Below are 114,754 nucleotides of genomic sequence, written 5' to 3'. Positions count from 1 at the left end.
GAGCTTGTCGTACATGGTCTGGACGGCCAGGGCGCCGACGTCACTGCCGTTGATGAAGAGCGCGGCCTTCATCCCGGACGGCTTGCCGCTGCCCCAGTCCTTGCAGGCCAGGTAGGCGCCGAGGCCGACGCCGATCACGTTGTCGGCCGTGACGCCCGCGTTCTCCATCGCGGTGACGCCACCCTGGACGTTCTCGTCGTTGCAGCCCCAGATCACCCAGTGCTTGACGCCCGCGTTGGCGGTGATGGTCGCGGCGATCTTGTCCTGCGCGCCGGTCGGGGTGTTGTCGGTCGCGACGTCGATGTTCTGCACGGTGGCGCCGGAGCCGGCGGTGAACGCCGTCTTGGCGGCCTTCACGCGGTCACCGCAGACCGTCACATCCTGCTGCCAGGCCGAGATGATCCGGGTGTCGGCGGCGTTCCAGCCCGCCTTCTTGAACTCGTCGGCGGCCCGCTTGCCGACCTCGGTGCCCATCTGCTCGCCACTGAAGCCGATCCGGGGCACCAGGTCCGAGGCGCCGCAGGAGGCCGGCTTCGGGCCGGTGGTGCAGATCTGGTCGTCCGAGGTGAGCAGCTGGACCTTGGCGTCCTTGGCGGTCTGCACCACCTGCGGACCGACAGCCGGGTCCGGGACGACGATGATCAGACCGTTACTCTTCTGGGCGATGGCCGACTGCTCGTCGCTGATCGTCTGGTTCGCGTCGTTGCCGAGGTTGACCACCTTGAGGTCCACCCCCAGCTGGGCGGCCTTGGCCTTGGCGCCGGCGGCCTCGCCGACGAAGTACTCCTGGTCCCCCTGCTTCTGCAGGTAGGTGATGGAGATCTTCCCGGACACCGTGGCGGCGTCGCCGCCGGACGAGGCGGTCGACTGCTGCCCGGTCGAGCAGGCGGTCAGACCGAGTGTGACAAGCAGGCCGACAGCTGCGGCGGTGCGGCGGCGAGTGCGCGCGGTGATCATGTGGGGGAGACTCCTTCGGCTCACAATCAATCAGAACCAAACAGGTTCCAACGCGATGTGGGATATGACACCCCTTTTCGCCGCCCCACGTCAAGAGCTTTCGCACACATCCGCACAGGTCGAAACGGAACCGTTGCCAGCGAGCAGGGAGCGAAAAGCGCCGCCGGCGACTCGCCCCCGGGGCGAGGATGCCGGGAATACCCCGGACCTCACTATCTGCTACCCATGATTGACAATCGGTCATCACGGGCGAAGAGGGGTCACCATGCCGAGCCGGGTCAGATACTCCCGCGAACTGCTCACCAGCCTCGCTGCCGAGGCAACGTCACTCGACGAGCTGCTGCAGGCTCTCGGCGCCGATCCCGATCGATGGCGGCGCAAGTACCTTCGTCAGAGACTCAATGCCTTCGCGATCGATACGTCCCACTTCCGGGCAACAGGGAGTATCTATACGCGCGAACTACTGGAGGACGCCGTCGCTGCGTCGTCCAGCGTGGCGGGCGTAGTTCGACACCTTCAACTGCGCCAGGCCGGAGGCACCCAGGCACACATCGGCCGCCGCATCAAGCACTTCGGGATAGACACCTCACACTTCACCGGCCAGGCCCACAGCAGGGGGAAGAGCTTCCCGTCGCGACTGAGCGCCGGCGAGGTGCTCGTTCGACGGGCCCCAGGAGCCAACCGCATCCCGGGCTCCCGACTGCGCCGCGCCCTCCTCGAACTCGGCAGGGACGACGTCTGCGCCGACTGCGGGATAAGTCCGATCTGGCGCGGGCGGGCGCTGACGCTTGAGGTCGACCACATCAACGGCGACTGGTCGGACAATCACGCGGACAACCTGCGGCTGCTGTGCCCGAACTGTCATGCCGTCACCGATACCTACTGTGGGCGCAACCATCGCTCATCGTCTCGACGGTCGGGGCAGTCCGTATGAGTCCGTGAAGAATCCCCGGCGACGGACCCCAGGAAGAAGAAGTACGATAGCCCGCAGTAGGCGGCCGTGGCGGAGCAGGCAGACGCGCCAGACTTAGGATCTGGTGGGATGATATCCCGTGAGGGTTCGAATCCCTCCGGCCGCACAAGATATGCCTTGATAACGAAGGCCCGCAGTCAAACGACTGACGGGCCTTCGTTATGTCCCCTCACCCCAGGAGCTCACGCACCACCGGTGCCAGCGCCCGGAAGGCCTGGCCGCGGTGGCTGATGGCGTTCTTCTCGTCCGCCGTCAGCTCGGCGCAGGTCCGGCTCTCGCCCTGCGGCTGGAGGATGGGGTCGTAGCCGAAGCCGCCGGCGCCGGCGGGGGCGGTGCGCAGGTCGCCCGACAGGCGGCCCTCCACGACGCGTTCGGTGCCGTCCGGCAGGGCGAAGGCGGCGGCGCAGGCGAAGTGGGCGGCGCGGTGCGGGGGGGCGATGTCGGAGAGTTGGGCGAGCAGCAGGTCCAGGTTGGCCTGGTCGTCGCCGTGCTTGCCGGCCCAGCGGGCGGAGAAGATGCCGGGGGCGCCGCCGAGCACGTCCACGCAGAGGCCGGAGTCGTCCGCGACGGCGGGCAGTCCGGTCGCCTGGGCCAGCGCGTGAGCCTTGAGCAGGGCGTTCTCCGCGAAGGTCACGCCGGTCTCGGCCACGTCCGGGATCTCGGGGTAGGCGTCGGCGCCGACGAGTTCGACGTCGAGGCCGACGGTGGCGAGGATGGCACGCAGCTCGGCGACCTTGTGCTGGTTGCGGGTGGCGAGGACGAGGCGTCGGGGAGAGGTCATGACCCCCAGCGTATCGACCGTCAGCTCGCGCAGACCTTCGTCAGGTTCCCCACCGCGTCGCCGAGCGGCCCGAGGTCGGGCACCTGCTTGGCGTTTATCGCCTGCTGGGTCTTGTCGGCCTGGGTCTGCAGGTCGGTGACCGCCTTGGAGACGTCCGTGTTGCCCGCGTTCTTGCCGAGCTTGTCGAGGTCGCTCTTCAGGTTCGCCAGCGCCTTGCCGGCGGCCGTCGGGTTGTTCCCGGAGTTGTTGTAGGCGTCGTTCAGCTGGTTCAGGTCGCCGCCGACCCGGACCGCGGTGTTGCCGCAGTCCATCGCCTTCTGGGCGGCGGAACAACTGACGATGCTGAGCGGGAGGACGAGGAGCAGCGCGGCCACGGCGAGGGTGGCGGGGCGGGTGATGCTGTGCGGCATCGGGTCCTCCGGTACGGGCGGTGGCACGGTGAGCCTTCCCGGAGAACGACGGCCGGGGACCGGCCCGCGGTTCCCCGCGTGAGCTTCTGCGGGGAACCGTACGGGTTCGGCGGGTGGCCTGTACAGCGGATCAGCCCTGGTTGCGGCAGATCAGCCCTCCAGGACCTTGCGCTGGATCTCGTCGAGCTCGGCGCAGCCGAGGGTGCCCAGGTCGAGCAGCTGATTGAGCAGGTCCCGGTCGAACGGCGCGCCCTCGGCGGTGCCCTGGACCTCGACGAAGCGGCCGTCCGAGGTGCAGACGATGTTCATGTCGGTCTCGGCCCGGACGTCCTCCTCGTAGCGGAGGTCCAGCATCGGCACGCCGTCGATGATCCCGACGCTGACCGCGCTGACGCCGCCGGTGATCGGCTGGCCCTTGGCGCGCAGCAGCTTCTTCTCGCGGGCCCAGGAGACGGCGTCCACCAGGGCGACGTACGCGCCGGTGATCGCGGCGGTGCGGGTGCCGCCGTCCGCCTGCAGGACGTCGCAGTCGAGCACGATGGTGTTCTCTGCCAGGGCGCGGTGGTCGATGACCGCCCGCAGCGAGCGGCCGATCAGGCGGCTGATCTCGTGGGTGCGCCCGCCGATCTTGCCGCGGACGGACTCACGGTCGCCACGGGTGTTGGTGGCGCGGGGCAGCATGGCGTACTCGGCGGTGACCCAGCCCTCCCCGCTGCCCTTGCGCCAGCGCGGGACGCCCTCGGTGACGCTGGCGGTGCAGAGGACTTTGGTGTCCCCGTAGGAAACGAGGACGGAGCCCTCGGCGTGCTTGCTCCAGGCGCGCTCGATGGTGATCGGGCGGAGCTGGTCGGCGGTGCGGCCGTCGATACGTGACATAGCGTCTGAGCCTAGTCGTTCCGCGCAGACCGACGGCCCGCCGCCGCGATGCGGTGACGGGCCGTCGGGGTGTGGCTCAGCGCATGGCGAGCGTCACACCAGGGTCACATCATGTCCTCGATCTCGGCGGCGATCGGGTCGGCGTCGGTGCCGATGACGACCTGGATCGCGGTGCCCATCTTGACGACGCCGTGCGCACCGGCGGCCTTGAGGGCGGCCTCGTTGATGAGGGAGGCGTCCTTCACCTCGGTGCGCAGGCGGGTGATGCAGCCCTCGACCTCTTCGATGTTCTCGATACCGCCGAGACCGGCGACGATCTTCTCAGCCTTGGTGGCCATGTCTTTCTCCCTCTGTCTCGGCGTACCGGCAGCCTTGCCGGGGACCGTCCTGCCTCTGTGCCGTGCGGTGCCGCCGGTGTGACACGGACTCAGCCGCCCGGGTCGTGATCCGGCGCGACCAGCATCACCCGGTTCGTTCCGTTCCGCCACGTTAGTCCACGTTCGGACCAGTTCCGCGCGCGGGTTCTGGATCTTCCTCTCAGGATGAGGACGAGTGGGGACCCGGGCCCGGCGCGCGGACGACTGCACCACAACTGGTCTACACCAATTTCGGGCTACTCCCAAAACGCGGGGGCGGCCCGCAGTGTTCCCGCCCCCGCTCCGCCCGGACCGCGGGGCGAGCCGTTCGACGGCCGGCAGCGGAGGAGCATGATGAGTGCGGCGAACACCGCGGTGCCACCCGAGCGACTCTGGTGGCAGAGCTTCTACAACGGTCTGCAGAAGATGGGCCGCAGCCTCCAACTGCCCGTCGCGGTGCTCCCCGCGGCGGGCATTCTCAACCGCCTGGGCCAGCCGGACATCTTCGGGCCCCAGGGCCGGGTCGCCGATCTGCCGGACGTGGCCAAGGTGCTGGCCGGGGCGGGCGGCGCGCTGCTGGACTCCTCACTCGGCCTCCCCCTGCTGTTCTGTGTGGGCGTCGCCATCGGCATGGCCAAGAAGGCGGACGGTTCGACCGCGCTGGCGGCGGTGGCCGGCTTCCTCGTCTACTACAACATCCTCCACCAGTTCCCGGTGAAGCCGCTCACCACACCGCCGACCTACCAGAACCCCGGGGTGTTCGGCGGCATCGTGATGGGCCTGCTGACGTCCTGGTTCTGGCTGCGCTTCCACCGGACCAAGCTGGTCGACTGGCTCGGCTTCTTCAACGGCCGGCGCCTGGTCCCGATGATCATGGCGTTCGTCGGCATGGTCTTCGCGGTGATCTGCCTCTGGGTCTGGCCGCCGGTCGGCACCAGCCTGACCCACTTCAGCAACTTCCTCAGCGAGCGCGGCTCGCTCGGCTCCGGCCTCTTCGGCGTGGCCAACCGGGGGCTGCTGGTGGTCGGCCTGCACCAGTTCCTGAACACCTTCATGTGGTTCCAGTACGGCACCTACACCAACGCCTCCGGACAGACCTTCAACGGTGACATCAACCGCTTCCTCGCGGGCGACCCGACGGCCGGACAGTTCACCTCCGGCTTCTTCCCGATCATGATGTTCGCGCTGCCGGCCGCCGCCCTGGCCATCGCGCACAGCGCCAAGCCACACCGCCGCAAGGAGGTGACGGGCCTGATGATCTCGGTCGCCCTGACCTCCTTCGTGACCGGCGTCACCGAGCCGATCGAGTACTCCTTCCTCTACGTCGCGCCGCTGCTGTACGTGGCGCACGCGCTGCTGACCGGGCTGTCGATGGGCGTCACCTGGGGGCTCGGGGTGCACGACGGGTTCAGCTTCTCGGCCGGGCTGATCGACTACCTGATCAACTGGACGCTGGCCACCAAGCCCTGGCTGATCATCCCGATCGGCCTCTGCTTCGCGGTGGTCTACTACACGCTCTTCCGCGTCATGATCACGAAGTTCAACCTGACCACCCCCGGGCGCGAGCCCGAGGACGAGGTCGAGGACGTCACCAAGGCCTGACGCCCCGCACACACCCGCCCCCGAAAGCCCCCGGACCACCACTCCGGGGGCTTTCGGCACTCCGGGACAGGACCTAGTACCCTGACCCGTCGGCAGGCGAGCTGCGCTAAATGGTGTAGACCACTTGCGGCCACCCCCGAAACTCCCCGCGTACGCACCCGAGCCCAGTGCCCCCAAGGCTCATCACGGTCGGTAGCGAAGATCGTTAATCCTCAACAAGGTTTCGATTTCATAGCGCTTCCCACCTGCGGGGCTGCCGGGGGTTCCCCGACCTCTCGGGCCGTGCTACAAAACTGGTCTACACCACTAGTGGTGTAGACCAGTTCGCGTGTCGGACCAGGCCGCACCCCGACCGACCCGCCCTGCCGTTAGGAACCACCCCCATGAGTACGACCAAGCAGGCATCGGCGCCCGCCGCGTCGCCGGGCCCCTCCCCACTGAAGACGTTCGGACAGAACTTCCTTCAGGGTCTGCAGAAGATGGGGCGCAGCCTCCAGCTGCCCATCGCCGTGCTGCCGGCCGCCGGCATCCTGCTGCGGCTCGGCCAGGACGACGTCTTCGGCAAGGACGGCCTCGGCTGGCTCAAGGTCGCCGCGGTGTTCAGCACCGCCGGTCACGCGGTCTTCGACAACCTGCCGCTGCTCTTCGCGGTCGGCATCGCCATCGGCTTCGCCAAGAAGGCCGACGGCTCCACCGCGCTGGCGGCGCTGGTCGGCTTCCTGATCTACAAGAACGTGCTGACCGCGTTCCCGATCACCGAGGGGCACGTCGCGGCCGGCAAGTGGGTCGCGCCGACGTACCAGGACCCGGGCGTGCTCGGCGGCGTGGTCATCGGCCTGCTGAGCGCCGTGCTCTGGCAGAAGTACCACCGCACCAAGCTGGTGGACTGGCTCGGCTTCTTCAACGGCCGCCGGCTCGTCCCGATCATCATGGCCTTCGTCGGCACCGCGGTCGGCGTCGTCTTCGCCTACACCTGGGGCCCGGTCGGCGACGCCATCGGCCACCTGAACAACACCCTGATCGGTGCCGGCGCGTTCGGCGCGGGCGCGTTCGGCCTGGTCAACCGCGGGCTGCTGCCGGTCGGCATGCACCAGTTCGTCAACTCCTACGCCTGGTTCCAGGCCGGTGACTTCACCAAGCCCGACGGCACCGTCGTGCACGGTGACATCACCCGCTTCTTCGCGGGCGACCCCACCGCCGGACAGTTCACCTCGGGCTTCTTCCCGATCATGATGTTCGCCCTGCCGGCCGCCGCCCTGGCCATCGCGCACTGCGCCAAGCCGGAGCGCCGCAAGGCCGTCATGGGCATGATGATGTCGCTGGCGCTGACCTCGTTCGTCACCGGCGTCACCGAGCCGATCGAGTTCTCGTTCGTCTTCGTCGCCCCGATGCTCTACGTGATCCACGCCGTCCTCACCGCCGTCTCGATGGCCGTGACCTGGGCGATGGGCGTGCACATCGGCTTCAACTTCTCGGCCGGCGCGATCGACTACGGGCTCAGCTGGCACCTGGCGACCAAGCCGTGGCTGATCATCCCGATCGGCCTGGTCTTCGCGGTGATCTACTACGTGGTCTTCCGCTTCGCGATCACCAAGTTCGACCTCAAGACCCCCGGTCGCGAGAGCGACGAGGAGATCGAGGACATCACCAAGGCCTGATCGGCCGTCCACGCCGAGGAGGCACCGACCCGGCGGGGTCGGTGCCTCCTCGGCGTTGCGGGACGTCGCGTCAGATCTCGTACACCGCACCGGCCTTGGCGACCTCCACCGGGCCGGAGTAGGCGGCCTCGGCGTCGCGCAGGTTGCGGTCGGGGTCGGTCCACGGCGGGATGTGGGTCAGCACCAGGCGCCCGGCCCCGGCGGCAGCGGCGTGTTCGCCCGCCTCCCGGCCGTTCAGGTGGATCGCCTGGAAGGTCTCCTTGCCGTCCGTGAAGGCCGCCTCGCAGAGGAAGAGATCGGTGTCGCGGGCGAGTTCCACCAGGGCCGGACACTCCCCCGTGTCGCCGGAGTAGACCAGCGAGCGGCCGTCGTGGTCGATCCGGAAGGCGTAGGCCTCGACCGGGTGGTTGACCTGGACGGCGGTGACGGTCAGCGGGCCGAGCCGGAAGGTGCCGGGGCTCAGCGTGCGGAAGTCGAAGACCTCGGTCATCCCGGGCTGCTCGGGCATGTCGTAGGCGCGGGCGAGCCGGCCGGGGGTGTCGCGCGGGCCGTAGACCGGCAGCGGGTCGGGGCAGCCGCCCTGGCGGTAGTTGCGGGCCACCCAGTAGGCGCAGAGGTCGATGCAGTGGTCGGCGTGCAGGTGGCTGAGCAGGACGGCGTCCACGTCGTAGAGGCCGACGTGGCTCTGCAGCGCGCCGAGCGCGCCGTTGCCGAGGTCGACCACGAGCCGGTAGCCGTCGGCCTCGACCAGATAGCTGGAGCACGGCGAAGCGGGGGACGGGAAGGTCCCCGAGCACCCCACCACAGTCAGTTTCATCCCGAGCCCCTCCGCCGGATCCTGGTCCGCGCGCACGCGGGTTACCGCCGGGTCGCACCGGCGGGTAAGTGCTGCGTTCGCGTGTCGAGAGTAAGGGCGGAGGGGCACTTTGCCCCCGTCCCCGTGCCGCGCTGTGGCTGGAATCACCAGAACGGGGCGGGGCGGCGGGCTTGGGGGTGACGGGGGTCTCGGCGGGTGGGCTCAGCGGTGTCCGGGACGGCGACGGGCCCATTCCCGGACGGTGTCGGCGTACCAGCGGGGGTGCCCGTCGGCGTCGACGAAGTCCGGGTCGGGCAGCAGGCCGTGACGGCGGTAGTTGCGGACAGTATCGGGTTGGACCCCGATATGGCGGGCGATCTCGGCGTAGGACCACTCTTCCGTGCTGCGTGGGCTCATCTGGTGCCACCTCCGGGCGAGGGTTCCGAGGCTGAACTCGGACATGCGGAGCACGCGGGAGCGGCCGGACCAGGGTTCATGTGACGGTCCGTCGGCCGGGGTCCCGGTGCGCGATCAGCTTTTCCGGCACAACGACGGGACTTGAGGCCGCGACGGGGTCCGTGGTCGTTCCGTGACAGAGCGGAAGCACCAAACGGATAAATCCTCGACTGTCACACCGGTACGGTCAGCACATGAATGTGCTGGTTCCCGTCCTGGCCGTGCTCGCGATCATCGCCGCCGTCGCGTTCGTCCGCTCCCGGCAGCGCCCCGACGAGCGGCCCTCAGCCGCCCGGCGCACCCCCGGCGCCGGCGCCCCGCCCAGGCGCCGCCCGGCTCCCCCGCGCCCCGGGAGATCTGGTGGGCCGAGGTCCCGTTCGAGGACGGGCCCGGCGCCAAGGACCGGCCCTGCCTGGTGCTGCGGGTGGACCGCCGCACGGCGACCGTCGTGAAGATCACCAGCAAGCACCACGCGGAACGCCCCGGCGTCCTGGCCCTGCCGCCCGGCACGGTCGGCGACCAGCAGGGCCGCGCCAGCTGGCTGGAGACGGACGAGCTGCGCGAGGTGCCGCTCAGCGACTTCCGCCGCCGGGTGGGACCGGTGGACGCACAGACCTGGGCCCGCACCCAGCGCGCGGTGCGCTGAGGGCGGGCCCGGGGTCGGTGCCGTGACGGTCGCGGAGTGTTACGCCCAGAGCTGGCCCTGCAGCGCCTCGACGGCCGCCTCGGTCGTCTCGGCGGTGTAGATGCCGGTGGAGAGGTACTTCCAGCCGCCGTCGGCGACCACGAAGGCCACGTCCGCGCGCTCACCCGCGGCGGCCGCCTTGCGGGCGGCGCCGATCGCGGCGTGCAGGATCGCGCCGGTCGAGACGCCCGCGAAGATGCCCTCCTCGGACAGCAGTTCGCGGGTCCGGCGGACGGCGTCGGCCGAGCCGACGCTGAACCGGGTGGTGAGCACCTCGGCGTCGTACAGCTCGGGGACGAAGCCCTCGTCGAGGTTGCGCAGCCCGTAGACCAGGTCGTCGTAGCGCGGCTCGGCGGCGACGATCTGCACGCCCGGGACCTTCTCGCGCAGGAAGCGCCCGACGCCCATCAGGGTGCCGGTGGTGCCCAGGCCCGCCACGAAGTGCGTGATGCCCGGCAGGTCGGCCAGGATCTCCGGGCCGGTGGTCGCGTAGTGCGCGCCGGCGTTGTCGGGGTTGCCGTACTGGTAGAGCATCACCCAGTCCGGGTGCTCGGCGGCGATCTCCTTGGCAATCCGCACCGCCGTGTTGGAGCCGCCGGCGGCGGGCGAGGCGATGATCTCCGCGCCCCACATCCGCAGCAGCTCGCGCCGCTCCTCGCTGGTGTTCTCCGGCATCACGCAGACCATCCGGTAGCCCTTGAGCTTGGCCGCCATGGCGAGTGAGATGCCGGTGTTGCCGCTGGTGGGCTCCAGGATGGTGCAGCCCGGCGTGAGCCGGCCGGCCGCCTCGGCCCGCTCGATCATGTGCAGGGCCGGCCGGTCCTTGATCGAGCCGGTCGGGTTGCGGTCCTCCAGCTTGGCCCAGAGCGCGACCCGCCCGTCTCCGTTGCCGGGAATCGCGGCGGACAGCCGGGGCAGCCGGACCAGCGGGGTGTTGCCGACGGCTTCGAGCGGGCTGTCGTACTTCATTACTTCGATCCGCCGGCCACGGCGGGGAGGATGGTGACGCTGTCGCCGTCGCTGAGGGCGGTGGAGATGCCGTCCAGGAAGCGGACGTCCTCGTCGTTCAGGTAGACGTTGACGAAGCGACGCAGCTCGCCGGCGTCCAGCAGGCGGGCGGCGATGCCCGGGTGGCGGACGTCGAGGTCGGCGAAGAGCTCCCCGATCGTGGCGGCGCTGCCCTCGACGGCCTTGGCGCCGTCGGTGTAGGTGCGGAGGATGGTCGGGATGCGGACCTCGATGGCCATGGCTGCGCTCCTGTGGAGGTGGTGGTGAGCCGCAGGGGCGCGGCGGGGGCGGTGCGGGAAGGGCGTCGGTGCTGTGGAGCGTCGTGCCGCGCTCTCGCCGGTGGGCGGCTCAGCGCAGGGCGGCGACGTCGGGACAGATCGCCGCGGCGTGCCGGCACAGGTCGATGTGCAGGCGCGCCACGAGGCGGATGCCCGGGGCCTGGGTGCTCACATCGAGGGAACGCATGGGCTCATCGTATAGATTCCCGGCCCTGTTCCGTCATGTCCGTCTCGCAGCGTGGATGGTTTGGTGTCACGGGCTGAGATCGGGTGGCCCGCCGCGGTGCTGCGACGGGCCCCGCGAGGTCAGGCCGCGGGCGACCCGACGATCTTGACGTCTTCCTCTGTGATCTCACCGTCCACGATGCGGAACGAACGGAACTGGAAGGGGTCCTGCGGACCGGTCCCCTCCGCGGTCGAGACCAGCACGTAGTGGGCCTCCGGCTCGGAGGCGTAGCTGACGTCGGTGCGCGAGGGGTAGGCCTCGGTCGCGGTGTGCGAGTGGTAGACGATGACGGGCTCCTCGTCCCGGTCGTCCATCTCGCGGTACAGCTTCAGCAGGTCCGCGGAGTCGAACTCGTAGAAGGTCGGCGAACGGGCCGCGTTGAGCATCGGGATGAACCGCTCGGGGCGTCCGCTGCCGGCCGGGCCCGCGACGACTCCGCAGGCCTCGTCCGGGTGGTCGGCACGGGCGTGGGCGACGATCGCGTCGTGCAGCTCTCGGGTGATGGTCAGCATGCGGCCAGGATAGCCACGCCCCACCGGACCGGGATCACCGTGGACCCTCGACCGGCAGGTACTCCTCGGCCGCCCCGCGCACCGCCTGCGGCCGGGTCCGCCGCAGCACCTGATAGCCGATCACCAGCAGCACCGCCCAGACCGGGAAGACGTAGAGCGAGATCCGGCTGTCCGCGTCGAAGGCGATCAGCACCACCACCACGCCGAGGAAGCCGAGCGCCGCCCAGCTGCTCCACAGGCCCGCCGGGGCCTTGAAGCCGGGCTCGGGGAGGTCCCCGCGTTGCCAGGCGGTGCGGTAGCGGATCTGGCAGACCAGGATGATCGCCCAGGTCCAGACCCCGCAGACGGTGGCCACCGCGGTGATGTACTCGAAGGCCTTGCCCGGGGCCACCGCGTTGAGCAGCACGCCCGCGCCCATCAGCAGCGCGGAGGCGGTGATCGCGGCGGCCGGGGTCTGACGCCTGTTCAGACCGGTCAGCCGGCGCGGCGCCTGACCTCGCATCGCCAGGTCGCGCAGCATCCGGCCGGTGGAGTACATGCCCGAGTTGCACGAGGAGAGCGCGGCGGTGAGCACCACGAAGTTGATGATGCCGGCCGCCGCCGGGATGCCGATTTTGCCGAACGCGGCGACGAACGGGCTGACGCCGGGCCGGAACTCGGTCCACGGCACCAGCGAGAGGATCACCACCAGCGAGCCGATGTAGAACAGCACGATGCGCAGCGGAAGCGTGTTGATCGCCCGCGGCAGGGTCTTCTCCGGGTCCTCGCTCTCCCCGGCCGTGACGCCGACCAGTTCGACGCCGAGGTAGGCGAACATCACGATCTGCAGGGTCATCAGGGTGGAGCCGACGCCCTTGGGGAAGAAGCCGCCGTCCTGCCACAGGTGGGTCACCGACGCGGTGTCACCGGCCTTGCTGAAGCCCAGGGTCAGCACGCCGATCCCGATCAGGATCATCCCGAGGATCGCGGTCACCTTGACCATCGAGAACCAGAACTCGATCTCCCCGAAGAGCTTCACCGAGATCAGGTTGGCGGCGTAGAGCACCAGCAGGAAGCAGAGCGCGCTGAGCCACTGCGGGATGCCCGGCGCCCAGTACTTCACGTACACGGCGGCGGCGGTGGTCTCGGCCATGCCGGTGACCACCCAGAAGAGCCAGTACGTCCAGCCGGTGACGTAGCCCGCGAACGGGCCGAGGAACTCGCGCGCGTACTCGCTGAAACTGCCCGACACCGGCCGGTAGGTGAGCAGTTCGCCGAGCGCCCGCATGATGACGAAGATGACCACGCCGGCGATCGCGTAGGCCAGGATCAGGCTCGGCCCGGCCTTGGAGATCGCGGTTCCGGCGCCCAGGAAGAGCCCGGTGCCGATCGCGCCGCCGATCGCGATCATCTGGATCTGGCGGCCGCCCAACCCGCGGGCGTAGCCCTCCTCCTCGTCGTCCGGCGGCGTCCGCACCACGTCGTCGACTGTCTGCTCGGCCATGGGCACCGTCCTCGTGTCTGCCGGTCGAATTCAGGCAGTCGTACCACGGGGAAACCGGTCAGCGGTGCACATCTGAGCGCTATTTGAGCAAACCGGGCGGATCGGGACGATCTTCCGGAGCGTGCTCAGCCGGTCATCGCCTCCAGCAGCGACTCCTGCAGCGCGCCGAGCCAGAGGTAGGCCATCACCAGCGGCTTGCGCGGGTCCTCGTCCGGCAGGTCGTAGAGGCCCTGCTCGTCCTCCTCGGTGATCTCCAGGCGGGCGCCGAGGGTGAGTCGCAGGTCGTTGAAGGCGCAGAGCCAGCGCGGACACTCCCCGGCCGCGGCGCGGACCACGCCGCCGGCGCCGCCCAGGGTGTCCAGCGCGCGGACCACCAGCAGCGCGTCGTCGCGCTTGCGGGCCCGCAGGTCGAGCTCGGTGTAGCGGCGGAACTCGCCGGCCGCCGCCCTGGTCTGCGGGTCCACGGGCTTACCGGGCTCGCCGTAGGCGTCGGGGAAGAGCCGGGCCAGCGCCGGATCGGCGGGGGCCTCGGTGGGGCCCTCGGCGAAGAGCGCGGCCAGCGGGTCCTCGCTCTCACCGCCGGGCCCCGGGCCGATCAGCTCCAGCATCTGCACCTCCAGCGAGCGGAGGATGGCGGCCTCCAGCTCCTCCAGAGCGATCGCCGCTCCGCCGTCGCCGGTCCCCTCGAACAACCCAGCCATCGTCAAGCAACCCGTTCCGGTTCGTTGGACATCAATGTGGAGATCAGTGCGGACACCGCCCGGTGGCCGGTGTCAGTCGTGCTGGAGGGTGGCCCACAGGCCGTAGCCGTGCATGGCCTGGACGTCACGTTCCATCTCCTCGCGCGAACCGCTGGAGACCACCGCGCGACCGCGACTGTGGACGTCCATCATCAGCTGGCGCGCCTTCTCCTTCGGGTAGCCGAAGTAGGCCTGGAAGACGTACTGGACGTAGGTCATCAGATTGACCGGGTCGTTGTGGACGATGGTCACCCAGGGTGTGTCCGGCTCCGCCACCGGGAGGCTGTCCGCCTCGGGGAGTTCGATCTCGGCCGGCGCGACGCTCACTGGCGGGCTCTCCTAGCTGGGCACGGTGGGACACGGGTGGGGAAAGGCTCTGGCTTCCCATGCTGCCATCCGGGCGAGGCCGGAGCGATTCCGCCCCGGCTGCCGGCCCGACCCCCGACCCGACTGCCGCCGCTGTGGGCGTCGGATCCGCCGTGCCGCGACATCCGAGAAATCGTCAAACTGACGCTAAGCCGTAGTAGCATCATCCTCATGGACGCCAAGGCATTCGCGGCGCAGTCGGCCGCGCCCACCCAGCCGCCAGCCGGTTCGACCGCGCTGCTCACCGACCGCTACGAGCTGACCATGCTGCAGGCGGCACTGCGCAGCGGCGCGGCGCAGCGCCGCTCGGTCTTCGAGGTCTTCACCCGCCGCCTGCCCGACGGCCGCCGCTACGGCGTCCTGGCCGGCACCGGCCGGGTGCTGGACGCGGTGGAGAACTTCCGCTTCACCACCCCGCAGCTGGACTGGCTGGCCGACCAGCGCGTGGTGGACGAGGAGACCCTGCGCTGGCTGGCCGACTACCGCTTCTCCGGCGACATCCACGGCTACCCGGAGGGCGAGGTCTACTTCCCCGGCTCCCCATTGCTCACCGTCGAGGGCAGCTTCGCGGAGGCCGTCATCCTGGAGACGGTGATCCTCTCGATCCTCAACCACGACTCGGCGATCGCCGCCGCGGCCTCCCGGATGACCGCCGCCGCGGGCGACCGGCCGTGCATCGAGATGGGCGCCCGCCGGGCGCACGAGGGCGCGGCCGTGGCCGCCGCCCGGGCCGCGTACGTCGCCGGCTTCGCCGCGACCTCGGACCTGGAGGCGGGCTTCACCTACGGCATCCCGACCACCGGCACCGCCGCGCACGCCTTCACCCTGCTGCACGACAGCGAGCGGGACGCCTTCACCGCGCAGCTCGCCTCGATGGGCGTCGGCACGACCCTGCTGGTGGACACCTACGACCTCGTCGAGGCGGTCCGCACCGCCGTCGAGGTGGCCGGTCCCGCGCTCGGCGCCGTCCGGATCGACTCCGGTGACCTCACCCTGCTGGCCCACCGGGTCCGCCGCCAACTGGACGAACTGGGCGCCCACAAGACCCGGATCATCGTCACCTCCGACCTCGACGAGTACGCGATCGCCGCCCTCGCCGCGGCGCCGGTGGACGGCTACGGGGTCGGCACCAGCCTGGTCACCGGCAGCGGTCACCCGACCTGCGCGATGGTCTACAAGTTGGTCGCCCGGGCCGCCTCGGCCGATCCGGACGCGCCGCTGGTGCCGGTCGCCAAGCGTTCGGCGGGGGGCAAGACCAGCGTGGGCGGGCGCAAGTGGGCCGCCCGGCGGCCCGACCGCGACGGGGTGGCGGAGGCCGAGGTCGTCGGCACCGGCCCGCAGCCCGCCGAGCTGACCGCGCACAACCTGCACGTTCCGCTGGTACGCGGCGGCGAGGTGGTCGGACGCGAACCGCTGACCGCCGCCCGCGAGCGCCACCTGCGCGCACGGGCCGGGCTGCCGCTCTCCGCCACCCAGCTCTCCAAGGGCGAGCCGGTGCTGGCCACCGAGCTGCTGCTGCACTGAGACCCGCCGACGGAACTCCGCCTCTTCCCCCTGTCACCGCCACTCCCTAGAGTGGCCCCACTCCCCGTCCCCCGACCGCCAGCGAGGAAGCAAGCGATGCACCGGGCCCTGATCGTGATCGACGTGCAGAACGACTTCTGCGAGGGCGGCAGCCTCCCCGTCGCGGGCGGGGCCGAGGTGGCGGCCGCGATCACCGAACTGATCGCCACCAGCGGGGACGACTACACGCACATCCTCGCCACCCGGGACCACCATCTGGACCCGGGGGCGCACTTCTCGGCGCAGCCGGACTTCGTCGACAGCTGGCCGCCGCACTGCGTGGCGGGGACGGAGGGGGTGGGCTTCCACCCCAACTTCGCGCCGTCGGTGACGTCCGGCGCGATCGAGGCGGTCTTCGAGAAGGGCGCCCACTCCGCCGCGTACAGCGGGTTCGAGGGCTTCGACGAGAACGGCCGCACGCTCACCGAGTGGCTGCGGGACCGCTCGGTCACCGAGCTGGACCTGGTCGGCATCGCCACCGACCACTGCGTACGGGCCACCGCGCTGGACGCCGTACGGGAGGGCTTCGCGACGCGCGTGCTGCTCGACCTGACGGCGGGGGTCGCGGCGGCGACCACGGCGGCCGCGTTGGAGGAACTGCACGCTGCGGGTGTGGAGTTGTCGGGCACGCCGGTGCTGGGCGGCGCCGCGTAGCGGGTCCGGCGTGCGCGGTGTCCGGTGCTCAGCCGCAGTCCGGCCACTGCGTCACCAGCAGTTCCACCACGTCCACCCCGCCGGCCACGAACGCCTCCCGCAACTCCTCGGCGACCGCCTCGGGTTCGGCGGCCACCCGGTCGCCGGACACGTACACCACCCGGACCCCGAGGTACTCCATCCGGTGCTGTCCGGTCCGCACCCAGGCCGCCTCGCCCTCGCTGACGCAGCGCAGTCCGGAGTCGAGTTCCACCGCGACCGCGGCCTGCGGCCAGTAGAGGTCCGGCACGGCGACGAACGTCCCTCCGCGCATCCGCAGTTCGGGTCCGACGAGCGGGGCGGGCAGCAGCTGCTCGTCCACCAGCTCGGCGATCCGGCCGAGCTGTGACTCCCGCTCGGCGGCCAGCAGTTCGTCCAGGGCGGCGCGGATCCGCGGCACCCCGAGCAGGTCCGCCTCACGCAGCTCGGTGACCAGCTCGGCGAGCGTGCAGGCCGACCGCTCGCCGGCGGCCGGCGCCGCGACGGCCTCGCGCAGCACCGAGCGCAGCAGGCCCGGGCCGAACAGCCCGGCGTCCAGCGCGCCCTCGTCCGTCCACTCGCGCAGCGCATCGGCGACCGCCCGCGCCACCGGGGCGCAGGCCAGCCCGTGCACCTCGCGGGCCTGCAACTCCCGTTCGGTGCGCTGGATCCGGACGTCGCCGACGTCGCGCAGCCGGCGCTGGCGGGGCACCAGCACCTGCACCCCGGTGACGGCGGGCAGCCGGGGCACCGCGGCGAAGCCGTACAGCGCCAGGGCCGCCGCACCGGTGATCACCGCACCCTCCCGGCGACCCTCCTCGCGACCGTTCTGGGCCGCGTAGAGCAGCGCGGCCCAGATCCGCTGCTCAGGCGTCGGGGCGTTCTCCTGCAGCAGGTAGACCCGGGGCAGCAACCGCTGCCAGGGGCCACCGCGCCGGCAGTGTCCGCTGACCACCCGCGCGGGAACTCCGCGGGCCCGCAGCTGACTTGCCGTGATCACGTTCTGCTGGCGGCGGGCCAGCTCTTCGAGCGAAGGGGCCGGGGAAGGAATCTGGTAGCTCATGCGACAACCCTCCCCAGTCACCCGGTCGCCGCATTCGCAACCTGACGCACCGTTACTGAACCGTCGTCAAATCGGGACGCTCCTGCACTAAAGTCTCCATACCCTCACCCAAACGGAGTAATGCGGAGCAAACCGCTTGCGAAACCGGGCTCGGAGCGGTGCGTGAAGCCCCGGACGGCATGACATCTGTCATCCGGGGCAGGTGACCGAACTCGCTGTCGCAACGCGTGCCATCCACGGCAGAATCGGTCTTACCGGCGAGGCGGGCAACGCGAGGCCGGTAGACGACCGCCGGGGGACCGCCATGAGCAACACCGTCACCACCATCGAGACCGCCGAAGACGCCGCAGTGGACGCCGCGGTCGCAGTGGACGCCGCAGTGGACGCCCCGGGCGTCGAGGACATGAAGCTGCCGGTCTGGTTCTTCGGCTTCGAGGCCGTGTTCGCCTCCGCCTACGACCTGCTGAAGGCCTACCCCCACCTCTGGCCGGTCCTGGTGGCGATGGCGGCCGTCAACATCACCCTCTCGCTCACCATGATGCGCAAGCGCCTGCGGCTCGCCAAGGCGCTCTGGCGCGGCAAGGGCACCCGCAAGGTCGCCATCGGCCTGCTCGCCCTGCGCCTCGGCAGCCACCTCGCCCTCGGCGCCCTCGGTATGGCGGCGACCTCCACCCTCGGCCACCTGGCCTTCGCGGTCGCGATGGGCGCCGTCACCGTCGTCCTGCTCGCCTTCGTCCAGCGCACCGCCCTGCGCGCGCTGGCCGCCCAGGAAGCCGTGTGACCTGGGCCACGCACCAGCTTCAGTCCCTCCCGGCACCCGGGCCACAACCATTGCCTACGATCAGCTCATGCCACATGACGAGACATCAGGTCTGAGCGCCGCACAGCTGCGCATGGGCCGGCTGCCAGGCTACGTACGGCGCCCCGACCCCGCCCGCCGCACGGGCGAGCCGGGCACGACGTACAAGAAGGGGTGGGAGGTCCGCTTCACCGCGCGCAGCGAAGCGGAGATAGCGGAGATCCGGGAACTGGTCATCGCGGCCGGATTCGCCCCCGCCCGGCCGTTCTTCAAGGGCCAGCAGCTGATCCAGCCGGTGTACGGGATGGCGGTGGTCCACGCCTATCTGGAGGCCCGCGAGCTGACCGGCGCCGCAGCCACCTGACCTTCTCGCGTGCCTCCCCCGCCTGGTTGGACTACGCGGTCCGGAGAGGCTCCAGGAACTCCAACCGGTTGCCGAGCTTGTCGAAGGCGTAGAACCGGTCGTGCCCCGGGAACTCAGCGTCCCACTGGACGGGATGACCGTGTGCCTCCAGCCGGTCCGCCAGCTCGGGCAGCCCGTTCACCAGAATCCCCGGATGCGCCTTGCGCGCCGGAACGAAGTCCTCCTCCACCCCGAGATGCACCTCCAGGCCGCCACCCCGGAACCAGCACCCGCCCCGGGCCGCCAGCACGGCCGGCTTCTCCAGCTCCGTCATCCCCAGCACCCCGCCCCAGAACTCCCGGCACTGCGCCTCCCCGCCCGGCGGGATCGCCAGTTGGACGTGGTGCAGGCCGGCGAAGAACTCTCTTTCGTTGCTCATGCCACGACCCTAACCACCCGGCCGGCCAGGGTGTGAGGCAGCCTCAGCACGCAGGCGCAGGGCGAACTGCCTGCTCAGGACAGGTCAGCGGTACGGGTGCGGGCGCGGGCGCCGGCCCCGCCGGACCAGGACGACGATCCCCAGCACGACCAGCACCACCAACACCCCACCGACACCGACCAGCCAGAGCGGCACCGCCCCCGAAGCCGCCTTCCCCGCCGCCACCGGCACCACCGGAAGCGCCGACTCCGGCGCCCCCTGCGACTCCGGCCGGCTGAGCAGCGGATTGGCGGTGGACCCGTTGTCCACCGCCGGATTCGGCGCCAACGCCTTGGAGGGGGAGGCGATGCCGTAGCCGTAGCGGTCGTTGGGCACCTTGCTGCCGTCGGGGGGCGCGGCGGCGCTGGTGATCATCCGGTTGATGACCTGCCCGGCGGAGAGGGCGGGGTACTTGGAACGGACGAGGGCGGCGATGGCGGAGACGTAGGCGGTGGCGTCGGAGGTGCCGGAGGTGTAGCGATAATCGGCGGACGACCTGTTCCCGGGGCTGTAGATGCCAACTCCCGGTGCAACCAGGCTGATCTCCGGTCCCTGATTCGACCGGTCCCAGAGCGCGCCCTTCTGGTCAATGGCGCCGACAGCCACAACTCCCGGGAAGGCCGCCGGATAGCTCACCGGAGCACCACTGACATTTCCGAGATTGCCCGTTGCGGCGACCAGGACGACATCCCGGCTGATCGCATAGTCGACCGCCGCCCTGGCATCAGCGTTCAGCCGGAGTCCTCCCACGTAAAAGGACATATTGACGACCTTCGCCCCATGGTCCACGGCATAGCGCAGCGCTCCGGCGAAGTTCAACTCCTGCCCTGCGGCGAAGTCTCCGTTGTCGTCCAGCGGAACACGGATCGGCAGGATCTTCGCCTTCGGTGCCAACCCCATCACACCGGATCCATCGCCGTCACCGTGACCGTGCCCCGCGATCAGCCCGGCCATGCCGGTTCCGTGGCCCAGATCGTCCACCAGGCCGTTGGACGTTCCTCCGGTGAAGTCCCCGCCGTTGACCACCTGTCCGGTCAGGTCCTGATGGACCGCATCGACACCACTGTCGATGACCGCGACCGTCACACCGTCGCCCTGACTGATCGGCCAGACGCTGCTTTCCGCTCCATAGCGCTGCAACGCCCATTGCTGGTCACGGATGTTGTCGGCCGCAGCCGGCCCCGCGCCCAGCCCCCACAGCAGCGTGCCTGCCGCAAGGACGGCCATGCCCCGCACCAGCACGCTGGTCGTCATGCCTGCTCGCTCCACTCCTCGGAGCGGTCGCCCCGCCGCCCGGATATGTCATCGTGCCAGGAACTCATTCCACCACGGTCGGATTGACGCCCTGGTCCGGCAACCAGGTCTCCTCGTCCTCGACGAGGTACTCGGCACGCTTGCCCTCGCGGCGCTTCTTCCGCTTCAGCTCCTGGGCGTTGCCCGGCAGGAACTCCGGACGTTCCGTCCCGGCGCCCTCGACCTCGACCGGTGCCCGTCCACGGGCGCCCAGGCCCGTACCGCCTTCGGTGAACGCCTTCTGGCGTCCTCCCCCGGCGCTCTCCGCCCCCTCGGCCTCGCCGATCGCCCCCTGCGCCTGGCGGGCGGCCCCGCCGGCCCGGACCCTGGCGCCCGAGTCGGCAGGTCGAGCCGCGCCGGCGGCCGGCGCGCCCTCGGGGTCGAAGACGGCTCCTGCCCCTCCTGCTCTGGAACCGCCGGCCCGCCCAGAACCGGCAGGGCCTACCTCCTCGCCCACGAGCCCGCCGTCGATGGGCTCGCACTTCGCCGGCGTCGCGCCCGAAGCACGCCCGACGAGGCCGCCACCGAACCCCATCGGCATCGCACCGCTTCCACCGCCCGTCACGGCTGCGCCGCCACCGGAGGCTGGCGTACCCGCCGTCGGCAGCGGTTTCACTGCCAGGCTGCCGGTATTGGCCAGGCTCGTTCCCGCGCCGCCCCCGGTCGTCCCCGCGTCGGAGGGCTGCTGCCCGCTCACCGGGGGCAGTTCAGCGCCGATACCGACGCTCTTGACCGGCCTGGGAGCCGGGTTGGCCACCCCACCCTGGATCCCCGCATCGGTGGGGGCTGCGGAGCGCGCACTCGACGTGCGGGGGCTCTCCACTGCCGGAACTGTCGTCCGGGAAGCAGGAGTCGAAGGCTTCTGCACCGAAGTGGCGTAGCCGCCGATAGCCCCGAGCCCCGCGCCCATGACGAAGGAACTGGCCGCAGCGGCAGCCGTGGGATCTGGAGGGGGAACCTCGTCAACGTCGACCGGTCCTTGAATGGGCGGTGGCTTCAACACCGGTGTAGCCGTCCGGTACTTGTTCGCCAGCGCCTGCATCACCGCGACCGCTTCCGCCTTCTTCCGCTCGGCGATCGGGATCTGCGTACTGTCGTCGTCTATGCCCACCGCCGACTGCGCGGTGTCCGAGATCGCGTTGCCGACCTGGGCGAGGAATCCCGGTTCCTCGGGCATTTCGCGCTTCGCCTCGTCGATGGCCTCGGACATCATCTGCAAGGTGTTCGCGGTGTCGTTGGCGTACGCGGCCGTGTTGTTGACGCTACTGGCGAGCTTGGTCATCTTCGCGTAGAAGGCGTCGCTGGTACTGCCGTCCCAGGTGTCGGTCGCGTCGCCGGAGGCGGTGTCGAGGGCCGTTCGGATCTGCTTCAGGGTCGCGGCCGCGCGGCGCCAGGGGTCGCTGGCCGACATCACGTCACCCGAGTTCATGGCCTGGGCCATCTTCCGCAGGTCACTGTGGCTGTAGTTGTTGAAGTCGGTGATATCGGAGCTCATGCCCGCAGGCCTCCCGTCCCGTTGGATCCGTGTGGTGCGGTCACCATGTCGGTTGGGCGATGCCGCCGTTGCCGTCCGGGCCGGTGCCGGTGGGCGGCTTGGCGGGCCGGCCCTTGCCGGTGCTTGCGCCAGCTTCCCCCTCGCCGTCCGCACCCCCACCCACACCCACACGGGCTCCCGTGCCCACACCCACACCGTCCGGAAGCTGCTCCGACGCCGGGTCCGCGTCCGCCGCGGTGCCGCCGCCCGTGCTCTTCGCCGCCGCCCGGCCCGCGGCCGCGCCGGCCGCCGCGCCGGCGACCACGGCCCCGTACGAGGCGTACGGCACCGAGGAGGCCGCCGACGCACTGCCGACCGACCAGCCGTCCGAGGTGACCTTGAGGCCCTGCGCCGTCCGGTGCTCCTGGTCCTCGTAACTGGCGGCGGTCTGGTCGGCCTTGCGCTGGGCCTCGTCGATGGCCTCCTGCAGCGCGTTGAGCACGTCGCGCAGGCCGTCCCGCATGAGCTCGTACTGGTCGTGGATGGCGTTCGCCTCGGCGAAGGTGCCGAACGAGCCCCGGCCGATCCCGGTGCGGGCGTGCGTGGTGGCGCCGTCCGCGCTCGACTGGAACTCCTTCAGCAGGCCTCGGACCTGTCCGGCGAACGCCCTCAGGCTGTCCACCTCGACCCGATAGCCCGTTCCGGCGCCAGTCCCAGTCCCCGCGCCCGCGCCGCTGTTCCCCTTGTCGGCCACGAACCCGCGCCTCCCCCGCTGTCCTCGGAACGGGTCTGCCGGCGGCCGCCGGCAGACCTCACTGCGTCACGCTCCCGCGTTTCCAGCGCAGTTTAAATCCCCACGCAACGTGCGTGTCATGCACCGTCAGAATGCCGGCACCGACCGGCCCACCGACTCGGCCACCAACCGGCCCACCCCCTCAGCAGGCTTCCCCGCCAGTTCGGCCAGCGCCCGGCGGCACAGCGAGTCCGCCCGTCGCGTGGTCTCCGGCAGGCGATACCGGGGCGTCAGGGCCAGGACGCAGTCGACGGCCTCGGCGAGCCCGATCCGGTGGCCGACCGACACGAAGACCGGCTTCACCCCGGCCCGGGTGCGGACCGCCCGGCCCACCTCCTCCCCGGTCGTGTCGTCCACCAGTGGGGTCCACTCGCCTCGTTCGGCGCCCGGGAGTTGGTGGCTGAACGTGAAGGGCGTCTTGGCCACCCCCAGCGTCCGCAGGCCGGTGAGGACGCCGAGGTGGCTGGCCAGTCCGAGGCGTCGCGGATGCGCCAGGCCGTAGCCGTCGCAGACCACCAGGTCGGGGACCCGGCCGAGTGCGGCCAACGCATCGATCACCGCCGGGAGTTCGCGGAACGCCAGCAGGCCGGGCACGTAGGGGAAGGCGATCCGGCCGACGGCGGTGGCCTCCTCGACCACCTCCAGCGTGTGCAGGTCTAGCAGGACGGCCGCCGCCGCGACGATGTCGTTCTCGTCGTCGTAGGCCACATCCACCCCCGCCACCAGAACCCTCTCCCCGCCCCGGCCCTGGCCCTTCGCAGACGGCGGGACCGCACCGAAGGCCTCGACGAGCGGGCGCAGGCGCACCTGTTCGGCGACGGCCTCCTCCTCGGTGCGCGGCCAACCGGCCAGGTCGACAGGGCTGATCGACGAACGGCTGTCGGTCACGGACTCCCCCAGTGCGTTTCGGGTACGGCAGTCGGCCCACTGCCACCGCCGCCATCACCGTATCCGCCCTGCCTCCCGCGTCCCGTACGGCACGGTCGCGCGGGGCATGAGTCCATGCGCCCCCTGTGCCCCCCGCATATGCCCGGTTAGGCTGAACTTACCGAACTCGCCTACGGGGTAAGACTCCTGCGGGGCGACTCAGCCCCGGTCCACCGATGCGCGAAGGACGGACAGCCATGCCGCATTCACTCGCCGCCAGGGTCTGCACCGGCACCTGCACCGTCGTCGCCACCACGCTGGTCCTGCTCGCGGTATCCGGCGCCACCGCCTTCCCCGAGATCGCGCTGCTCGTGGCGCTCTCGGTGGCCGTCGGGGCGTTCGCCGCCACCCTCGTCTCCCCCCGGCGCACCACCTCCGCACCGGCACCGGCGCCCGCGCCCGCGGCACCGGCCACCGCCACCGCGGCGGACGCCGAGCCGCTCCCCGAGGCCGGCTACGCCCGGCTCCCCGCCCCGGGCGCCCGCTGAACCCGCCAACCCGCCAACCCGCCAACCCGCCAACCGATACCAACAAGGCCGCCACCGGCAACCCGGCAGCGGCCCTGCATGCGCCCGACGGCGGCCCGGCAGCCGAAGCGTCACGCCGTGGAGACCACCACGGTCTTCGCCGCCTTGTCGTGGATGCACTGGCGGTACGGCTTGTCGAACACGCCGAACATTCCGTTGACCACCCACCACAGCCCGCAGCACAGCACCGCGGGCAGCGTGTAGACGGCGGCCCGCGTCCACCCGGCCGAGCCGGTCGGGCTGCTGCCGTCGATGAGCATCGCGGCCCGGACGTTCATCATCTTCTTGCCCAGCGTCTGGCCGTCCCGCGAGAGCATCGTGCCCTCGTAGATCAGGTACAGGCCGTAGAAGAGCCAGACGCCACCGGTCCAGCCGTCCCGACTGCCGAAACCGGTGAACGGCAGGACCAGCAGGAAGGCGATGACCTGGATGAGCACATAGTCGATCACGCGGGCCACGATCCGGTTGAACCAGCTGCCGAGCGGCGGCATGCCGGGCACGGCAGTCGGTACACCCCGGCCGGAGGTCCCGTACCCCGGTTGACCGTGCGGCGCGCTCGGATCGGAGTCGTACGGACCGCCGGGGCGCACGCCATAGGGCGCGCCGCCAAACGGCTCGGCGGACGGGGGCGGCGTGGCGTCGTACGGCGAACCGGACGTGGGCGTCCCGTTGGCCTGCGAGCCCGGGTGCGGCGGCTGCTTGTCGAAGGAGGGCTTGCCGTCCCCCTCCGGCTCAGGGTTCGAGGGGTCGTAAGTACTCATGAAGAGAGTAGATCACCGCAAATACTACGAAGTGCGGATATTTAGCCCGTTTTGTCCACGCCATCACTCCATCCGGGTCTCAGCTCTCGACCACCCTCGTCCCGGCCGCCCGGTCGTGCCAGCCGCGGCGCCCCTGACGGTCGAACAGCACCGCGAACAGGCTCAGCACCGTCAGGACGCAGAGCTGCCCGACCAGCCAGCGAGCCAGTGAACGGGCCAGCGTCGGGGGCCGACGGCCGTCCGTCCGGACGACGCGCAGGCCCAGCAGGCGCTTGCCGAGGGTCCGGCCGGTGCGGGCGGTGGGGAGCACCTCGACGAGGAGCCCGGCTACGAGCAGGACTCCGAGGAGCAGCGCGAGCCGCCCGAGGACCACGCCGTCGACCAGCCAGACCTGCACCTCCCGGCCCGTCAGCAGACTGGCGGTCCGTGCCTGCGCGAGCCTGACCTGCACATGCGCCTCGGTGTCGGCGACGAACGGCAGAGCGGTCGCGGCGGCGACTGCGACGAGGATGAGGCCGTCGAGCAGACGGGCGGCCACCCGACGACCGAGCGCGGCCGGTCTCAGCGGGGCCGGCCGCGCGGGCACGGCCGGGCGCTTCCGGTGCGCGGAGTGAGGGGAAGTCGACTCGGCCGACTTCTGACGCACAACCACGGACGCCGAGGGCACCGGCACCAGCGCCGGCAGCGCCGCCACCACCGGCGCCTCCACCGGCGCCTCCACCACCGGCGCCACCGCCTCCACGACCTCCGGCACCGAAGCCACCGAGGCTTCTGCCGCCTCCGGAACCGCCAACTCCACCGCCTCGGACGCCGCCGCCTCCGTCACCCCCCAAGACACCCAGCGCGGCGCCGTCCCGGTCTCCATCAGCCCGCGCTGCGTCTGCGGGTCAGCCCGCCAGGCGGACCCGTCCGCCAGCTCCGGCGCCATGGTGAACACGGCCCCCGCCGACGTCTGGTCCAGGAACACCGGCCCCGTCTCGGTCGGCTGGACCGGCGGCACCGCCACCGGCGGCGGGATGTACCGGGCGTTCGGCCGCGGGTTCGGCCGCACCGCGAACCGCGGCACCTCCAACACCTCACCGGCGGCGGGTGCCGCCCTGCTGGTCCCGGGCACCCAGGCACCACCGTTCCAGTAGCGCACGAACCCCGGGACGGACGGGTCCGGGTAGTAGCCGGGCGAGGGGACGACGGCCGTGTCCACGCTGGCAACCGAGGGCTGGTCCGACATTCAGATCTACTCTCCTGTGCACGGTCGGCGGGACACACGCCACGTCGCCGGGCAGTCACAAAGGGTAGTGCCTCCGGACCCGCTCGGGCGGAAGTTGTCGATTACCGAGACGGCCATCCGCTCCGCACGCTTGGCTGTCTGCCGACGACTGCCCGCGTCCCCGCCGCGCCCAGCGTCCCCGGATTGGCACCGAGAAGGTGTGTAAGAACCACCCCTCCCCGCGCTCTCCCATGGTGACAAGGCCTTCAGCAGGCCCCGGAAGACCCGAGAGGAACCGCATCATGGACCACAGCCCGAGCGTGGTCGAGCACGAGCTCGAACTGAACCTGGTGGTCTCCCCGGAGCGCAGCGTGCCCGTCCCGGCCCGGCTCTCCTACGGGAGCCACGACCCGTACGCCGTCCACATCACCTTCCACCTGGACACCGGGACCCCGGTGACCTGGGTGTTCTCCCGCGAGCTGCTGGTCGAGGGGACGTTCCGCCCGTGCGGACAGGGCGACGTGCGGATCTGGCCGACCCGGGCCGGCCGGCGCAGCGTACTCTGCCTCGCCCTGACCTCCCCGGCCGGGGACGCGCTGCTGGAGGCGCCGCTGCCCGCCGTCGCCTCCTGGCTGGAGCGGGCGCACCGGCTGGTGCCCCCGGGCTGCGAGCTGGCGGCGCTGGACCTCGACAGCTCGCTCGCCGAGCTGCTGGCGTGACGGGACGGCCCGCCACCCGCGAGGGGGAACGAGCGACGGACGGGTGTCAGCGCGCCGCGGGGGTGCGCTGACGTCCGCCGTCGTCCACCGACGCGAACTCCCGCTGCCGCGGCAGGCGTCCCAGCGGCGCCCCCGCCGCCCGCCGCCGAGCCCGCACGCGCAGCGCGGTCAGCAGGATGAAGCAGAGGCCGACCCACGGGTACATGCCCGCCGGGATCTGCTTGAGCAGGCCCATCTGCAGGTTGGTGATCCCCTTGTGCGGGACCAGCCACATCGAGAACGAGCAGAACGCCAGCGCGGTCACGCCGAAGATCACCCGCCAGCGCACCCGCCGCACCGCCGCCGGACGCGAGCGCTCGTGCGCGGCCTCGGCCGCGAGCAGGACCAGCACCGGCACGCACCAGACCCAGTGATGGGTCCAGCTGATCGGCGAGATCAGCAGCGCGGTGACCGCAGCACAGCAGACGCCCCAGGCCTCGGCGCGCGGCAGCCAGCGTCCGCTGCGGTAGGCCCAGGCGGCGACGGTCAGGCCGGTCACCGCGACGACGGCGGCGGCCAGCGTAGCGGCGGTCCCGGGGTTGGCGATGTGCAGGAAGCGGGCGGCGACCCCGCGCAGCGACTGGTTGTCGACGATCTCGGTCTTGCCGACCCGCGAGGAGTCGTAGAGGTACTTGGTCCAGAAGCCCCAGGTGGCGCTCGGCAGCACGGCGCCGCCGAGCGCGAAGGTGGCGAGGAAGGTGAAGCCCGCCACGAACGCGGCCCGGACCCGGCCGGTGATCAGCAGGTAGACCGCGAAGATGCCCGGCGTGAGCTTCATCCCGGCCGCGATCCCGATGCCGACGCCCTTCCACCGGTGGCCGTCGGACCGGGTCAGGTCCCAGAGCACCAGGCAGATCAGGATCAGGTTGATCTGCCCGTAGCGCAGGGTGGTGAAGACCGGCTCCAGCCAGACCCCGAGCCCGGCGACCAGCACCACGCCGACCGGCCGGACCTCCCGGCGCGGCCAGCCGACCAGCCGGAACGCCAGCAGCGCGGTCAGCCCCAGCAGGGCGACGTTGCCGACCGTGATCGCCACCCGCAGGAAGCCGACCGCGGCCCAGGTGGTCGGCACGAAGAGCATCGCCGCGAACGGCGGGTAGGTCGCGGGCAGGTTCCACTGGGTGACCCGCAGCGCGTAGAGGTCGCGCCCGTGGGCGACGGCGGCGCCCTCGGCCCGGTAGACCATCATGTCGACCATCGAGGTTCCGATGAAGTGCCGAACGACGGCGTAGCCGAGCAGCGACACCGCCGCCACCAGCGAAGCGATCAGCAGCGGCCGCCGGGGCGCCTCCCGCACCGCGCGTACCGGCTCGCTCACCCGCTGACGCCACGCGGAAGAAGGAGCGGGGAGGGGCCTCGGTCCGGCACCCACCGTCCGTGGGTCCTGCTGCACCGCTGTCACTGCCTGCTCCGTCCGCCGGTCGGTCGACCAACAATCGACCATACCGGAGAGGCCGGAACCCTGACCTTGATCATTTCGTCCGGACCGAACGGGCCCGGCCGGCTCAGCCGGTGTACGCGCCCAGTGCCTTGGTGAAGTCGAGCGGCTGCTGCGCGATGCTGCTGCAACTGGCGTCCGCGTACGACTTGGCGCCGCCGTCGCAGGCCTTGTCCCGGGTGCCGGACCACATCGCCAGCCAGGCCAGGTGCTTGCTCTGGGCGAAGGCGGCCAGCTGACCGGCGTCGGCCACCGTGAAGACCTCGGAGGCGACGTCGTTCACGCCGATCATCGGGGTCACCGCGACCTTCGACCAGGCCGCCGCGTCGCTCAGCTTCAGCACGCTCTTGACCTGGGCCTGGGTCGCGGTGGCCGCGTCGATGGCGTAGCCGCCCATCCGGCCGGCCGGGCTGGGGGCGACGCCGTCGCCGAAGTCCATCGCCATGATGTTGACGGCGCCGATCCGGACGCCCTTGCCCTGCGCGTCGGTCAGCAGGTTGATGCCGTCCTGGGTCAGGCCGGTGGGCAGCGCGGGCAGCGTGTAGGAGACGTCGAGCGCCTTGCCCTTGCTCGCGGCGGTCTGCTGCAGCTGGGCGATCGCCTGGTCGCGGCGGGAGTTGGCGGCGGTGTCGGCCAGCGCCCCGCCCTCGACGTCGAAGTCGATCCTGGTCAGGCCGTAGGCGTCGACGGCTTGCTGGTAGGCGGCGGCGAGGTCGGCCGCGGATCCGCAGGCGGTGGCGAGTTCGCTGCCGTTGGCGCCGCCGAAGGAGACCCGCACGTCGCCGCCGATCGCGCGCAGCGCGCCGATCTGGGAGGCGACCGGGTCGGAGGCGAGGTCGCTGACGCCGCCCCACTTCGGCACGCAGCCGCCGCCGGAGACGATGAAGGCGAGGTTGAAGTTCTTCACGCCGGTCGCCTTCGCGGTGGCCACCAGGTCGTACGGCGGGTACAGCGAGGTGTCGACGTACGGCGCGAACCCGGCCCCGCCGGAGGCCGGCACGGGCACCGGCACCGGCGTCGGCGACGAGGTCGGCGACGACGAGGGCGTCGGTGTCGGCGTCGCGGTGGCGCTGCGCGAGGGGGTCGGCTTCGCACTCGTGGCGGGCGCCGAAGGAACGGCGGACGGGACGGCGGACGGCACTGCGGAGGGCGTGGCCGACGGCGGCGCCGTGGTCGGCCGCCCGGACGGGACGGGCGTCGGCCCGTTGCCGGCCTTGCAGGAGACGTTGTCGATCAGGCAGTTGCCCGGCTCGGCCTGCGCCGGGCCCGAGCCCTCCACCACGAACCCGACGTCCACGCTCTGCCCGGGGCCCAGGTGCTTGCTCCAGGCCTCCGGCTTCACCGTGACGTGCTGCCCCGAGAGCGTGAAGCCGGCGTTCCAGAGCGAGTCGATCTTCGCGCCCGCCGGCAGGTCGAAGGCCAGCGTCCAGTCGTCTATCGCGCTGCCGGTGGCGTTGCTGACCAGGTACTGGCCGGTGTAGCCGGTGTCCCAGCCGCTGGTCCTGCTGTAGACCGCGCCGACCGTCGCGGCACTGGCCGAGGAGGCCAGCGCCACCACACCGCCCGCGACGACGGCCGCGGCGACCGCGCTCGCCCCGAGGACGGCGCCCTTGCGGCCGCGCCGCCGGTGGCCCGGGCTACGGGTGGGCTGGTTCGTCATCTGGTGGTACCTCCGCGAAGAGCCCGTCCACGCCGCCGAACGCGGCGGCCGCGGCGGCGCGCGCTGCTCGGGCGCGCCGCGGGCCTGGCCGGTCGGCGGTGGAACGGTGGGTGAGGGAGAGCAGGGCTGCGAGGCAGCCGCCGGGCGGTTCGCTGCCCCGGCGCCGCCGACGCTAGCGCCCCCGCAGCACCGGAAACCGCCCGCACAGAGACGGGTAGAGGTCCCTTAGGGGCCTGTTAAGAAAGATCTCCCGCCCGCCGCTCACATCCGCTGTCCGCGCGCCCGCCCGGCCCTCCCCGGGCGGCGCTGGCGGCCCGGCCGGCGGACCGGCGGACCGCTGGTAGCCAGCCTCAGCCGGATCTCCGCTCCGCCGAGCCCGGCGGAGCGGCCCAGCGCCAGGTCCCCGCCGGTGGCCTCGGCCAGCTTGCGGACGATGTCCAGGCCGAGCCCGGTGGAGCCGTCGCCGCCGTCCCCCTCGCCGCGCCGCAGAGCGGCGGCCGGGTCGTCGAAGCCGACTCCGGCGTCGCCGACCAACACGATCACCGCGCTCTCGGTGGCCAGCACGTCCACCGAGAACGCGGTGCCCATCGCGGTGTGCCGGAACACGTTGCCGAGCAGCGCGTCGACGGCGGCCACCAGGTCGCCGCGCTGCACCGGGACCGGGGCCGGGGACTCGGCGCCGGCCAGCTGCCAGCGCCGCCCCTCGTCCTCGGCCAACGCCGACCAGAAGCCGACCCGCTCGCGGAGCACCTCCGCGGCGTCACAGCCCACCGTGACCGACGGGGCGTCCTCGGCCGGGCGGCGGGCCGAGCGGATGATCTGGTCCACCTCGCGCTCCAGTTGGGAGACCGCGTGCCGGGTGGCGTCGGCGGCGTCGCCGTCGCCGAGCGAGGCGGCGTTCAGCCGCAGCACGGTGAGCGGGGTGCGCAGCCGGTGCGAGAGGTCGGCGGCCAGCTCGCGCTCGGCGGCCAGCAGGTGCACCACGCGGTCCGCCATCGCGTTGAACGCGGCGGCGGCCTCCTGGAGTTCGGCCGGGCTGCCGTCCACCTGCGGGCCCGCGACGGGGAGCCGGACGGCGAGATCGCCGGCGCCCAACGAGCGGGCGGCGACGGCCAGTCGGCGGGCCGAGCCGACCAGTCGCGCGCCCATCCGGTCGGCCACCAGCACCGCGATGGCGACCAGCGACAGGGCGACCAGTGAGAGCACCAGCCAGGCGGTCCGCACGCCGCGGGTGAGGTCGCCGTCCGCGACGTACACCTCGACGACGGCGATCCGCGAGGTGTCCACCGCCACCGGCTGGAGCAGCGCGAAGCCGCCGGGGACGTGCACGGTCATCGAGCGGCCCTCGCCGCTCGCGGTGGAGACGTCGGTGTCGCTGGCCCGCGCCGCGCCGATGGTGGTCCCCTTGACGGCCGTGCTGCCGGCCGGCGGCGGCAGGTGGACGGCGATCAGGCCCTGCGCGCCTGCGTCCGTGCTGGCCATCGCGCGGTTCAGCGCGTCCTGGTCGGTGGTGATCGCCAACGCCGGTCCCAGCGCGGCCGCCTGGCGGTCGGCGGCGGTGAAGGCGCGGTCGCGGGCGGTCTTCTGGACCATCAGGCCGAGCGGAATGAGGAAGGCCAGCGCCACCATCGTGGTGCCGGCCACCGCCGCCCGCACCAGCGCCCAGCGCAGCGACTGACCGCTCCCCCCAGCCGTCTCCCGGCGCCTGTCCCTGCCCCCCGGCAGGCTCACGTCAGCTGCTCCGGACCGGCCGCCGCCGGGGCCTCCAGCCGGACGCCGACGCCGCGCACGGTGTACAGGTAGCGCGGGTTGGAGGCGGTCTCGCCGAGCTTGCGGCGCAGCCAGGAGAGGTGCACGTCGATGGTCTGGTCCCCGCCGTAGGTCTGCCGCCAGACCTCGGCCAGGATCTCCCGTCGCGGCACCACCACCCCGGGCCGGGCCGCCAGGAAGGCCAGCAGATCGAACTCCCGGCGGGTCAGGTCGAGCGGCCGCCCGTCCAGCATCGCCTCGCGCCGCTGGGCGTCGATCGCCAGACCGCCGACCCGCAGGATCTTGACGGCCGGCGCCATGCCGCCGCCGAGCCGGCGCAGCACGGCGGTCATCCGGGCCGTCAGGTGCTCGCCGGAGAACGGCTTGACCAGGTAGTCGTCCGCGCCGTCGTTGAGCAGGCGCACTATCTCCGCCTCGTCGTCCCGGGCGGTGGAGATGATCACCGGGACGTTGGTCAGGCCGCGGATCATCTTGAGCGCCTCGCTGCCGTCCAGGTCGGGCAGGCCGAGGTCGAGGATGACCAGGTCGCAGCCGACCTGGGCGACCTCGCGCAGCGCCTCCAACGCGGTGCCGACGCTGCGGACCGCGTGCCCGGACTCGGACAGGTGCCGGATGAGGGCGGATCGTACGAACGGGTCGTCCTCGACCACGAGCACTGTTGCCATGGCCCTGCACGGTACGGCATCGGGCGGACCAGTTGTCCAGTCCACTGAGCTGAGACCGACCGGCAAAGGGCCACGCGCCCGGGCCGGCCCCGGATGCGGCAGGATGGCCGGACGATGCGAAGCGGACTGGTTCAGACGGGCGCCTGGGCGGCGGCCACCGGGGTGGCGGTGTTGCTGTCCTGGCTCGGTGTCAGCAGCGTGCTGTCGGACGACGCGTTCGGGCCGCCCAAGCCGCTGCCGCTGCCGGCCCGCTCGACGACGCCCGGCCCGGTCCAGGTCGGCGCGACGCACGCCCCGGGCCCGCCGCCGTCGGCCACGCCCCCGGAGCAGCCCGGCACGACCCCCGGCGCGTCCACCGAGCCCCCGTCCACCGCCGCGCCCGCGCACCGGTCGCCGACCCCGACGCCCGAGAGCACCGAGGACGGCGACGACGACGCCGCGGACGGCGGCGACAGCGCGGCGCCGACCCCCAGTTCGGTGCACAGCTACCTGGTGCCCGGCGGCCGGGTCGCCCTGGACATCCACCCGGACTCCGCCGACCTGGTCTCGGCCACCCCGGACGCGGGCTGGCAGATGCAGGTCTGGCACGGCGACGAGTGGATGCGGATCGACTTCTCGCTGAACGGCGCCGCCAACTCGGTCTTCGTGACCTGGAACGGCCACGCCCCGGACGTCCAGACCGTCGTCCGCTGAACGACGCACCGAGCAGCCCCGGGGCTGCTCGGTGCGTTCAACGCGGTGCGGTCAGAGGTTGCCGCGGCGCTCCTGCTCGCGCTCGATCGCCTCGAAGAGCGCCTTGAAGTTGCCCTTGCCGAAGCCCATCGACCCGTGCCGCTCGATCATCTCGAAGAAGACCGTCGGCCGGTCCTGCACCGGCTTGGTGAAGATCTGCAGCAGGTAGCCGTCCTCGTCACGGTCGGCCAGGATCTTCAGCTCGCGCAGCTGCTCGATCGGCACCCGGGTGTCGCCGACCCACTCGCCCAGCGTGTCGTAGTAGCTGTCGGGGGTGTCCAGGAACTCCACTCCCGCCGCCCGCATCTGACGGACCGTGTGCACGATGTCGTTGGTCGCCAGCGCGATGTGCTGGACGCCGGGGCCGCCGTAGAACTCCAGGTACTCGTCGATCTGCGACTTCTTCTTGGCGATAGCCGGCTCGTTGAGCGGGAACTTGACCTTGCGGGTCCCGTCCGCGACCACCTTGGACATCAGCGCGGAGTACTCGGTGGCGATGTCGTCGCCCACGAACTCCTTCATGTTGGTGAAGCCCATCACCTGGTTGTAGAAGCCCACCCACTCGTTCATCTTGCCGAGTTCGACGTTGCCGACGCAGTGGTCGATCGCCTGGAAGTTGCGCTTCTTGACCGGCTCGACGATCGGCTCGCGGGCGACGTAGCCCGGCAGGTAGGCACCGGCGTAGCCGGAGCGGTCCACCAGGGTGTGCCGGGTCTCGCCGTAGGTGGCGATGGAGGCCAGCACCACGGTGCCGTGCTCGTCCTTGACCTCGTGCGGCGCGGCGAGCGAGGTCGCGCCGTGGGCGACGGCGTAGGCGTGCGCGGCGTACACGTCCGGGACCTCGATGGCGAGGTCGATCACGCCGTCACCGTGCTCGGCGACGTGGCGCTCCAGGAACCGGCCGCGCTCGGTGGCCGCCTTGACGACGGAGGTCAGCACGAAGCGCGCGCCGCCCGACTCCAGGACGTACGAGGCGGTCTCGCGCGAGCCGGTCTCCGGTCCGGAGTAGGCCACGCAGCGCATGCCGAAGGCGGTGGAGTAGTAGTGCGCTGCCTGCTTGGCGTTGCCGACGGCGAACTCGACGGCGTCCATCCCCTTCACCGGGAAGGGATCGGCCTGTCCCGCGTGCGCGGGGATGGACTGAGCGGCGGTATCGGTCATGACGGCCTCCCTGTAGGGCGTGGGACCAGGTGCCCCGAGGGTTGTGGGGCTTGATCTCCCCCGCGGATCGGTGTGGGGACCGGCCCACGGGGTTGTGGGGGGAGCGTGGCCCCGATCACAGCGTTGCGCAACCGTTCCGTTTTCCGCTGGTCAAGCTGTGCCGTCCGGCGGGACAATCCGGGGAGCGGCTGTACAGATTGCCCAGTGGAAGAGGACTCCGCATGCACTCCCCGATCGACGCCCTGGACGGCCGGCTGATCACCCTGCTGACCGAGGAGCCGCGGATCGGGGTCCTGGAGTGCTCGCGCCGCCTCCAGGTGGCCAGGGGCACCGTGCAGGCCCGGCTGGACCGGCTGCAGGCACGCGGGGTGATCAACGGCTTCGGCCCCGAGGTGGAACCGGCGGCGCTGGGCTACCCGGTCACCGCCTTCGCCACGCTGGAGATCTCCCAGGGCCAGGGCAGCGACGTCCGGGCCCACCTGGCGTCCGTCCCGGAGGTGCTGGAGCTGCACACCATCACCGGCCAGGGCGACATGCTCTGCCGGATCGTGGCCCACTCCAACGCGGACCTGCAACGGGTGATCGACCGGGTGGTCGGCTTCGACGGCATCGTGCGCGCCTCCACCGCGATCGCGCTGGAGAACCCGGTCCGCTACCGGGTGCTGCCGCTGGTCGCGCAGGCCGCCACCGAGGAGGCGGAGTACCCCGAGCGGCCCTGAGAGCCCACGCTCAGCAGCTGGGGAGGCTGCCGCCGTCGCCCAGCGCGGTGAGCGCCGCCAGCGAGTCGCTCAGGGTGTTCACCGGGATCAGCCGCAGCCCCGCCGGGGTGTTGACCTGGGCGTCCGTGCACTCGCTGCGCGGCACCAGGAAGACGGTCGCGCCGTCCCGGGCCGCCGCGTGGGTCTTCAGCGCCACGCCGCCGACCGCGCCGACGTTGCCGCTGTCGTCGATGGTGCCGGTGCCCGCGATGTTGCGGCCGTGGGTCAGGTCGCCGCCCTTGCCGTCGCCGGCCAGCTTGTCGATGATCGCCAGGCTGAGCATCTGGCCGCCGCTGGGACCGCCGATTCCGGCCAGATCCACGGTCACCTTGACCTGATCGGGTGACAGGTGCAGATAGTTCAGCGCGACGGTGGTCGCGCTGTCCTGCGCCTGGGTCATCTGCTGGGTGGTGGCCTCCTGGGCCTTGGTCGCGTTGCTCTGCGGGTAGACCGCGTCCCGCGGCAGCACGGCCACCGTCGGGTCGAGCCAGCCCCGGATCGCCTGGTCCAGGTTGATCGTCTCGGTGGGGCCGGTCGCCGTGATGGTGGTGATCCGCAGCGCGCCGGTGGTCTGCCGCACGGGCGCGCCGGTGATCGTGAGCACCTGGTGGCCCTGGTAGCTGCCGAGCGCATCGGCGGTGTCACCGGGTGAGGTGAGCGTGTACGGAAGCGGCGCGAAGGCCCCCAGCGCGAGCAGCGCGGCGACCATCGCGGCGCACAGGGCGAGCGCGCGGCGCTTGGGGGTGAACGCGGCGAGCGGCCTGGGGGCGACAGGCGGCTTCGAGGCGGCGGGCGGCTTCGGGGCGACAGACACAAGGGCATCCAAACACACCGGCCGCCCCGGCCGGATCAGCGCAGGGCGTCCGCCACCTCGGTGGCCGCCTCGACCACCCGCGGCCCGACCCGCTCGGGCACCAGCCCGTTGAGCATCACCACGCCGACGCTGCCCTCGATGCCGCTGAGCCCCAGCAGCGCCGCGGCCGCCCCGCTGGCACCTGACTGCTCCTCGGCGCGGGTGATCACGAAGCCCTGCTCGGGCCTGCGCTGCTGCGGGAAGTTGCGGGCCTCCAGGATCGCCCGGCCGGCCGCGCTCTCGTCCAGCGGGTGGCGCAGGCCGGTGCGGTAGGCGACGTGGAAGTCGGTCCAGCTGGGCTCGACGACGGCCACCGCGAGCGCCTCGGTGCCGTCCACCAGGGTGAGGTGGGCGGTCGCGCCGAGGTCCTCGGCGAGGCTGCGCAGGGCGGGCAGCGCGGCCTCGCGCAGCAGCGGGTGCACCCGGTGCGCCAGGCGCAGGACGCCCAGGCCCACCCGGGCCCGGCCGCCGATGTCGCGACGGACCAGGCCGTGCTGCTCCAGGGTGGCCAGCAGGCGGTAGACGACGGTGCGGTTGACGGCCAGGCGGGCGGCCAGCTCGGTCACGGTCAGCCCGCGCTCCGAGTCGGCCAGCAGCTTGAGGACCCGTACTCCACGGTCGAGGGTCTGGGAGGTCTCAGCGGTCACGACACTCTTTCCTTTCCGCGGCGGTCCCGGCACCGGCACAGCACCGGACCGGAACGAAGGTGTCGCGCGCAGGGGTGGTGGACGCGGCGGACCGGCCGCGACATCGTCGGCACACCCGGCCCTTCAGGCACTCGGTTCGGAGGTCGTGCCTACGAGAGAGCGTGGAGGAAAAGTAGTAAGTGTTTCGCCGCTACGGAAGTGGTTGTCCAAAATTCGGTCATGATCGATATCTTGGATTCGGACTTTTCCGGGCAATCGACGCTATTTAGATGAGGTTTTCGCGCCCGCTCCACCCTCCGGGTCCGGAGTCCGGACAACTCACCCCATCCGCAGCAGCCCGGCACGCAGTGCGGCGGCCACTGCCGCGCCGCGGCTCTCCACTCCCAGTTTTCCGTAGATATTCGTGAGGTGACTCTTCGCAGTCGCCTCGCTGATGAACAGCTGTGCGGATATCTGACGATTCGACAGGCCGTCGGCGAGGAGTTGCAGCACCTCGATCTCCCTTTTCGAGAGGCTGGGCGAGCCGCCGCGCATTCGTCGCATCAGCCGGCCGACCGCGGACGGGCTGAGCACCGAACCGCCCCCCGCCACGGTCCGGACGGCCGCCACCAGCTCCTGGGCCGCCGCCTCCTTGCCCAGATAGCCCGCCGCACCGGCGTCGATCGCGCTCAGCACGTCCTGGTCCGAGCCGTACGCGCTGAGCACCAGGACGGCCGGCGGGTCGGGCAGCGCGAGCAGCGCGCGCAGCAGCACCACGCCCTGGAAGACCCCGGCGCCGAGGTCGAGGTCCAGCAACACCACCGCGGGCCGGCCCGGGCCGGGCCGCTCGCCCATCAGGCGCAGCGCCTCGGTGTCGTCCGCCGCCTCGGCCACCACGTCCAGGTCCGCGCAGTCCTCCAGCATCGCCCGCACCCCGAGCCGGATCGCCGGGTGGTCGTCCACCACCATGACCGGGGTCGGCCCGCCCGACTCAGCCATTGCCTCTCCCCGTCAGCTTCGCGCCCGGCCATGGCCTGAGCGGCACCTCTCGCGGGCCGTCGGAAGCGGCTCGGGCAGAGGGGTGCTCAGTATGCCACCGGTCCGGGGCCCGACTCCGGGGCGGCCGGGCAGGGCAGCTCGGCCAGCACGGTGACCCCCTGACCAGGCACGGACTCCACCCGCAGGCTGCCGCCCGCCTCCCGGACCAGCCGGGCGGCGCCGGCCAGCCCGAGCCCTCCCGGATCGGCCGGACGGGCCGCCGGCCAGGTCGCGGCCCCGGCCGGAAGCCCGCTCCCGTCGTCCCGGACGGTGGCCGCCAGGTGGTCGGCCCGGTAGTCGAGACCGACCGTGACGGTGGTCGCCCGGGCGTGTCGCAGCGCGTTGCCCAGCGCCTCGCCGATCACCCGCAGCACCGCGCTCTCGGCGGGCAGCGGCAGCGGGCGGTGCGCCCCGCTGGTCCGGAACCGGACCAGCGGCGGCGGGCCGCCCGGCCCGCAGGCCGTCCCCAGCTCGGCCAGGCAGGCCAGGCCGCGATTGGCGAGGGTCACGTACTGGCCGACCGCCGCGACCAGGCCGCCGTTGGAGAGCTGGGCGAAGGCGACCCCGCGGGTCAGGTCGTGGGCCTGGTCGAGACCGAGCAGGAGGGTGTCGTAGGCGACCTCCAACCGCTCGGCCGGCCGGGGCCCGAGCTCCTCGGCCCGGGCGGCGGCCCGCAGCAGCATCGCGGCGGCGGCCAGGTTCTGGGCCAGCCCGTCGTGCACCTCACGCCCGATCCGCTCGCGCTCCTCCAGCCGGCCCGCCTCGCGCTCCGCCGCCGCCCACTCCTCGGCATCCTGACGTAGCGTCACCAGCCGCTCCCGGGCGGCCCGTCGGGCCTCCAGTACGCCACAGCGTGCGGCCAGCAGCTGCCAGAGTCCGACACCCCCCAGCACCGCCAGCGCCGTCGTCCGCAGGACGACCGGGCTCCCGGCCGCAGTCGACCTCCTCGCACCGCGCACGTGACCACCTAGCACTGGGGGCATGGAGCTGTCTACCGCCGTTTCGCCTATTTCCACCTACCTTATGGGCGTAAATCAGTCCTGCACATTCGTAGGATGTAACCGTTTGATCAAGCCGAGAACCTGGTCACGCACCACTGAAGCGATCGGCACATCGGGGGCCCTGTGCACCACTTCGACCTTTTCGGGTACCAGGACGGGATCGGTGGACAGCTTCGTACCACCCTCCCGATGGACCTCGAAACCGAGATTCCCGGCGTCCGCCACCGGCTCGACGTGGGAGTGCGGTACGACGACGCCGACCCCCTGGTGGTCTCGCTCGTCTTCGACGCCGGCGATGACGTCCCGATCAGCTGGGCGGTCTGCCGCGACCTCCTGCTGGAGGGCCTGGACCGGCCCAGCGGCCTCGGCGACGTCCACGTACGCCCGGCGGACGACGGGGAGTTGCTGATCGTCCTGCGCACCCCCTCCGGAACCGCGCGCCTGCACGCCCCGGCCGCCGCGCTGGAGTCGCTGCTCCTGCGCACCCTGCTGCTGGTGCCGATCGGCGCCGAGTTCGCCCCGGGCGCCCTGGAGCGCGAACTCGACATCCTGCTCCCCCCGGGCCACAGCTGAGTTACCGTCAAAGCGCCTAGCGGGCCCACTCCTTGACCTTGGCGATCCGGGCCTTCAGCTGGTTGACGGTCGCCTGCGCGGTGAGCGGCCCGCCGCAGACCCGGCGCAGCTCGTTGTGGATCGTGCCGTGCGGCTGGTTGGTCCGGTGGTGCCAGGCGGCCACCAGGCCGTTCAGCTCCTTGCGCAGCTCGCGCAGCTCCTGGTGGGTCACCACCGGGCGCTGCTCGGCCGGGAGTTCGAGCAGGTCGGCCTCCTCGGCCGGCTTGGCCTTGCTGCGCTGGATCTGCCGGTGCTGGCGCTTCTGCAGCAGCATCTGGACCTGGTCGGGCTCCAGCAGGCCGGGGATACCGAGGTACTCCTCCTCCTCGTCACTGCCCGGATGCGCCTGCATGCCGAATTCCATGGCGTTGTAGAGCACCCGGTCGAAGACCGCGTCGGAGCCGATCGCCTCGTAACTGAAGTCGTCGCCGCCGGCGCCGTCCGGACCGTCGTCGGCCCGCTCGGCCTCGGCGAGCAGCCGGTCCTCCTCGTCGAAGAGGCCCTCGCCCTCCTTCTTCGGCCGGTCCAGGACGTGGTCGCGCTGCAGCTCCATCTCGTTGGCGAAGGAGAGCAGGGTGGGCACCGAGGGCAGGAAGACCGAGGCCGTCTCGCCGCGCTTGCGGGCTCGCACGAAGCGGCCGACGGCCTGCGCGAAGAAGAGCGGGGTGGAGATCGAGGTGGCGTAGACCCCGACGGCCAGCCGCGGCACGTCGACGCCCTCGGACACCATCCGGACCGCGACCATCCAGCGGGAGTCGCCCTGCGAGAAGTCGGAGATCCGCTGGGAGGCCTCGGTCTCGTCCGACAGCACGACGGTGGCGCCCTCGCCGGTGATCTCGCGGATCATCTTGGCGTAGGCGCGCGCCGCGTTCTGGTCGGTGGCGATGACCAGGCCGCCGGCGTCCGGGATGGCCTTGCGGACCTCGGTGAGCCGCTTGTCCGCGGCGCGCAGCACGTTGGGGATCCAGTCGCCCTGCGGGGCCAGCGCGGTGCGCCAGGCCTGCGCGATCAGGTCCTTGGTCATCGGCTCGCCGAGCCGGGCCTCCAGCTCGTCGCCTGACTTGGTGCGCCAGCGCATGTTGCCGCTGTAGGAGAGGAAGATCACCGGACGCACGACGTGGTCGGCGAGCGCGTGGCCGTAGCCGTAGGTGTAGTCGGCGACCGACTTGCGCAGCCCGTCGGTGTCCTCGGCGTACTGCACGAAGGGGATCGGGTTGGTGTCCGAGCGGAACGGCGTCCCGGTCAGCGCGAGCCGGCGGGCGGCCGGCTCGAACGCCTCGAAGCAGGCCTCGCCCCAGGACTTGGAGTCGCCGGCGTGGTGGATCTCGTCCAGCACGACCAGGGTCTTGCGCGCCTCGGTCCGGTTGCGGTGCAGCATCGGGTTGACGCCGATGCCCGCGTAGGTGACCACGATGCCGTGGTACTCCCGGGAGAGCGGGCCCGAGGAGTAGCCCGGGTCCAGCTTGATGCCTATCCGGGCCGCCGCCTCCGCCCACTGCTTCTTGAGGTGCTCGGTCGGCGCGACGACGGTGATCTGCTGCACCAGGTGGTTGTGCAGCAGATACGAGGCGAGGGTGAGCGCGAAGGTGGTCTTGCCTGCGCCCGGGGTCGCGACCGCCAGGAAGTCCCGGGGCTGCTTCTCGATGTACCGGTCCAGCGCCCCCTGCTGCCAGGCACGCAGCTTGCCCGCGGTACCCCACGGCGCACGCCCGGGGAAGGCCGGCGACAGATGGTGCGAACCGGCTGCGGCGGCGGCCGGGCGGACCGGGGTGTGCGGATCCACGGCGTCGGAGAACAACGGCGAGGTGGCGGCAGAGGCGGGGGCAGTACTCACGGTCTCCGAGGGGGATCGTCGCAGGTCAGGGCCGGATGACGGGCCCGTCCCGCAGTCGGACGGCGATCGGACAACCCGCCTAGCCTACCGGGCGAAGCCGCTCGGCCGCCGCCGACACAGCCGCCTACTGATGGTCGTGAAGGTCACGCAACCGCCGCGCGATGTCGCTGACCTCGGAGGTTGTGCCGGCCGCCACGGCGACCACGAGCCGGTAGGCGACGTCTTGGTCCACCTCCATCATGTCGGCGCCGTTGAGGTCGAGGAAGACCACCGTGCACAGCCACGCCGTGCGCTTGTTGCCGTCCACGAAGGGGTGGTTGACCGCCAGGGAGTGCAGCAGTGCGGCGGCCTTGTCCCAGATCCCGACATACGCCTCGACCCCGAACATCCGGGACTGCGGACGATGCACGGCGGAGTCCAGCAGCCCGAGGTCGCGGACGGCGACCGGCTGCCCCTGGCAGGCGAGCTCGGCGAGGTCCAGCGCCTCCCGCACGGTCAGGTACTTCACTCGCCGAGCCTGCGCAGCAGGTCGGCGTGGCGCGTCGCGTACTTGGCGCCGAGCTTGCGCACGGACTCGCGGTCCGAGCCCTCGTCCAGGTAGCGCTCGATCGCCAGCAGGGCCACCGCGTGCATGCTCCGGCCCTCCTTCTCCGCCCGGGCCCGCAGAGCCTCCTGCTGTTCGTCGCTGAGTCGCAGATTCATCGCCATACCGAAACGGTACGCCGGATGGGGTCATTTTGACCCCAGATTTCGCAGCCCATCGGGGGGCCCTGTGACCCGGATCACCCATTCGCCGCACGCAACACCGGTAAGAGCCCGTCCCGGGAGCACTCTCTCCTCACACAGGCCACCCCGCAGCCGACCCGAGGAGCTCCCCGTGACCAGTACCGCCGTCGAACAGATCGTCCACGCCCGCCTGGTCCTCAGCTCCCACCACTCGGCCCCGCTGCGGGTCACCCTGCGCTACCGCGCGTCCGACCCGCTGGCGGTGCGGATGGCCTTCCCCGCCGAGTTCTCGCTCGACGAGGCCTGGGGCCCCGAGGACGGCGAGGAGGTCGAGTGGGTCTTCGCGCGGCAGCTGCTGGCCACCGGGCTCGAACTGCCGGCCGGCCTCGGCGACGTGCACGTCCGGCCCGCCCGGGGCCGGGCCGTCATGGTGGAACTGCGGGCGCCGGAGGGCGTCGCGCTGCTCCGGTTCGGCGCGCCCGAGCTGCGGCGCTTCCTCTGGCGCAGCTACCTGTCCGTCGCGGACGGCCAGGAGGACCGCTACCTCGACGCGGACGGCGCGCTGGCCGAGCTGCTGCGCTGAGCCGCGCCGGTGACCGTCACGCGGAGAGCCTGCGCATCAGCCGGACGCCCTGGCCCGGCGTCAGATGCGGCAGGTAGGCCTTGCCGATCGCCCGGGTGATGCTCGCCAGCGCCGCCGGGTCCGGGTACACCATGTACAGCGGCCGGTACTCCGGCTGGAACTTCGCCTTGAACGCCAACAGCGACCGGAACCCGTACACCGGCTCCAGCGTCCGGCCCATCCAGTCCAGCAGCCGCTGCAGCACGGTCGTCGACCCACCGCGGTCGGCGCGGGCCAGCGGCGCGCCCGACAGGCTCAGGAACAGCGCCCCCTCCTCCTTGAACCCCAGCGCCGCCGACGCGATCAGGAACTCCGTCACCCCCCGGAACCCCTCCGAACGCCGCCGCATGAAATCCAGCGTCCACCCCACCGGCTCCCCCTCCCGATACACCGGCATCCAACTCGTCAACCCGTGCACCGTCCGATCCCCGTCCACCGCCACCAACAACCGCACCGCCGGATCGTCCAACTCCTCCAGACCCCCCAACGTGAACCCCATCTCCGGCAACCCCTTGTCCGACACCCACTCCTCCGAGATCGACCGGATCTGATCCCGGACCACCAACGGCGCCGACCCCCAACTCCACCACTGCGCCGTGATCCCCTCCTTCTTCGCCTTGTTCAACGACGTCCGGATGTCCTGCCACTTCTTCCCCGTGAACGCCAACTCCGGCAACGCCACCACCGTGTCCTCCGCCACCTGCACCGACCGCCACCCCAACCCCCGCGCCGCCTCCAACACCCCCGGCGTCACGCTGTAAAAACACGGCGTCCACCCCCGCGCGTCACAGAACGCCGCGAACCCCGCCACCGCCCGCCCACACGCCCCCGGCTCCCCGAACGGATCCCCCGTCGTCAACGCCACCGTCGCGAACACCCGATACGCCACCGCCGCCTCACCCCCCGCATCGAACCAGTAATGATTCCCGTCCCACGTCGAGATGAACGACAACGTCGACCCCCCGTGCCGCTCCAACAACGCCCGCGCCCGCGCCCCCGCCGCCGCGTCCACATGCACCCACGGCCGCCGGAAAGCCACCAACAACGCCACCAACGCCACCGCCCAGAACACCACCCCGCAGTAGATCCGCAGAGTCTGCGAGGTGCCGCCGACCGGCACCGGATAGCTGAACACCAAGTCGTCGTAGGCCGGCGGCAGGAACTCCGAAGGCAGCCCTTCGGCCAGCCCGGTCAGCGTCGCGTCCGGGTTGTACTGGTCGCGCACCAGCCAGCCGATCCCCACATACGCGGCGCAGGCCAGCAGGAAGGCGCCGCCGATCAGCGCCCCGAGCCGCCGCACGTCGCGGGCGGGCAGCCGCAGCGAGAACCGCTTGCGGGTGACCAGCAGCAGCACCAGGACGAGCACCGGCAGCGCCAGCGACTCCCCGACGATCTGCCAGACCTCGCCCCGCCCGCCCAGGTCCTGCGCCTGGTCCAGCAGCAGGTCGAGCAGCCAGCACAGCAGGCCGATCCAGAGCAGCTGGACGACCGCGATGGTCCACCAGGCCAGCCGCAGGCCGCGCCGTAGCCCCTCCGCCAGGACCAGCAGCAGCACCGGGATCAGCGCGGCCATCAGCTGTCCCGGGGAATCGAAGAAGTGCTGCAGCGCGTGGTAGTGCGCGCAGTCGTCGGCGGAGACCGAACAGGCGTACTGGACGTCCTCGGCGCTCGGCGGCTGGGAGAAGTAGAGGTCCCCGAAGGTGTTGAACGGCCCGCGGGCGTCGCGGTAGAGCGAGGCGATCAACGGCCCGAGCGCCGAGCCGACCACGCAGAGCGCGACCAGCACCCGGATTTCGTTGTGCGAGGAGCGCCGCGGGCGCAGCCCGGCCGGCCCGCCACGCGCCAGCAGCACCCCGGCGGCGAGTCCCAGCACCGAGCCGGCCAGTCGCTGGACGCTCTGCAGGTGCCCGATGTACAGCACCAGGACCAGCGGGACGAGCACCACGAGCAGCTGCAGCCGGCGCCGCCACAGCGCGGTCAGCCGGAAGCTCAGGGCGGCCGCCAGACTGAAGATCCCGACCGTCGGACCGACCGCGATCTGCTCGTCCAGGCCCTGCGTCCAGCTCTCGCCGACGGCGATGCCCAGCCGGACCGCGCCGGTCCCCAGCAGCGTGCCCAGGACCTGGCCGCCGACCAGCACGGCCGCCGTCCTGAGCGGGCCGAGCCGCCGCTCGGCGGCCGGACCGATGATCAGCAGGATCGCCGTGGTGACCAGGTAGGCGCCGATCCCCGAGCACCAGAGGAGCGAGCTGAGCGGCGTCCACCAGCGCCCGGCGTCGAGCGAGGGCAGGCCCACCCCGACCCGTTCGACCAGCCACGGCGAGGGGCCGGTCGCCAGACTGCCGGTGGCCGCGCCCAGGATCCAGAGCACGGCGGTCAGCGCCAGGGTGAGCGGGGCCTGCCGCAGCGCTCCGGCGAGCAGCGCGGGCACGCGCAGCCAGCGGTGCCAGCCGCGCTCCGGGCGCGGGCTGAGCGGGGCGCCGTCCAGCTCGTCCGGGCCCGCCGTCCGGCCGGCCGGGCCGTCGGGACGCGTCGTCACCCGGCCCGCCGGCTGCCGGCCAGGTGAGCGTAGACCACGAGGTTGCCCTGGTAGCCCCGGCTCTTGGTGAACGCACCGCCGCAGGTGATCAGCCGCAGCTGGGGGTCGGCGGCCCGGCCGTAGACCTGCCGGTCGGGGAAGGCGCTCTTGTCGTACACCTCAAGGGCGTCGACCACGAAGTAGGCGGTACTGCCGTCCTGCCGCGAGACGTCGATCCGGTCACCGCGGTGCAGCGCGCCCAGGCCGTAGAAGACCGCGGGGCCGTCCGCGGTGTCCACGTGCCCGGCCATCAGCGCAGTGCCGCTCTGTCCCGGCGTCACCCCGGCGCGGTACCAGCCGGCCAGGTTGCGGTCGTGGTCGGCGGGGGTGGCGAGGTGCCCCTCGGGGTCCAGGCCGAGGCCGGTCACCGGGGCGTCCACGGTGATCGCGGGGATCCTGATCCGGGTCGGCGCGGAGGCCGCCATCGGGGTGCCGCTGAGCGCGGCGCGGGCGGGGCCCGCGGCAAGCGCCTCGGCCGCGGTCGGGGCAGGGGGCAGGCCCGGGCCACTGCCGTCCTGGACCAGCCAGGCGCCCACGACCATCGTCGCCCCCAGTGCTATCGCCCCCGACCAGGGACTCCTGCGCCCGCCCACCGGGACTCCCCTCGTCTACCGTTATCGCTGCTCAGGGGCTCCAGCCAAGCGGGGTCGCGAGCCCGCCGCATCGGCAGCGCCGCCGTCCGGGTGAGAGCCCGACCGCCGCAGCGAACGCACGCTGGGCAGCCGGGGCCGGACCAGGAAGCCCTCGGCCATGCCGTTGGCGACCGCGATGGTGGGCAGCTCGGAGGACTTCTCGTAGAGCAGGAAGCGCGGCTCCCAGGCGGGCTGGTACTTGGCGTTGGCCCGGTACAGCGACTCCAGTTGCCACCAGCGGGAGAGGAAGCGCAGCACATGCCGCCAGAGCCGCAGCACCGGCCCGGCGCCGAGCTTGCCGCCCTGCTCGAAGACGTAGCGGAACATCGCGAAGTTGAGCGAGATCCGGGTGACGGGCTGCTCGCCGGCCTTCGCGCGGACCAGCAGCTCAGTGATCATGAACTCCACCAGCCCGTTGTCCGACTCCCGGTCACGGCGCATCAGGTCCAGCGAGAGCCCGTGCGCGCCCCACGGGACGAAGCTGAGCAGCGCGCAGGTGCGGTCGTTGTCGTCCCGGCACTCGATCATCAGGCAGTCGCCGTCGGTCGGGTCGCCGAGCCGGCCGAGCGCCATCGAGAAGCCGCGCTCGGTGCGACCGTGCCGCCAGGCGTCGGCGAGCCGGACGAGGTCGGTGAGCTCGGTCTCCGGGATGTCCCGGTGGCGGCGGAGCACCACCTGGTAGCCGGCCTTGCGGACCCGGTTGTGCGCCTGGCGCAGGGTGCGCATCGAGCGGCCCTCCAGACTGAAGGCGTCCACCTCGACGATCGCCTCGTCGCCGAACTCCAGGGCTCGCAGGCCGGCCCGCTCGTAGACCGTGCCCGCCTGCTCGCTGGCGCCGGTGACCGCGGGCACCCAGGCGTTCGTCCGGGCGGTCTCGCGCCACACCTCGATCGCCTGCGGCCAGGCCTCCGGATCGCCGATCGGATCGCCGGAGGCCAGGGCGACGCCGTTGACCACGCGGTAGAGCACCGCCGCCTTGCCGGACGGCGACCAGCTGACCGACTTGTCGCGACGCAGCGCGAAGTAGCCGAGCGAGTCCCGGGCGCCGTGGCGCTCCAGCAGGGCGCGCAGCCGCTGTTCGTCGTCCTCCTCCATGTTCAGCCGGCCGATCGGGGAGCGGAAGAAGACCCGCAGCACCAGCAGGAAGAGCGCCGCGCCGAGCACATTGATCGCCAGGTCGGCCAGCCGGGTCACCCGCACGGTCGGGGTCACGTCGCCGATGCCGGACAGGGTGAACAGCCGCAGCACGGTGTACTTCAGGCAGGCGCCCCAACTGGCCTGCGGCGCGGTGTCGCCGGCGTGCACCAGGAGGGTGCCGAGCCCGATCACGACGATCGCCCCGACCACCAGCGTCCAGAGCCCGAGCAGCGCGTTGCCGCGTGCGCCGCGGGCGTGGAAGGCGCGCCGGCTGAGCACCAGGGTGACCAGCAGTGAGGCCGTGAGGACCGCCGAGACCCAGTTGAACGGGTGCGCGCGGTCCTCCGGCAGCACCGCCAGCGCGAGCAGGAAGACCGCCGCGTAGACGGCGGCCACGGTGGTGGCGACGATCCAGGCGGCCCGCTTGCGACGACGCAGCATCACGGCGAGCAGCGCCGCGAAGAGCGCCGCGGTGAAGCCCGCGGTCACCAGCACCGGTGTGAAGAAGTCACCGCTGTTGGCCCGGTGGACCCGCTCACGGAACGGGGTGATCAGGCCGGCCAGCAGGTTGAGCAGCGCGGCGATCCGGATGTACCACTCGGCGAAGCCCGCACACCGCGCCCGCCAGCGAGGCAGCGGCTTGCGGGGCGCCGGCGCGGGAGTGGGCGTGACTGCGGGCGCGGGGGCGGGAGTGGGCGCCGGCGCGGTCCGGGCGGGCGCCCGGAGCGGGGGCGCGGCCGTCTCGGTCTGGTCCGTGGGTACCTCCGGGGCCGGGAGTGGAGCCGGTACCAGCGGGGTACCGGCCAGCAGGTTGTAGATCGAGACCTTCACCTTGTCGAGCCGCTGGTGCACCCGCGCGTCGCGGCGCTCCGCCCGGGCCATCCGCTTGGGACGGCTGCGGTAGCGCCAGCGGGCCCACGGGCTCTGCGGCCGCCCGAGCCGGATCGCCCCGACCAGGGCGAGCACCGGGATCATCACGCCGATCAGGCCGGTCCAGAGCTTGCCCTTGAGCAGGCTCACCGTCACCAGCACCAGCAGGACCGCCGCACTGATCAGCTGACTGGGTGTGAAGTGCCGGCTGAAGCCGCCGAACGGCAGGTTGCCGAGCAGCAGCAGTCCGATGATCGCCACCGCCAGGATCACCGCGTCCACCGACTTGCGCCCCTGCTCGCTCCAGTAGACGTCTTCCAGATGGAGCACCAGCGCGAACTCGTCCAGCACCAGCCCGCAGCCGATGCCGAAGGTCAGGCCCAGCACGTTCCAGAGGTCCCCGCCGTCACCGCGCACGGTGAAAGAGCCGACCCCGGCGATCAGCATCAGCGTCTGGCCGAACACCACGTGGTGGATGTGCAGGCCCCCCGGCGTCACGTTGCCCGGCCACCACTTGGCGCCGCGCCGGATCATCCGAACGCTGAACCGGATGAAGAGGAAGGAGCTGATCAAGCCCACCAGCAGCAGAAAGAGCGGTTCCCTGCCCGGGACGACGATGCGCGAGTGATACGCGTCTTGCACGGCGTGCCACATGGCTGCGGACTCTCCTCCCGTCGTGGCTGAACCACGACCCTCGCTTCATGTGATGATGCCCCAGCCCGGCCCGCGACCCGACGCGCCGAGGCGCTGCGCCGGACGGGGGAGCGCGAGCCGACCTCCCCCACGCCGTCCCGTCGCAAGACCGTTCTCATGCCATGCTGTGGAACAAACAGCCTATAACGGTCTATCAACCGACTAAACGCCAGATAAGCCACCGCTGCACGCCGTTGATCGGCCCGCCCCGCCGGCTTCCGCGTTGCGTCCACCAGGCGTCGGCCAGCCGCTCTCCCGGCCGGCGAGTCGCGCCGTTGACCGGTCGTAGGGCCCTCGAAGCCTCGAAACGGAGTGACCATGGACGCTCTCTCCCGCCGGACCCTACTGGCCGCCGGCGCCGCCACCGCCGCCACGGCGGCGGCCGGCTGCGGCAGCCGCTACGGGACCGTGAAGCCCGGTCTGGTGAAGTCCGGCGCCGTCAACGCGCCCGTGCCGGTGCCGGTGCCCTCCGAGGCCTCCGCCTCGGCCTCGCCGAGCGCCGTCCCCGCCAAGCCGCCGGCCGTCCTGATCGGCGACGGCTCGACCTCCGACACCGGCCCGCAGCCGAACCAGCCGCAGGCCGTCCCGCTCGAACTCGGCCAGAAACCACCGCAGTTCGTGGTCTTCTCGTGGGACGGTGCCGGCGAGCTGGACAACCAGCTGTTCTCCCGGTTCCGCCAGCTGGCCAAGGACTACAACGGGGGCATGACCTTCTTCCTCAGCGGGATCTACACCCTGCCGGAGTCGAAGAAGGACCTCTACCGCCCCCCGCGCCACAAGGTCGGCGCCTCGGACATCGGCTACCTCAGCGACCAGCACATCCAGGACACGCTGACCCAGATCGGCGCCGCCTGGCTGGACGGCCACGAGATCGGCACTCACTTCAACGGCCACTTCTGCGGCTCCAACGGCGTCGGCAAGTGGTCGCCTGAGGAGTGGAACAGCGAGATCGACCAGGCCATCAGCTTCGTGACGAACTGGAAGACCAACACCGGCCTGACCGACCTGCCGGCGCTCCCGTTCGACTACCACAAGGAGCTGATCGGCAGCCGCACCCCGTGCCTGGAGGGCCAGCGCGGACTGCTGCCGACGGCGGTGGCCCGCGAGTGGAAGTACGACAGCAGCGGGCCGGGCGGACTGCAGGTGTGGCCGCAGAAGATCCAGGGCGGCGCGCTGTGGGACATGCCGCTGCAGTCCATCCCGTTCCCCGGGCACAGCTTCCAGGTGCTCTCGATGGACTACAACATCATGTACAACCAGTCCGGCGACAACACCAAGGGCGACCCCGCCAAGCGCTCCGCCTGGCAGACCCAGGCCCGGGACTCCTACCTGGCCGGCTTCGACCGCGTCTACAACGGCAACCGGGCACCGATGATCATCGGCAACCACTTCGAGGAGTGGAACGGCGGCATCTACATGAACGCCGTCGAGGAGGTGCTGAAGACCGTCGCCGAGAAGCCCGAGGTCCGGCTGGTCTCGTTCCGCCAGCTCATCCAGTGGCTGGAGGTGCAGGACCCCGCCGTCCTGCGCAAGCTGCAGAGCCTGGCCCCCGGGCAGGCTCCCGCCGAGGGCTGGTCCAGCTTCCTGGGCTCGGGGCGCTGACTCGAATGGCGCTACCCGCCGCCACCGGCCATCACCCCAGGTAGCCGCCCCTTTCGGTGCCGTTGTGGCCCCCCACTGCGCAGGCGAACGACCTCGGCAGCGCTTACCTCTTGATTCCAGGACGCGGTTTCGCCTACTTCGACTCGGGGACGACCCCGTGACCGCGTCCCGGGAGAACCACCATGCGCGCTCGTCACTTCGCCTGCGGAGGGGTCCTGGCCGTGGCTGCCGTCCTCGGCGCCGCCACCTCCGCCTCGGCCGCCAGCCCGGTCGTCATCCAGCCCGACGCGGTCACCCCCGGCAGCCAGTTCACGGTCCTCGACGGGGGCAACTGCGACAGCTCCGGCGGCGTCGCCAGCTTCAGCTCGCGCGAGCACGACGGTGAGGACATCCCCGCGGTCCAGCTCGGCTCGCTGCGCGGGCTGGTGGGGGCCGTCGCCACCGTCCCCGAGGGAGCCCGGCCCGGCGTCTACCAAGTCTCCGTCCAGTGCAGGACGGTCACCGAGACCCAGACCCAGCTGACCGCCAGCTTCACCGTCACCCCGAGCGGCAGCTCGGCCGCGAAGCCGGGCGGCAAGCCCGACGGCAAGTCCGACACCAAGCCGGACGCCGCCGGGCCGGAGGCGGGCGGCGAGGGCCCCAAGGGCCCGACGCACGCGGGCCTGGGCGGCAGCACCGGCCCCAACGTCCCCGAGACGCTGGCCGGCGCGACGCTGCTCACCACGGCGGCCGCCGCCACAGTGCTGCACCTGCGCCACCGCCGCCGCCCGTCCGCCTGACGGGCCCGTCCCTCGTCGGTCAGGTGCGCGGACGGACCCGGCCGGCGAGGAACGCGCCGAGCAGTGACACGACCGTCATCACCAGGAAGATCACCGCGAACGCCCCGCGGGCACCGCTGCCGGAGGCGCCCGCGGCGGCCGCCGCGACCGCGCCGCCGCCCAGCGCCGAGAAGAGCACGCCGGCAAGGCCCACCAGCAGGACGTTGCCCAGCGCGTCGGACATCTGCAGCGAGGCCGAGTTGGCGCCGGCCGCCTCGGGGGGCGAGAGCTTCATCATCAGCACGCTGATGCTGGCGATCGACATGCCCATCCCGATGCCGCCGACCGCCCAGGCCACCGCCGCCGTCCAGGTGGGCGCGGCCGGAACCAGCACCAGCGCGGCACCCGCGATGGCGACCGCGGTCAGCAGGAAGCCCAGCCGGATCAGCCCCTCGCGATGGCGCTCGGCGGCCGGGCGGCCCTGCAGCCAGGAACCGAGCGCCCAGGACAGCCCGCCGCTGGTCAGGGTCAGGCCGGCCAGGGTCGGCGAGAGATGCCGCTGGGTGACCATCATCAGCGGGATGAACGCCTCCGCCGCGAAGAACGCGCCCGCCGCCACCCCGCGCAGCAGGATCAGCGTGGGCAGCCCGCGCGACGCCCGCAGCGTGCCGGCCGGCAGCAGCCGGACAACGGCGGGGACCAGCAGTCCCACGCCCGCGAACGCCGGGAGCAGTCCGATCAGGTCCAGTCGCTGACCGGCGTACTGGAGCAGGCCGGCGCCGAACGCGGCCATCGCGGCGAGCCCGATCCGGCGCCGGTCCAGCGCGCCGCGCGGACCCGGCTGCGGCGCGGCGGCCGCCTGCGCCCGCTCGGATCGCCGCAGCGCCGGGCCCATCACGGCCAGCGGCAGCACCACCAGCACCGGGACGGACAGGAAGACCCAGCGCCAGCCCAGGTGCTGGGTGACCGCGCCGGAGACCACCGGTCCGATGATCGACGGCAGCACCCAGGCCGACGAGAAGGCCGCGAAGACCGCCGGACGCAGCCGCTCCGGAAACGCCCGGCCGACCACCACGTAGAGCGCGACGATCACCAGCCCTCCGCCCAGCCCCTGGATCGCCCGGCCGCCGACGAAGATCCACATCCCGGCCGCCGTGCCGGCCACCACCAGGCCGACCGCGAAGATCCCGATCCCCGCGAAGAGCGGCACCATCGGCCCGCGCCGGTCGCACCACTCCCCCGACAGCACCATCGCGAAGAGCGTGCTGGTGAAGTACCCGGAGAACGCGAAGGCGTACAGCCCCAGCCCGTGCAGCTGACGCGCCGCGACCGGCATCGCGGTGTTCACCGCGGTGGCCTCGAACGCGAGCAGCAGGACGACCGAGACGATCCCCAGGGTCAGCGCCCGGTGCCGGGGCCCGAGCACCCCGCCGATGCCGTCGTCCTGGTCGGGCGGGACCGGACGGGCAGGGTCGACCGAGGTGGTGGAGGCTGTGGTCATAACGAACATGGTAAGTGCCGTTGAGCCAGTTGACTCCTGACCTGCAGGACCATGATCTCTCGTTCGCTGGTCCTAGGACTTCATGCGCCATTAACAATCGGCTATTGACGAATCCCGGGCCGGATCGCCTAAGATAAATCACGAAAGCAGCGCAGAATCCCGAACGGAGAGGAGCCCGGCCATGAACGACACCATTCGTCACACCGCCACCGCCCTCTCCTGTCGCCACTCCCAGGCGTGTTGTCCCGCCTGTCACCACGCCTGACCGAGCGCTCGCCAGAGCACTCAGCACGGCCGTGTGCCCGAGTGGTTCAGGGAGCCGCCTGCAAAGCGGCTTACGCGGGTTCGATTCCCGCCATGGCCTCCACGAATTGATCAGCGGAACGACCGGTCGGCAGCAGAATGCCGCCCGGTTATTCCGCATTTTCGTACGGCGAATAGCGGCGGATAGCGGCGGATAAAAAAATGGCGCGGGAAGTCGGTTTCGCCGACTTCCCGCGCGCACAGCCGCGCGGCTGGCTCACGCCACCACGGCGTCCTCCGGCTGGATGGGGAGGCGGCCGACCGGGAGGCCGGTGGCCGCGCGGACGGCGGCGGCGATGGCGGCGGGGGCCACCACGGCGGGGACGGCGCTGACCGCCTTGGCGCCGAAGGTGGCGACCACGTCGCGCTCCTCCAGCAGGGCGGCGATCCGCACGTCGGGAGTGTCCAGGGCGGTGGGCAGCCGGTAGCCGGTGAGGGACGGGTTGACGAGCAGGCCGCCGGAGGTGCGCAGGTCCTCCAGCAGGGCCAGGCCGACGCCCTGGGCCACCCCCGCCTCGATCCGGTCCTCGATCTGGCCGGGGTTCAGCGCCCGGCCGACGTCCTGGGCCACGGTCACATCGACCACCCGGACGGCCCCGAGCTCGATGTCCACGTCGACCACCGCGCGCATCGCGCAGAAGGCGATCGAGACGAAGGCGTCGCCCTGCCCGGCCTCGTCCAGCGGCTCGGTCGGGTGCGGGCGGCACTGGGCGGTGGCCCAGAGCTCCTTGCCCTCCAGCGCCTCGGTGACCGGCATGCCCAGCACGCCGTCGTAGGAGGTGATCTTGCCGTCGGCGATCGACAGCAGCTCGACGGACATCCCGAAGTTGGCGGCGATCGGCTGCAGCAGCTGGTGGCGGACCATCAGCGCGGCCCGCTCGACGGCGCCGCCGGAGACCCAGGTGTGCCGGCCGCGGGCCGAGGGGCCGGCGATCGACTGGTCGCTGTCCACCGGCGCGACGTAGACCTCGGCGACCCCGAGCACCGACTGCACGATCTGCCGGGCCAGGGTCGCGAAGCCCTGCCCGGAGTCGACGGCCGCGCAGATCACGGTGGCGTGGTCGCCGCTGACCCGGACGGTCGCGGTGGAGACCTCGTCCTCGCCCTCGGCGCCGAGCATGTGCACCATGCCCACCGCGTAGCCGATGCCGCGCCGCACGGCGGAGGGGTCGCCCGCGCCGCCGGGGCCGCCGGGCAGCAGCCAGTCGGTGTCGGGCTCGTCCATCGGGAGGGCGGGCAGCGGGGAGGTCGCGACGGCGTCGAGCAGCGCGGCCACCGGTGCCGGGCAGGTGACGGCCTGTCCGGTGGGCATCGCGTCACCGGTGGCGAGCACGTTGCGCCGGCGGATCTCCAGCGGCTCGACCCCGATCCGGGCGGCCAGCTGGTCGAGCTGCGACTCGTAGGCGAAGCAGGTCTGCAGGGCGCCCTCGCCGCGCATCCGGCCGGCCGGCGGGTTGTTGGTGCGCACCGCCCAGGCGTCGACGAAGACGTTCGGGCAGACGTACGGGCCGACCGAGAACGCCGTCGCGGCGGCCAGCGCCTCGGCGGAGACGTCGGCGTAGGCGCCGCCGTCCAGCAGGATCTGGGCCTCCACCTTGAGCAGCTTGCCCTGGGCGTCGGCGTGGTGACGGTAGCGCAGCAGCGCCGGGTGGCGGGTGGCGTGCGACTGGAAGGACTCCTCACGGGTGAGGGTCATCTTCACCGGCCGGCCGGTGCGCAGCGCGAGCAGGGCCAGGGTGACCTGGAAGGACAGGTCCTCGCGGTCGGCGGTGGCGCCGGGCACGCCGGTGACCACCAGGCGGACCCGGTCCGGCTCCAGGCCGAGGCAGGCGGCGGTGCGCTCACGGTCGCCGTGCGGGTCGGTGGAGGACAGGTGCAGCTCGACGCCGCCGTCCGGGCGCGGCACCGCGAGCCCGGCCTCGGCGCCGATCGGGGCCGGGTCCTGGCGGCCGACCTGGTAGAGGCCCTCGACGATCACCTCGCCGACCACCTCCGGGTCGCCGCTGCGCAGCGGGAGGTGCCGGAAGAGGTTTCCGTCCGGGTGCAGCGGGGGCGCGTGGAAGGCCTGTTCGGGGTCGGTGAGGGCGTCCAGCACCTCGTACTCGACCACGATCGAGGCGGCGGCCAGCCGCGCGGTGTCGGGGTGGTCGGCGGCGACCGCGGCGACCGGCTCACCGTGGTGGCGGACCACTCCGGCGGCGAGCACCGGCCGGTCGCCGACCGGGCCCCGGGCCTCCTCGGCGGACCCGTCGGCGCTCTGCGGACCCGCCGGCAGGTCGGCGGCGGTCACCACGGCGTGCACGCCGGGGATCGCGAGCGCGGCCGCGGTGTCGATCGCGACGATCCGGGCGTGCGGGTGCGGGGAGCGCAGCACGGCGCCCCAGAGCAGGCCCTCGGCCCAGAGGTCGGCGGCGAACGGGTAGATGCCGAGCGCCTTGGGGAGCGCGTCGGTGCGCAACGGCGAGCTGCCGAGGCCGAACGGCTGGGCCGGGCCGGACGGGCTCTGCGCGTCCTCGGGGGAGCTGGATTCCGCGGCGGCGTCCGGCGGAGCGAGGGTGGTGTCGGTCGGGGAGGTCATGCGTGGTCGTCCTCGGGGAGGCGGAGGCCGTGCGCGGGGGTCGCGTCGTAGGGCGCGGCGGGCGCGGGTTCGTAGACGGTCCCGTCGTACCCGACGCCGTCGTAGGACGCGCGGTCGTACGGAGTGCCCTCGTAGCCCGCGCCCTCGTACGGGGTGCCGGCGTACTGCTGGTCGGGGTAGCCCGGGTACGGGGTGCCCTGGGCGGGAGTCCCGTACGGCGTGCCGTGCGCGGGGGTGGGCTCGTACGGCGTGCCGTGCGCCGGCGTGCCCTCGAACGGCGCGCCCGGCGCGCTGGTGCCGTGGGCGGGCGTGGGCTCGTAGGTCGCGCCGGAGGCGTACACCGTGCCGGGGCCGTACGCGGTCGCCTCGTACCCCGGGTAGCCCTGCGGCGGGATCACCCCGACACCGACGCCGGTGCCCACCGCCGTCGGCGACGGCTCGTAGCCGCCGGCCGGCTGGGCGGGGTGGGCCGGTCCGGGCATCCGGGTGCCCTCGAAGTGCTGCGCCGCCTCGAAGCCCTGGGCCGCCTCGTACGCCTGCGGCTGGTCGAACGCCTGGGGCGCCTCGAACGGCTGCGGGGTGTCGAAGGGCTGCGGTGCCTCGAAGGGCTGGGGGGTGTCGAAGGCCTGGGGTGCCTCGAAGGGCTGGGCGACGATCCAGCCGCTGTCGTCGTTCCCGAAGACCGGGACCTCCCCGGCCGCGGCCGTCTCGGTCCAGGCGTCCTGATACACCGGCAGGTCGGGAACCTCGGGTTCCGCCGGAGCCGGCGCCTGCACGGGTGCCTGCCGCCCCTGCGCCGACGCGTCGGCGGCCGCCGGTTCAGCGGCCTCGCCCACGCCCTCGGCGGCGGCCTCCTCGGCCTCCAGCAGCGCCGCCGACCGCGCGTCCGCCACCGTCTGGACGGCCGCCAGCGCGCTGCGGTAGCCCGTGCAGCGGCAGAGGTTGCCGCAGAGCGCCTGGCGCGCCTCGACCTCGCTGGGCCGGTGGTTGCGCTGCAGCAGGTCGTGCACCGCCATCGCCATGCCGGGCGTGCAGTAGCCGCACTGCACTGCGCCCGAGTCGGCGAGTGCCTGCTGGACGTCGCTGGCCGCGCCGCCGGCCGACAGGCCCTCCACGGTGCTGATCTCGCTGTCCGCGGCCAGCGCGGCCGGGACCAGGCAGCCGGCCACCAGTTGGCCGTCCACCTGCACCGAACAGGCACCGCACTCGCCCTGCTCGCAGCCGTTCTTGGCGCCGGCCAGGCCGAGCCGCTCGCGCAGCACGTAGAGCAGGCTCTCGCCGATCCAGGCGTCCGTGACGGGCCGTTCGAAGCCGTTGACCCGCAGCGTGTAGGACGCGCAGGGGCGCTCGTCGACCGGGTGGACAGGGTGGTTCGTCATGTCAGCCGCCACATCAGCCGTCACGTCAGCCGTCACTTCAGCGCCCTTCCCAGTGCCCGGCGGGCCAGCACGGCCACGGTACGCCGCAGCCGCAGCGCCTCGGCCGTCGGCCCCTCTGCGGGGAGTCCCGACGCGGCGTCGCCGCCGTACCCGTCCGGTACGCACGCACTCGCCACGTACTCGCCGAAGGCGGCCGCGGCGGCCGGGTCGATGGCCGGCACGCCCTCCTCGCCCCGGGCGTCCCAGTCGATGCAGCCGGCCACCCACGCCTCGGCCTCCAGCGGCCGCAGCGGCACCGGCGCGACGGCGCCCACCGCGCAGCGCACGGCGCGCCGGGCCGGGTCCAGGACGAGCGCGACGGAGGCGGTGGCCCGGGAGGGGCCACTGCGGCCGGTGGCCTTGAGGAAGACCTGCGGAGCGTTCAGCAGCGGGACCCGGACCCAGGTGAGCAGTTCGCCCGGGCGCATCGGGTCGAGGCCGGTGAGCAGGTGGCTGACCGGGACCTCGCGGGTGACGCCGGGCCGGGCCAGCGTCACGCTGGCCTCCAGCGCGGCCAGCACCGGGAGGGTGTCGCCGGCCGGGGCGGCGGTGGCGATGTTGCCGCCGAGCGTCCCGACGTTGCGGGTCTGCGGCGGGCCGGCGGTGCGCGCGGCGTCGGCGAGCGCGGGGATGAGGGCGGCGAAGTCGGGCCGGTCCATCCGGGCCAGCGTCAGCCCGGCGCCGAGCACGGCGGTTCCGCCGTCCTCGTAGCGCCAGCCGCGCAGTTCGGTGATCCGGCCGAGGCCGATCAGCGCGGCCGGCCGCAGCCGCCCGGCGTTGACGGCCTCCATCAGGTCGGTGCCACCGGCCACCGGTACCGCGGCGGGGCTGGCGGCCAGTGCCTCGACGGCCTCGTCGAGGGAGGTCGGCAGCATGATCGTCCGGTTCACCAGGATCCCACCGTGCTCCACTCACTCAGGCTGGGCTCACTCGGGCTGAGCACGGCCTCTCGGCGGCCGACGCGAGGGCCGGCCGGTTCGTCCCGCACCGCAGGTCTGCGGTACCGCCCGTAGAGTACGGGCCTGGGCTGCCGAACAGAAGCAGCCGGTCTGGGTCGGGCAACTCTGGCACATCACACGAGGTGATCACCTCCGGGGTGCCGGACATTCCGGTCACCTTTCGGGCAGATCTGGAACGAATCGGACCTGATGTTCATCTTTTCTTGACGTAGGACCTGCCTGTCAAGGTTCCCCATACCGCCACGATGATCAGACCGCAGGTGGCGGCCCTGCCGCCGGCCGCCCCAGCACGCCGGGCCGGCGCTGCCACGGGTGCGGGCCGCCGGGCGGGCGGTACTCCACCCCGAGGGCGTCCAGCCGGGCGTAGTGGGTGCGCATCCGGCGCTCGAAACCGGGCCAGTCCCGGGCCGCGGGATCGGCCGGCAGGGCCGACCAGGCCACCTCGGCGAAGGCCGCCAGCCGGGGGAAGGCGCGGAAGTCGAGGTCCCGCGCGTCGTCCGCGAACTCGCTCCACAGGTTCGCCTGGGTGCCGATCACATGACGGGCACTCACCGGGTCGAGTGACGGCGGCACCGGCTCGAAGCGGTAGACGTCCTCCAGCGAGCGGACGAAGCCGACCGGGATCGGCTCGTCCTCGCCGTCCGCCTGCCGGTGGTCCAGGTAGACGTGCTGCTCCGGGCACATCACCACGTCGTGCCCGGCCCGCGCGGCCGCCACCCCGCCCGCGTACCCGCGCCAGGAGGAGACCGCCGCCCCGGGCGCCAAACCTCCCTCCAGGATCTCGTCCCAGCCGATCAGCCGGCGTCCGCGCGCGGCCAGCCAGCGGTCGAAGTGCCCGATGAACCAGCTCTGAAGCGCGTCCTCGTCCGCCAGCCCCAGCTCGCGCATCCGGGCCTGGGCGGCGGGGCTGGCCCGCCACTGGTCCTTGGGGCACTCGTCACCGCCGAAGTGGACGAACTCGGACGGGAAGACCTCCAGCAACTCCTCCAGGACGCCCTCGAAGAAGGCGAGGGTGGCGTCCGAGACGTTCAGCACGTTGGGGCTGACCCCCCAGTCGGTCCACACGCCGAGCGCGGCCGTGTCGACCACGTCGGTGTTGCCCAGCTCCGGGTAGGCCGCGATGGCGGCCTGCATGTGGCCGGGCAGGTCGATCTCGGGGACCACGGTGATGCCGCGCTCGGCCGCGTAGGCGACCAGCTCGCGCAGGTCGTCCTGGGTGTAGAAGCCGCCGTGCGGGCGGTCGTCACGCCGGTTGGCGGCCCGGAAGCCGACCATCGAGCGCTCCCGCCAGCCGCCCGTCGCGGTGAGCCGGGGGTAGCGCCGGACCTCGAAGCGCCAGCCCTGGTCGTCGGTCAGGTGCAGGTGCAGCACGTTGAGCTTGTGCGCGGCCAGCAGGTCGACGTAGCGCAGGAGGCCGGCCTTGGGCAGGAAGTGCCGCGAGACGTCCAGCAGGACGCCACGCCAGCCGAACCGCGGGGCGTCGGCGATCGTGCAGGCCGGCAGTGACCAGCCGGTGCGGCGCAGCGGCGCACCCCGGTAGGCCTCCGGGCCGAGCAGCTGACGGAGCGTCTGCGCCGCCCACCCGGCGCCGCCCGCTCCCCCGGCGGTGAGCAGGGCCCGGCCGTCCGCGACGGTGATCCGGTACTCCTCGGGGCCGAGCGCGGCGTCCAGGCGCAGCTCGATGTCCGGGGACGGCGCGGGGGCCAGCGGCAGCCCGGTGGCGGCGCCGAGCACCGTGCGCAGCCACTGGACGGCCGCGCCGGTGCCGGGGCCGCCGTCCATCGTCGTCCGCGGACCCAGCGACAGGCCCTGCGCATCGGGGAAGCCGGCGCTCGACGGAGCGGGGATGAGGTCCATCCGGCCATCCTGCCGCGCCGACCCTCGATTGGCATAGACCACTGAGGACAGTGGTCAACACCCGATCGGACTACTGCTTGTCGCCCGACTTGTCGCCGCCGGCCGGCTCGATGCCCTCGAAGATCTCCTTGCACATCGGACAGACGGGGTACTTCTTCGGGTCGCGCCCGGGCACCCAGACCTTGCCGCAGAGCGCGACCACCGGGGAGCCGGAGAGCGCGCTCTCCATGATCTTGTCCTTCTGGACATAGTGCGCGAAGCGCTCGTGGTCGCCGTCCCCGTGGGAGACCTGGGGGACGGGCTCGACCAGGGTGCCGGTGCCGAGGCCGCGCTCGGGCTCAAGAGTGCTCATGAGGGCCAAGTCTATGGGGGCCGTACCGGAAACGGACCACCGCGACGCCGAGCCTCCGAGCGGCGGGCCCGCTCAGTTGAGCGTCGGGTCCTCCGGATAGGTCGCCAGCATCGCCAACGCACCACGTTGACGCCGCAGCACCGCGCGCCACAGCCGCTCCGGGTCCGGGCAGGAGATGTCCCCCGGCTCGGAGTCGACCAGGTACCAGGCGCCCTCGTTGATCTCGACCTCCAGCTGCCCCGGGGTCCAGCCCGCGTAGCCGGCGAAGACCCGCAGTCCGCCCAGCCCGCCGGCCAGGATCTGCGGCGGGGCTTCCAGGTCGACGAGCCCGATCGCGCCGTGCACCCGGCGCCAGCCGAGCGGGTCGGCCGGCCCGGGCTCACCCGGCACCACCGCGACCGCGAGGGCCGAGTCCAGACCGACCGGGCCGCCCTGGAAGACCACCGGCGGCGCGCCCGCCAGCTCCGCCCAGCCGTCCAGCACGTCGGAGACGTCCACCGGAGTGGGCCGGTTGAGGACGACGCCGAGCGCGCCCTGCACGTCGTGGTCGAGCAGCAGCACCACCGATCGGGCGAAATTCGGATCGGTGAGCATCGGAGTCGCGACGAGCAGTCGGCCGGTGTGCGAAGGGGCCGCGGTCATGTCTCACATGATCCCGCAGCTCAGGCCCGGGCGGGTACCCAACACGAAAGCTCGTCCGACTCCCTTGGCCCCACGGCCGTTTCCCCGGCACTCGCGGTCAAACCTCGCGCACCCGTGCCCTCACCCGTCCGGCGGGCATACGACCGACCTTCCACCCTAAGAGAGCATGATCACCACGCGATCTCACGGGAACCAAAGAACCTCCTACTACCATCTACCGAAGGTGGCGCCCGTGCGGCCCGCGCCACGCGCCCCTCACTCCTGCCACTTCGGCTGCGAACCCCCGATTGCGAGAACGATGACCGACGACGTCCTGCTGGTCCACGGCGGAAATCCCCTCGAAGGCGAAATCCGTGTCCGCGGTGCGAAGAACCTGGTCCCCAAGGCCATGGTCGCCGCCCTGCTCGGGACGGGCCCCAGCAGACTGCGCAACGTCCCGGACATCCGCGACGTCAAGGTGGTGCGCGGCCTGCTCCAGCTGCACGGCGTGACCGTGCGCAGCGGCGAGGAGGAGGGCGAGCTGATCCTCGACCCCTCGCACGTGGAGAGCGCCAACGTCGCGGACATCGACGCGCACGCCGGCTCCTCGCGGATCCCGATCCTGTTCTGCGGCCCGCTGCTGCACCGGCTCGGCCACGCCTTCATCCCGGGCCTGGGCGGCTGCGACATCGGCGGCCGTCCGGTCGACTTCCACTTCGAGGTGCTGCGCCAGTTCGGCGCCACCATCGAGAAGCACCCGCAGGGCACCTACCTGGTGGCGGCGCAGCGTCTGCGCGGCACCCGGATCGAGCTGCCGTACCCGTCGGTCGGCGCCACCGAGCAGGTGCTGCTCACCGCCGTGCTGGCCGAGGGCGACACCGAGCTGCGCAACGCCGCCATCGAGCCCGAGATCGTCGACCTGATCTGCGTCCTGCAGAAGATGGGCGCGATCATCTCGATGGGCACCGACCGGACCATCCTGATCACCGGGGTGGACGAGCTCGGCGGCTACAACCACCGCGCGCTGCCGGACCGTCTGGAGGCCGCCTCCTGGGCCTGCGCCGCGCTGGCCACCAAGGGCGACATCTACGTCCGCGGTGCCCGCCAGCTGGAGATGATGACCTTCCTGAACACCTTCCGGAAGGTCGGCGGCGCCTTCGCGGTGGACGACGAGGGCATCCGCTTCTGGCACCCGGGCGGCGAGCTGAGCGCCATCGCGCTGGAGACCGACGTGCACCCCGGCTTCCAGACCGACTGGCAGCAGCCGCTGGTGGTCGCGCTGACCCAGGCCGCGGGCCTCTCCATCGTGCACGAGACGGTGTACGAGTCGCGGCTCGGCTTCACCTCCGCGCTCAACCAGATGGGCGCTCACATCCAGCTCTTCCGCGAGTGCCTGGGCGGCTCCCCCTGCCGCTTCGGACAGCGCAACTTCCTGCACTCCGCGGTGGTGTCCGGGCCGTCCAAGCTGCTCGGCGGCGAGCTGGTCATCCCCGACCTGCGCGGCGGTTTCTCGTACCTGATCGCGGCGCTGGCCGCCGAGGGCACGTCCACGGTGCACGGCATCTCGCTGATCAACCGTGGCTACGAGAACTTCATGGAGAAGCTGCGCGCGCTCGGCGCCCACGTCGACCTGCCGACCGAGGAGCTCGCGGTCCTCGCGGTCTGACGGCACCCGGGACGAACGGAGTACGGGGCCGCCCCCGCCAGGGCGGCCCCGCTGCGGGCACCCCCGCCAAGGTGTGTCCCGCCGATGACACCCGGTCCGACTGATGCCTCGGAACGGGCGCTGTCCACCGGCCGGCCGCCGACAGGGCGAAGGCGGGCGGCGCGATGGAAGTGCGATCAGCCGACTGGTACTCAGTTCCCTTGCGGCCTCGACGAGTTCCGCCAGGAACCGCTGCATCCGCCCGGCCCCTGCGGCAACTCGTCCGACCAGCGTGCCGAACGTTTCATGAGAAGAAGATGAGGCGCCCGCCGGCCGTGACCGGTGTCACTCCCCCGGGGTGTACGGCGGGAGCCTGAGTTCGGCCTGCAGACCACCGCCCGGTGCCTCCAGCACCCGCGCGCTGCCGCCGTGCAGGCCCGCCACCCAGCGGACGATGGCCAGCCCGGTGCCCGTCCCCGCGCCGCTCGCGCCCTCCGCGGGCCCCCCGGTGACGCCCCGCCGGAAGATCTCCTCGCGCCGCTCGGCCGGCACCCCGGGACCGGTGTCCCGCACGATCACCAGGCCCGGCGCGGTGGTCACCGTGACCGGCGTGCCGCCGCCGTGCCGCAGCGCGTTCTCCACCAGGTTGCGCACCGCCTGGGCCAGCAGCTCCGGATCGCCGCGCACCACCACCGGCTCGGCCGGCTCCAGGACGGCCACCGTGGAGTGCGCCGGCAACTCCGCCACCGCCTGTTCCACCAGCTGGTCCAGCCGAAGCGGCGTCAGCTCCAGGTGCTGGGTGCCCGCCTCGATCCGGGCCCGGGCCAGCAGGCCGGTCACCAGCCGGGCCAGCCGGTCGGTCAGCCGGATCGCCTCCTCCAGCGCCGCGGGAGCCCGCTCGGGCGTGGCGGCGCCCCGCTCCACGGCCAGCCGCAGGGTGGCCAGCGGGGTCCGCAGCTCGTGCGCGGCCTCGGCGAGGAACTGCTCCTGCTGCTCCAGCGCGAGCAACGCGGGTCGCATCGCCCGGCCGGACAGCAGGTGGCCCATCGCCGCCGCCGCCAGCACCAGGGCCGAGCAGCCCAGGGCCACCCAGCGCACCAGCCGGTCGTGGTCCAGCCGGCTCTGCGCGGGGTCGTCGCCGACGATCACCGCGGCACCGACGGTGTCCCCCTCCCAGACCGGCGCGACGGCCCAGCGGATCTCCCGCCCGGTGCTGCTGGGGCCGGTCACCAGCAGGCTCCCCTGGGTCGCCTGGAGCTGCGTCCAGATCCGGCCCAGCAGGGCCGGTGAGGGCAGCCGGTCGGGCCCGGGACGGGACCAGCGGATCAGCGGCGGCCCGCCGGCCGGATCGCCCTGCACGGCGCCCAGCACGTCGGCCCCGACCGCGAGCTCGTCGTCCGACAGCGGCTCGACGTTGAGCGTGTCGTTGTCGTACCAGAGCGTGCGGGCCAGCCCGCCGGCCCGCCGGCCGGCGTCGCTGTCCAGCTCGCGGGCGCGCGAGTGCGCGTCGATCTGGGCGGCGAGGGTGGCGAGCACCAGCAGGCAGCCGGCCGTGGTGGCGGCGAAGAGCAGGGTGAGGGTCCAGCGCAGCCGCCGCAGCCGCGCGGTGGCGGGAGTGCCGCTCACGGCCGCTGTACGGGGTCGGCCAGCCGGTAGCCGACCCCTCGGACGGTCTCGATCAGGTCCGGGCTGCCGAGCCTGCGGCGCAGCTGACGGATCAGCACGTCGACGACGTTGGACATCGGCTCGCAGCGCTCGTCCCAACAGCTCTCGATCAGCCGGCTGCGGGTGACCACCGTGCCGGCCTGGAGCATCAGCACTTCGAGGACCGCGAACTCCTTGGCGGTCAGCGAGAAGAGCACCCCGCCCCGGGTGACCCGGCGGCGCTGCAGGTCGAGTTCCAGGTCGCCGATCCGCAGCTGCGGCAGCTTGGCGGGCTCGGGGCGGCGGCAGAGGTTGCGCACCCGGGCTGCCAGCTCGGCCGCGGCGAACGGCTTGACCAGGTAGTCGTCGGCGCCGTGCTCGAAACCGGCGACCCGGTCGGCCACCGCGTCCAGCGCGGTGAGCATCAGCACCGGGCGGGTCCAGCCGGCCCGGCGGCGGGCCGCGACCAGGGTGAGCGCGTCGCCGTCCGGCAACCCGCGGTCGGCGACCAGGCAGTCGTAGCCGTTGACGTCGAGCTTGAGGTCGGCCTCGGCCAGGTCGGCGGCCAGGTCGACGGCGAATCCGGCCTGCCGCAGCCCGTCGGCTATCACCGGACCCAGCTCGGGATCGTCCTCCAGGACCAGTACACGCATGCTTCCCGACCCTACGGCAGCGGAGACGACAGAGCGGGGGCGGTCCCCGGAAGGACCGCCCCCGCTCAGTTTCGATCAGCTGCGATCAGTTGCCCTTGGCAGCTTCCTTGAGCTTCGAACCGGCGCTCACCTTGGCGCTGAAGCCGGCCGCGATCTGGATCGGCTCACCGGTCTGCGGGTTGCGCGCGGTACGCGCGGCGCGGTGGGTGCGCTCGAAGGTCAGGAAACCGGGGATGGTGACCTTCTCGTCGCCCTTCGCAACGACCTCGCCGACGACCTCGGCAAAGGCCGCCAGCACGGCGTCGGCGTCCTTGCGGGTCACCTCGGCGCGCTCGGACAGAGCGGCCACCAGCTCACTGCGGTTCATGTGTACTCCTGTGGTCTGTTCGTTGCGGTGTGCGGGGCCCCATCGGTCGTCCCTCCGGAGGCACCCGGCTGGGCCGCTGGTCCGCACACTGTGCTCATTCAGGCGGCTGGCGGTAGGAGCCGGGCTCGTGTCCCGAGCCTCGCACTGTGTCAGTCCTGCCACATGCCCGCCTGGGTACGAATCCTGCCCTTATCGGCCCTGAGAAAGCCAATCGGCCCTCGGCCGTTCGCCCCGAACAACACCCTCCCGACACAGCCGTGACGCTCCATCGGCGCCGGCGGACCGGCAGGGGTGGCGACCGGGAACGACTCGCCGAGTGGTTGGGGGACGTTCCGTACTTGTCGGACACGCCTGCCCCGTGCAGGGCTACCGTACGCCCTGACGGTGACAAGCCCAAACACGCCCCTTCCCCTTGTGTCGCAAGGGTTCACACCAGGTCGGCACGGGTAGGGGCGGTATTCGGCCACGCGATCGACCGAATACCGCCCCTGACGACGCGAATCGCGCCCCTGACGGCCTATGACACCAGGCCGTCCGCCGGCCTGCCTAGTGCCGTGTCAGGCACTAGAGCTTGACGACCGGGAAGGCCGCCGTGTCGAGCGTGCCGACGATGCCCGGGGTGGGCCGGTCGGGGACCCGGTCGCCCGAGCCACCGGCCGCCAGGGCGGCGTCACGGACGGCCGCGGCGACGGTCTTGGCCACGTCCGGGTGGAAGACGCTGGGGATGATGTAGTTGGCGTTGAGCTGGTCGTCCAGCACGGTGGCGGCAAGCGCGCGGGCGGCGGCGATCATCATCTCGCTGTTGACCGTGCGGCTCTGCGCGTCCAGCAGGCCGCGGAAGACGCCGGGGAAGACCAGCACGTTGTTGATCTGGTTGGGGAAGTCGCTGCGGCCGGTCGCCACCACGGCGGCGGTCTGCCGGGCCACCGCCGGGTCGACCTCGGGGTCCGGGTTGGCCAGCGCGAAGACGATCGCGTTGTCGGCCATCGAGGCGATGTCGTCGCCGTCCAGGACGTTGGGGGCCGAGACGCCGATGAAGACGTCGGCGTCGCGGACGGCCTCCTTGAGGCTGCCGGTGCGGCCCGAGCGGTTGGTGTGCTCGGCGATCCAGCGCAGCGACTCGTTGAGGTCCTCACGGCCGCTGTGGACCACACCGCGGACGTCCGCGACGGTGGCGTGCTCGACGCCGGCGTCCAGCAGCAGCTTGAGGATGGCGGTACCGGCCGCGCCGGCGCCGGACATCACCACGCGGACGTCGGCGATGTCCTTGCCGACCACCCGCAGCGCGTTGGTGAGCGCGGCGAGCACGACGATCGCGGTGCCGTGCTGGTCGTCGTGGAAGACCGGGATGTCCAGCGCCTCGCGCAGCCGGGCCTCGATCTCGAAGCAGCGCGGCGCGGAGATGTCCTCCAGGTTGATACCGGCGAAGCCGGGGGCGATCGCCTTGACGATCGCCACGATCTCGTCGCTGTCCTGGGTGTCCAGGCAGATCGGCCAGGCGTCGATGTTGGCGAAGCGCTTGAACAGCGCCGCCTTGCCCTCCATCACCGGCAGCGCGGCCATCGGGCCGATGTTGCCCAGGCCCAGCACGGCCGAGCCGTCGGTGACCACCGCGACGCTGTTGCGCTTGATGGTCAGCCGGCGGGCGTCCTCGGGGTTCTCGGCGATCGCCATGCAGACCCGTGCGACACCGGGGGTGTAGATCATCGAGAGGTCGTCACGGTTGCGGATCGGCAGCTTCGAGGACATCTCGATCTTGCCGCCGAGGTGCATCAGGAACGTACGGTCGGAGACCTTGCCGATCGCCACACCGTCGATCGCGCGCAGCTTCTCGACGATCTCCTCCCCGTGCGCGACCGAGGCGGCCGCCACGGTGACGTCGATCCGCAGGGCCTCCAGGCCCGAGGCGGTGACGTCCAGGCCGGTCACCGAACCACCGGAGGACTCCACGGCGGTGGTGATGGAACTGACGGCGTTCCCGGTGGCCGGGACCTCCAGTCGCACCGTGATCGAGTTGGAGACACTGGGCACCGTCGCCATCGACGTCCTTCTTCCGTCCACTGAGGTATGTGCAGGCCAGGCCGCCCAACACAGAATCCTGCAACAAAGTGTTGAAGCGACGCCCTGCGCATCGTAGGCCTCGATCGTCGCACCTACCAGGCGGTAGCCAGAAATAACTTTCGCTGGTTGCAGGGAACCGACAACACAGGTTCCTGCCGACTGGTGGTTCACCCGAAGAATCTGCCGCACGGGATTGCCTCGCGGGGCCGATGAGTTACATTGGACGGGACACCGGCTCGATCCAAGCCCCCGGGCCCAACCTTAGTCGCTTCGAGCGACCACTTGCCGCGAGGCGAGCATGGCGGGTCGGTGTCACCAACGTACGACCGAGGCCCCCACCACCGGTGGGGGCCTCGGTCGTTGACGGGCGCTCAGCCCGGGCCGGTCAGCCGAGCAGCAGCGCGGGCACACCGTCCGCGTCGGGCAGGTCGTCCGGGCCCGAGAGCACGGTCAGCCGCTGGGTCGCGCGGGTCAGCGCGACGTACAGGACGCGCAGGCCGGCCTCGGACTCGCCGGCGATCCCGGTCGGGTCGGCGACCACCGTCGCGTCGTACTCCAGGCCCTTGGCCTCCAAGCTGCCCAGCGCCACCGCGCGTTCGCCCAGACCCTCGATCCAGCCGGCGGCCTCCGCCCGGCGGTCCATCGGCACCACGATGGCCACCGTGCCGTCCACCTCGGCCAGCAGCCGGGTGAGTTCGGCGCGGGCCGCGGCGGCGAAGGCCTCCGGTTCCGGCGAGACGACGGCGGCGAACCGCGGCTCCATGCCGGTGGAGCGGACCGCACGCGGCGACGGCGTGCCGGGCGCGGCCAGCGCCAGCACCTTGGCCGCGACATCCGCGATCTCGGCCGGGTTGCGGTAGTTGACGGTCAGCGTGAACCGGCGACGCGGCTTGCCCGCGAGCACCTGGTCCAGCGCCGACTGCGCCTCCTGCGGGAACGGCCAGGAGCTCTGCGCGGGGTCGCCGACGATCGTCCAGGTGGCCATCCGGGCCCGTCTGCCGATCATCCGCCACTGCATCGGGGTGAGGTCCTGCGCCTCGTCCACGATGATGTGCGCGTATTCGACCCGCTCCACCGGCACCCGGTCGCGCTGGCGGGAGTTGCGGTCGGCGAAGGTGGTCACCTCGTCCAGCCCGCTCAGCAGGTCGACGGCGTCCACCTCGCGGTTGCGGGGCCGGGCCGGCTCGCCGAGCAGCAGCTGCAGCTCGTCGATCAGCGCGACGTCGTGCGCCGACAACGCGCCCTCGCCACGGTCCGTCAGGTGGCGCCAGGAGGAGGCCAGCAGCTTGGCCTCCTCGGGGCTGACGCCGCGTCGGGCGATCCGGTTGGTGTGCTTGGGCTGGCGCAGCGTCGCGAGCACCCTGCGCGGCGTCAGCGAGGGCCACCAGGCGTCCAGGAAGTCCAGGAAGGACGCCTCGTCGCTGACGTAGTCGTCGAAGGACTCCTTCTCCTCCTGGCGCTGCTCGCGGCCGTAGTGGTCGGTGGGCCTGGGCAGGTGCCGGACCACCTCCGACCAGAGCGCGTCGAGCAGCAGCCGGCGGGCGCGCGGGCGCAGCAGGTTCAGCGGCGTGCCGGTGGTGCCGATCACATTGCCGCGCACCGCCCGCAGCCGTCCGGCGTCCAACCGCAGCACCTCGCCGCGGGCGACCACCTTCAGCTCGGTCGGCGCACCGATCTCCAGCGCCTCCTGGGCGGCCCGGCGCAGCAGCTGGACCATCCGGTCCGAGCCCTTGACCCGCGCCGCCTCGGGCGTGTCGTAGCGGCCCGCCTCGATGCCGTCGACCAGGCTGCCGACCGCGCGGATGGCGACCTGCCCCTCCTCGCCGAGCGAGGGCAGCACGCCCTCGGTGTACGAGACCAGCAACGCGGTCGGGCTGACCACCAGGATGCCGCCGGCGTACCGGCGGCGGTCCTGGTAGAGCAGGAACGCGGCCCGGTGCAGCGCGACGGCGGTCTTGCCGGTGCCGGGGCCGCCGGTGACCAGCGTGGCGCCCGCGGCGGGGGCCCGGATGACCTCGTCCTGCTCCTTCTGGATGGAGGAGACGATGTCGCGCATGGTGTGGCTGCGGGCCCGGCCGAGCGAGGCCATCAGGGCGCCGTCGCCGACCACCGCGAGCTCCTCGCCGTTCAGCGTCGGCGTGAGGTCGGGGCGGAGCAGGTCGTCCTCGACGCCGAGCACCTTGCGGCCCTTGGAACGGATCACCCGGCGGCGCAGCACGCGGCCCGGCTCCAGCGGGGTCGAGCGGTAGAACGGCGCCGCGGCGGGGGCGCGCCAGTCGATCACCAGCGGCCCGTACTCGGCGTCGAGGACGCCGAGCCGGCCGATGTGCAGACTCTGCGCGACCGTCGGGTCGGCCGGGTCCAGCGGGGTGAAGGACGGAATGCCGTGCTCCTCGGGAGCGTCGGCCTGCTGGAGGTCGATCCGGCCGAACAGGAAGTCCTCGAACTCGCTGTTCAGCCGGTTCAGGTGCGTGCCGGCCCGGTAGACCTGCGCGTCACGCTCGGCGAGCGCGCCGGGTGTGCCGACCTGAACGCGCTTGGCGGCGTCCTCCAGGACGTACTCGGCCTCGGCGAGCTTCTCCTCCAGCCGTTGGTAGACGGTGTCGAGGTGGTGTTGCTCCCCGGCGATCTCCCGGTCACGCAGAGTGTCCGCGGTGGTGTCGCTGGTAGCTGCCGGCGGCGTGCCGGCCTCGGTGATTGCGGCTGCGTGCTGCTGGGCTGTGCCGTGCGCGCCCAAGGAGCCCCCTGTCGTACGTCCCGCGGTGGAGAGGTGAAAGCGTTTCCGCCGTCGAAAAACGGCGGACGGAAGATCCTACGTCCTCCGGCGTACGCCCGTCCCGTTTCCCCACGCGCCGGAGGTGCACGTCACACTCGTCCGCGCCCCACCGCACGGCTGACCGGCGCTGCCTGGCCTGCCCCGGAAAACACGAAGGCCGCCTCTCCGCGAACGGAGGGCGGCCTGCATGTACATGGGGTGGTGGAGATGCCGGGAATCGAACCCGGGTCCAGTGGAGTGGATTCAGGACTTCTCCGAGCGCAGTCCGCTGTGATTTTCTCGGCCCTGGCAGTCACGCGGACAAGCCGCCAACAGGCCCAGCTGCTGTTTGGTTTCCCATCCGCCCTCGCAGCCCGGGCGGACGGTTGAGTTCCCTAGATTATGCCAGGGTCCGGGTCGGGAACTCCCCGGTCTGACACCACGCTACTCGCTGCTTAGGCAGCGAGCGCGAAGGAATCGCGCTTAGTGTTGGCGATTATTTTTTTGCGGTAGGTGGTTAACGAGATCATTACCGCTTCCTCGGCTCGCTTCTCCTGTTTCGACTTCCCCTGTCGAAACCGATCATCCCCATGTTTTTTTGACAAACACCTGAGTGTCACGCCCCGCGGTCACCGGCGGTCTCCCACCGGCGCCTGCCGGTCGGGAAGCCCGTCCGGTGGTGCTGCGCCCATGCTACGCGCTCGGCAAGGGGGTGGTCCAGCGCATTAGACCGACCGTCCTACGCCTTGGCGGGCGCCGGATTGACGTGCGGCCCCGGGGTGCCCAGCTGCTGGGCCAGCCAGGGCAGCGCCTGGGCGAACGCGGTCGAGGCGAACTGCCAGACGTGCTTGCCCGGTTCGACGGTCTGCCGGCTGGCGATGCCGTCCTTGCGGGCGGCCTGGTCCAGCTGCTTCGCCTGGGCGGTCTGCCGCGCCTCCTGGTCCCCGCTCTCGAACCAGCCGGAGACGTTGCGGTACTTGGCGTGGTGCTCCAGGACCGTCATGGGGTCGTGTGCCGCCCAGGCCGCGGCGTCGCCGCCGTACAGCTGGTCGATGGTCTGCTGCTTGTCCCCGGTATTGGGCCCGAGGTCGCCGGAGATGTCCTCGAAATGCGTGAAGACATTCGGGTGTTCGACCGCGAGATCGACCGCGCAGGTGCCCCCCATCGACCAGCCGGCCACGCCCCACTTGTGCGGGTCGGTGGCCGTGCCGAAGGTCTTCTCGATATACGGCGGAATATCCTTCACCAGATGGTCCTCGGACTTCCCGCCGGGGCCGTCGACGCATTCGGTGTCCACCCGGAAACCACCGGTCGCGTCGGCGAATACCAGCACCGGGGCGAATCCGCCGTGCTGCGCTGCATAGGCGTCGGCGGTCTGCACGGCGTTCCCGGCTCGCACCCAGTTGTCCGGCGCGGAGTACTCGCCGCCGATCATCTCCAGCACCGGCAGCTTCGGCCGGGCCTTGCTGCGGAACCAGGCGGGCGGCAGGTAGACCAGCTCCTGGCGGTGGGCGAAGCCGCTGGCGGTGTCGGGGATGTCCACCTCGACGATGCGGCCGGTGGTGGTCTTGCCGGTGAGCGAGCCGAGCTGGTCGAGGGTCACCTGCTGGGGCAGCGGGCTGCCACTCAGCTCACCGATGGCGTCGTCCACGGTGGGGAAGTAGCCGGTGGCGGCGTTCAACGCGTTGGCCCCCGCCAGCACGGCCAGCAGCGCGGCGATCGGCGCCAGCGCCCGGCGCCACCAGCGCGCCCCGCGCCAGCCGACCACCAACACGGTCAGTGCCGTCAGCGCCGCACCGGCCCAGACCCAGAGGGCGACGGGCAGCGGATCGGTGACCCCCTCCACCCGCACCACCAGCAGGTCGGCGAGCAGCGTGAGCAGCACCGCGACGACCAGCGCGACCGGCGCGCGGCGCAGCCGCCAACGCCGGTCGCGCCAGCCGATCACCAGCAGCAGGACGGCACCGGCCGCGAGCTGGACACCCCACGGGAACCAGCCGTCCAGCAACGAAACGTTCATTCCAAAAGCGTACTGACCCGGACAGACCACTCCGGACGAGTGTCCGGCCGGCGGACCTTCTGGGACAGAGCTGGAACAGAACCCGCCGTGCCGGAACGCCCCGACGGCCCGTTAGCGCTGGCGCCTGCGGGCGGCCGCCACCGCGCGGGCCGTCTCGCGGGTGTCCTGCTGCTCGCGCAGGGTCTGCCGCTTGTCGTAGAGCTTCTTGCCGATCGCCAGCGCCAGCTCCAGCTTGACCCGGCCGTCCTTGAAGTACATCGACAGCGGGACGAGCGTGTGACCGCCCTCCTTGGTCTTCACCTCGAGCTTGTTGATCTCCATCCGGTGCAGCAGCAGCTTGCGCTTGCGCCGCGCCGAGTGGTTGGTCCACGTCCCCTGGGTGTACTCGGGGATGAAGACGTTGTCGATCCAGACCTCGTGGCCCTGGGTGTACGCGTAGCCGTCGACCAGGTTGGCCCGGCCCTCGCGCAGCGACTTCACCTCGGTACCGGTGAGGACCATCCCGCACTCGTAGGTGTCCAGGATGGTGTACTCGTGGCGCGCCTTCTTGTTCTGCGCGATCAGCTTCTGTCCCGTTTCCTTTGCCATAGCGCCGCTTATTCTCGCATCTCAGAGGGACGGTCGGCAGCAGGTTTTCGGGTGCCGCCGAGTCCGGCCAGTACCCGCAGGGCCAGCGGGCCGGCATCGGCCGGGTCCGCGGCCGGTACATCGGGCACCAGGCCCACGCCGTCCGGGGAGCGGCCGGCCGGGGTGTAGTAGCGGCCCACGGTCAGTTCGAGCACCGATCCGTCGGCCAGTCGGCTGGGCTGCTGCACGGTGCCCTTGCCGAACGTCCGCGCGCCCACCACGACGGCCCGGCAGCGGTCCTGCAGGGCCCCGGCGAGTAGTTCGGCGGCGCTCATGGTGCCGCCGTCCACCAGCACCACCAGCGGGGTGCCGGTGTCGCCCCCTGGTCCGGCGGTCAACTCGCGGCGCTCGCCGCCGGACTGGTACGAAGCCACCGGCCCGCCGTCCAGAAAGACCGAGGCGGCCGCGACGGCCTCCTCGACCAGGCCGCCCGAATTGCCGCGCAGGTCGAGCACGATGCCGGTCCGCTTCGCAGCGGCGGTCGACCCCCGCACGGCCTCCCGGATCTCGGCGCCGACCCCGCTGGTGAAGGCGAGGACGGTGATCCGCAGCACCCCGGCGGCGGGGTGGTCCACGGTGACGTCCTGGGTGGCGAGGACCGTCCGACGGAGCGTCACCGTCCGCACCCGGCCGTCCGGCGCGCGCAGCGCGAGCAGCACCGCCGAGCCCGGACCCGTCGGACGGGCCCCCGCTGACGGGGTGTCGGCCCGCCCGCGCAGCCGGGCCACCACCTCGGTGACCGGCAGCCGGTCGACCTGCGCGCCGTCCACCGCGAGCAGCCGCTCGCCGGCCACGACGCCCGCCCCGGCGGCCGGACCGGCCGGCTGAACCCGGGAGACCACGGTCTCGCCGTCCTCGTCCCGTTCCACCGAGAGCCCGACGCCGAGGTACTCGCCGTCCAGGCCCTGGGCGAAGCGGGCGTACTCCTCCGCGCTGTAGTAGGCGGCCCACCGGTCGGCGCCACTCGCCACCAGCCGCTCGGCCTGCTGCGACGAGAAGCCGACCACCGGCGCCACATCCGCCGACCCGGCCCGCCGAGGCACCACGCCCCGCCATCGCCCCAGGCCCCCGCCGCGGCCCCGGTGATCAGCACCGCGCCGAACACCAGAGTGAGCGTCGCACCCTGACGCGCCCGCCGCGCTGCTGCCGCCATGGCACCGGAGTGTAGGCGCCCGGTGCGCTCCGTGGTCGCAGAACGCCCGAACATCACCAGGAGTGACCGACCCGGGAGGCCGGGGTCAGACCTTCAGGTACTTGCGCAGCGTCAGGAAGGCCGCGATCGCCGCCATCACCATGCCGGCCACGATGAGCAGCGGGATCACCTGCAGCACCGAGGAGAGCCCGATGAAGTGGATGAACTGCACCTTGTTGGCCAGCCAGTGCTGCACGCCGTAGTTGCCGATCAGCAGCAGACCCGACGCCATGACCGCGCCCAACAGGGCCGCGAACGCCGCCTCCGCGATGAACGGCATCTGCACGTAGAAGTTGGACGCGCCGACCAGGCGCATGATGCCGGTCTCCCTTCGCCTGCTGAACGCCGACACCCGGACGGTGTTGACGATCAGCAGCAGGGCGACCGAGAGCATCATCACCATGATCACGAAGGCAGCCGTCTGGAGACCGTTGAGCAGCCCGAAGAGGTTCTCCAGGATCTGCCGCTGGTCCTCCACCTCGCGGATGCCGGGCTTGCCGGCGAAGGCGCTCTGGATGATGTCGAACCGGGTCGGGTCGTTCAGCTTCACCCGCCAGGAGGACGGGATCGCGTCGGCAGGGGTGACGGACACCAGGGCGTTGTCCGGGTCCATGTTCTTCCACTGCTTGTACGCCTCGGCCTGGGTCTCGAAGGTCGAGGTCTTCACCAGCGGCATCTTGTCCAGAGCCGTCTTGACGGCGGCGATCTGGTCGTCGGTGGCCGCGCCCGCCGCGCACTGCGGGGCGGTCTTGGCGTCGGCCTTGGTGCAGAAGTAGATGCTCACCTCGACCTTGTCGTACCAGTACCCCTTCATGGAGTTCACCTGGTCACGGACCAGGAGACTGGCACCGGCGAGCGCGAGCGAGAGCGCGACACTGACCACGACCGCGATGGTCATCGTCAGGTTGCGGCGGAGACCCACACCGATTTCCGACAGGACGAACTGGGCGCGCATTGGTTTTCCTACTCCAAGGTCGGTGCTGGCGGTCCGGAGGCGACGGCTGGACGGCGGCTAGTGCTGGTAGCCGTAGACGCCGCGGGCCTGGTCGCGGACCAGCAGCCCCTTGTCGAGTTCGATCACGCGCTTGCGCATCTGGTCGACGATGGCCTGGTCGTGCGTGGCCATCAGCACCGTGGTTCCGGTGCGGTTGATGCGGTCCAGCAGCTTCATGATCCCGACCGAGTTCTGCGGGTCGAGGTTTCCGGTCGGCTCGTCCGCGATCAGCAGCATCGGACGGTTGACGAAGGCCCGGGCGATCGCCACACGCTGCTGCTCACCACCGGAGAGCTCGCCGGGCATCCGGTCCTCCTTGCCGCCGAGGCCGACCAGGTCGAGCACCTCGGGGACCACCTTGTTGATGGCCGACTTGGGCTTGCCGATGACCTCCAGCGCGAACGCCACGTTCTGCGCCACGGTCTTGTTCGGCAGCAGGCGGAAGTCCTGGAAGACGCAGCCCAGCTGGCGGCGCATGTGCGGCACCTTCCAGTTGGACAGCTTGCCCAGGTCCTTGCCCATCACGTGGACCTCGCCCGTGCTGGGGCGCTCCTCGCGCAGCGTCAGGCGCAGGAAGGTGGACTTGCCCGAGCCGGAGGACCCGACCAGGAAGACGAACTCGCCCTTTTCGATCTCCAGCGAGACGTCCGACAGGGCCGGTCGGTTCTGCTTGGGATAGGTCTTGGAAACGTTGTCGAATCTGATCACGGCTGCATCACGGAGGCCATCCTAGGTGGAATGGCTGCCTGCTCGGACGAACTGCCGTGACCTGATCGTTACTTCAGGTCCGGAGGCAGTGCCGGCGGCGCCGTTCCTCGGTCGGTCCCGCCCCCCACTTCCGGCCGGGGACGGACGGTGGAAGCGCCTCTGGGCACTCCCCCGGCTTGGGACCATACGCGACCCATGGGGCAGCGTGCAGGGTCCACCCATCGAAAAGCGGACGAATTGTCCGCTCTTGGGGAGAAATGACCAGAAAATTGCGAGGCACCTCACAGCGGACCCCAAGGACGCCGAAGACCTGATGAGTTTTGTCGCTCTATGCGACGATTAGCCCCTGGGATTCCCTGCCGGGATCCGGCCCGCGGGGGCCGGATCCCGCAGAACCTGGCAGAGTAGAGGGGATAGCCGACCGGTCGCGGTTCGCCGCTCCCCCGCTCGGAGCACGGGCAGGAACCAAGAGCCCGCCCGATGCGTTGGCTGTATGCGTGGGTGTAGCAGCAAGGAGGAGATCGCATGACGTGCGACCATCTGGTGTGCGCCAACTGCGCCGGCCGTGTGAGCGATGGCCGTTGCCCTGTCTGCCGTGCCCACCGGGCCCGGATGCAGGAGCAGCAGCAGAACCCGTTCGCCTCGCTCTCCCCGGCCGCTCTGCTCGCCCTGATCGTCGGGCTGCTGGCCGTGGCGATGATCGCTCGGCAGGCACTGGCCTGATCGGGCCCCAGTACGGCATAGGACGAGAGGGCCCCGGAAGCAGCTTCCGGGGCCCTCTCGTCATGCTCGTCATGGTGCGACTACTCGGCGGTCTCGCTCTGCTTGCGCCACCGGATACCGGCCTCGATGAAGCCGTCGATGTCGCCGTCGAGGACGGCCTGCGGGTTGTTGACCTCGTGGTCGGTGCGCAGGTCCTTGACCATCTGGTACGGGTGCAGCACGTAGGAACGCATCTGGTTGCCCCAGGAGCTGCCGCCGTCGCCCTTGAGCGAGTCCATCAGGGCGCGCTCCTCGAGGCGGCGCCGCTCCAGCAGCTTGGCCTGCAGGACGTTCATCGCGGACGCCTTGTTCTGGATCTGCGAGCGCTCGTTCTGGCAGGAGACCACCACGCCGGTCGGCAGGTGGGTGATCCGGACCGCCGAGTCGGTGGTGTTGACGCCCTGGCCACCGGGCCCGGAGGCGCGGTAGACGTCGATCCGCAGCTCGGTCTCGTCGATGTCCACGTGGTCGCTCTGCTGGACGACCGGGAGCACCTCGACGCCCGCGAAGGACGTCTGGCGGCGGCCCTGGTTGTCGAACGGCGAGATGCGCACCAGGCGGTGGGTGCCCTGCTCGACGGAGAGCGTGCCGTAGGCGTACGGCACCTTGACGGTGAAGGTCGCGGACTTGATGCCGGCCTCCTCCGCGTACGAGGTGTCGTAGACCTCGGTCGGGTAGCCGTGCCGCTCGGCCCAGCGCAGGTACATCCGCATCAGCTGCTCGGCGAAGTCGGCGGCGTCCACGCCACCGGCCTCGGCCCGGATGTTGACCAGGGCCTCGCGGGCGTCGTACTCGCCGGAGAGCAGGGTGCGCACCTCCAGCTCCTCGATGGCCTTCTGCAACGAGACCAGCTCGGCGTCGGCCTCGGCGCGGGTGTCCGCGTCGTTCTCGGCCTCGGCCAGCTCGTACAGCACGGCCAGGTCCTCGATCCGGCTGCGCAGGGCCAGGACCCGGCGCAGCTCGCCCTGGAGGAAGGAGAGCCGGCTGGTGACCTTCTGCGCATTCGCGAGGTCGTCCCAGAGGTCGGGGGCTCCTGCCTCCTCCTCCAGACGTGCCAGGTCGGCCCGGATCTTGTCCAGGTCGAGGACTGCCTCGATGGACCCCATGGTCGTTTCGAGGGACTTGAGCGCTTCAGAAGGATCGACGGCTGCCACGCCACCAGCCTAATGGCTCGCGGGGGGCGTTGGGACCGGCCGGTAGGAGCTGGACACCGGGGCGGGCGCCGCGGACCCGCCGGGCGGCTCCGCGGCGAAGGCCGTGTACGCCGCAGCGGCCCCGGCCAGCAGCAGCACGACGGCCAGCAGCACGGCGAGCAGCCGACGGCGCCGGACCAGCGCCCGGCGCCCCCGGCGGTGCGCCGAGGCGGGCGCCGCACGCTGGGCGCGCGACTCCGCGGCGTACGCCGCCAGCTCCTGCGCGCTGGGGCGGCGCAGGCTGGTGTGGGTGTCCCGGGTGGAGTCCGGCGCGGGCGCCGGGACCAGGGGGACGGCCGGGCCCCGCCGACGGCGGTGCGCGCCGCTGCCGGCGTCGGACTCCGCGTAGACCGCCTCGCCGGGCGTCGGCACCTCCTCGGCCGGCGGACGCCCCTGGGCGGGCAGCACCAGCGGCGGCAGGCCGGCCAGCGCGGGCAGCTGCTCGCGCAGCCGGTCCGCCAGCTCGGCGGCCCGCAGCCGGGAGGCCGGGGCCTTGGCCAGGCACTCGGCGATGATCCGCCACAGGCCGTCCGGCAGCCCGGGGACCGGCGGAACGCTCTCGGTGACGTGCCGGCGCAACACCGCGCCGGTGTGCCCGCCGCCGAACGGCGTGAAGCCGGCCAGCAGCTCGTACAGCACGGTGGCCAGCGCGTAGATGTCGACGGCCGCCCGCGGCTCCAGGCCCTCGATGATCTCGGGGGCCAGGTAGTCGGGTGTGCCGATGATCCGGGTGGCCCGGGTCCGGCGCGGGGCGTCCACCAGCCGGGCGATGCCGAAGTCGGTGAGCTTGGCGCGCGGCGCCCCGCCGGGGCCGGGCGGTTCGGCCAGGTCGAGCATGACGTTCTCGGGCTTGACGTCGCGGTGCACGATCCCGGCGGCGTGCGCGGCGGCCAGCCCGTCGGCGACGTCCGCGATCACCGAGACGGCCGCCTGCGGCGCCAGGACGCCCTCGCGCTCCAGCCGGGAGCGCAGGTCGCTGCCGTGCACCAGCTCCATCACCAGGGCGAGGTCGTCGCCGTCCACCACCATGTCGCGCACGCCGACCACCCGGGGGTGGTCGAGCCCGGTCAGCGCGGCGCGCTCCTGGACGAAGCGGCCCACCAGGACCTGGTCGGAGGCGAGGTCCTCGCGCAGCAGCTTCACGGCCACCGGCCCGTCGGGGCCCTCGCCCAGCCACACGGTGCCGGCGGACCCCCTGCCGATCACCTGGTGCACGGTGTACCGGCTGCCGATCTTGCGTGCCAATGCTGCTCCGTGGGCGGCGGGAGTGTTCCCGATCCCCCGTCGGGGTTCCGGGAGCGCTCGGTAGGTCGGTGCGTCACCGACCAACCTACGCGTCCCGACGACCTCCCAGGGACCTCCCAGGGCCTTCGCCGGGCGGCACTTGACGACAAATCTTGTGAAGTGTCGACAAAGCGGCAATGCCGGCGTCAGTTGCCCGCGACCGAGTGCCAGTTGCTGGAGATCCAGTCGCGCGAGTCGGTGTACCACTGCTGGACGTCGGCCCAGTAGTGCGGCAGCGGGGTGAAGTTCCACAGCGCCAGCGCGGCCACCGCGAGGATCAGCACCACCATCAGGCAGCCCTTGAGACAGCCGAGGCCCGGGATGTACATCCGGTTGCGGCTGCGCTGACGGGGCTCGCGGCGCGGGCGGGGCTCGCGTTCCGGCTCACGCGCCGGCTCCGGCTCACGCGGGATCGGCGGCTCCGCCCGGCGCGGAGGCACCGGAGCGGGCCGCGCGGCGCCACCGGGCGCCCGGTACTGCTGCTCGGGCGGTTGCTGCTCCCCGTAGCCCTGCGGCTGCCCCTGCGGGGGCGCGGACCGGTACGGCGGCGGCGCGACCGGGGGACGCCCGCCCTGCCGCTGGTCGGGGCGGCGCTGGTCGGGCGCGGGCGGCGGGTAGCCGTAGCCGGGGTTCGGCGCGCCGTAGCCGGGCTGCTGCTGATAGCCCTGCGGACCGCCGCGGTAGCCGGGGTCCTGCGGATAGCCGGGCGGCGGGAAGCCGCCCTGCGGCGGGCGCTGCGCGCCGCCCGGGCCCGCGCCGTAGGGCCGGGGCGCGACCTGCGGCTCGCCGTACTCCTCGGCGCCGAACACCTGGGTCTGCTGGTTGCGGTCCCGGGCGGCCCGCAGCTGGGTCTGCCACGGGTGCGGGCCCTCGGGCTGCTGGGCCTGCTGGGCCTGCTGGGCCTGCTGGGCCGACGGGAACTGGCCGGGCGCTCCCGCCCCGACCGGGGCCGACATCCCCGCGGGCATCACCCGGGTGCGGTCCTCGGCCGCCACCGGCGCCGGGCCGGCCGCCATCACCTGGGTCGCCGCGGCCGGGTCGAACCGGCCCGCCGACAGCTGGTCGGACTCGCCGGTCAGGGTGAAACCGGATCCCGTCCCCGGCACCTCGGCCGGCTGCGCCTCGGGCACCAGCAGCGCGCCCACGGCGATCGCCGCGTCCACCGCCATCGGGGAGGCGTGCACCCCGACCCCGGCCGCGACCACGCGCAGCGCCTGGGCCAGCGAGGTGGCGCTCGGCCGCTGCGCCGGGTCCTTGCGCAGGCAGCGCTCGACCACGGTCCAGAGCGGCTCGGGCATGCCGGACGGGCGCTGCGGCTCCTGGGCGAGGTGCGCGTGCAGGACCTGGATCGGCCCGTCGCCCTGGAACGGCGGCTGACCGGTGACCAGCTCGTAGAGCATGATTCCGGCGCCGTAGACGTCCACCGCGGACGTCTGCGGCTGGCCGCTGGCCGACTCCGGCGCCACGTAGGTGGGCGTGCCGACGAACTCGCTGGTGCGCGTGATCCCCGGGGAGTCGGCGAGCCGGGCGATGCCGAAGTCGGTGAGCATCGGGTGCATCTGCTCGCCCTGGGCACCGTCCACGTACTGGCTGGCGAGCAGCACGTTGGCGGGCTTGAGGTCGCGGTGCACGACGCCGTCCGCGTGGCTGACCGCGAGCGCGTCGGCGACCTGCGCCATCAGCAGCGCCCCCGCGATGGGGCTGAGCGGGCCGTTGCTGCGCAGGTAGCGGTAGAGGTCCGGGCCCTCGACCAGGTCCATCACCAGGGCCAGCAGCTCACCCTCGACCACCAGGTCGCGCACCCGGACGATGTTGGGGTGGCTGAGCCGCAGCAGCACCGAGCGCTCGCGCAGGAACCGCAGCACGATGTCCGGGTCGGCGGCCAGCTCCTCCTTGAGCACCTTGATCGCGACCTGCTGGCCGGGACGCAGGTCCGGGAGTACGACGTCCTCGCGCACGCGGGCGCGCCAGACGGTGCCCGTGGCACCGCGCCCGAGGGTTTCCTCGAGCAGATACTTGCTGCCTACCGGCCGCACCTGGTGCACTCCTCGCCCTGCCGACGCCGCGAGCTTGGGACCAACCGTCTCAGCCCGTGTTTCCGGCAACTCTAACGGTGTCCGTATCGCTCCTCATGGGGACGGACGCAGGAGGGGCCCGTCCGGTTGACGCGTCGGCGCGGGAGCCGGGCGATTGCGGGTTGACCTGAGTGCCCGACGGCTTCACCATGGCGATGATCACAAGATCGTCAAATCCGGTACCGTGCGCGGAGTGTCAGCGGCTGGTGGCAGGATGAGAACGCACTCCTGTGGTCCGGCTGTTGTCCTGTTCCGTGGAGCGGGGTTCCGGGACCATCAGGTCGTCATCACGAGCAGAGGGGAACCCCGGGCGAGATGCAGATCCGGCTGACGGTCCTCCGGCCCCGCAGCGGCTCGACCGCAGCCGCGCCCGCCACCGACGTACTGGTCACCGCACCGATAGGCACCGCGCTCGGCCTGATCGCCGGGGCACTGGCCGGCGCGGTCGGCGTGCGCGGGCCGCGCAGCGCCACCCATGTCCACCTGTACGCCGGTGCGCAGCGAATCGACGAACGCAGCCTGCTCGGCCACCCCCCGCTGCTCGACGGCGCGGTGCTGTCCCTCGGCGAGCCCGACCCGGAGGCCACCGAGGACGACCGGACCGGACCGCACGCGGACGCTCCCGCCGAGCTGCGCGTGGTCGGCGGCCCCGACGCCGGCGGCGTCCACCGCCTGCACGGCCGGCAGATCCGGGTCGGCCGCTCCAGCGAGGCCGACGTCCCGCTCGACGACCCCGACGTCTCCCGCCTGCACCTCGCCCTCCACCTCGGCCCCGACGGAGACGTCACGGTCCGCGACCTCGGCTCGACCAACGGGACGACGCTGGACGGCCGCCCGCTGACCGGCGAGGAACTCCCGCTCCCCGAGGGCGCCCTGCTGCGCCTGGGCGAGTCCACCCTCGCGCTGGCCGGCCCGCCGCGCCCCGAGGACGGCCGCGCCACCACTCCCGACGGCCACGGCCATCTCCAGGTGGCCGCCCCGGCCCGGGCCCCCCGCCCCGCCGAGTCCGAGCCGCCGGACACCCCGGAACCGCCCGCCGTCGGCGCCACCGGCCGCACCCGCTCGCTGCTCTCCCGCCGGCTCGGCCGGGCCGGCGCCGCCACCGCGCCGGCCGACACCGCCCAGCAGCACGCCCGGGCCCGCGCACGACAAGCCGCCGCCCGCCGCGAGCGCTGGCCCGACCCGGCCACCGTGCTGCTCAGCGCGCTCGGCCCCGGCGCCCGGCTCTGGGAGCGCCAGCCCGCCCACCCCGACGCGCTGACCCTGCGGCTGGGCACCGCCGACCTCCCCGGCGGCCCCGGGACGTCGCCGGGCACGCTGCTCCCGGCCGTCCCCGTCACCGTCGACCTGCAGGCCGTCGGAAGCCTCGGCCTGACCGGACCGCGGGCCCGGCTGAGCGGGCTGGCCCGGGCCCTGGTGGCCCAGCTCGCCGCCCTGCACCCACCGAGCGGCCTGAGCCTGGTGGTGCTCAGCGCGGACGAGCAGCGCCCGGTCGAGGAGCGCACCGAGGACTGGGCCTGGTCGCTCTGGCTGCCGCACCTGCGCCCGGGCCAGGGCCAGGACTGCCGGCTGCTGATCGGTCTCGACCCCACCCAGGCCGAGGACCGGCTCACCGAGCTGACCGCCCGGCTGGCCGACCACCAGCCGCAGCCCGCGACCGTGCTCGTGGTGGACGGCGACCCGGGCTCCGAAGCGGCCCGCCGCGCGCTCGACCTGCTGATCCGGCAGGGCGCGGCGGTCGGCGTGCTGCCGGTCTGCCTCGCCGAGCGGCCCGAGCTGCTGGCGGCCGGCCTGGGCGCCACCGCCGCGGTCACCGGCGAGGTGGGCACCCAGCTGACTCTGGACCGCCCGGTCCCGGAGGGCGGTCGCGAGCTGGTCGAGGACATCGCGCTGGACGCCGTCTCGCCCGCCTGGGCCGAACGGCTGGCCCGGGCCCTCGCCCCGCTGCGCGAGGCCGCCCCGCTGGCCCGCGGCCCGCTGCCGGACGCGCTGCGCCTGCTCGACCTGCTCCAGCTGGACACCGTCACCCCCGCCAAGCTCTCCGCCCGCTGGGACGACCTGCCCGCCACCACCGGCACGGCCGCAGCCCTGCTCGGCACCACCCGCGACGACCTGTGCACCGTCGACCTGGCCGCCGCCGACCCGGCCGGCCAGCAGCACCTGCTGGTCGGCGGCGCGCGCGGCTCGGGCAAGAGCGAGCTGCTGCGCACCCTGGTGGCCTCGCTCGCGGTCGGCGAGCGGCCGGACCGGCTGGGCGTCCTGCTGATCGAGGGACGCGGCGCCAGCCTGGCCGGCTGCGCCGAACTCCCGCACGTCACCGCTCATCTCGACGCCACCGCCGACCCGCGGCAGGCGATGCTCACCGCCGACTCGCTGCTGGAGGAGCTGGCGCACCGCGAGGAGCTGTTCCAGGGCCGTCCGTTCACCTCCTGGTACGCCGAGCACGCGCTCACCGCGCGGACGGCCGCGCTGGTCCGCCCGCGCACCGCGGTCGAGGCGACCGGCGCGGCGCAGCCGCCCGCCGCCTCCACCCCGACCGCCGCCGTCGGCACCCTGCCGACGCTGCCCGCCCGGCTGGTCGTGGTGGTGGACGACTACGACGCCCTGCTCGCCCCGACCTCCCCGGCCGGCCGGCCGCTGGCCCGCGCCCTGGCGGCGGTGGCCCAGCGCGGCGGGCGCCTGGGCGTCCACCTCGTGGCGGCCACCGGCCGTCCCGAGCTGTCGGCCGGCAGCGAGGTGGACGAGGCGGCGCTGTGGCGGATCGCCCTGCGCACCGACCACCCGGCCGACTCCGAGCTGCTGGTCCACGTGGACGACGCCGCGTCCGTGCCCGAGGAGACCCCGGGCCGCGGCTACCTGCGCCGCCCGGACGGCGCGGTGCTGGCCTTCCAGACCGCCCGGGTCAGCGGCCGGATCCCGCGCACGGCGACGCTGCGCCCGACCGTCGTCGCCGTGGATCCCGCCCAGCTGGGCACCCCGCCCACCCGCCGCCCGGTCCGCGAACTGGGCAACGGCCCGACCGACCTCGCCCTCCTCGCCAGCGCCCTCCAGCGGGCCGCTCAGCCCTGACGAGGGGCGCCGGCGGCGGGTCGGCGCGGGCCGCGGGTCGGCACGACGGTCCATGAGGTGTCGGTGGTCTGCGTCATCAGATAGTCCCTCAACTCCCGTTGGCGGTCGCCTTCTTCCGGATCACGCCCGGGCCGACCGGACCGCGGTCGCGCGGTCACCCCCTACCTGTCCGCTCGCGCCGTCGGGTTCCCAAGAAAAAAGCGAGTGGGACCGCACCCCCCGGGGGTGCGGTCCCACTCGCCTGTGCCCGTCGGCGTCAGCGCATCGAACCGGTGCGCAGCAGCGTGCGGATCACCCGCATGGCCACCGAGAGGCTGGACAGCTCATAGGTGTCCGAACCCCTTATGTCGGCCAGCGTGGTGGCGGCCCGGGTGAGCAGCGTGCCGTTCAACTCGGCCCAGGCGTTGTAGCGCTCCTCCGCCGTGGCACCCTCGGGCCCGCAGGCCAGGATGTCGGCGGTGAGCACGGCGTGCGCCGCGAAGAGGTCCTCGCGGATCGCCGCGCGGGCCATCGAGGACCACCGGTCGGTGCGCGGCAGCTCGATGATCCGGTCCAGCAGGTGGGTGATGCCCAGCCGGTCGGCGAGGTCGTAGTAGAGGTCGGAGACCTCGGCGACGTCCTTGCCGGAGCGGTCCGCGACCTCGGTGATGTCCAGGGTCGGGAAGGCCGAGGAGAGCCCGGCGACGCGGGTGGCCAGCGCCACCGGCACGCCGGCCTGGACCAGCTCGCCGTAGATCTTCTCGAACCACGCCGCGTCCTCGCCGCGCAGCGGCTTGGGCAGGCTGCTCCAGACCTGGTCCACCCGGCCCTGGAAGAACGCGATGGTGTCCGCGATGTCCAGCGGCTGGCGGCGGTTGTTGAGCATCCAGCGGGTGGCCCGCTCGACGAGCCGGCGCGAGTGCAGGCGCACCCGGGTCAGCACCTCGGACGGGACCTGGTTGTCGAAGCCCTCGACCTGGTCCCAGATGCTCTCCAGGCCGAAGACCGCGCGGGCCGCGGTGTGCGTGCGGGCGATCTCCTCGTAGGTCGCCCCGGTCTCCTCGCGGAGGCGGAACGCGAAGGTGCAGCCACCGCGGTTGATCGTGTCGTTGACGATCAGGGTGGTGATGATCTCCCGGCGCAGCGCGTGCGCGTCGACCGCGTCGGCGAACCGCTCGCGCAGCGCGCTCGGGAAGTACTCGTGCAGCGTGCTGCGGAAGTACGGGTCGTCCGGCAGGTCGGTGGCGAGCAGCTCGTCGGCCAGCGTGATCTTCGTGTAGGCGAGCAGCACGGAGAGCTCGGGCTGGGTGAGCCCGTGGCCGTTCTGCTGGCGCTCCCGGATCTGGCGCTCGGTCGGCAGGAACTCGATGCCCCGGTCGAGCAGGCCCTCGGACTCCAGCCGGTTGAGCATCCGGGAGTGCACGTTGACCATGCTGTGCGCCTGGGCCACGGCGTTGGCCAGCACGACGTTCTGCGCGTAGTTGTTGCGCAGGACGAGGTGGCCGACCTCCTCCGTCATCTCGGCCAGCAGGACGTTGCGCTGCTTGACCGTCATGTCGCCCTCGGCGACCACCTGGTTGAGCAGGATCTTGATGTTCACCTCGTGGTCCGAGGTGTCCACGCCCGCCGAGTTGTCGATGGCGTCGGTGTTGATCCAGCCGCCGGCCTGCTCCGGGCCGCCGACCTGGGCGTACTCGATGCGACCCAGCTGGGTGCAGCCGAGGTTGCCGCCCTCGCCGACCACCCGGGCGCGGACCTGGGCGCCGTTGACCCGGATCGCGTCGTTGGCCTTGTCGCCGACGTCCGCGTTGGTCTCCCGCTCGGCCTTGATGTAGGTACCGATGCCGCCGTTCCAGAACAGGTCGACGGGCGCCTGAAGGATCGCCTTCATCAGCTCGGCCGGGGTGACCCGGGACTCGGTGACGCCGAGCGCCGCACGGACCTGGGCGGTCAGCTGGATCGACTTGGCACTGCGCGGGAAGATCCCGCCGCCCGCGGAGATCAGCGACCTGTCGTAGTCGTCCCAGGAGCTGCGCGGCAGGTCGAAGAGCCGACGGCGCTCGGCGTAGGAAACCGCCGCGTCCGGGTTCGGGTCCAGGAAGATGTGCCGGTGGTCGAAGGCGGCCACCAGCCGGATGTGCTCGCTGAGCAGCATGCCGTTGCCGAAGACGTCACCGGACATGTCGCCGATGCCGACGACGGTGAAGTCCTCGCTCTGGGTGTCGTGGCCCAGCTCGCGGAAGTTGCGCTTGACGGACTCCCAGGCGCCGCGCGCCGTGATGCCCATGCCCTTGTGGTCGTAGCCGGCCGAGCCGCCGGAGGCGAACGCGTCGCCCAGCCAGAAGCCGTACGACTCGGCCACGCCGTTGGCGATGTCCGAGAAGGTCGCGGTGCCCTTGTCGGCGGCGACCACCAGGTAGGTGTCGTCCTCGTCGTGGCGGACCACGTCGGCCGGGTGGACGACCTGGCCGCCCTGCAGGTTGTCGGTGATGTCCAGCAGCGCCGAGATGAAGGTCTTGTAGGACGAGATGCCCTCGGCGAGCCAGGCGTCGCGGTCCACCGACGGGTCCGGCAGCTGCTTGGCGACGAAGCCGCCCTTGGCGCCGACCGGGACGATGACGGTGTTCTTGACCATCTGCGCCTTGACCAGGCCCAGGATCTCGGTACGGAAGTCCTCGCGCCGGTCGGACCAGCGCAGACCACCGCGGGCGACCTTGCCGAAGCGCAGGTGGACGCCCTCGACCTGGGGCGAGTAGACCCAGATCTCGAAGGCCGGGCGCGGGGCCGGCAGGTCCGGGATGGCGTGCGGGTCGAACTTCATCGACACGTAGCTGTGCCACTGGCCGTCGGCCGCGTGCTGGAAGAAGTTGGTCCGCAGGGTGGCCTTGATCAGGTGCAGGAAGGAGCGCAGGATGCGGTCCTCGTCCAACGAGACGACCTCGTCGAGCGCACCGGTGAGCTCCTCGAGGATGCCCTCGGTCAGCTCGTCCGCGCCCAGCTGGTGCCCCGGGCTCAGCCGGGCCTCGAAGAGGTTGACCAGCAGCCGGGTGGTGTGGGCGTTGTTGCGGAGCGCGTCCTCCATGTAGTCCTGGGAGAAGGTGCTCCCGGCCTGCCGGAGGTACTTGGCCAGGGCGCGCAGCACGACGGCCTGACGCCAGTTCAGCCCGGCGGTGAGGATCAGGCCGTTGAAGCCGTCGTTCTCCGCGTGGCCGGTCCAGGTCGCCGCGAAGGCCTCCTGGAAGCGCTCGCGGGCCTCGTCGGTCAGCTCGGTGGCCTCGCGGAGCTTCAGGCCGAAGTCGTAGACCCACGCCGTGCTGCCGTCCGAGCGGCGCAGCGCGTACGGGTGCTCGTCGAGCACCTCGACGCCCAGGCGCTGGAGCACCGGCAGGACCTCGGTCAGCGAGATCGGGCCGCCGACCCGGTAGATCTTGAAGCGGCGCTCGTCGTCGCCGGCGCCGACCGGCTGGTAGAGGTTGAGCCGGAAGTCGCCCTCGGCCTGCAGCGACTCGATCTGCTTGAGGTCGGCGACGGCGGTGCGCGCGGTGAAGTCGGCGCGGTAGCCGTCCGGGAAGGCGTTGGCGTACCGGTGGGCGAGCTCGGCGGCCCGCTCCTCGCCCAGCTCGATGTGCAGCTGGTCGTTGAAGCCGTCCATCCAGAACCGGGCGGCGTCGGCCAGCTTGGCCTCGATCCGCTCGATCTCGCTCTCGGTGAGCTCGGGCAGCTCGCTGCCGGGCGCCACCCGCACCACGAAGTGCAGGCGGGTGAGCACCGACTCGGTGGACCAGACGGTGTAGTCGATGGCGGCGCCGTTCAGCTCCGCCATCAGGATCTCCATCAGGCGCAGCCGGATCCGCGTGGTGTAGCGGTCACGCGGCAGGTACACCAGGGCGGAGAAGTAGCGGCCGTACTCGTCCTGACGCAGGAAGAGCCGCAGCTTGCGGCGCTCCTGGAGGTAGAGCACGCTGCCGGCGATCTCGAGCAGCTCCTCGGCGGGGGTCTGGAAGATCTCGTCGCGCGGGAAGGTCTCCAGGATCTGCAGCAGGTCCCGGCCGTCGTGGCTCTCGCTGGTGAAACCGGAGCCGGTCAGCACCTCCTGCACCTTGCGGCGGACCACCGGGATCCGGGTGACCGACTCGGTGTACGCGGCGGACGAGAACAGGCCAAGGAAGCGGCGCTCGCCGATCACGTTGCCCGCGGCATCGAACTTCTTCACCCCGACGTAGTCGAGGTAGGACGGCCGGTGGACGGTCGCGCGGGAGTTGGCCTTGGTCAGCACGAGGAGCTTCTTCTCGTGCGCCTTCGCCCGGACGGGGGCGGAGAGGCGGCCGAAGGACTCGCTGACCGGGTGGTGGTCGGTGTCGTGGCTGAGCGGGTCGGAGCGCAGGATGCCCAGGCCGGTGCCGGGGATCGCCCGCAGCACCTCCTCGCCCTCGTGCTCGACCAGGTCGTACTCGCGGTAACCGAGGAAGGTGAAGTGGTCGTCGGCCAGCCAGCGCATCAGCTCCCAGGCCTCGCCGACCTCCTGCTCGGCCAGGTGCGCCGGGGGCAGCTCGGCGAGCTCGTCGGCCAGCCGCAGCGCGCTGGTGCGCATCTTCGCCCAGTCCTCGACGACCTCGCGGACATCGCCCAGGACCCGGCGCAGGCCCTTCTCGATGGCCTGGAGGTCCTCGCGGTCGGTCTCGCGGTCGATCTCGACGTGCATCCAGGACTCGACGGTCGCGTCGGCCGGCCAGTCGTGGGCGGCCGCCTGGCTGCGCGAGCAGGCGTCGATGTCGAGGATCTCCAGCAGCTTGCCGGTGATGTCACGGCGCACGACCAGCTGGGGGTGGATCACCAGGTGGATCGCCCGGTCCTGGCGGGACAGCTCGTTGGTGACCGAGTCGACCAGGAAAGGCATGTCGTCGGTGACCACCTCGACCACGGTGTGGCCGCTGGACCACCCGTTCTCGTCGACGGTCGGGGTGGAGACCCGGACCTCGGCGGTGCCCTGCGGGCGCTTGAGGCCCAGCCGGTAGTGGGAGGCGGCCGCGCCGTAGACGTCCACCGGGTCGCGGTCGACCAGGTCGTCGGGGGCGGTGTGGAGGTAGTAGTGGTGCAGGTACGCGGTCAGAGCACCATTGCTCAGACCTTCACCTGGCGCCGCTCCCCCCACCTGGCTGTTCTCAGCGGCTGCTGCTGCTTTCGCGAGCAGTTCGGCCTTGGCTGCGTCCAGCTTGGTCTGCATGGCTCTTTGGCTCCTGTCGCGCGCCGTTGCGTGACTCGGTGGTGGTAGGTGATCACCGCCGGGTCTGTCCGCAATCCTCCCGCACATTCCGGACGAAAGACTCTCAAGGCACGCTTGAAGAGCCTTCCGTCTGGGTACGACAGGTCTTTCGGCCTGCGGGGCTCCCCGACGACGCCAGCCAGCCTAACGGGAGGAAAGCAAGGTGTCAGGGGACAGGGAGGCGCAAAGCCGTAGGAAGATCGCACATTCCTGGACACGTTGTCCAAGGAGGCACAGGTCGGACCCCCGATCGGCGGGTCCGACGTCCGGTGCGGGGGCGGTCGCCTCCGGCGCACTCGGGCCGCCGGGCGCGACCCCGGCAGACTCGTGTGACTCCTGTCACTTCATGTGCGGATAGCCGTGGACGGTCGGCGGGACGAAGGTCTCCTTGATGGACCGGGCCGAGGTCCAGCGCAGCAGGTTCTGCGCGCTGCCGGCCTTGTCGTTGGTCCCCGACGCCCGCCCGCCGCCGAACGGCTGCTGACCCACCACGGCCCCGGTCGGCTTGTCGTTGATGTAGAAGTTGCCCGCGGTGAACCGCAGCTCCTCGACGGCCTGCGCGATGGCGTAGCGGTCCTGCGCGATCACCGCGCCGGTCAGCCCGTACGGCGCGGCGACGTCCACCCGGCGCAGCGCGTCCTCCCAGCGGCTGTCCTCGTAGACCTGGACGGCCAGGATCGGCCCGAAGTACTCGGTGGAGAAGATCTCGTTGCGCTGGTCGGCGCAGAGCAGCACGGTCGGCCGGACGAAGTAGCCGATGGCGTCGTCGTACTGCCCGCCGGCCACCAGCTCGACGGTCGGATCCTGGCGGGCGCGGTCGATGGCGGCCTTGTTCCTGGCGAAGGCCCGGTCGTCGATGAGCGCTCCCATGAAGTTGGAGAGGTCGCTGACGTCACCCACCGTCAGGGCGTCCACCTCGGCCAGGAAGTCGTCCTTGATCCGCTGCCAGAGGCTGCGCGGGAGGTACGCCCGGGAGAGCGCGGAGCACTTCTGGCCCTGGTACTCGAAGGCGCCGCGGATCAGCGCGGCCTTCAGGATGTCCGGGTCGGCCGAGCGGTGCGCGATCAGGAAGTCCTTGCCGCCGGTCTCGCCGACCACCCGCGGGTAGCTGCGGTAGTTCGCGATGTTGGCGCCGATGCTCTGCCAGAGCGACTGGAAGGTTCCGGTCGAGCCGGTGAAGTGCAGGCCGGCCAGCTGCGGGCTGGCGAGCGCCACCTCGGAGAGCGCCCTGCCGTCCCCGGTCACCAGGTTGATCACTCCGGGCGGCAGGCCGGCCGCCTCCAGCAGCCGCATCAGCAGGCAGGCCGAGAAGGTCTGGGTGGGCGCCGGCTTCCAGACCACCGTGTTGCCCAGCAGCGCGGGGGCGGTCGGCAGGTTGCCGGCGATGGCGGTGAAGTTGAACGGCGTGACGGCGTAGACGAAGCCCTCCAGCGGGCGGTGGTCCACGCGGTTCCACACCCCGGGCGAGGAGTGCGGCTGGTCGGCCAGCAGCTCCCGGGCGAACCCCACGTTGTAGCGCCAGAAGTCGATCAGCTCGCAGGCCGCGTCGATCTCGGCCTGCTGGACCGTCTTGGACTGGCCGAGCATGGTGGCCGCGTTCAGGGTCTCCCGCCAGGGGCCGGCCAGCAGGTCGGCGGCGCGCAGGAAGACCGCGGCCCGGTCGTCGAAGGAGAGCGCGCGCCACTCGCGCCCGGCGGCCAGCGCCGCGTCCACCGCGAGCCGGGCGTCCTCCCGGGTGGCGTTGCCCAGCACACCCAGGCGCGCGGCGTGGTGGTGCGGCTGGACGACGTCGATCCGCTCGCCCGAGCCGAGCCGCCGCTCGCCGCCGATGGTCATCGGCAACGGGACCTGCTCGGCTGCCAGCTCGTCCAGCCGCCGCTCCAGCCGCGCCCGTTCCGGGCTGCCGGGCGCGTACTCCCGCACGGGCTCGTTGCTGGGGGTGGGCACCTGGGTGACCGCGTCGATGGGCATACCGGCTCCGCTCGTCCTGGACCGACCGGGCGAGGCTCGCCCGTGCGTCAATCCAGATTGACCACTCCGGCGGTGATCGGCCCGGGTCGACACACGGTTCAGGCTGTGATCCCGTGCTCAGACGGTGAGCCGGCGCGCCAGCTCGACGGCCTCCGCCAGGCTGTCCACCACGGGGACACCGACCGGTTCCAGGTTCGCGCGGGTGTGCGACCCGCCGGTGTAGAGCACGGCGCGCGCGCCGACCTCCAGCGCCGCCAGCGCGTCGTCGGCCGCGTCGCCGATCAGGACCGTCCGGGCCGGGTCGACCTGCGGGCCCAGCGCGGCCAGGTGGCGGACCAGTGAGGCGGCCTTCTGGCCGTGCGAGGGGCCGGTGCGGCCGTCCACCCGCACGAAGTGGGTCGCTATCCCCAGGCCGTGCACCATCGGGACCAGCCGCTCGTGCTCGTACATCGACAGCAGCGACTGGGTGCCGCCCTCGGCCGCCCAGCCGCTGAGCAGGCCGACGGCACCGTCGGTGAGGCCGCAGCCGCCGGAGAGCTGCGCGTAGCGCTCCTGGAAGGCGGCGTCCAACCGCTCCCACTCGGCGCTGCTCGGCTGGAAGCCGAGCGCGCGCTGGTAGAAGCGCGGGATCGGGATCTCGTAGAGCTCCCGGTACCGCTCCAGCGTCAGCGGAGCCGCCCCGACCGTCGCGAAGGCGGCGTTGCTCGCACCGAGCACCGCCTCCATGTCGTGAAAGAGCGTTCCGTTCCAGTCCCAGACGATATGAGTTCGCACCCGAGGCACGGTAGCGCCCGACACTGACAACGAAGTAGCGGGTGACCGGACTGTGGGTGTCACGACAGCAGCGCGGCGATCTCCTGGGTGGCGTACCAGAGCAGCTCGTGGTCCTCGGCGCCGTCCACGGTGAACTGGGCGTCGTCGTCGCCCGCGTCCGCCTTGCCGATCGCCTCGGCGGCGGCCGCCACGTCGTCGGCCACCTCCTGGTCGGCGACGTCCGCGTGCACGGCGGCGATCTTGGCCAGCCTGACCGGGCCGGCCAGGGTGACCCGGCCGAGCGAGGCCTGGTCCTGGTACTCGTCGCCGTCGAAGGGCCGCACCGAGGCGTCCGGGGCGTCCAGGGCCACCACCACCCGGCGGCGCGGCGCGGTGGGCGCGGCGGCCAACAGGCGCAGCGAGGACTGCGCGGCCCGGACGAGGGCGGCGTACTCCAGCTCCTCCAGGTCGTCGCTGACGTACCACTCGCGCAGCGCGGGCGTCACGGCGTACGCCGCGGACTGCTCCAACGCGCCGTCCGGGTGCGCCGCGGCCAGATCGGCCAGGGTGGTGGGCACGTAGACACGCATCGGGGGCACACTCCGCTTCCTGAGGGATCCGCAGTTGCTGCAGACCTCCACAGAATACGGCCCGCGCGATCACCCCGGGCGCTGCGTGCGTGTACCCCTTCGAGCGCACCGCGATCGTCCGCGCGGCGGCCGTACGGCGGTGGGAAAGGCTGTCCGGCCGGGCCCGGGGCGGTGTCAAGCCGCCGTCCGGGCGACCCCCGGGTGGGGCCCTGCAAAGCCCTTGAGGGCCCTGGCCCGGCGCCGATAGCAAGGGGACCGACAGCATCGACCCGAGCCCGGGGGTACCAACCATGCCCGAGACCCTGACCGCGACCCGCCCGGAGACCGTCCCGCCACAGATCCTGCCCTTCGCGGCCGGTCCGCTCACCGACCCGCACACCGACCCGCTCACTGGCCCGCTCGCCGACCACGCCCAGGCGCCGGGCGCGCCGCCCCGGTCGGGCAGCTGCCACGCACCGCCCGTCCGGGCGCACCACGGCGCACCGCAACGGCGGCCGCGCCACCCGCGCTCGGCCTGCGCACCCGCGCAGGGCGGCGGGTCCGAACTCGCCGCCCGGTTCGCGCTGCGGCTGGTCGAGGTGCTCACCGGGGTCCGCCCGGCCGGCCAGCTGACCCGGCACACCACCCACGACGGCTACCGCCAGCTCGCCCACCTGGTGCACGGCGGCCCACTGCGCCGCCGCACCGGCGGCGCCCGGCCGTTGTTGGGCCCGGTGCACGACTACGCGCCCGGCCCGGGCGCGCTGGAGGTCTGCGTCCGGGTCGAGTTCGGCCCGCGGCACCACATGGTGGCGTTCCGCCTCGAACAGCACCGCGGCACCGAGCAGTGGCAGTGCGCCGCCGTGGACGCGCGATGACCGCCCACCGGTACGCCCGCATGCGGCAGGGCGCCGCCCCGGCCGAGCCGGAACGACGCCCTGTCGCGTACCTCTGCCGTGCCGGGTCAGGCCTTGCGGCGGCGGCCCTTCGTCGACTTCGCGGCCTTGCGGCGCTCGGCGCGGGTGAGGCCGTCGCCCTCGTCCTCGCCGTCCGCGTCGTCGTCGTAGGAGCCCTCGAAGTCGCCCTCGATGACCGTCTCGTCGCCGTCCACCGACGGAGCGGTGTAGTGCAGCTTCTGGCGGGCCGGAGCCTCCAGGCCCTTGGCCTTGATCTGGCCGATCTGCGGGACCGGACGGAAGTCGTCCTTCTCCAGCGTGATGGCGTCCTCGGGCAGCGGGACCTCCTCGACCTGCTGCTCGACCTGGACCTCCAGGTTGAACAGGTAGCCGACGGACTCCTCCTTGATGCCCTCCATCATGGCGCTGAACATGTCGAAGCCCTCGCGCTGGTACTCGACCAGCGGGTCGCGCTGCGCCATCGCCCGCAGGCCGATGCCCTCCTGGAGGTAGTCCATCTCGTAGAGGTGCTCGCGCCAACGGCGGTCCAGCACCGAGAGGACGACCCGGCGCTCCAGCTCGCGCATGACCTGCTCGCCGAGCTGGTCCTCGCGCGCGCCGTACTGCGCCTGGATGTCTTCCTTGATCGTCTGGGTGAGGAACTCGGAGGTCAGACCCGAACCGCCGGCCTCCTCCTCCAGCGTGTCCAGCTCCAGGGTGAGCGGGTAGAGCTGCTTCAGGGCGGTCCAGAGCTTCTCGAGGTCCCAGTCGTCCTCGAAGCCCTCACCGGTCGCGGCGCTGACGTACGCCTCGACGGTGTCGTCCATGAAGTGGCCGATCTGCTCCTGCAGGTCCTCGCCCTCCAGGACGCGACGGCGCTCGCCGTAGATGACCTCGCGCTGGCGGCTCAGCACCTCGTCGTACTTCAGGACGTTCTTGCGGATCTCGAAGTTCTGCTGCTCGACCTGGCTCTGTGCCGAGGCGATGGCGCGGGTGACCATCTTCGACTCGATCGGCACGTCCTCCGGCACGTTGGCCATCGACAGGACGCGCTCGACCATGCCGGCCTTGAACAGGCGCATCAGGTCGTCGCCGAGCGAGAGGTAGAAACGGGACTCGCCCGGGTCGCCCTGACGGCCGGAGCGGCCGCGCAGCTGGTTGTCGATCCGACGCGACTCGTGGCGCTCGGTGCCGAGGACGTACAGGCCACCGATGTCCTGCACCTCCTGCTGCTCCGCCTTCACGGCGCCCTTGGCCTTCTCCAGCGCCTCCGGGAACGCGGCCTCGTACTCCTCCGGGGTGTCCTCCGGGTTGAGCCCGCGCTGGGCCAGCTCGGCAGTGGCCAGGTGGTCCGGGTTTCCGCCGAGCATGATGTCGGTGCCACGGCCGGCCATGTTGGTGGCGACCGTGACGGCGCCCTTGCGGCCGGCCTGCGCGACGATCTGCGCCTCGCGCTCGTGGTGCTTGGCGTTCAGCACCTCGTGCGGAATGCCGCGCTTGCGCAGCTCCTGGGAGAGGTACTCGGACTTCTCGACCGAGACCGTGCCGACCAGGACCGGCTGGCCCTTCTCGTGCTTCTCGGCGATGTCCTCGACCACGGCGGCGAACTTGGCCGGCTCGGACTTGTAGATCAGGTCGGGCTGGTCGATCCGCCGCGGGTCCCGGTTGGTCGGGATCGGGACGACGCCGAGCTTGTAGATCTGGTGGAACTCGGCGGCCTCGGTGGTGGCCGTACCGGTCATGCCGGAGAGCTTGCTGTACAGGCGGAAGAAGTTCTGCAGGGTGATGGTGGCCAGCGTCTGGTTCTCGTTCTGGACCTCCACCCCCTCCTTGGCCTCGATCGCCTGGTGCATGCCCTCGTTGTAGCGACGGCCGGCCAGGATACGGCCGGTGTGCTCGTCAACGATCATGACCTCGCCGTTCATGACGACGTAGTCCTTGTCGTTCTTGTAGAGCTCCTTGGCCTTGATGGCGTTGTTCAGGAACCCGACGAGCGGGGTGTTCACCGACTCGTAGAGGTTGTCGATGCCCAGGTAGTCCTCGACCCGGGTGACACCGTCCTCCAGCACGCCGACCGTGCGCTTCTTCTCGTCGACCTCGTAGTCACGGTCGCGCTTGAGGCGCTGCACCAGCTTGGCGAAGTCGGCGTACCACTTGGTCGCCTGGTCGGCCGGGCCGGAGATGATCAGCGGCGTACGGGCCTCGTCGATCAGGATCGAGTCGACCTCGTCGACGATCGCGAAGTTGTGGCCGCGCTGGACCAACTCCTCCTGCGACCACGCCATGTTGTCGCGCAGGTAGTCGAAGCCGAACTCGTTGTTGGTGCCGTACGTGATGTCCATCGCGTACTGGCGCTTGCGCTCGGCGGGCGACATGTTGCCGAGGATCACGCCGACCTCGAGGCCGAGGAAGCGGTGCACCCGGCCCATCCACTCCGAGTCACGCTCGGCGAGGTAGTCGTTGACCGTGATCAGGTGCACGCCCTTGCCGGTCAGCGCGTTCAGGTACGCCGGCAGCGTGCCGACCAGGGTCTTGCCCTCGCCGGTGCGCATCTCGGCGACGTGGCCGAGGTGAAGAGCGGCGCCACCCATGATCTGGACGTCGTAGTGGCGCTGGCCGAGCACCCGCTTGGCCGCCTCACGAACGGTGGCGAACGCCTCGGGGAGGATGCCGTCCAGGCTCTCGCCGTCGGCGAGGCGCGACTTGTACTCGTCGGTCAGCGCACGCAGCTCGTCGTCCGTGAGGTTGACGAAGTCCTCTTCGATGGAGTTGACCTGGGCGGCAATCCGCTGCAGCTTGCGAAGGATCTTGCCTTCGCCTGCGCGCAGAATCTTGTCGAAGACGGACACTTGAGCGGGCTCCTTGCCTGGATCGGCTCTGGACGACTGCACGGTGGGGTCCACCCCACCGCACGGGCCATCGTATGCGAGGAGTCCAACCCCCCGGGAGGTGCGTCAGCACGCCATTCCCGTGTCACTCGTAGGAGCGGATCGCCCAATAGCCGTCGCTATCATCACAAATCGGACACGGAAAGTCCGTTCCCCTTACCTTCCCCGGCGGTAATACTCACCTCATGCCGTACACGATCCTGCCCCCCACCGAGGGTTCCGAGACCGTTCTGCCCACCCTGGAGACCGAGCGCCTGCTGCTGCGCGCGCCCCTCGCCGAGGACGTCGACGCGATCGCCGCCGCCTGCCAGGACGCCGACATCCAGCACTGGACGGTCGTCCCGTCGCCCTACCGGCGCGCGGACGCCGAGTATTTCGTGCACCGGCTCGCCCCGGACGGACTGCAGAGCGGCGCCAACCTGGTCTGGTGCGTGCTGGAGAAGGACACCGGCGTCCTGGTCGGCACCCAGGCGCTGGTCGCCCGCAGGCCGGGCGTGGCGGAGGTGGGCTTCTGGACGTCCAAGGAGACCCGCGGTCGCGGCTACACCGTCGAGGCGATGCTCGCACTGGCCCGCTGGGCCTTCACCGAGCGCCAGGTCCGCCGACTCGAATGGGTGGCCTACGTCGGCAACGAACCCTCGCTCGCGGTCGCCCGGCGCGCCGGCTTCACCATCGAGGGCACCCTGCGCTCCTACGCCGAGCAGCGCGGCGTCTTCCGGGACTCCTGGATGGGCTCACTGCTCCCCGGCGATCTGGAGCCGTAGCCGGCCGGTCGGCCCGCTGTCGGTGCCCGGGTCTACGCTGCCCGGCATGACCGCCGCACAGCCGACGCCAGCCCTCACCCTCACCGCCGACGAGGCGCGCAGGATCGCCCTGCGCGCCCAGGGCCTGCTCGGCGCGCCCGACCGGCGCGCCGGGGTCCGCGGCATGCTGCGCCGGCTCGGCGCGGTCCAGCTGGACACCATCTCGGTGCTGGCCCGCTCGCACGAGCTGGTGCCGTACGCGCGGCTGGGGGCGGTGGGCCGTCCGGCCGTCGAGGGGGCGTACTGGGGCTCGGAGACCACCTTCGAGTACTGGTCGCACGCGGCCTGCCTGCTGCCCGTCGAGGAGTGGCCGCTGTTCGCCTTCCGGCGCCGCGCCTACCGCGCGAAGGGCCACCACTGGGGACACCAGGTCAGCCCGCAGGCGTACCGGCAGGTGCTGGACCGGCTGCGCGCCGAGGGGCCGCTGACCTCCACCGAACTCGGCGGCGCCAAGAAGACCTCCGAGTGGTGGGACTGGTCCGAGACCAAGATGGCCGTGGAGCGGGCCCTCGCCTTCGGCGACGTGGTCTGCACCGACCGGCGCAGCTGGAAGCGGGTCTACGAGCTGGCCGAGCTGGCCGTCCCGGCCGAGCTCTACGCCCAGGACCCGAGCGACCTGGAGTGCCTCACCAAGCTGGTCCGGCAGGCCGGGGAGGCGCTCGGGGTCGCCACCCGCACCGATCTGACGGACTATCACCGGCTCAAGGTCGAGCAGGTGGACGCGGTGCTGGCCGACTGCGGTCTGCTGCCGGTGACGGTCGCGGGCTGGGGGCCGGCCCCGGTGGCGGCCTGGGCGGATCCCGCGGCACTGGCGAGCGAGCCGCGCGGGCGGCACCGCACCACCCTGCTCTCCCCGTTCGACTCGCTGATCTGGGACCGCGCCCGGACCGAGCGGATCTTCGGGATGGCGCACCGCCTGGAGGCGTACACCCCGCGGCACAAGCGGGTGCACGGATACTTCGCGATGCCGGTGCTGGCCGGCGGGCGGCTGATCGGCCGGGTCGACCCGGCCCGCGAGGGGCGCACCCTGGTGGCTCGTCAGATCTCGCTGACCGACCGCAGGCAACTGCCCGCGCTGGCCCAGGCGCTGCGCGAGGCGGCCGACTGGGTGGGCTGCACGGCGGTCCGCGTGGAGGCACTGGACGACGACACGCTGCGGCCCGCCCTGGAGCGCCTGCTGGCCGACTGAACGCCTGCGGCGGACGGCGGCCCGGCAGCCCCCGAATCCGGGTCTCCCCTCCCCGCCTCGGCCCCCGCCGAGGCCGGACTCAGCCTATTTCGAGGATCTTCTCCCGCATCGCGTAGACCACGGCCTCCATCCGGGAGTGCAGCTGCAGCTTCTCCAGGATGTTGCGGACGTGATTCTTCACGGTGTTCTCGCTGATGAAGAGCTCCTTGGCGATCTCCCGGTTGTTCATGCCGGTGGCCACCAGTTTGAGCACTTCGAGCTCGCGGTCGGTCAGCCGCGGCGCGGGGACCAGGTCCCGGTCGTCGGCACGCCGCTGGATCATCGACTTGAACTCGGTGAGCAGCTTGGACGCCATCGACGGACTGATCTGCGACTGGCCGTCGGCGACCGCCCGGATGGCGGTGGCCACCTCGTCGGTGGAGATCTCCTTGAGCAGGTAGCCGGTGGCACCGGCCTTGATCGCCTCGTAGAGGTCGGCCTCCTCATCGCTTATCGTCAACATGATGATCTTGGTGCTGGGGGCCACCTCCTTGATCGAGGTGCAGGCCTCGATACCGCTGCGACGCGGCATCCGGACGTCCATCAGGATGATGTCCGGCAGCAGGTCGGCGGCCTTGAGCACCGCCTCCGCACCGTCCCCGGCCTCCCCGACGACCAGGATGTCCTGCTCCTCGGCGAGGACGATCTCCAGCCCCCGCCGGAACAGCGCGTGGTCGTCCACGACCAGCACCCTGATCGGTTCACCGCCCCGTGGCACGTACTCGGGCTGCGAACTCTCGCCCCCTCCCCTGTCGAACTGCTCCCCCATCGGCTGCCCCTCCCGATCACCGGTCACTGTGGGCTTCATCATTCCACGGCCCACGGAGCCGGTCCGACCCGTCGATCTTCCCGGTCCCCCGGACGGGTGGACACGGACACCGACACGGACCGACACGGGCCCGGCGGCCGGCACGGGGCCGGCCGCCGGGATCAGCGATGGATGGGGGGTGTGCCGTCAGCGTTCGCCGGGCACGTTGATCGCGCCGCCCGCGCCGCCGACCTCGCCGTCGGGCGCCAGGCCGTCGGTCTGCAGGTGGATCACGCCGTAGTCGTAGCCGTGCCGCCGGTAGACGACGCTGGGCTGACCACTGTCCTTCTCCACGAACAGGTAGAAGTCGTGACCGACCAGCTCCATCTCGAAGAGCGCCTGATCGAGGGTCATCGGCGAGGCGCCGTGCGTCTTCTCACGGACCACCAGCGGTCCGTCGCCCTCCACGTCCAGCGGGCCGGCCTTCGACTTGCGCACCGGCGGTTCAGCCAGCTCCTCGGCGGTCGCCGTACCGGGCAGGGCCGCGATCCGCGCGGTCGCCTCGGCGACGCTGAGCGGCGTGGTGCGCGCCCCGTGGTGCACGCGGCGGCGGTCGGCGGACTTGCGCAGCTGCGCGTCGAGCTTCGCCGAGGCCAGATCGAGCGCCGCGTACGGATCGGCGGCAGAGGCCTCGGCCCGGATCACCGGTCCACGGGTGCGGACGGTGATCTCCACGCGCTCGGACCGGTCGGCCTGGCGCGGGTTGTGTTCCTTGGACACCTCGACGTCGAGGCTGATCACCTTGCCGTCGAACTTCTGGACCTTCTCCAGCTTCTCGGCCACGTGCTCGCGGAACCTCTTGGGCACCTCGGTCTTGCGGCCCTTGACGACGATGTCCACGCAGAACTCCGATCCCTCGTGCTGTCGCCGGCCCGGTGTCCTACCGGACCGGGCTGAGACCCAGCCTGACCAGCCAACCTGTCGCCGGCCCCGCACTGGCCGCGAACGGCGTTGCGAGCTGGGCCCTCACTCCACTTCCTCCCCACCAGGGACGCTTGAAACCCCCGGGAGCCTCATCAGACACCCCGGGCGGGCTTTTCGCCTCCCCAGCGGACCATAGGCGGAGTTGAGTCGGCCGGACAGCTGTTCCCCCCTGTCTACCCTCAATCGAGTGAAGTGGCGGTAAATATCTGGACAACTCCGCCCAGACGGCCCACGATGGGCTCACCCACAGCCGCTCGCGAGCCGCCGGGAGGTGTCCCATCACCCTGCTGACGTCTCCACTGCACGCATTGCTCGATCTTGTGCTGCCCGCGCCGTGTGCCGGTTGTGGCGCCGAGGTCGGCGGCCAACTCTGTCCCGCCTGCCGCGAGCTGCTGGTCGGCCTGCGCGGGCGGCGGGCCGGTCCGAGTCCGGCTCCCGCGGGTCTGCCACCGGTGCACTCCTGCGCGGTCTACGGCGATCCGGTGCGGCGACTGCTGCTCGCGCACAAGGAGCGCGGCGCACTGCGGCTGGCCGGACCGTTGGGCGCCGTCCTCGCCGCGGCGGTCGGCTCGGCCCTCGACGCCGTCGGCCCCGCCATCGCAGCTCGTGACAGCGCACCGCTCGATGCCGCTCTGCTCGACAGTGCACCGCTCGACGCCGCCGCTCTCGACCGCGCGCCGCACCGCGCCGCGCTCCCTGGCGAGATCCTGCTGGTCCCCGTCCCGTCGGCCCGGGCGGCCGTGCGGGCCCGCGGCCACGATCCGATGCTGCGCCTGGCCCGCTGCGCCGCACGGGAGTTGAACCGTTCCGGACGGCCCTGCAGGGTCGGGCCGGCGCTGCGCCCGTCCCGTCGGGTCGCCGACCAGGCCGGGCTGGGCGCCGCCGCCCGGCACCGCAATCTGCACGGCGCGCTGAGCGTCCCGGCGCGGTTCCACTCCCGGCTGGCCGGCCGTCAGATCATCGTGGTCGACGATCTGGTCACCACCGGAGCCAGTCTCACCGAGGCGGCCCGGGCCCTGGCCACCGCGGGCGCACCGCCCCTCGCGGCGGCGACGATCGCCGCCACCGTCCGCCGGGCGGGCGGCGTGCCGAACGCCGTCCACCGGCGTCGTCAGCCCGGATAGGTCGGCTGGACCCCGTTCTTCGTGTAGGCCCGCCACTGCCACTGCGCGTTGCCGCTCAGCCCGTAGATGGTGTGGTCCTGGTCCTGCGAGTCCGCGAGCACCGGGTCCGTGCGGGACTCCGACGCGGCCACCGCCGTCATGCCGTCCACCGCCTGCAACGGCGTCGCGACGATCTGCGACCCGTCCGTGCCCACGTAGTGCAGCTGCGTGATGCTGTCGAGCTCCTTGCCGAGCACCAGCAGCAGGTCGGTGTCGGCCCAGGAGACCGAGACGACGTCCGACAGCTGCGGGGCGAGCTGGCGCACCGCGCCGATCTCCACCGCGGGCGCCTGGGCCGTACCGGAGTGGGTCACCAGGCCGAGCCACAGGCTCGTCGCCCCGGTGCCGTCCTTGAGCAGCAACGCCGCCCGGGTGCCGTCCGAGGAGAGCCGGATCCCGTCCACCGTGCGCCCCGCGGGGATGTCCATGGTGGCCACGATGCGGGTCTGCCCGCCCCGGATCAGCAGGACGGCGGGCGCCGCCGGGTTCCGGTCCACCACCCAGAGTCCGCCGTAGCCGTCCCAACTGGGTGAGGCGAAACCCTGGCCGGGAGTCGTGGCGCCACTGACCGCCACCGGCTGACCGAGCTTGTCACTGTCCGTCAGGCCGACCTGGTACAGCGACCTGCCGTCCGCGCTGACCACGGCGGCGAACTTGTTGTCGCGCCGGACCGCGAACGCTCCCACCAGGTGCTGGGCTGTCGGGGCCAGCTCGGCGGGCAGGTGCGGCGCTCCGAGCGGTCCGGCGACGGCGGCGGTGGAGTCCTGGCCGGGCATCCGCATCAGGTCACCGTTGTCCGGGCGACGGAAGTAGGCCGGGGTGGCGCCGCCGGCCCCGCCCGCCAGCGCGCCGGGCGCGTACGACGACACCCGCGCCTGGCCGGAGGAGAGCTGGCAGAGCACGGCTCCGCGCCGACCGGTGAGCGTCACCTGGTCGATCGAGCCGCTGCCGCCCTGGCTGGCCAGGGTGAAGTAGAGCTGGGCCGCTATCTGTTGGCACGCGCCGCCGCCGAGGTCGGCACCGTCGAGCGGCACCCTCGGATTGCGCGGGTCGTCCCCGGACACCGGGCCGGTGATCCTGGTGTGGCCGAACGCGGAGTGGACCGCCGGCGTCAACCAGTCGGAGGGGCCATCGGCCAGGGCGTTGGCCGCAGCGCTGGCCGGGTCTATCCGGCGCCGCAGGTAGATCGGGTCCGGCACCAGGACCTGCTGCTGCGCCCCGGTGACGCTCGGGTCGGGGGTGGTGTAGAAGTACCGGTCGACCTGCTGGAAGGTGTTGCCGAAGTTGGTCTGGTTGAGGATCAGCTGGTCCGGCAGGTCGTCGATCCGCCACTCCGCCTTGGCCGAACTGTCCTTGCCACCGGCATCCTTGGCGACGTTGACCAGGGTGAAGGCGGCCTCGTAGGGCGCGTCCTGGACCGCTGTGAAGGTGTGCTTGCCGTCGAGCTGCCCGATCTCCGAGGACTTGATCGATATCTGGGTGCTCTGGGTGTCGGCGACCGCGACGGGGTTCCCGGGCGTGGTGTTCCGCAGGACCACCACGCCGTCGGCCGGGTGCCACTTCTTGACCGCGTCCGGGGTCAGGTACTGCTGAGCGGTGGTGTAGTTGCGCTCGTCGGCGATCGAGGCGTCCAGGAAGTTCTGCAGCACCTCGCGGGGCAGCAGCCCGTCCCGGGGCGGCACCGGGATCACCCTGACCTGCACGCCGTTGTCACCGCCGGCGTCCTGCACCGGGTCGACCCGCTGCGGATCGCCGCTGTCCGGCATGGTGGCGCACCCTGCCGCGAGCAGCACGGTCACCACGGCCCAGACCCCCCGGACGGCGGGCCTAATCCTGCTGGTCCCCACTCTGTGCCCCCTCCGTACTTCCTGACGTGGACGCCCCGGACGCCCCGGACGCACCGCCGGACGGCTGGTGATGCGCACGGTCGACGACCACGTGGGCACCGCCCGCACGGTACCCCGAGGCCGCCGCCCGGACGTCCGAGGGGTCTGCGGCCGGTCCCTTGGGCAGCACCCGGGGGCCGAGCCCCGGGCCGATGCTCAGCACGCCGCCCAGCCCCGGGCCGAGCCCGCCGCCGAGCCCGCCGGGGGTCTCCGGAATCACCGTCGGCTCACCGGTGGCGGTCAGCGCCGTCGCCCCGGACGGCCGCACCGCCCGCTGGTACGGCGTGCCCTGGGCCCGCAGCCCGCGGTTGTAGCGCGAGTCCTCCGGCTCCAGGCGGAACGGCGCGCGGCCGATCTCGCCGCCGCGGGTGCGCGGCAGGGTCAACCGGAAGTGCGAGCCGCCACCGGGCTCGCCCCAGGCCTGCAACCACCCGCCGTGCAGATGCGCGTCCTCGACGGCGATGGAGAGCCCGAGGCCGGTCCCGCCGGTGGTGCGCACCCGGGACGGGTCCGCCCGCCAGAAGCGGTGGAAGACCCGGGAGGCCTCGCCGGGCTTGAGCCCGATGCCGTAGTCCCGGACACCGACCGCGACGGCGCCGCCGGCCGAGCCGAACTGGATCACCAGGTCGCGGCCCTCGCCGTGCTCCAACGCGTTCACCACGAGATTGCGCATGATCCGCTCGATCCGGCGCGAGTCGACCTCGGCGACCACCGGCTCCTCGGCACCGCGCAGCAGCACCGCGCTGCCCTTGAGCCGGGCCAGCGGGTCCGCCGACTCGACCACCCGGGCCACGATGTCGCGCAGGTCCACCGGTTCGGCGTCCAGGATCGCGGCCCCGGCGTCGAACCTGCTGATCTCCAGCAGGTCGGCGAGCAGCGACTCGAAACGGTCCAGCTGGCCCTGCAGCAGCTCCGCCGAGCGGGCCGCCATCGGGTCCAGGTCCTCGCGGCTGTCGTAGATCAGGTCGGCGGCCATCCGCACGGTGGTCAGCGGTGTGCGCAGCTCGTGCGAGACGTCCGAGACGAACCGCCGCTGCACCCGGGAGAGCTCCTCCAGCTGGCGGATCTGGGTCTGCAGCGCCCCGCCCATCCGGTTGAAGGACTCGCCGAGCCGGGCGATGTCATCCGTCCCGGTGACCTTCATCCGCTCTTCCAGGTGCCCGTCGGCGAGCCGTTCGGCGATCACGGCCGCCATCCGGACCGGCGTGACCACCTGGCGGACGACCAGCCAGGCGATGCCGCCGAGCAGCGCGACGATGAAGAGGCCCGCCGTCGCCAGGGTTCCGGCGGCCAGGCCGAGGGTCTTGTCCTCCTGGGCGAAGGAGAAGGCGAAGTAGAGCTGGTAGTCGGTGTGCTGCGGACCGCGCAGCTGCTCGCCGATCACCAGTCCGCGCTCCGAGGTGACCTGACCGGAGCTGGACTTGCGGTGGATCACCGTGGCCTGCTGCTGCGGCACGCCGGGATCCTTGGCGACGTCGTCCTGCAGGCGGGTGGAGATGCTGCCGAGCGTGACGTCCCCGCTGACCCGGGCCAGACTCAGCGCCGAACTGCTGACGGCGCTCTGGTCGGTGGACTGCACCAGCCCGACCACCGAGTAGACGCCCTGCCCGCCGCTGGCCAGGCTGGCGACCTGGTTGGTCAGCCAGGTCCCCGTCTCGTCGGGGCTGGGGTCGGCCGTGGTCCCGCTCTTGGCACGGGCGTCGGCCAGCTGGTCGCTCTGCTGCTGGGCGATGGTGAACCCACCACGTGCCTGCCCCTGGGCCGCGTGCTCCTTGGCCGTCAGCAGCCCGGTCCGGACCTGCGCCATCACCACGATGCCCAGCACCAGGACCAGGGCGACCGACAGCAGCAGCGTGGCGGCCACCACCCGCAGCTGGATGGAGCGCCGGTACAGCGCCGACACCCGGTTGACCGGCCGGCGCAGCTGACGGGCGAAGAGCCCGAACACCGAGACCGGTATCCGACGGTAGGGGGACGCCGCGGGGCTGTCCTCCCCGCCGGCCGTCCGGCCGGTCGGGGAGGAGGGGACATCGTGCGTCACGTCAGCTGGGCCCGGCCTTGTAGCCGACACCGCGGACGGTGACCACGATCTCCGGGCGCTCCGGGTCCTTCTCGATCTTGGACCGCAGACGCTGGACGTGCACGTTCACCAGGCGGGTGTCCGCAGCGTGGCGGTAGCCCCAGACCTGCTCCAGCAGCACCTCGCGGGTGAACACCTGCCAGGGCTTGCGGGCGAGCGCGACCAGCAGGTCGAACTCCAGCGGGGTCAGCGGGATGCCCCGGCCGTCCCGCTTCACGGAGTGCCCGGCCACGTCGATGACCAGGTCACCGATGGTGAGCTGCTCGGGGGTGGGCTCCTCGGCCCGGCGCAGCCGGGCGCGGACCCGGGCCACCAGCTCCTTCGGCTTGAAGGGCTTGACCACGTAGTCGTCGGCGCCCGACTCCAGGCCCACCACGATGTCGACCGTGTCGGTCTTGGCGGTGAGCATCACGATGGGCACGCCGGACTCCGCCCTGATCTGGCGCGCGACGTCGATGCCGTCCCGTCCGGGCAGCATCAGGTCGAGCAGGACCAGGTCCGGCTTGGTCTCCCGGAAGACGGCAAGCGCCTTGTCCCCATCGGCGACGAAAAACGGTTCAAAACCCTCACCACGCAGCACAATGCCGAGCATCTCGGCGAGTGCGGTGTCGTCATCTACGACGAGGACGCGACCTTTCATGCGCCCATCCTCTCATTACCCGATTGTGACCTGGCGCACAGCAGTGCCAATTTCCCTGCCGCCACTCCGCCGAGACCGTCCATATCCACCCAAACTCCCCACTCGACCGGTCCTGCCGACTCCGTTGTCGATCAGCAACCAGGCACCCCTGGGGTGCCTCTCGCCACCATGGCACGATGGGCGGCACGAACGCGCCACACCACCATCCTGGGGCACCGCCCCGCGCCGAGGAGCAGTGATGACCGACACTCCGGGCTGGGTCTCCCCCAGCTCGTCCGCCCCCGAGCCCGAGGACACCCGGCCGCCGGCCGCGAATCCTGCCGGGCCGGACGGTACGTCGGCCTCCTCCGAGCCCGGTCAGCCCACCGACCGCCCCACCCCGCCGCCGTACGCCGGCGCGCCCTACGGCGCCCCGCAGCTCCCCCAGCAGCAGGGCTGGAGCGCGCCGCAGGCCTGGGGAGCCGCGCAGCAGCAAGGCTGGGGGCAGCGCCCCGGCAGCCCGTTCCCCGGCTGGGGCCCGCCGCCGAGCCCGAAACCCGGGATCATCCCGCTGCGGCCGCTGAGCGTCGGCGAGATCCTGGACGGCTCGATCTCCACCGTCCGCAAGTACTGGCGCACCGTCCTCGGGCTCTCGCTGGTCGTCGCGGTCCTGACCAACACCACACTGTCCGCCGTGACCTGGTACACCCGCTCCAGCGACTCCGGCGCGACGGCGATCATCGCCTTCGCCGCGGCCATCGTCCTGGACCTGCTGGCCGGCCTGCTGCTCACCGCGCTGCTGACCATGGTGATCAGCAAGGCCATCGTCGGTGAGTCGATCACCCTCGGCCCGGCCTGGCGGGCCGCCCGCCCGCAGCTCGGGAAGCTGCTGGGTGTCAGCCTGCTGGTGCCGCTGATCGTGGGCGGCATCGTGGCCGTCTCCGCCATCCCGCTCGTCGTCGCGCTGGCGGTCGGCGGCGCCACCCCGATCGCCGTCGTGATCGGCTTCCCCGTGCTGTTCGCCGGGTTCCTCGTGTCGATCTGGGCGGGCATCCGACTCAGCCTGTCGGCGCCCGCGCTGATGCTGGAGAAGCAGGGCGTCCTCGCCGCCCTGGCGCGCTCCCGGCGGCTGGTGCGCGGTTCCTGGTGGCGGATCCTCGGGGTGACGCTGCTCGGCTACCTGCTCACCATGCTGCTCTCGGACATGGTCGCGATCCCGTTCGGCGTGCTCTCCGCCGTCGTCGGCGGCTCGCCGCTGACCGCATTCGGCGGCGGCTCCGGCACCACGTCCCTCGCGGCCCTGGTCATCACGACCGTCGGCGCCATCCTCGGCTCGCTGTTGAGCTACCCGGTCACGGCCGGCATCAGCGTGTTGCTCTACGTCGACCAGCGGATCCGCCGCGAGGCGCTGGACATCGAACTGGCCCGCGCGGCCGGCCTGGCGGAGTACGGCAGCGCCGACCGGCCCGCACCGCCCACCGGGGTCTGATCGCCGTGCCCAGCTGGGGGGAACGGGCGCTGGCGGCTGCCGGCAGCCCGGTGACGGTGCCGCGCGATCCGGCGCGTGACGCGGCCCGCAACGAGCTGCTCGACCCGGCGTACCACCGGCACGACCCGAGCCTGCTGCAGCGGGTCAGCGACTGGCTCTGGGACCAGCTGGACCGGCTGCTCGGCTCGGTAGGCTCCGCCGCCGACAGCGGCGGCACCGGCCTGGTCTTCTTCGTGGTGATCGCCGTGCTGATCGGCGCCGCCCTGTGGTGGCGGCTGGGCCGCCCGGGACGCGCCGCACGCACCACTGCGGCGCTCTTCACCGCCGACGGTCCGCGCACCGCCGCCCAGCACCGCGCGGCGGCCCGCGGGCACGCCGAGGCCGGCGACTGGCTCCAGGCGGTACGGGAGCAGATGCGCGCGCTGATCCGCGCGCTGGAGGAGCGCGCCCTGCTCGACGCCCGCCCCGGCCGCACCGCGGACGAGGCCGCCGCAGAGGCCGGTCGGTTCCTCCCCGAGCACGCCGCCGCCCTGCACGCGGCCGCCCGCTGCTTCGACGACGTCGCGTTCGGCGACCGCGCCGCCGAACGCGCCGACTACCAGCTGCTGGCCGACCTGGACAGCCTGCTGGAACGCACCCGCCCCGCCGCACCCACCGCGGGAGGCCCGGCATGACGACCGTCCCCGGGTCCACCACCCGCACCCCGAGCCTCGGCCAACTCTGGCGCCGCTCACGCTGGTTCCTGATCGGCGCGGCGGTCGTGCTGCTGGCCGCCCTGCTGATCGGCGGCCTGGGCGACAGCGGCGGCTACCCGCCGCTCGACCCGCGCTCCGCCGACCCGGACGGCGCCCGGGCGACCGCGCAGCTGCTCCGCCAGCAGGGCGTCACCGTCAACCCCGTGGACAGCCCCGCCGCCCTGGACGCGTCCCCCGCAGACGACACCGTCCTGCTGCCGCTGCCCGATCTGCTGACCGCGGACCAACTCCGCGGCCTGGCCGCCGCCGGGCACCGGCGGCTGGTACTGATCGACCCGGGCGAGAGCGCGCTCGGCGTCCTCGCCCCCGAGGTGCACCCGGCCCAGGCCGTCGGCGTCCCGCTGAGCATCGCGTCCGCCAGCACCGCGCCCGACTGCCCGCTCCCCGATGCCCAGCGGGCCGGCAGCGCCGAGCTCGGCGGGCAGCTCTACCGCCTCGGCGCCGACGCCACCGGCTGCTACCCGCGTGAGGGCCTCCCGGCGCTCGCGGCGGCCAACGGCAGCGGCGGCACCCAGGTGATCGTGCTCGGCTCCGGACGCTTCCTCAGCAACCAGGCCCTGGCCCAGGACGGCAACGCCTCGCTCGCGCTCGGGCTGCTCGGCGCGCAGCCCCGGCTCACCTGGTACCTGCCGGACTACAACAGCGTGCCGCAGCAGGACGGACAGCGGAGCTTCACCGACCTGATCCCGGCCGGCTGGTCCTGGGGCGCCCTCCAGTTGGCCGTGGCGGCCGTGCTGGCAGCGCTCTGGCGGGCCCGCCGGCTCGGCCCGGTGGTCAGCGAGGAACTCCCGGTGGTCGTGCGCGCCGCCGAGACCACCGAGGGCCGCGCCCGGCTCTACCAGCGGGCCAAGGCCCGTGCACAGGCTGCCGAAAGCCTGCGCCGGGCCGCCCGTCACCGGCTCGCCCCCGTCCTCGGCGTGCCGGTGACGGCCGGCGAACCGGACGGCAGCGCGCTGCTCACCGCCCTCACCGACCGGCTGGAGCGCCGCCCCACGGACCAGCGCGACCCCGGCGGGCCGCACGCCCTGCTGTACGGTCCGCCCCCCACCGACGACGCCGCACTGCTGCGGCTCGCCGACGACCTCGATGCCCTGGAAAGGCAGGTACGACAGCCGTGACCGAGCAGTCCGCCCCCGCGGCCCCTGTGGACAGCGCCGCCGCGCAGTCCGACCCCCGGCAGGCGCTGACCGCGCTGCGCGCCGAGATCGGCAAGGCCGTGGTCGGCCAGGACGCCGCCGTCACCGGCCTGGTGGTCGCCCTGCTGTGCGGCGGCCACGTCCTGCTCGAAGGCGTCCCCGGCGTGGCGAAGACGCTGCTGGTCCGCACCCTCTCCACCGCCCTGAGCCTGGAGACCAAGCGCATCCAGTTCACGCCCGACCTGATGCCCGGCGACGTCACCGGCTCACTGGTCTACGACGCCCGCACAGCGGAGTTCTCCTTCCAGCCCGGCCCGGTCTTCACGAACCTGCTGCTCGCCGACGAGATCAACCGGACCCCGCCCAAGACCCAGGCCTCGCTGCTGGAGGCCATGGAGGAGCACCAGGTCACGGTGGACGGCGCGGCGCGCCCGCTGCCCGTCCCGTTCCTCGTGGCGGCGACCCAGAACCCACTGGAGTACGAGGGCACCTACCCCCTGCCCGAGGCCCAACTCGACCGCTTCCTGCTCAAGTTGATCCTCCCGCTGCCGACCCGTGAGCAGGAGTTCCAGGTGCTCACAAGGCACGCGGCCGGCTTCGACCCGCGCGACCTGCACGCCGCCGGGGTACGCCCGGTGGCCGGCCCCGCCGATGTGGCGGCCGCCCGCGAGGCCATCGCCGAGCTGACCGTCTCGCCCGAGGTGCTGGCCTACATCGTCGACCTGTGCCGGGCCACCCGGCAGTCGCCGTCGCTCTCCATCGGCGTCTCCCCGCGCGGCGCCACCGCGCTGCTCGCCACCGCCCGGGCCTGGGCCTGGCTGGCCGGCCGCGACTACGTGACGCCCGACGACGTCAAGGCACTCGCCCTACCGACCCTGCGACACCGCGTCCAGCTGCGGGCCGAGGCCGAGATGGAGGGTGTCACCGCCGACTCGGTCATTCAGGCCGTCCTGGCGCAGACCCCCGCCCCGCGCTGACCCGCCGGGCCCGCAAGCCTCGCCCTGATCGCTCAACTCGCACTACTCGCTCTAGGAGTCCGTCATGGCCCTCACCGGCCGCACTGCCCTGCTCGCCGCACTCGGCGCGTTGGTGGTGGGACTCCTGCTGCCCTCCTGGCTGGGCATCGCGGTGGTAGGCGTACCGCTGCTCATCGCGATCCTGGCGGACCTGCTGCTCGCCGCGCCGGTGCGCAGCCTCGGCCTCACCCGGGAAGGCGACACCTCGGTCCGGCTCGGGGCGGACGCCGACATCACGCTGACCGTCGTCAACCCCTCGGGACGCCCGCTGCGGGCTGCCCTGCGCGACGCCTGGGCGCCGTCCGCCTTCGCGCCCGGCACCGAACTCTCCGCCTCCCGCCACCGCCTGCGCGTCCCGCCCGGCGAGCGGCGCCGGGTCACCACCCGCCTCACGCCGACCCGGCGCGGCGACCAGCACGCCCGCCGGGTGACGATCCGTTCGCTTGGCCCGCTCGGCCTGGTGGGGCGTCAGGGATCGCACGACGTCCCGTGGACGCTGCGGGCCCTGCCCCCCTTCACCAGCCGCAAGCACCTGCCCTCCCGGCTCGCCCGACTGCGCGAACTGGACGGCCGCACCTCGCTGTTGACGCGCGGACAGGGCACCGAGTTCGACAGCCTGCGGGAGTACCTGCCCGGCGACGACGTGCGCTCGATCGACTGGCGGGCCAGCGCACGACGGCACACCGTCGCCGTCCGGACCTGGCGGCCCGAGCGCGATCGGCACATCCTCATCGTGCTGGACACCGGCCGCACCTCGGCCGGCCGGGTCGGCGACGCCCCCCGCCTGGACGCGGCACTCGACGCCGCGCTGCTGCTCACCGCGCTCGCCACCAAGGCGGGTGACCGGGTCGACCTGCTCGCCCACGACCTGCGCCGACGTGGCGCCGTGCTGGGCCGGTCGGCGGCCGAGGTGCTGCCGGCGTTCACCAACGCGATGGCGGTGCTGGAGCCGGCCCTGATCGAGACCGACCTGCGCGCGCTGACCGCCGCTGCCCTACGGCTCGCCCCGCGACGCTCCCTGATCGTCCTGCTGACCGGCCTGGACACCGGCTCGGCGGAGGAGGGGCTGGTGCCGCTGCTCCCCCGCCTCACCCAGCGCCACGAGGTTGTAGTGGCCGCGGTGGCCGACCCCCACCTGGAGACGCTCGCCGCTGGCCGCGGCACGCTGCCCGCCGTCTACGGCGCGGCTGCTGCCGAACAGACCCGGGCCGACCGACGCACCGTCGCGGACCGGCTCACCCGGCACGGCGCGACCGTCCTGGACGCCCCACCGGCCGCGTTGCCGCCGGCCCTGGCCGACGCCTACCTCGCGCTCAAGGCCGCCGGGCGCCTCTGACCTGGCCCAGCGACCGACCGATCAAGTCGGGGCTCAACGCCCCGGCTTGATCCAGACGTGCGCACGCCCGGTCTCGGTCTCGCTCTCGGACTCCGCGCTCTCCGGCTGCTCCTCGCGGTTGTCCCGCAGCCAGTCGGAGATGCCCTTGGAGAGCGCGGCCGCCGACGACTTGTCCCCGTGGAACGCCTCGCGCGCCGCCTGGTAGGCGAACCACCGCTCGACGTACGCGAGCCAGGCATCCTCGGTCGGCGCGAAGTGCATCGTGACCCTCGGGTGGGCGCGAAGCCAGTTCATCACCGTCGGCGACTTGTGCGTGAAGTAGTTGTCGCAGATCAGGTGGATCTCACCGACCTCCGGCAGCTGACTGTCCAGCTGGGTCAGGAAGCGGCGGAACTCCACCCCGCGCCGACGACGGTGCAGCGTCCCGAGCACCTTCTCGGTCGTGGTGTCGAGACTCGTCAGCAGTGCGTTGACGGTCGGCGGCAGCGGCTCGTCGCGCAGCTCCTGCAACGCGTCACGGAGCTTGGGACGAAGCACCGTCTCAGCGTCCACGTGCAGCGCGAGCACGCGCTCGGGCGGGGCCAGGTACATCCCGGCCACCTCGTGCGACGTCTCCATCACAAAGGGGTCGGTCGACAAGCTGAAGGGCTCGATACGCGGCTGGGGTTCGGGGCGGGCCTTAGGACCTGGTCTTGCCATACCCCGATCGTATGCCGGGCAGCGGGTGTTCCACGACCAAGCCGGCCCCGGCGGCGCTGCGGACGCCGGTCCGGATGGCCCGGATGGTCCGGAAACGCAGATAACCCCCATCCGATTTCTCGGATGGGGGTTATCTGGAATGATTGTTCGGCGGCGTCCTACTCTCCCACAGGGTCCCCCCTGCAGTACCATCGGCGCTGTGAGGCTTAGCTTCCGGGTTCGGAATGTAACCGGGCGTTTCCCTCACGCTATGACCACCGAAACACTATGAAACTGTCAACCGCACCACCCCATGGCCACGGGATGGGGTCGTTGTTTCAGAACAACACAGTGGACGCGAGCAACTGAGGACAAGCCCTCGGCCTATTAGTACCGGTCAGCTCCACCCATTACTGGGCTTCCACATCCGGCCTATCAACCCAGTCGTCTACTGGGAGCCTTACCCTCTCAAGGAGGTGGGAATACTCATCTCGAAGCAGGCTTCCCGCTTAGATGCTTTCAGCGGTTATCCCTCCCGAACGTAGCCAACCAGCCATGCCCTTGGCAGGACAACTGGCACACCAGAGGTTCGTCCGTCCCGGTCCTCTCGTACTAGGGACAGCCCTTCTCAATATTCCTACGCGCACAGCGGATAGGGACCGAACTGTCTCACGACGTTCTAAACCCAGCTCGCGTACCGCTTTAATGGGCGAACAGCCCAACCCTTGGGACCTACTCCAGCCCCAGGATGCGACGAGCCGACATCGAGGTGCCAAACCATCCCGTCGATATGGACTCTTGGGGAAGATCAGCCTGTTATCCCCGGGGTACCTTTTATCCGTTGAGCGACGGCGCTTCCACAAGCCACCGCCGGATCACTAGTCCCTGCTTTCGCACCTGCTCGACCCGTCGGTCTCACAGTCAAGCTCCCTTGTGCACTTACACTCAACACCTGATTGCCAACCAGGCTGAGGGAACCTTTGGGCGCCTCCGTTACTCTTTAGGAGGCAACCGCCCCAGTTAAACTACCCACCAGACACTGTCCCTGATCCGGATCACGGACCTAGGTTAGACATCCAGCACGACCAGAGTGGTATTTCAACGTCGACTCCACGACAACTGGCGTTGCCGCTTCACAGTCTCCCACCTATCCTACACAAGCCGAACCGAACACCAATATCAAGCTATAGTAAAGGTCCCGGGGTCTTTCCGTCCTGCTGCGCGAAACGAGCATCTTTACTCGTAATGCAATTTCACCGGGCCTATGGTTGAGACAGTCGAGAAGTCGTTACGCCATTCGTGCAGGTCGGAACTTACCCGACAAGGAATTTCGCTACCTTAGGATGGTTATAGTTACCACCGCCGTTTACTGGCGCTTAAGTTCTCAGCTTCGCCCAACCGAAGTCGGACTAACCGGTCCCCTTAACGTTCCAGCACCGGGCAGGCGTCAGTCCGTATACATCGCCTTACGGCTTCGCACGGACCTGTGTTTTTAGTAAACAGTCGCTTCTCGCTGGTCTCTGCGGCCACCCCCAGCTCAGGAAGTAAATTCCATCACCAGGTGTGGCCCCCCTTCTCCCGAAGTTACGGGGGCATTTTGCCGAGTTCCTTAACCATAGTTCACCCGAACGCCTCGGTATTCTCTACCTGACCACCTGAGTCGGTTTGGGGTACGGGCCGCCATGAAACTCGCTAGAGGCTTTTCTCGACAGCATAGGATCATCCACTTCACCACAATCGGCTCGGCATCAGGTCTCAGCCTCAATGAGTGACGGATTTGCCTATCACTCGGCCTACACCCTTACCCCGGGACAACCACCGCCCGGGCTGGACTACCTTCCTGCGTCACCCCATCGCTCACCTACTACCCTGTTGGGTCAGCGGCTCCACCACGTCCCTTCGTCCGAAGACTCCAGGCCGGCTTCGCGGCTTTAGCATTCAGAGGTTCGACGTTGGCGCTTCAAAGCGGGTACGGGAATATCAACCCGTTGTCCATCGACTACGCCTGTCGGCCTCGCCTTAGGTCCCGACTTACCCTGGGCAGATCAGCTTGACCCAGGAACCCTTGGTCAATCGGCGCAAGAGTTTCCCACTCTTGTATCGCTACTCATGCCTGCATTCTCACTCGTGAACCGTCCACAACTGGATTCCTCCGCTGCTTCACCCGGCACACGACGCTCCCCTACCCATCACAGCCCCCGTTGGGAGTATTGCTGCAATGACACGACTTCGGTGGTGTGCTTGAGCCCCGCTACATTGTCGGCGCGGAATCACTTGACCAGTGAGCTATTACGCACTCTTTCAAGGATGGCTGCTTCTAAGCCAACCTCCTGGTTGTCTGTGCGACTCCACATCCTTTCCCACTTAGCACACGCTTAGGGACCTTAGTCGGTGTTCTGGGCTGTTTCCCTCTCGACCATGGAGCTTATCCCCCACAGTCTCACTGCCACGCTCTCACTTACCGGCATTCGGAGTTTGGCTAAGGTCAGTAACCCGGTGAGGCCCATCGCCTATCCAGTGCTCTACCTCCGGCAAGAAACACGTGACGCTGCACCTAAATGCATTTCGGGGAGAACCAGCTATCACGGAGTTTGATTGGCCTTTCACCCCTAACCACAGGTCATCCCCCAGGTTTTCAACCCTGGTGGGTTCGGTCCTCCACGAAGTCTTACCTCCGCTTCAACCTGCCCATGGCTAGATCACTCCGCTTCGGGTCTTGGGCATGCAACTCAACCGCCCTATTCGGACTCGCTTTCGCTACGGCTACCCCACACGGGTTAACCTCGCTACACACCGCAAACTCGCAGGCTCATTCTTCAAAAGGCACGCAGTCACGAGACACACAGCAAGCTGGTGTCCGACGCTCCCACGGCTTGTAGGCACACGGTTTCAGGTACTATTTCACTCCGCTCCCGCGGTACTTTTCACCATTCCCTCACGGTACTATCCGCTATCGGTCACTAGGGAATATTTAGGCTTAGCGGGTGGTCCCGCCAGATTCACACGGAATTTCTCGGGCTCCGTGCTACTTGGGAGAAGCTCAAGTGAGCCGTACAGATTTCGTCTACGGGGGTCTTACCCTCTACGCCGGACCTTTCGCATGTCCTTCGACTACCCATACGGTTTCTGACTCACCCAGCCGCCGGCAGACGACTGAAGAACTTTCCCACGACCCCGCATTGGCAACCCCTGCCGGGTATCACACCAATACGGTTTAGCCTCATCCGGTTTCGCTCGCCACTACTCCCGGAATCACGGTTGTTTTCTCTTCCTGAGGGTACTGAGATGT

The 114,754-nt window shown here is 71.8% G+C and carries 94 protein-coding genes, 2 tRNA genes, 2 rRNA genes, 1 other RNA gene and 1 pseudogene (1 of these 100 cut by a window edge); 29 read left to right on the top strand and 71 right to left on the bottom strand.

Annotated elements, in window-relative coordinates; all coding sequences use genetic code 11:
• On the bottom strand, positions 1-957 hold the 5' portion of the coding sequence (locus BS80_RS04695; protein WP_083974243.1) for a substrate-binding domain-containing protein. It extends 93 nt beyond the left edge of the window; the window shows 957 of its 1,050 coding nt (coding positions 1-957); its start codon is at positions 955-957; the stop codon falls past the left edge of the window.
• A gap of 265 nt (positions 958-1,222) precedes the next feature.
• Between BS80_RS04695 and BS80_RS04690 the strand changes: the two genes are divergently transcribed.
• Entirely contained in the window at positions 1,223-1,891 is a 669-nt protein-coding gene (locus BS80_RS04690; RefSeq protein WP_035793551.1) for an HNH endonuclease signature motif containing protein, read from the top strand.
• A 60-nt stretch (positions 1,892-1,951) separates the two neighbouring features.
• Positions 1,952-2,036: transfer RNA gene (locus tag BS80_RS04685), tRNA-Leu, on the top strand.
• Between the two features lie 63 nt (positions 2,037-2,099).
• Here BS80_RS04685 and rdgB read toward each other — a convergent pair.
• The 4 genes from rdgB to BS80_RS04665 all read right to left on the bottom strand — a co-directional run bounded on the left by rdgB (position 2,100) and on the right by BS80_RS04665 (position 4,335).
• On the bottom strand, positions 2,100-2,711 hold the full coding sequence (gene rdgB, locus BS80_RS04680; RefSeq protein ID WP_035793548.1) for an RdgB/HAM1 family non-canonical purine NTP pyrophosphatase: 612 nt from the start codon (positions 2,709-2,711) through the stop codon (positions 2,100-2,102).
• A gap of 20 nt (positions 2,712-2,731) precedes the next feature.
• On the bottom strand, positions 2,732-3,121 hold the full coding sequence (locus BS80_RS04675; protein ID WP_035793546.1) for a hypothetical protein: 390 nt from the start codon (positions 3,119-3,121) through the stop codon (positions 2,732-2,734).
• Between the two features lie 150 nt (positions 3,122-3,271).
• Entirely contained in the window at positions 3,272-3,997 is a 726-nt protein-coding gene (gene rph / locus BS80_RS04670; protein ID WP_035793545.1) for a ribonuclease PH, read from the bottom strand.
• A gap of 104 nt (positions 3,998-4,101) precedes the next feature.
• A complete protein-coding gene (locus BS80_RS04665; protein WP_035793544.1) occupies positions 4,102-4,335 on the bottom strand; it encodes a glucose PTS transporter subunit EIIB in 234 nt (77 codons plus the stop codon).
• 372 nt (positions 4,336-4,707) lie between these two features.
• Between BS80_RS04665 and BS80_RS04660 the strand changes: the two genes are divergently transcribed.
• Both BS80_RS04660 and BS80_RS04655 read left to right on the top strand, forming a co-directional pair.
• Positions 4,708-5,955 (top strand): PTS transporter subunit EIIC, encoded by a 1,248-nt coding sequence (locus BS80_RS04660; RefSeq protein ID WP_035793543.1) that lies wholly within the window; start codon positions 4,708-4,710, stop codon positions 5,953-5,955.
• 383 nt (positions 5,956-6,338) lie between these two features.
• Positions 6,339-7,613, top strand: coding sequence for a PTS transporter subunit EIIC (locus BS80_RS04655; protein ID WP_083974241.1), 1,275 nt, complete (start codon positions 6,339-6,341; stop codon positions 7,611-7,613).
• Positions 7,614-7,683: 70 nt separating this feature from the next.
• Here the strand turns inward: BS80_RS04655 and BS80_RS04650 are convergent, their stop codons facing one another.
• Both BS80_RS04650 and BS80_RS04645 read right to left on the bottom strand, forming a co-directional pair.
• A complete protein-coding gene (locus tag BS80_RS04650) occupies positions 7,684-8,430 on the bottom strand; it encodes an MBL fold metallo-hydrolase (protein ID WP_035793541.1) in 747 nt (248 codons plus the stop codon).
• A 201-nt stretch (positions 8,431-8,631) separates the two neighbouring features.
• Positions 8,632-8,826: a MerR family transcriptional regulator gene (locus tag BS80_RS04645; RefSeq protein WP_035793837.1), complete on the bottom strand. Its 195-nt coding sequence runs from the start codon at positions 8,824-8,826 to the stop codon at positions 8,632-8,634.
• A gap of 172 nt (positions 8,827-8,998) precedes the next feature.
• Here BS80_RS04645 and BS80_RS39005 point away from each other — a divergent pair, with 172 nt between their 5' ends.
• Positions 8,999-9,511, top strand: coding sequence for a type II toxin-antitoxin system PemK/MazF family toxin (locus tag BS80_RS39005; protein ID WP_083974239.1), 513 nt, complete (start codon positions 8,999-9,001; stop codon positions 9,509-9,511).
• A 39-nt stretch (positions 9,512-9,550) separates the two neighbouring features.
• Here BS80_RS39005 and BS80_RS04635 read toward each other — a convergent pair whose 3' ends face one another.
• The 7 genes from BS80_RS04635 to clpS all read right to left on the bottom strand — a co-directional run bounded on the left by BS80_RS04635 (position 9,551) and on the right by clpS (position 14,124).
• Entirely contained in the window at positions 9,551-10,519 is a 969-nt protein-coding gene (locus BS80_RS04635) for a PLP-dependent cysteine synthase family protein (protein ID WP_035793539.1), read from the bottom strand.
• The gene (locus BS80_RS04630; RefSeq protein ID WP_035793537.1) at positions 10,519-10,797 is read right to left on the bottom strand and encodes a MoaD/ThiS family protein; all 279 of its coding nucleotides are present in this window, start codon (positions 10,795-10,797) and stop codon (positions 10,519-10,521) included. Before BS80_RS04630 ends, BS80_RS04635 begins: the two co-directional genes overlap by 1 nt.
• 109 nt (positions 10,798-10,906) lie before the next feature.
• The gene (locus BS80_RS43770; protein ID WP_332262152.1) at positions 10,907-11,023 is read right to left on the bottom strand and encodes a putative leader peptide; all 117 of its coding nucleotides are present in this window, start codon (positions 11,021-11,023) and stop codon (positions 10,907-10,909) included.
• Between the two features lie 119 nt (positions 11,024-11,142).
• On the bottom strand, positions 11,143-11,574 hold the full coding sequence (locus BS80_RS04625) for a Mov34/MPN/PAD-1 family protein (RefSeq protein WP_035793528.1): 432 nt from the start codon (positions 11,572-11,574) through the stop codon (positions 11,143-11,145).
• Positions 11,575-11,608: 34 nt separating this feature from the next.
• The gene (locus BS80_RS04620) at positions 11,609-13,057 is read right to left on the bottom strand and encodes an amino acid permease (protein ID WP_051966006.1); all 1,449 of its coding nucleotides are present in this window, start codon (positions 13,055-13,057) and stop codon (positions 11,609-11,611) included.
• 125 nt (positions 13,058-13,182) lie between these two features.
• Positions 13,183-13,758 (bottom strand): DUF2017 domain-containing protein, encoded by a 576-nt coding sequence (locus BS80_RS04615; protein ID WP_035793526.1) that lies wholly within the window; start codon positions 13,756-13,758, stop codon positions 13,183-13,185.
• Between the two features lie 72 nt (positions 13,759-13,830).
• Entirely contained in the window at positions 13,831-14,124 is a 294-nt protein-coding gene (gene clpS / locus BS80_RS04610) for an ATP-dependent Clp protease adapter ClpS (protein ID WP_035793524.1), read from the bottom strand.
• Positions 14,125-14,334: 210 nt separating this feature from the next.
• Between clpS and BS80_RS04605 the strand changes: the two genes are divergently transcribed.
• The gene (locus BS80_RS04605) at positions 14,335-15,687 is read left to right on the top strand and encodes a nicotinate phosphoribosyltransferase (RefSeq protein ID WP_051966004.1); all 1,353 of its coding nucleotides are present in this window, start codon (positions 14,335-14,337) and stop codon (positions 15,685-15,687) included.
• Between the two features lie 96 nt (positions 15,688-15,783).
• Positions 15,784-16,380, top strand: coding sequence for an isochorismatase family protein (locus tag BS80_RS04600; protein WP_035793520.1), 597 nt, complete (start codon positions 15,784-15,786; stop codon positions 16,378-16,380).
• Positions 16,381-16,408: 28 nt separating this feature from the next.
• Here BS80_RS04600 and BS80_RS04595 read toward each other — a convergent pair whose 3' ends face one another.
• On the bottom strand, positions 16,409-17,461 hold the full coding sequence (locus BS80_RS04595; RefSeq protein WP_051966002.1) for a hypothetical protein: 1,053 nt from the start codon (positions 17,459-17,461) through the stop codon (positions 16,409-16,411).
• Between the two features lie 304 nt (positions 17,462-17,765).
• Here BS80_RS04595 and BS80_RS04590 point away from each other — a divergent pair, with 304 nt between their 5' ends.
• Together BS80_RS04590 and BS80_RS04585 are read left to right on the top strand one after the other, a co-directional pair.
• Complete coding sequence (locus tag BS80_RS04590; protein ID WP_051966000.1) at positions 17,766-18,242, top strand: hypothetical protein; 477 nt, start codon at positions 17,766-17,768, stop codon at positions 18,240-18,242.
• A gap of 67 nt (positions 18,243-18,309) precedes the next feature.
• The gene (locus BS80_RS04585) at positions 18,310-18,624 is read left to right on the top strand and encodes a hypothetical protein (RefSeq protein ID WP_157535913.1); all 315 of its coding nucleotides are present in this window, start codon (positions 18,310-18,312) and stop codon (positions 18,622-18,624) included.
• Between the two features lie 31 nt (positions 18,625-18,655).
• Here the strand turns inward: BS80_RS04585 and BS80_RS04580 are convergent, their stop codons facing one another.
• The 5 genes from BS80_RS04580 to BS80_RS04560 form a co-directional block, all read right to left on the bottom strand.
• Positions 18,656-19,042 (bottom strand): VOC family protein, encoded by a 387-nt coding sequence (locus BS80_RS04580; RefSeq protein WP_035793513.1) that lies wholly within the window; start codon positions 19,040-19,042, stop codon positions 18,656-18,658.
• 84 nt (positions 19,043-19,126) lie between these two features.
• Positions 19,127-20,335 carry a type VII secretion-associated serine protease mycosin gene (mycP, locus tag BS80_RS04575; RefSeq protein ID WP_051965998.1) on the bottom strand — a complete coding sequence of 403 codons (1,209 nt, stop codon included), beginning with the start codon at positions 20,333-20,335 and terminating at the stop codon, positions 19,127-19,129.
• Positions 20,336-20,399: 64 nt separating this feature from the next.
• A complete protein-coding gene (locus BS80_RS04570) occupies positions 20,400-21,815 on the bottom strand; it encodes a WXG100 family type VII secretion target (RefSeq protein ID WP_198045436.1) in 1,416 nt (471 codons plus the stop codon).
• Between the two features lie 94 nt (positions 21,816-21,909).
• A complete protein-coding gene (locus BS80_RS43430) occupies positions 21,910-22,530 on the bottom strand; it encodes a DUF2563 family protein (RefSeq protein WP_035793507.1) in 621 nt (206 codons plus the stop codon).
• A 198-nt stretch (positions 22,531-22,728) separates the two neighbouring features.
• Positions 22,729-23,529 carry an endonuclease V gene (locus BS80_RS04560; protein ID WP_232246359.1) on the bottom strand — a complete coding sequence of 267 codons (801 nt, stop codon included), beginning with the start codon at positions 23,527-23,529 and terminating at the stop codon, positions 22,729-22,731.
• 236 nt (positions 23,530-23,765) lie between these two features.
• On the opposite strand from BS80_RS04560, the gene BS80_RS04555 reads away from it, so the two are divergent.
• On the top strand, positions 23,766-24,056 hold the full coding sequence (locus tag BS80_RS04555; RefSeq protein ID WP_035793503.1) for a hypothetical protein: 291 nt from the start codon (positions 23,766-23,768) through the stop codon (positions 24,054-24,056).
• A gap of 110 nt (positions 24,057-24,166) precedes the next feature.
• Here the strand turns inward: BS80_RS04555 and BS80_RS38500 are convergent, their stop codons facing one another.
• Complete coding sequence (locus BS80_RS38500) at positions 24,167-24,856, bottom strand: RDD family protein (RefSeq protein WP_035793500.1); 690 nt, start codon at positions 24,854-24,856, stop codon at positions 24,167-24,169.
• A 79-nt stretch (positions 24,857-24,935) separates the two neighbouring features.
• On the bottom strand, positions 24,936-26,084 hold the full coding sequence (locus BS80_RS04545; RefSeq protein ID WP_035793498.1) for an RDD family protein: 1,149 nt from the start codon (positions 26,082-26,084) through the stop codon (positions 24,936-24,938).
• A gap of 281 nt (positions 26,085-26,365) precedes the next feature.
• Between BS80_RS04545 and BS80_RS04540 the strand changes: the two genes are divergently transcribed.
• A complete protein-coding gene (locus tag BS80_RS04540) occupies positions 26,366-26,782 on the top strand; it encodes an SsgA family sporulation/cell division regulator (RefSeq protein ID WP_035793496.1) in 417 nt (138 codons plus the stop codon).
• A 46-nt stretch (positions 26,783-26,828) separates the two neighbouring features.
• Here BS80_RS04540 and BS80_RS04535 read toward each other — a convergent pair whose 3' ends face one another.
• The 4 genes from BS80_RS04535 to BS80_RS04520 all read right to left on the bottom strand — a co-directional run bounded on the left by BS80_RS04535 (position 26,829) and on the right by BS80_RS04520 (position 32,354).
• Complete coding sequence (locus BS80_RS04535; RefSeq protein ID WP_232246358.1) at positions 26,829-28,139, bottom strand: glycosyltransferase 87 family protein; 1,311 nt, start codon at positions 28,137-28,139, stop codon at positions 26,829-26,831.
• Between the two features lie 187 nt (positions 28,140-28,326).
• A complete protein-coding gene (locus BS80_RS04530) occupies positions 28,327-29,919 on the bottom strand; it encodes a glycoside hydrolase family 18 protein (protein ID WP_035793493.1) in 1,593 nt (530 codons plus the stop codon).
• Between the two features lie 261 nt (positions 29,920-30,180).
• A complete protein-coding gene (locus BS80_RS04525) occupies positions 30,181-31,590 on the bottom strand; it encodes a sensor histidine kinase (protein WP_035793807.1) in 1,410 nt (469 codons plus the stop codon).
• A 56-nt stretch (positions 31,591-31,646) separates the two neighbouring features.
• Positions 31,647-32,354 (bottom strand): response regulator transcription factor, encoded by a 708-nt coding sequence (locus BS80_RS04520; RefSeq protein WP_035793490.1) that lies wholly within the window; start codon positions 32,352-32,354, stop codon positions 31,647-31,649.
• Positions 32,355-32,468: 114 nt separating this feature from the next.
• Between BS80_RS04520 and BS80_RS04515 the strand changes: the two genes are divergently transcribed.
• Entirely contained in the window at positions 32,469-33,047 is a 579-nt protein-coding gene (locus tag BS80_RS04515) for a hypothetical protein (RefSeq protein ID WP_035793487.1), read from the top strand.
• Positions 33,048-33,098: 51 nt separating this feature from the next.
• Here the strand turns inward: BS80_RS04515 and hppD are convergent, their stop codons facing one another.
• Entirely contained in the window at positions 33,099-34,247 is a 1,149-nt protein-coding gene (hppD, locus tag BS80_RS04510) for a 4-hydroxyphenylpyruvate dioxygenase (protein WP_035793485.1), read from the bottom strand.
• A gap of 221 nt (positions 34,248-34,468) precedes the next feature.
• Between hppD and BS80_RS04505 the strand changes: the two genes are divergently transcribed.
• Positions 34,469-34,966 (top strand): Lrp/AsnC family transcriptional regulator, encoded by a 498-nt coding sequence (locus BS80_RS04505; protein WP_035793482.1) that lies wholly within the window; start codon positions 34,469-34,471, stop codon positions 34,964-34,966.
• A 10-nt stretch (positions 34,967-34,976) separates the two neighbouring features.
• On the opposite strand, the gene BS80_RS04500 is transcribed toward BS80_RS04505, so the two are convergent.
• The 4 genes from BS80_RS04500 to BS80_RS04485 form a co-directional block, all read right to left on the bottom strand.
• Positions 34,977-35,819 (bottom strand): S16 family serine protease, encoded by an 843-nt coding sequence (locus BS80_RS04500; RefSeq protein WP_332262151.1) that lies wholly within the window; start codon positions 35,817-35,819, stop codon positions 34,977-34,979.
• A gap of 35 nt (positions 35,820-35,854) precedes the next feature.
• Positions 35,855-36,505, bottom strand: coding sequence for an IclR family transcriptional regulator (locus tag BS80_RS04495; protein ID WP_035793479.1), 651 nt, complete (start codon positions 36,503-36,505; stop codon positions 35,855-35,857).
• A 318-nt stretch (positions 36,506-36,823) separates the two neighbouring features.
• Complete coding sequence (locus BS80_RS04490) at positions 36,824-37,483, bottom strand: response regulator transcription factor (protein WP_035793476.1); 660 nt, start codon at positions 37,481-37,483, stop codon at positions 36,824-36,826.
• Between the two features lie 86 nt (positions 37,484-37,569).
• Positions 37,570-38,481: a sensor histidine kinase gene (locus BS80_RS04485; protein WP_198045435.1), complete on the bottom strand. Its 912-nt coding sequence runs from the start codon at positions 38,479-38,481 to the stop codon at positions 37,570-37,572.
• Positions 38,482-38,712: 231 nt separating this feature from the next.
• Between BS80_RS04485 and BS80_RS04480 the strand changes: the two genes are divergently transcribed.
• On the top strand, positions 38,713-39,096 hold the full coding sequence (locus BS80_RS04480) for an SsgA family sporulation/cell division regulator (RefSeq protein ID WP_051965993.1): 384 nt from the start codon (positions 38,713-38,715) through the stop codon (positions 39,094-39,096).
• 16 nt (positions 39,097-39,112) lie between these two features.
• On the opposite strand, the gene BS80_RS04475 is transcribed toward BS80_RS04480, so the two are convergent.
• The 3 genes from BS80_RS04475 to BS80_RS04465 all read right to left on the bottom strand — a co-directional run bounded on the left by BS80_RS04475 (position 39,113) and on the right by BS80_RS04465 (position 41,677).
• Complete coding sequence (locus BS80_RS04475) at positions 39,113-40,933, bottom strand: DEAD/DEAH box helicase (protein ID WP_198045445.1); 1,821 nt, start codon at positions 40,931-40,933, stop codon at positions 39,113-39,115.
• Between the two features lie 160 nt (positions 40,934-41,093).
• The gene (locus BS80_RS04470; protein ID WP_035793470.1) at positions 41,094-41,477 is read right to left on the bottom strand and encodes a type II toxin-antitoxin system death-on-curing family toxin; all 384 of its coding nucleotides are present in this window, start codon (positions 41,475-41,477) and stop codon (positions 41,094-41,096) included.
• Positions 41,474-41,677 carry a ribbon-helix-helix protein, CopG family gene (locus BS80_RS04465; RefSeq protein WP_198045434.1) on the bottom strand — a complete coding sequence of 68 codons (204 nt, stop codon included), beginning with the start codon at positions 41,675-41,677 and terminating at the stop codon, positions 41,474-41,476. The genes BS80_RS04470 and BS80_RS04465 overlap by 4 nt, the downstream gene beginning before the upstream one ends.
• 169 nt (positions 41,678-41,846) lie before the next feature.
• Between BS80_RS04465 and BS80_RS42450 the strand changes: the two genes are divergently transcribed.
• On the top strand, positions 41,847-42,278 hold the full coding sequence (locus BS80_RS42450) for an SsgA family sporulation/cell division regulator (RefSeq protein ID WP_035793468.1): 432 nt from the start codon (positions 41,847-41,849) through the stop codon (positions 42,276-42,278).
• Between the two features lie 16 nt (positions 42,279-42,294).
• On the opposite strand, the gene BS80_RS04455 is transcribed toward BS80_RS42450, so the two are convergent.
• From BS80_RS04455 to BS80_RS04445, 3 genes are all read right to left on the bottom strand, one after another.
• Positions 42,295-44,856 (bottom strand): bifunctional lysylphosphatidylglycerol flippase/synthetase MprF, encoded by a 2,562-nt coding sequence (locus tag BS80_RS04455; protein WP_051965990.1) that lies wholly within the window; start codon positions 44,854-44,856, stop codon positions 42,295-42,297.
• Positions 44,853-45,437 (bottom strand): class F sortase, encoded by a 585-nt coding sequence (locus BS80_RS04450; RefSeq protein WP_051965988.1) that lies wholly within the window; start codon positions 45,435-45,437, stop codon positions 44,853-44,855. Before BS80_RS04450 ends, BS80_RS04455 begins: the two co-directional genes overlap by 4 nt.
• A 72-nt stretch (positions 45,438-45,509) precedes the next feature.
• Positions 45,510-48,188, bottom strand: coding sequence for a phosphatidylglycerol lysyltransferase domain-containing protein (locus BS80_RS04445; RefSeq protein WP_063771897.1), 2,679 nt, complete (start codon positions 48,186-48,188; stop codon positions 45,510-45,512).
• A gap of 357 nt (positions 48,189-48,545) precedes the next feature.
• Here BS80_RS04445 and BS80_RS04440 point away from each other — a divergent pair, with 357 nt between their 5' ends.
• Together BS80_RS04440 and BS80_RS04435 are read left to right on the top strand one after the other, a co-directional pair.
• The gene (locus tag BS80_RS04440) at positions 48,546-49,829 is read left to right on the top strand and encodes a polysaccharide deacetylase family protein (protein ID WP_035793466.1); all 1,284 of its coding nucleotides are present in this window, start codon (positions 48,546-48,548) and stop codon (positions 49,827-49,829) included.
• A 182-nt stretch (positions 49,830-50,011) separates the two neighbouring features.
• Complete coding sequence (locus BS80_RS04435) at positions 50,012-50,608, top strand: hypothetical protein (protein ID WP_035793464.1); 597 nt, start codon at positions 50,012-50,014, stop codon at positions 50,606-50,608.
• 19 nt (positions 50,609-50,627) lie between these two features.
• Here the strand turns inward: BS80_RS04435 and BS80_RS04430 are convergent, their stop codons facing one another.
• Positions 50,628-52,088 carry an MFS transporter gene (locus tag BS80_RS04430; RefSeq protein ID WP_035793462.1) on the bottom strand — a complete coding sequence of 487 codons (1,461 nt, stop codon included), beginning with the start codon at positions 52,086-52,088 and terminating at the stop codon, positions 50,628-50,630.
• A gap of 292 nt (positions 52,089-52,380) precedes the next feature.
• Between BS80_RS04430 and BS80_RS04425 the strand changes: the two genes are divergently transcribed.
• Positions 52,381-52,455 (top strand) — tRNA-Cys (locus BS80_RS04425).
• 153 nt (positions 52,456-52,608) lie between these two features.
• On the opposite strand, the gene BS80_RS04420 is transcribed toward BS80_RS04425, so the two are convergent.
• The 6 genes and pseudogenes from BS80_RS04420 to BS80_RS04395 all read right to left on the bottom strand — a co-directional run bounded on the left by BS80_RS04420 (position 52,609) and on the right by BS80_RS04395 (position 60,197).
• Complete coding sequence (locus tag BS80_RS04420) at positions 52,609-54,969, bottom strand: xanthine dehydrogenase family protein molybdopterin-binding subunit (protein WP_035793459.1); 2,361 nt, start codon at positions 54,967-54,969, stop codon at positions 52,609-52,611.
• Positions 54,970-55,855: 886 nt separating this feature from the next.
• A pseudogene (locus BS80_RS42445) lies at positions 55,856-56,327 on the bottom strand ((2Fe-2S)-binding protein); the annotation flags it as partial.
• A gap of 53 nt (positions 56,328-56,380) precedes the next feature.
• On the bottom strand, positions 56,381-57,262 hold the full coding sequence (locus BS80_RS04410; protein WP_051966098.1) for an FAD binding domain-containing protein: 882 nt from the start codon (positions 57,260-57,262) through the stop codon (positions 56,381-56,383).
• A gap of 333 nt (positions 57,263-57,595) precedes the next feature.
• Complete coding sequence (locus BS80_RS04405) at positions 57,596-59,203, bottom strand: beta-N-acetylhexosaminidase (RefSeq protein WP_035793456.1); 1,608 nt, start codon at positions 59,201-59,203, stop codon at positions 57,596-57,598.
• A gap of 70 nt (positions 59,204-59,273) precedes the next feature.
• Positions 59,274-59,555, bottom strand: coding sequence for a DUF3039 domain-containing protein (locus tag BS80_RS04400; RefSeq protein WP_035793453.1), 282 nt, complete (start codon positions 59,553-59,555; stop codon positions 59,274-59,276).
• Between the two features lie 72 nt (positions 59,556-59,627).
• On the bottom strand, positions 59,628-60,197 hold the full coding sequence (locus BS80_RS04395) for a YqgE/AlgH family protein (protein WP_035793450.1): 570 nt from the start codon (positions 60,195-60,197) through the stop codon (positions 59,628-59,630).
• A gap of 298 nt (positions 60,198-60,495) precedes the next feature.
• On the opposite strand from BS80_RS04395, the gene murA reads away from it, so the two are divergent.
• The gene (murA, locus tag BS80_RS04390; protein ID WP_035793442.1) at positions 60,496-61,842 is read left to right on the top strand and encodes a UDP-N-acetylglucosamine 1-carboxyvinyltransferase; all 1,347 of its coding nucleotides are present in this window, start codon (positions 60,496-60,498) and stop codon (positions 61,840-61,842) included.
• Between the two features lie 324 nt (positions 61,843-62,166).
• Here murA and BS80_RS04385 read toward each other — a convergent pair whose 3' ends face one another.
• From BS80_RS04385 to BS80_RS04320, 14 genes are all read right to left on the bottom strand, one after another.
• Entirely contained in the window at positions 62,167-63,447 is a 1,281-nt protein-coding gene (locus BS80_RS04385; protein WP_063771896.1) for a sensor histidine kinase, read from the bottom strand.
• Positions 63,444-64,118, bottom strand: a complete 675-nt coding sequence (locus BS80_RS04380) for a winged helix-turn-helix domain-containing protein (protein ID WP_035793440.1) — start codon at positions 64,116-64,118, stop codon at positions 63,444-63,446. Before BS80_RS04380 ends, BS80_RS04385 begins: the two co-directional genes overlap by 4 nt.
• Before the next feature lie 85 nt (positions 64,119-64,203).
• Positions 64,204-64,485: an HU family DNA-binding protein gene (locus BS80_RS04375; RefSeq protein ID WP_035793433.1), complete on the bottom strand. Its 282-nt coding sequence runs from the start codon at positions 64,483-64,485 to the stop codon at positions 64,204-64,206.
• A 564-nt stretch (positions 64,486-65,049) separates the two neighbouring features.
• Positions 65,050-66,525: an NAD-dependent malic enzyme gene (locus BS80_RS04370; RefSeq protein WP_035793430.1), complete on the bottom strand. Its 1,476-nt coding sequence runs from the start codon at positions 66,523-66,525 to the stop codon at positions 65,050-65,052.
• A gap of 406 nt (positions 66,526-66,931) precedes the next feature.
• Complete coding sequence (locus BS80_RS04365; RefSeq protein WP_408607341.1) at positions 66,932-69,283, bottom strand: HelD family protein; 2,352 nt, start codon at positions 69,281-69,283, stop codon at positions 66,932-66,934.
• Positions 69,284-69,521: 238 nt separating this feature from the next.
• Positions 69,522-69,891, bottom strand: a transfer-messenger RNA (tmRNA) gene (ssrA, locus tag BS80_RS38495).
• Between the two features lie 149 nt (positions 69,892-70,040).
• Positions 70,041-71,321, bottom strand: coding sequence for an alpha/beta hydrolase (locus BS80_RS04360; RefSeq protein ID WP_035793427.1), 1,281 nt, complete (start codon positions 71,319-71,321; stop codon positions 70,041-70,043).
• Between the two features lie 111 nt (positions 71,322-71,432).
• Positions 71,433-71,909, bottom strand: a complete 477-nt coding sequence (smpB, locus tag BS80_RS04355; RefSeq protein ID WP_035793424.1) for an SsrA-binding protein SmpB — start codon at positions 71,907-71,909, stop codon at positions 71,433-71,435.
• An 8-nt stretch (positions 71,910-71,917) separates the two neighbouring features.
• Positions 71,918-72,955, bottom strand: a complete 1,038-nt coding sequence (locus BS80_RS04350; protein WP_332262149.1) for a S41 family peptidase — start codon at positions 72,953-72,955, stop codon at positions 71,918-71,920.
• Between the two features lie 231 nt (positions 72,956-73,186).
• A complete protein-coding gene (gene ftsX, locus BS80_RS04345; protein ID WP_035793422.1) occupies positions 73,187-74,095 on the bottom strand; it encodes a permease-like cell division protein FtsX in 909 nt (302 codons plus the stop codon).
• A 57-nt stretch (positions 74,096-74,152) separates the two neighbouring features.
• Positions 74,153-74,842 (bottom strand): cell division ATP-binding protein FtsE, encoded by a 690-nt coding sequence (gene ftsE / locus BS80_RS04340; protein WP_035793420.1) that lies wholly within the window; start codon positions 74,840-74,842, stop codon positions 74,153-74,155.
• A gap of 803 nt (positions 74,843-75,645) precedes the next feature.
• Positions 75,646-76,758, bottom strand: a complete 1,113-nt coding sequence (prfB, locus tag BS80_RS04330) for a peptide chain release factor 2 (RefSeq protein ID WP_035793416.1) — start codon at positions 76,756-76,758, stop codon at positions 75,646-75,648.
• Between the two features lie 9 nt (positions 76,759-76,767).
• The gene (locus BS80_RS04325; protein WP_051965984.1) at positions 76,768-78,042 is read right to left on the bottom strand and encodes a serine/threonine-protein kinase; all 1,275 of its coding nucleotides are present in this window, start codon (positions 78,040-78,042) and stop codon (positions 76,768-76,770) included.
• Positions 78,043-78,227: 185 nt separating this feature from the next.
• Positions 78,228-80,117: a serine/threonine-protein kinase gene (locus BS80_RS04320; RefSeq protein WP_035793415.1), complete on the bottom strand. Its 1,890-nt coding sequence runs from the start codon at positions 80,115-80,117 to the stop codon at positions 78,228-78,230.
• 354 nt (positions 80,118-80,471) lie between these two features.
• On the opposite strand from BS80_RS04320, the gene BS80_RS04315 reads away from it, so the two are divergent.
• The gene (locus BS80_RS04315) at positions 80,472-83,225 is read left to right on the top strand and encodes an FtsK/SpoIIIE domain-containing protein (RefSeq protein WP_035793413.1); all 2,754 of its coding nucleotides are present in this window, start codon (positions 80,472-80,474) and stop codon (positions 83,223-83,225) included.
• A gap of 256 nt (positions 83,226-83,481) precedes the next feature.
• On the opposite strand, the gene BS80_RS04310 is transcribed toward BS80_RS04315, so the two are convergent.
• The 4 genes from BS80_RS04310 to BS80_RS04295 form a co-directional block, all read right to left on the bottom strand.
• Complete coding sequence (locus tag BS80_RS04310) at positions 83,482-88,428, bottom strand: NAD-glutamate dehydrogenase (RefSeq protein ID WP_035793411.1); 4,947 nt, start codon at positions 88,426-88,428, stop codon at positions 83,482-83,484.
• Positions 88,429-88,806: 378 nt separating this feature from the next.
• Positions 88,807-90,432 (bottom strand): L-glutamate gamma-semialdehyde dehydrogenase, encoded by a 1,626-nt coding sequence (pruA, locus tag BS80_RS04305; RefSeq protein WP_035793769.1) that lies wholly within the window; start codon positions 90,430-90,432, stop codon positions 88,807-88,809.
• 123 nt (positions 90,433-90,555) lie between these two features.
• Positions 90,556-91,212, bottom strand: coding sequence for an HAD family hydrolase (locus tag BS80_RS04300; protein ID WP_269676091.1), 657 nt, complete (start codon positions 91,210-91,212; stop codon positions 90,556-90,558).
• A gap of 59 nt (positions 91,213-91,271) precedes the next feature.
• On the bottom strand, positions 91,272-91,781 hold the full coding sequence (locus BS80_RS04295) for a DUF6912 family protein (RefSeq protein WP_035793408.1): 510 nt from the start codon (positions 91,779-91,781) through the stop codon (positions 91,272-91,274).
• A gap of 290 nt (positions 91,782-92,071) precedes the next feature.
• Here BS80_RS04295 and BS80_RS04290 point away from each other — a divergent pair, with 290 nt between their 5' ends.
• Complete coding sequence (locus BS80_RS04290) at positions 92,072-92,638, top strand: Rv3235 family protein (RefSeq protein ID WP_051965980.1); 567 nt, start codon at positions 92,072-92,074, stop codon at positions 92,636-92,638.
• A gap of 86 nt (positions 92,639-92,724) precedes the next feature.
• Here the strand turns inward: BS80_RS04290 and secA are convergent, their stop codons facing one another.
• Entirely contained in the window at positions 92,725-95,505 is a 2,781-nt protein-coding gene (gene secA / locus BS80_RS04285) for a preprotein translocase subunit SecA (RefSeq protein WP_035793406.1), read from the bottom strand.
• A 224-nt stretch (positions 95,506-95,729) separates the two neighbouring features.
• Here secA and BS80_RS04280 point away from each other — a divergent pair, with 224 nt between their 5' ends.
• A complete protein-coding gene (locus tag BS80_RS04280) occupies positions 95,730-96,308 on the top strand; it encodes a GNAT family N-acetyltransferase (RefSeq protein WP_051965978.1) in 579 nt (192 codons plus the stop codon).
• A gap of 46 nt (positions 96,309-96,354) precedes the next feature.
• Entirely contained in the window at positions 96,355-97,536 is a 1,182-nt protein-coding gene (locus tag BS80_RS04275) for a winged helix-turn-helix domain-containing protein (RefSeq protein WP_035793404.1), read from the top strand.
• A gap of 79 nt (positions 97,537-97,615) precedes the next feature.
• Here the strand turns inward: BS80_RS04275 and BS80_RS04270 are convergent, their stop codons facing one another.
• Together BS80_RS04270 and hpf are read right to left on the bottom strand one after the other, a co-directional pair.
• The gene (locus BS80_RS04270) at positions 97,616-98,344 is read right to left on the bottom strand and encodes a response regulator (protein WP_035793402.1); all 729 of its coding nucleotides are present in this window, start codon (positions 98,342-98,344) and stop codon (positions 97,616-97,618) included.
• Between the two features lie 186 nt (positions 98,345-98,530).
• Positions 98,531-99,223, bottom strand: a complete 693-nt coding sequence (hpf, locus tag BS80_RS04265; protein ID WP_035793400.1) for a ribosome hibernation-promoting factor, HPF/YfiA family — start codon at positions 99,221-99,223, stop codon at positions 98,531-98,533.
• A 392-nt stretch (positions 99,224-99,615) separates the two neighbouring features.
• Between hpf and BS80_RS04260 the strand changes: the two genes are divergently transcribed.
• Entirely contained in the window at positions 99,616-100,431 is an 816-nt protein-coding gene (locus BS80_RS04260) for a ComF family protein (protein WP_232246357.1), read from the top strand.
• Here the strand turns inward: BS80_RS04260 and BS80_RS04255 are convergent.
• The 3 genes from BS80_RS04255 to mtrA form a co-directional block, all read right to left on the bottom strand.
• Positions 100,419-102,236 carry an LpqB family beta-propeller domain-containing protein gene (locus BS80_RS04255; protein ID WP_157535903.1) on the bottom strand — a complete coding sequence of 606 codons (1,818 nt, stop codon included), beginning with the start codon at positions 102,234-102,236 and terminating at the stop codon, positions 100,419-100,421. The genes BS80_RS04260 and BS80_RS04255 overlap by 13 nt on opposite strands.
• Positions 102,237-102,297: 61 nt before the next feature.
• Positions 102,298-104,397: an MtrAB system histidine kinase MtrB gene (mtrB, locus tag BS80_RS04250; RefSeq protein WP_083974229.1), complete on the bottom strand. Its 2,100-nt coding sequence runs from the start codon at positions 104,395-104,397 to the stop codon at positions 102,298-102,300.
• A 1-nt stretch (position 104,398) separates the two neighbouring features.
• Entirely contained in the window at positions 104,399-105,076 is a 678-nt protein-coding gene (mtrA, locus tag BS80_RS04245) for an MtrAB system response regulator MtrA (RefSeq protein ID WP_035793392.1), read from the bottom strand.
• Positions 105,077-105,314: 238 nt separating this feature from the next.
• Between mtrA and BS80_RS04240 the strand changes: the two genes are divergently transcribed.
• The 5 genes from BS80_RS04240 to BS80_RS04220 all read left to right on the top strand — a co-directional run bounded on the left by BS80_RS04240 (position 105,315) and on the right by BS80_RS04220 (position 110,787).
• Positions 105,315-106,544: a DUF7544 domain-containing protein gene (locus BS80_RS04240; protein WP_035793389.1), complete on the top strand. Its 1,230-nt coding sequence runs from the start codon at positions 105,315-105,317 to the stop codon at positions 106,542-106,544.
• A gap of 5 nt (positions 106,545-106,549) precedes the next feature.
• A complete protein-coding gene (locus BS80_RS04235; protein WP_232246356.1) occupies positions 106,550-107,218 on the top strand; it encodes a DUF4129 domain-containing protein in 669 nt (222 codons plus the stop codon).
• Positions 107,215-108,417, top strand: coding sequence for a DUF4350 domain-containing protein (locus tag BS80_RS04230; RefSeq protein WP_035793383.1), 1,203 nt, complete (start codon positions 107,215-107,217; stop codon positions 108,415-108,417). The genes BS80_RS04235 and BS80_RS04230 overlap by 4 nt, the downstream gene beginning before the upstream one ends.
• Positions 108,418-108,443: 26 nt before the next feature.
• Positions 108,444-109,412: an AAA family ATPase gene (locus tag BS80_RS04225; protein ID WP_035793763.1), complete on the top strand. Its 969-nt coding sequence runs from the start codon at positions 108,444-108,446 to the stop codon at positions 109,410-109,412.
• 64 nt (positions 109,413-109,476) lie between these two features.
• Positions 109,477-110,787, top strand: a complete 1,311-nt coding sequence (locus BS80_RS04220) for a DUF58 domain-containing protein (protein ID WP_035793381.1) — start codon at positions 109,477-109,479, stop codon at positions 110,785-110,787.
• A gap of 33 nt (positions 110,788-110,820) precedes the next feature.
• Here BS80_RS04220 and BS80_RS04215 read toward each other — a convergent pair whose 3' ends face one another.
• The 3 genes from BS80_RS04215 to BS80_RS04205 all read right to left on the bottom strand — a co-directional run.
• Positions 110,821-111,405 carry a transposase gene (locus tag BS80_RS04215; RefSeq protein WP_051965974.1) on the bottom strand — a complete coding sequence of 195 codons (585 nt, stop codon included), beginning with the start codon at positions 111,403-111,405 and terminating at the stop codon, positions 110,821-110,823.
• 226 nt (positions 111,406-111,631) lie between these two features.
• Positions 111,632-111,748, bottom strand: a 5S ribosomal RNA gene (gene rrf / locus BS80_RS04210).
• A gap of 84 nt (positions 111,749-111,832) precedes the next feature.
• A 23S ribosomal RNA gene (locus tag BS80_RS04205) occupies positions 111,833-114,754 on the bottom strand; the annotation flags it as partial.

It is taken from the genome of Kitasatospora mediocidica KCTC 9733, assembly GCF_000744225.1.
Lineage (GTDB): Bacteria > Actinomycetota > Actinomycetes > Streptomycetales > Streptomycetaceae > Kitasatospora > Kitasatospora mediocidica.
The sequence above is the reverse complement of the archived record's forward strand: the minus strand, read 5'-3'. Positions and strand labels throughout refer to the sequence as shown.

Excerpts from the sequence above, each read along its gene's own strand:
- BS80_RS04665 (WP_035793544.1), bottom strand. The coding sequence starts at position 4,335 with ATGGCCACCAAGGCTGAGAAGATCGTCGCCGGTCTCGGCGGTATCGAG.
- BS80_RS04280 (WP_051965978.1), top strand. The coding sequence starts at position 95,730 with ATGCCGTACACGATCCTGCCCCCCACCGAGGGTTCCGAGACCGTTCTG.
- BS80_RS04585 (WP_157535913.1), top strand. The coding sequence starts at position 18,310 with ATGCCACATGACGAGACATCAGGTCTGAGCGCCGCACAGCTGCGCATG.
- BS80_RS04635 (WP_035793539.1), bottom strand. The coding sequence starts at position 10,519 with ATGAAGTACGACAGCCCGCTCGAAGCCGTCGGCAACACCCCGCTGGTC.
- BS80_RS04620 (WP_051966006.1), bottom strand. The coding sequence starts at position 13,057 with ATGGCCGAGCAGACAGTCGACGACGTGGTGCGGACGCCGCCGGACGAC.
- hppD (WP_035793485.1), bottom strand. The coding sequence starts at position 34,247 with ATGACCGATACCGCCGCTCAGTCCATCCCCGCGCACGCGGGACAGGCC.
- BS80_RS04315 (WP_035793413.1), top strand. The coding sequence starts at position 80,472 with ATGCAGATCCGGCTGACGGTCCTCCGGCCCCGCAGCGGCTCGACCGCA.
- BS80_RS04555 (WP_035793503.1), top strand. The coding sequence starts at position 23,766 with ATGCCGCATTCACTCGCCGCCAGGGTCTGCACCGGCACCTGCACCGTC.
- BS80_RS04545 (WP_035793498.1), bottom strand. The coding sequence starts at position 26,084 with ATGTCGGACCAGCCCTCGGTTGCCAGCGTGGACACGGCCGTCGTCCCC.
- murA (WP_035793442.1), top strand. The coding sequence starts at position 60,496 with ATGACCGACGACGTCCTGCTGGTCCACGGCGGAAATCCCCTCGAAGGC.
- ftsX (WP_035793422.1), bottom strand. The coding sequence starts at position 74,095 with ATGCGCGCCCAGTTCGTCCTGTCGGAAATCGGTGTGGGTCTCCGCCGC.
- BS80_RS04215 (WP_051965974.1), bottom strand. The coding sequence starts at position 111,405 with ATGGAGACGTCGCACGAGGTGGCCGGGATGTACCTGGCCCCGCCCGAG.
- BS80_RS04405 (WP_035793456.1), bottom strand. The coding sequence starts at position 59,203 with ATGGACCTCATCCCCGCTCCGTCGAGCGCCGGCTTCCCCGATGCGCAG.
- BS80_RS04380 (WP_035793440.1), bottom strand. The coding sequence starts at position 64,118 with ATGCGTGTACTGGTCCTGGAGGACGATCCCGAGCTGGGTCCGGTGATA.
- BS80_RS04395 (WP_035793450.1), bottom strand. The coding sequence starts at position 60,197 with ATGACCGCGGCCCCTTCGCACACCGGCCGACTGCTCGTCGCGACTCCG.
- BS80_RS04275 (WP_035793404.1), top strand. The coding sequence starts at position 96,355 with ATGACCGCCGCACAGCCGACGCCAGCCCTCACCCTCACCGCCGACGAG.
- BS80_RS04220 (WP_035793381.1), top strand. The coding sequence starts at position 109,477 with ATGGCCCTCACCGGCCGCACTGCCCTGCTCGCCGCACTCGGCGCGTTG.
- BS80_RS04650 (WP_035793541.1), bottom strand. The coding sequence starts at position 8,430 with ATGAAACTGACTGTGGTGGGGTGCTCGGGGACCTTCCCGTCCCCCGCT.
- BS80_RS04270 (WP_035793402.1), bottom strand. The coding sequence starts at position 98,344 with ATGGGGGAGCAGTTCGACAGGGGAGGGGGCGAGAGTTCGCAGCCCGAG.
- BS80_RS04615 (WP_035793526.1), bottom strand. The coding sequence starts at position 13,758 with ATGGCTGGGTTGTTCGAGGGGACCGGCGACGGCGGAGCGGCGATCGCT.
- BS80_RS04290 (WP_051965980.1), top strand. The coding sequence starts at position 92,072 with ATGCCCGAGACCCTGACCGCGACCCGCCCGGAGACCGTCCCGCCACAG.
- BS80_RS04360 (WP_035793427.1), bottom strand. The coding sequence starts at position 71,321 with ATGAACGTTTCGTTGCTGGACGGCTGGTTCCCGTGGGGTGTCCAGCTC.
- BS80_RS04400 (WP_035793453.1), bottom strand. The coding sequence starts at position 59,555 with ATGAGCACTCTTGAGCCCGAGCGCGGCCTCGGCACCGGCACCCTGGTC.
- BS80_RS04570 (WP_198045436.1), bottom strand. The coding sequence starts at position 21,815 with ATGGCCCAGGCCATGAACTCGGGTGACGTGATGTCGGCCAGCGACCCC.
- BS80_RS04310 (WP_035793411.1), bottom strand. The coding sequence starts at position 88,428 with ATGCAGACCAAGCTGGACGCAGCCAAGGCCGAACTGCTCGCGAAAGCA.
- BS80_RS04520 (WP_035793490.1), bottom strand. The coding sequence starts at position 32,354 with ATGGCAACAGTGCTCGTGGTCGAGGACGACCCGTTCGTACGATCCGCC.
- BS80_RS04675 (WP_035793546.1), bottom strand. The coding sequence starts at position 3,121 with ATGCCGCACAGCATCACCCGCCCCGCCACCCTCGCCGTGGCCGCGCTG.
- BS80_RS04530 (WP_035793493.1), bottom strand. The coding sequence starts at position 29,919 with ATGACGAACCAGCCCACCCGTAGCCCGGGCCACCGGCGGCGCGGCCGC.
- BS80_RS04515 (WP_035793487.1), top strand. The coding sequence starts at position 32,469 with ATGCGAAGCGGACTGGTTCAGACGGGCGCCTGGGCGGCGGCCACCGGG.
- BS80_RS04255 (WP_157535903.1), bottom strand. The coding sequence starts at position 102,236 with ATGCCGGACAGCGGCGATCCGCAGCGGGTCGACCCGGTGCAGGACGCC.
- BS80_RS04540 (WP_035793496.1), top strand. The coding sequence starts at position 26,366 with ATGGACCACAGCCCGAGCGTGGTCGAGCACGAGCTCGAACTGAACCTG.
- BS80_RS04645 (WP_035793837.1), bottom strand. The coding sequence starts at position 8,826 with ATGAGCCCACGCAGCACGGAAGAGTGGTCCTACGCCGAGATCGCCCGC.
- BS80_RS04630 (WP_035793537.1), bottom strand. The coding sequence starts at position 10,797 with ATGGCCATCGAGGTCCGCATCCCGACCATCCTCCGCACCTACACCGAC.
- BS80_RS04450 (WP_051965988.1), bottom strand. The coding sequence starts at position 45,437 with ATGGTCGTGGGCGCCTGGCTGGTCCAGGACGGCAGTGGCCCGGGCCTG.
- BS80_RS04465 (WP_198045434.1), bottom strand. The coding sequence starts at position 41,677 with ATGGCGATGAATCTGCGACTCAGCGACGAACAGCAGGAGGCTCTGCGG.
- BS80_RS04435 (WP_035793464.1), top strand. The coding sequence starts at position 50,012 with ATGCGCGCTCGTCACTTCGCCTGCGGAGGGGTCCTGGCCGTGGCTGCC.
- BS80_RS04660 (WP_035793543.1), top strand. The coding sequence starts at position 4,708 with ATGAGTGCGGCGAACACCGCGGTGCCACCCGAGCGACTCTGGTGGCAG.
- mycP (WP_051965998.1), bottom strand. The coding sequence starts at position 20,335 with ATGACGACCAGCGTGCTGGTGCGGGGCATGGCCGTCCTTGCGGCAGGC.
- BS80_RS04690 (WP_035793551.1), top strand. The coding sequence starts at position 1,223 with ATGCCGAGCCGGGTCAGATACTCCCGCGAACTGCTCACCAGCCTCGCT.
- BS80_RS04240 (WP_035793389.1), top strand. The coding sequence starts at position 105,315 with ATGACCGACACTCCGGGCTGGGTCTCCCCCAGCTCGTCCGCCCCCGAG.
- mtrA (WP_035793392.1), bottom strand. The coding sequence starts at position 105,076 with ATGAAAGGTCGCGTCCTCGTCGTAGATGACGACACCGCACTCGCCGAG.
- BS80_RS04600 (WP_035793520.1), top strand. The coding sequence starts at position 15,784 with ATGCACCGGGCCCTGATCGTGATCGACGTGCAGAACGACTTCTGCGAG.
- BS80_RS04295 (WP_035793408.1), bottom strand. The coding sequence starts at position 91,781 with ATGCGTGTCTACGTGCCCACCACCCTGGCCGATCTGGCCGCGGCGCAC.
- BS80_RS04410 (WP_051966098.1), bottom strand. The coding sequence starts at position 57,262 with ATGCTGCCGACCTCCCTCGACGAGGCCGTCGAGGCACTGGCCGCCAGC.
- BS80_RS04625 (WP_035793528.1), bottom strand. The coding sequence starts at position 11,574 with ATGCTGACCATCACCCGAGAGCTGCACGACGCGATCGTCGCCCACGCC.
- BS80_RS38500 (WP_035793500.1), bottom strand. The coding sequence starts at position 24,856 with ATGAGTACTTACGACCCCTCGAACCCTGAGCCGGAGGGGGACGGCAAG.
- BS80_RS04370 (WP_035793430.1), bottom strand. The coding sequence starts at position 66,525 with ATGGCGACGGTGCCCAGTGTCTCCAACTCGATCACGGTGCGACTGGAG.
- BS80_RS04430 (WP_035793462.1), bottom strand. The coding sequence starts at position 52,088 with ATGACCACAGCCTCCACCACCTCGGTCGACCCTGCCCGTCCGGTCCCG.
- BS80_RS04420 (WP_035793459.1), bottom strand. The coding sequence starts at position 54,969 with ATGACCTCCCCGACCGACACCACCCTCGCTCCGCCGGACGCCGCCGCG.
- BS80_RS04595 (WP_051966002.1), bottom strand. The coding sequence starts at position 17,461 with ATGAGCTACCAGATTCCTTCCCCGGCCCCTTCGCTCGAAGAGCTGGCC.
- BS80_RS04230 (WP_035793383.1), top strand. The coding sequence starts at position 107,215 with ATGACGACCGTCCCCGGGTCCACCACCCGCACCCCGAGCCTCGGCCAA.
- BS80_RS04605 (WP_051966004.1), top strand. The coding sequence starts at position 14,335 with ATGGACGCCAAGGCATTCGCGGCGCAGTCGGCCGCGCCCACCCAGCCG.
- BS80_RS04590 (WP_051966000.1), top strand. The coding sequence starts at position 17,766 with ATGAGCAACACCGTCACCACCATCGAGACCGCCGAAGACGCCGCAGTG.
- BS80_RS43770 (WP_332262152.1), bottom strand. The coding sequence starts at position 11,023 with ATGCGTTCCCTCGATGTGAGCACCCAGGCCCCGGGCATCCGCCTCGTG.
- BS80_RS04480 (WP_051965993.1), top strand. The coding sequence starts at position 38,713 with ATGGACCTCGAAACCGAGATTCCCGGCGTCCGCCACCGGCTCGACGTG.
- BS80_RS04580 (WP_035793513.1), bottom strand. The coding sequence starts at position 19,042 with ATGAGCAACGAAAGAGAGTTCTTCGCCGGCCTGCACCACGTCCAACTG.
- rph (WP_035793545.1), bottom strand. The coding sequence starts at position 3,997 with ATGTCACGTATCGACGGCCGCACCGCCGACCAGCTCCGCCCGATCACC.
- BS80_RS04440 (WP_035793466.1), top strand. The coding sequence starts at position 48,546 with ATGGACGCTCTCTCCCGCCGGACCCTACTGGCCGCCGGCGCCGCCACC.
- smpB (WP_035793424.1), bottom strand. The coding sequence starts at position 71,909 with ATGGCAAAGGAAACGGGACAGAAGCTGATCGCGCAGAACAAGAAGGCG.
- rdgB (WP_035793548.1), bottom strand. The coding sequence starts at position 2,711 with ATGACCTCTCCCCGACGCCTCGTCCTCGCCACCCGCAACCAGCACAAG.
- BS80_RS04490 (WP_035793476.1), bottom strand. The coding sequence starts at position 37,483 with ATGGCTGAGTCGGGCGGGCCGACCCCGGTCATGGTGGTGGACGACCAC.
- BS80_RS04375 (WP_035793433.1), bottom strand. The coding sequence starts at position 64,485 with ATGAACCGCAGTGAGCTGGTGGCCGCTCTGTCCGAGCGCGCCGAGGTG.
- BS80_RS04445 (WP_063771897.1), bottom strand. The coding sequence starts at position 48,188 with ATGTGGCACGCCGTGCAAGACGCGTATCACTCGCGCATCGTCGTCCCG.
- BS80_RS04655 (WP_083974241.1), top strand. The coding sequence starts at position 6,339 with ATGAGTACGACCAAGCAGGCATCGGCGCCCGCCGCGTCGCCGGGCCCC.
- BS80_RS04505 (WP_035793482.1), top strand. The coding sequence starts at position 34,469 with ATGCACTCCCCGATCGACGCCCTGGACGGCCGGCTGATCACCCTGCTG.